The sequence below is a fragment of the Dermacoccus abyssi genome, from assembly GCF_003515945.1.
GTDB lineage: Bacteria > Actinomycetota > Actinomycetes > Actinomycetales > Dermatophilaceae > Dermacoccus > Dermacoccus abyssi.
This window is the reverse complement of record NZ_QWLM01000003.1, coordinates 171,672-282,804: the sequence shown is the minus strand read 5'-3', so window position 1 is coordinate 282,804 and position 111,133 is coordinate 171,672. Positions and strand designations below refer to the sequence as shown.

At 68.6% G+C, this 111,133-nt stretch carries 110 protein-coding genes, 2 tRNA genes and 6 pseudogenes (2 of these 118 only partly in view); 76 read left to right on the top strand and 42 right to left on the bottom strand.

The genetic code is table 11. The features are described from left to right. The 3 genes from gltX to D1832_RS04430 form a co-directional block, all read left to right on the top strand. On the top strand, positions 1-587 hold the 3' end of the coding sequence (gene gltX / locus D1832_RS04440; protein WP_118912771.1) for a glutamate--tRNA ligase. Its footprint begins 958 nt before the window's first position; 587 of the gene's 1,545 nt are visible here — the last part of the coding sequence; the start codon falls outside the window, past its left edge; its stop codon occupies positions 585-587. 171 nt (positions 588-758) lie between these two features. After that, positions 759-830 (top strand) — tRNA-Gln (locus tag D1832_RS04435). A 122-nt stretch (positions 831-952) separates the two neighbouring features. Next, positions 953-1,024, top strand: a tRNA-Glu gene (locus D1832_RS04430). 146 nt (positions 1,025-1,170) lie between these two features. Here the strand turns inward: D1832_RS04430 and D1832_RS04425 are convergent. Continuing rightward, complete coding sequence (locus D1832_RS04425) at positions 1,171-1,929, bottom strand: IclR family transcriptional regulator (RefSeq protein WP_047311945.1); 759 nt, start codon at positions 1,927-1,929, stop codon at positions 1,171-1,173. A 120-nt stretch (positions 1,930-2,049) separates the two neighbouring features. Here D1832_RS04425 and leuC point away from each other — a divergent pair, with 120 nt between their 5' ends. The 3 genes from leuC to D1832_RS04410 all read left to right on the top strand — a co-directional run bounded on the left by leuC (position 2,050) and on the right by D1832_RS04410 (position 4,672). Then, the gene (leuC, locus tag D1832_RS04420) at positions 2,050-3,441 is read left to right on the top strand and encodes a 3-isopropylmalate dehydratase large subunit (RefSeq protein WP_118912770.1); all 1,392 of its coding nucleotides are present in this window, start codon (positions 2,050-2,052) and stop codon (positions 3,439-3,441) included. Between the two features lie 20 nt (positions 3,442-3,461). Continuing rightward, positions 3,462-4,055, top strand: a complete 594-nt coding sequence (gene leuD / locus D1832_RS04415; protein WP_047311947.1) for a 3-isopropylmalate dehydratase small subunit — start codon at positions 3,462-3,464, stop codon at positions 4,053-4,055. 290 nt (positions 4,056-4,345) lie between these two features. Beyond that, the gene (locus D1832_RS04410; RefSeq protein ID WP_118912769.1) at positions 4,346-4,672 is read left to right on the top strand and encodes an HU family DNA-binding protein; all 327 of its coding nucleotides are present in this window, start codon (positions 4,346-4,348) and stop codon (positions 4,670-4,672) included. Between the two features lie 79 nt (positions 4,673-4,751). On the opposite strand, the gene D1832_RS04405 is transcribed toward D1832_RS04410, so the two are convergent. Both D1832_RS04405 and D1832_RS04400 read right to left on the bottom strand, forming a co-directional pair. Continuing rightward, positions 4,752-4,979, bottom strand: a complete 228-nt coding sequence (locus D1832_RS04405; RefSeq protein WP_118912768.1) for a cold-shock protein — start codon at positions 4,977-4,979, stop codon at positions 4,752-4,754. Continuing rightward, complete coding sequence (locus tag D1832_RS04400) at positions 4,976-5,578, bottom strand: glycosyltransferase family protein (protein WP_118912767.1); 603 nt, start codon at positions 5,576-5,578, stop codon at positions 4,976-4,978. The genes D1832_RS04405 and D1832_RS04400 overlap by 4 nt, the downstream gene beginning before the upstream one ends. Before the next feature lie 144 nt (positions 5,579-5,722). Between D1832_RS04400 and D1832_RS04395 the strand changes: the two genes are divergently transcribed. Further along, complete coding sequence (locus tag D1832_RS04395) at positions 5,723-6,490, top strand: lysophospholipid acyltransferase family protein (protein ID WP_118912766.1); 768 nt, start codon at positions 5,723-5,725, stop codon at positions 6,488-6,490. Then, positions 6,487-7,488: an NAD(P)H-dependent glycerol-3-phosphate dehydrogenase gene (locus D1832_RS04390; protein WP_118912765.1), complete on the top strand. Its 1,002-nt coding sequence runs from the start codon at positions 6,487-6,489 to the stop codon at positions 7,486-7,488. Before D1832_RS04395 ends, D1832_RS04390 begins: the two co-directional genes overlap by 4 nt. 19 nt (positions 7,489-7,507) lie before the next feature. On the opposite strand, the gene D1832_RS04385 is transcribed toward D1832_RS04390, so the two are convergent. Then, entirely contained in the window at positions 7,508-8,599 is a 1,092-nt protein-coding gene (locus D1832_RS04385; RefSeq protein ID WP_118912806.1) for a trans-sulfuration enzyme family protein, read from the bottom strand. Between the two features lie 74 nt (positions 8,600-8,673). Between D1832_RS04385 and D1832_RS04380 the strand changes: the two genes are divergently transcribed. Next, positions 8,674-9,795: a D-alanine--D-alanine ligase family protein gene (locus D1832_RS04380; RefSeq protein WP_047311954.1), complete on the top strand. Its 1,122-nt coding sequence runs from the start codon at positions 8,674-8,676 to the stop codon at positions 9,793-9,795. A gap of 34 nt (positions 9,796-9,829) precedes the next feature. On the opposite strand, the gene D1832_RS15275 is transcribed toward D1832_RS04380, so the two are convergent. After that, positions 9,830-10,297 carry a DUF3515 domain-containing protein gene (locus D1832_RS15275; RefSeq protein WP_182434655.1) on the bottom strand — a complete coding sequence of 156 codons (468 nt, stop codon included), beginning with the start codon at positions 10,295-10,297 and terminating at the stop codon, positions 9,830-9,832. A gap of 82 nt (positions 10,298-10,379) precedes the next feature. On the opposite strand from D1832_RS15275, the gene thiL reads away from it, so the two are divergent. From thiL to D1832_RS04360, 3 genes are all read left to right on the top strand, one after another. Next, complete coding sequence (gene thiL / locus D1832_RS04370) at positions 10,380-11,375, top strand: thiamine-phosphate kinase (RefSeq protein ID WP_182434654.1); 996 nt, start codon at positions 10,380-10,382, stop codon at positions 11,373-11,375. 137 nt (positions 11,376-11,512) lie between these two features. Continuing rightward, on the top strand, positions 11,513-13,192 hold the full coding sequence (locus tag D1832_RS04365) for a sodium:solute symporter family protein (protein ID WP_118912763.1): 1,680 nt from the start codon (positions 11,513-11,515) through the stop codon (positions 13,190-13,192). 11 nt (positions 13,193-13,203) lie between these two features. Next, a complete protein-coding gene (locus tag D1832_RS04360) occupies positions 13,204-13,536 on the top strand; it encodes a hypothetical protein (RefSeq protein WP_206609349.1) in 333 nt (110 codons plus the stop codon). Positions 13,537-13,713: 177 nt separating this feature from the next. Here the strand turns inward: D1832_RS04360 and rpmB are convergent, their stop codons facing one another. Further along, positions 13,714-13,908: a 50S ribosomal protein L28 gene (rpmB, locus tag D1832_RS04355; RefSeq protein WP_047311958.1), complete on the bottom strand. Its 195-nt coding sequence runs from the start codon at positions 13,906-13,908 to the stop codon at positions 13,714-13,716. A 295-nt stretch (positions 13,909-14,203) separates the two neighbouring features. Here rpmB and D1832_RS04350 point away from each other — a divergent pair, with 295 nt between their 5' ends. The 8 genes and pseudogenes from D1832_RS04350 (at position 14,204) to mutM (ending at position 21,531) form a co-directional block, all read left to right on the top strand. Further along, positions 14,204-15,649, top strand: a complete 1,446-nt coding sequence (locus D1832_RS04350) for a DAK2 domain-containing protein (RefSeq protein ID WP_118912762.1) — start codon at positions 14,204-14,206, stop codon at positions 15,647-15,649. Then, positions 15,642-17,822 (top strand): ATP-dependent DNA helicase RecG, encoded by a 2,181-nt coding sequence (locus D1832_RS04345; RefSeq protein ID WP_118912761.1) that lies wholly within the window; start codon positions 15,642-15,644, stop codon positions 17,820-17,822. The genes D1832_RS04350 and D1832_RS04345 overlap by 8 nt, the downstream gene beginning before the upstream one ends. After that, positions 17,822-18,460, top strand: a complete 639-nt coding sequence (gene rsmD, locus D1832_RS04340) for a 16S rRNA (guanine(966)-N(2))-methyltransferase RsmD (RefSeq protein ID WP_118912760.1) — start codon at positions 17,822-17,824, stop codon at positions 18,458-18,460. Before D1832_RS04345 ends, rsmD begins: the two co-directional genes overlap by 1 nt. Next, positions 18,460-18,945, top strand: a complete 486-nt coding sequence (gene coaD, locus D1832_RS04335) for a pantetheine-phosphate adenylyltransferase (RefSeq protein WP_118912759.1) — start codon at positions 18,460-18,462, stop codon at positions 18,943-18,945. The genes rsmD and coaD overlap by 1 nt, the downstream gene beginning before the upstream one ends. A 114-nt stretch (positions 18,946-19,059) precedes the next feature. Further along, positions 19,060-19,641 carry a YceD family protein gene (locus D1832_RS04330; protein ID WP_047311962.1) on the top strand — a complete coding sequence of 194 codons (582 nt, stop codon included), beginning with the start codon at positions 19,060-19,062 and terminating at the stop codon, positions 19,639-19,641. A gap of 1 nt (position 19,642) precedes the next feature. Next, positions 19,643-19,837, top strand: coding sequence for a 50S ribosomal protein L32 (gene rpmF, locus D1832_RS04325; protein ID WP_047311963.1), 195 nt, complete (start codon positions 19,643-19,645; stop codon positions 19,835-19,837). A gap of 20 nt (positions 19,838-19,857) precedes the next feature. Continuing rightward, positions 19,858-20,670: a ribonuclease III gene (rnc, locus tag D1832_RS04320; RefSeq protein WP_047311964.1), complete on the top strand. Its 813-nt coding sequence runs from the start codon at positions 19,858-19,860 to the stop codon at positions 20,668-20,670. Next, positions 20,663-21,531 (top strand): annotated as a pseudogene (gene mutM / locus D1832_RS04315) (bifunctional DNA-formamidopyrimidine glycosylase/DNA-(apurinic or apyrimidinic site) lyase). The gene rnc and the pseudogene mutM overlap by 8 nt, the downstream one beginning before the upstream one ends. Positions 21,532-21,736: 205 nt before the next feature. Here the strand turns inward: mutM and D1832_RS04310 are convergent. The 12 genes and pseudogenes from D1832_RS04310 to D1832_RS04260 all read right to left on the bottom strand — a co-directional run bounded on the left by D1832_RS04310 (position 21,737) and on the right by D1832_RS04260 (position 32,217). Beyond that, complete coding sequence (locus D1832_RS04310; protein ID WP_118912758.1) at positions 21,737-22,261, bottom strand: carboxymuconolactone decarboxylase family protein; 525 nt, start codon at positions 22,259-22,261, stop codon at positions 21,737-21,739. Between the two features lie 44 nt (positions 22,262-22,305). Next, positions 22,306-22,647 (bottom strand): metal-sensitive transcriptional regulator, encoded by a 342-nt coding sequence (locus tag D1832_RS04305; RefSeq protein WP_182434653.1) that lies wholly within the window; start codon positions 22,645-22,647, stop codon positions 22,306-22,308. Between the two features lie 11 nt (positions 22,648-22,658). Next, positions 22,659-24,847 (bottom strand): annotated as a pseudogene (locus D1832_RS04300) (heavy metal translocating P-type ATPase). Positions 24,848-24,917: 70 nt separating this feature from the next. Further along, positions 24,918-25,520: a YdhK family protein gene (locus D1832_RS04295; protein ID WP_118912756.1), complete on the bottom strand. Its 603-nt coding sequence runs from the start codon at positions 25,518-25,520 to the stop codon at positions 24,918-24,920. A 54-nt stretch (positions 25,521-25,574) separates the two neighbouring features. Continuing rightward, complete coding sequence (locus tag D1832_RS04290; RefSeq protein ID WP_274541947.1) at positions 25,575-26,810, bottom strand: MFS transporter; 1,236 nt, start codon at positions 26,808-26,810, stop codon at positions 25,575-25,577. 3 nt (positions 26,811-26,813) lie between these two features. Beyond that, positions 26,814-27,170, bottom strand: a complete 357-nt coding sequence (locus D1832_RS15525) for a hypothetical protein (RefSeq protein ID WP_206609348.1) — start codon at positions 27,168-27,170, stop codon at positions 26,814-26,816. Positions 27,171-27,256: 86 nt separating this feature from the next. Continuing rightward, complete coding sequence (locus tag D1832_RS15520; protein WP_206609347.1) at positions 27,257-27,958, bottom strand: FAD-dependent oxidoreductase; 702 nt, start codon at positions 27,956-27,958, stop codon at positions 27,257-27,259. A gap of 42 nt (positions 27,959-28,000) precedes the next feature. Then, a complete protein-coding gene (locus D1832_RS04280; protein WP_118912754.1) occupies positions 28,001-28,348 on the bottom strand; it encodes a metal-sensitive transcriptional regulator in 348 nt (115 codons plus the stop codon). Between the two features lie 68 nt (positions 28,349-28,416). Continuing rightward, on the bottom strand, positions 28,417-28,599 hold the full coding sequence (locus D1832_RS04275) for a hypothetical protein (RefSeq protein WP_428830889.1): 183 nt from the start codon (positions 28,597-28,599) through the stop codon (positions 28,417-28,419). A gap of 165 nt (positions 28,600-28,764) precedes the next feature. Beyond that, a pseudogene (locus tag D1832_RS04270) lies at positions 28,765-31,028 on the bottom strand (heavy metal translocating P-type ATPase). Positions 31,029-31,105: 77 nt separating this feature from the next. Continuing rightward, positions 31,106-32,008: a heavy-metal-associated domain-containing protein gene (locus D1832_RS04265; RefSeq protein ID WP_118912752.1), complete on the bottom strand. Its 903-nt coding sequence runs from the start codon at positions 32,006-32,008 to the stop codon at positions 31,106-31,108. After that, positions 32,008-32,217, bottom strand: coding sequence for a heavy-metal-associated domain-containing protein (locus D1832_RS04260; protein ID WP_118912751.1), 210 nt, complete (start codon positions 32,215-32,217; stop codon positions 32,008-32,010). The genes D1832_RS04265 and D1832_RS04260 overlap by 1 nt, the downstream gene beginning before the upstream one ends. A gap of 154 nt (positions 32,218-32,371) precedes the next feature. Here D1832_RS04260 and D1832_RS04255 point away from each other — a divergent pair, with 154 nt between their 5' ends. Beyond that, entirely contained in the window at positions 32,372-32,809 is a 438-nt protein-coding gene (locus tag D1832_RS04255; protein WP_118912750.1) for a DUF6153 family protein, read from the top strand. 206 nt (positions 32,810-33,015) lie between these two features. Beyond that, positions 33,016-34,524: a multicopper oxidase family protein gene (locus D1832_RS04250; RefSeq protein WP_118912749.1), complete on the top strand. Its 1,509-nt coding sequence runs from the start codon at positions 33,016-33,018 to the stop codon at positions 34,522-34,524. A 352-nt stretch (positions 34,525-34,876) separates the two neighbouring features. On the opposite strand, the gene D1832_RS04245 is transcribed toward D1832_RS04250, so the two are convergent. After that, positions 34,877-36,442 (bottom strand): MFS transporter, encoded by a 1,566-nt coding sequence (locus D1832_RS04245; protein WP_118912748.1) that lies wholly within the window; start codon positions 36,440-36,442, stop codon positions 34,877-34,879. 165 nt (positions 36,443-36,607) lie between these two features. Here D1832_RS04245 and D1832_RS04240 point away from each other — a divergent pair, with 165 nt between their 5' ends. From D1832_RS04240 to D1832_RS04140, 20 genes and pseudogenes are all read left to right on the top strand, one after another. After that, the gene (locus D1832_RS04240) at positions 36,608-37,240 is read left to right on the top strand and encodes a TetR/AcrR family transcriptional regulator (protein WP_118912747.1); all 633 of its coding nucleotides are present in this window, start codon (positions 36,608-36,610) and stop codon (positions 37,238-37,240) included. 498 nt (positions 37,241-37,738) lie between these two features. Next, a pseudogene (locus tag D1832_RS04235) lies at positions 37,739-37,879 on the top strand (zinc finger domain-containing protein); the annotation flags it as partial. A 633-nt stretch (positions 37,880-38,512) separates the two neighbouring features. Further along, positions 38,513-39,280 carry a type I methionyl aminopeptidase gene (gene map, locus D1832_RS04225; protein ID WP_118912803.1) on the top strand — a complete coding sequence of 256 codons (768 nt, stop codon included), beginning with the start codon at positions 38,513-38,515 and terminating at the stop codon, positions 39,278-39,280. A 9-nt stretch (positions 39,281-39,289) separates the two neighbouring features. Continuing rightward, on the top strand, positions 39,290-42,844 hold the full coding sequence (smc, locus tag D1832_RS04220) for a chromosome segregation protein SMC (protein ID WP_118912745.1): 3,555 nt from the start codon (positions 39,290-39,292) through the stop codon (positions 42,842-42,844). A gap of 88 nt (positions 42,845-42,932) precedes the next feature. Next, positions 42,933-43,211 (top strand): hypothetical protein, encoded by a 279-nt coding sequence (locus D1832_RS04215; protein WP_147362609.1) that lies wholly within the window; start codon positions 42,933-42,935, stop codon positions 43,209-43,211. A gap of 55 nt (positions 43,212-43,266) precedes the next feature. After that, positions 43,267-44,646, top strand: a complete 1,380-nt coding sequence (gene ftsY / locus D1832_RS04210; RefSeq protein ID WP_118912743.1) for a signal recognition particle-docking protein FtsY — start codon at positions 43,267-43,269, stop codon at positions 44,644-44,646. 203 nt (positions 44,647-44,849) lie between these two features. After that, positions 44,850-46,271: an ammonium transporter gene (locus D1832_RS04205; protein ID WP_047311969.1), complete on the top strand. Its 1,422-nt coding sequence runs from the start codon at positions 44,850-44,852 to the stop codon at positions 46,269-46,271. Then, positions 46,268-46,606, top strand: a complete 339-nt coding sequence (locus D1832_RS04200; protein WP_047311970.1) for a P-II family nitrogen regulator — start codon at positions 46,268-46,270, stop codon at positions 46,604-46,606. The genes D1832_RS04205 and D1832_RS04200 overlap by 4 nt, the downstream gene beginning before the upstream one ends. A gap of 286 nt (positions 46,607-46,892) precedes the next feature. After that, positions 46,893-49,496, top strand: coding sequence for a [protein-PII] uridylyltransferase family protein (locus D1832_RS04195; RefSeq protein ID WP_118912742.1), 2,604 nt, complete (start codon positions 46,893-46,895; stop codon positions 49,494-49,496). A gap of 307 nt (positions 49,497-49,803) precedes the next feature. Next, a complete protein-coding gene (gene ffh, locus D1832_RS04190) occupies positions 49,804-51,426 on the top strand; it encodes a signal recognition particle protein (RefSeq protein ID WP_118912741.1) in 1,623 nt (540 codons plus the stop codon). A gap of 96 nt (positions 51,427-51,522) precedes the next feature. After that, positions 51,523-52,473 carry a tyrosine-type recombinase/integrase gene (locus D1832_RS04185; protein ID WP_147362608.1) on the top strand — a complete coding sequence of 317 codons (951 nt, stop codon included), beginning with the start codon at positions 51,523-51,525 and terminating at the stop codon, positions 52,471-52,473. Between the two features lie 559 nt (positions 52,474-53,032). Then, positions 53,033-53,323, top strand: a complete 291-nt coding sequence (locus D1832_RS04180) for a hypothetical protein (protein WP_118912739.1) — start codon at positions 53,033-53,035, stop codon at positions 53,321-53,323. Positions 53,324-53,427: 104 nt separating this feature from the next. After that, positions 53,428-53,652 (top strand): hypothetical protein, encoded by a 225-nt coding sequence (locus tag D1832_RS04175; RefSeq protein WP_147362607.1) that lies wholly within the window; start codon positions 53,428-53,430, stop codon positions 53,650-53,652. After that, complete coding sequence (locus D1832_RS04170; protein ID WP_118912737.1) at positions 53,652-53,957, top strand: hypothetical protein; 306 nt, start codon at positions 53,652-53,654, stop codon at positions 53,955-53,957. The genes D1832_RS04175 and D1832_RS04170 overlap by 1 nt, the downstream gene beginning before the upstream one ends. Then, positions 53,954-54,292, top strand: a complete 339-nt coding sequence (locus D1832_RS04165) for a hypothetical protein (protein WP_118912736.1) — start codon at positions 53,954-53,956, stop codon at positions 54,290-54,292. The genes D1832_RS04170 and D1832_RS04165 overlap by 4 nt, the downstream gene beginning before the upstream one ends. Continuing rightward, complete coding sequence (locus D1832_RS04160) at positions 54,289-54,507, top strand: hypothetical protein (protein ID WP_118912735.1); 219 nt, start codon at positions 54,289-54,291, stop codon at positions 54,505-54,507. The genes D1832_RS04165 and D1832_RS04160 overlap by 4 nt, the downstream gene beginning before the upstream one ends. Next, the gene (locus D1832_RS04155; protein ID WP_118912734.1) at positions 54,504-55,901 is read left to right on the top strand and encodes a DNA primase family protein; all 1,398 of its coding nucleotides are present in this window, start codon (positions 54,504-54,506) and stop codon (positions 55,899-55,901) included. The genes D1832_RS04160 and D1832_RS04155 overlap by 4 nt, the downstream gene beginning before the upstream one ends. Before the next feature lie 91 nt (positions 55,902-55,992). After that, positions 55,993-56,247: a hypothetical protein gene (locus tag D1832_RS04150; RefSeq protein WP_118912733.1), complete on the top strand. Its 255-nt coding sequence runs from the start codon at positions 55,993-55,995 to the stop codon at positions 56,245-56,247. Beyond that, complete coding sequence (locus tag D1832_RS04145; RefSeq protein WP_118912732.1) at positions 56,244-56,819, top strand: hypothetical protein; 576 nt, start codon at positions 56,244-56,246, stop codon at positions 56,817-56,819. The genes D1832_RS04150 and D1832_RS04145 overlap by 4 nt, the downstream gene beginning before the upstream one ends. Next, entirely contained in the window at positions 56,816-57,688 is an 873-nt protein-coding gene (locus D1832_RS04140) for a hypothetical protein (RefSeq protein ID WP_118912731.1), read from the top strand. The genes D1832_RS04145 and D1832_RS04140 overlap by 4 nt, the downstream gene beginning before the upstream one ends. Before the next feature lie 345 nt (positions 57,689-58,033). Here D1832_RS04140 and D1832_RS04135 read toward each other — a convergent pair whose 3' ends face one another. The 7 genes from D1832_RS04135 to D1832_RS04110 form a co-directional block, all read right to left on the bottom strand. Further along, the gene (locus tag D1832_RS04135) at positions 58,034-58,522 is read right to left on the bottom strand and encodes a DUF732 domain-containing protein (protein WP_118912730.1); all 489 of its coding nucleotides are present in this window, start codon (positions 58,520-58,522) and stop codon (positions 58,034-58,036) included. Further along, positions 58,519-58,764: a helix-turn-helix domain-containing protein gene (locus D1832_RS04130; RefSeq protein ID WP_147362606.1), complete on the bottom strand. Its 246-nt coding sequence runs from the start codon at positions 58,762-58,764 to the stop codon at positions 58,519-58,521. Before D1832_RS04130 ends, D1832_RS04135 begins: the two co-directional genes overlap by 4 nt. Further along, positions 58,761-59,084 carry a hypothetical protein gene (locus D1832_RS04125; RefSeq protein WP_118912728.1) on the bottom strand — a complete coding sequence of 108 codons (324 nt, stop codon included), beginning with the start codon at positions 59,082-59,084 and terminating at the stop codon, positions 58,761-58,763. Before D1832_RS04125 ends, D1832_RS04130 begins: the two co-directional genes overlap by 4 nt. A gap of 145 nt (positions 59,085-59,229) precedes the next feature. After that, the gene (locus D1832_RS04120; protein WP_118912727.1) at positions 59,230-59,922 is read right to left on the bottom strand and encodes an NYN domain-containing protein; all 693 of its coding nucleotides are present in this window, start codon (positions 59,920-59,922) and stop codon (positions 59,230-59,232) included. A gap of 564 nt (positions 59,923-60,486) precedes the next feature. Next, positions 60,487-61,128: a hypothetical protein gene (locus D1832_RS04115; RefSeq protein WP_147362605.1), complete on the bottom strand. Its 642-nt coding sequence runs from the start codon at positions 61,126-61,128 to the stop codon at positions 60,487-60,489. Then, positions 61,125-61,313 carry a hypothetical protein gene (locus tag D1832_RS15115; RefSeq protein ID WP_147362604.1) on the bottom strand — a complete coding sequence of 63 codons (189 nt, stop codon included), beginning with the start codon at positions 61,311-61,313 and terminating at the stop codon, positions 61,125-61,127. Before D1832_RS15115 ends, D1832_RS04115 begins: the two co-directional genes overlap by 4 nt. Positions 61,314-61,606: 293 nt before the next feature. Beyond that, a complete protein-coding gene (locus tag D1832_RS04110; RefSeq protein ID WP_118912725.1) occupies positions 61,607-62,335 on the bottom strand; it encodes an alpha/beta fold hydrolase in 729 nt (242 codons plus the stop codon). 133 nt (positions 62,336-62,468) lie between these two features. Here D1832_RS04110 and D1832_RS04105 point away from each other — a divergent pair, with 133 nt between their 5' ends. Together D1832_RS04105 and D1832_RS04100 are read left to right on the top strand one after the other, a co-directional pair. Then, positions 62,469-63,560, top strand: a complete 1,092-nt coding sequence (locus tag D1832_RS04105) for an amidohydrolase family protein (RefSeq protein ID WP_118912724.1) — start codon at positions 62,469-62,471, stop codon at positions 63,558-63,560. Beyond that, on the top strand, positions 63,553-64,461 hold the full coding sequence (locus D1832_RS04100; protein WP_206609346.1) for a GNAT family N-acetyltransferase: 909 nt from the start codon (positions 63,553-63,555) through the stop codon (positions 64,459-64,461). Before D1832_RS04105 ends, D1832_RS04100 begins: the two co-directional genes overlap by 8 nt. Positions 64,462-64,478: 17 nt before the next feature. Here the strand turns inward: D1832_RS04100 and D1832_RS04095 are convergent, their stop codons facing one another. The 3 genes from D1832_RS04095 to aceA all read right to left on the bottom strand — a co-directional run bounded on the left by D1832_RS04095 (position 64,479) and on the right by aceA (position 68,012). Further along, entirely contained in the window at positions 64,479-64,799 is a 321-nt protein-coding gene (locus D1832_RS04095; protein WP_118912723.1) for a putative quinol monooxygenase, read from the bottom strand. 80 nt (positions 64,800-64,879) lie between these two features. Beyond that, entirely contained in the window at positions 64,880-66,520 is a 1,641-nt protein-coding gene (gene aceB / locus D1832_RS04090) for a malate synthase A (protein WP_118912722.1), read from the bottom strand. A gap of 196 nt (positions 66,521-66,716) precedes the next feature. Further along, positions 66,717-68,012 (bottom strand): isocitrate lyase, encoded by a 1,296-nt coding sequence (gene aceA / locus D1832_RS04085; RefSeq protein ID WP_118912721.1) that lies wholly within the window; start codon positions 68,010-68,012, stop codon positions 66,717-66,719. 196 nt (positions 68,013-68,208) lie between these two features. Between aceA and D1832_RS04080 the strand changes: the two are divergent. From D1832_RS04080 to D1832_RS04065, 4 genes and pseudogenes are all read left to right on the top strand, one after another. After that, positions 68,209-69,719 (top strand): annotated as a pseudogene (locus D1832_RS04080) (helix-turn-helix domain-containing protein). A 227-nt stretch (positions 69,720-69,946) separates the two neighbouring features. Beyond that, positions 69,947-70,432, top strand: coding sequence for a 30S ribosomal protein S16 (gene rpsP / locus D1832_RS04075; RefSeq protein ID WP_047312203.1), 486 nt, complete (start codon positions 69,947-69,949; stop codon positions 70,430-70,432). A gap of 5 nt (positions 70,433-70,437) precedes the next feature. After that, complete coding sequence (locus D1832_RS04070) at positions 70,438-70,680, top strand: RNA-binding protein (protein ID WP_047311979.1); 243 nt, start codon at positions 70,438-70,440, stop codon at positions 70,678-70,680. A gap of 166 nt (positions 70,681-70,846) precedes the next feature. Continuing rightward, a complete protein-coding gene (locus D1832_RS04065; RefSeq protein WP_182434651.1) occupies positions 70,847-71,233 on the top strand; it encodes a DUF2752 domain-containing protein in 387 nt (128 codons plus the stop codon). A gap of 61 nt (positions 71,234-71,294) precedes the next feature. On the opposite strand, the gene D1832_RS04060 is transcribed toward D1832_RS04065, so the two are convergent. Then, positions 71,295-71,723 (bottom strand): DUF4190 domain-containing protein, encoded by a 429-nt coding sequence (locus tag D1832_RS04060; RefSeq protein ID WP_118912719.1) that lies wholly within the window; start codon positions 71,721-71,723, stop codon positions 71,295-71,297. Positions 71,724-71,821: 98 nt separating this feature from the next. Between D1832_RS04060 and rimM the strand changes: the two genes are divergently transcribed. From rimM to D1832_RS04010, 10 genes are all read left to right on the top strand, one after another. After that, on the top strand, positions 71,822-72,367 hold the full coding sequence (gene rimM / locus D1832_RS04055) for a ribosome maturation factor RimM (protein WP_118912718.1): 546 nt from the start codon (positions 71,822-71,824) through the stop codon (positions 72,365-72,367). A gap of 3 nt (positions 72,368-72,370) precedes the next feature. After that, positions 72,371-73,552 carry a tRNA (guanosine(37)-N1)-methyltransferase TrmD gene (gene trmD, locus D1832_RS04050; protein ID WP_118912717.1) on the top strand — a complete coding sequence of 394 codons (1,182 nt, stop codon included), beginning with the start codon at positions 72,371-72,373 and terminating at the stop codon, positions 73,550-73,552. A 278-nt stretch (positions 73,553-73,830) separates the two neighbouring features. After that, positions 73,831-74,196, top strand: coding sequence for a 50S ribosomal protein L19 (rplS, locus tag D1832_RS04045; protein WP_118912716.1), 366 nt, complete (start codon positions 73,831-73,833; stop codon positions 74,194-74,196). 29 nt (positions 74,197-74,225) lie between these two features. Further along, positions 74,226-74,873, top strand: a complete 648-nt coding sequence (lepB, locus tag D1832_RS04040; protein ID WP_118912715.1) for a signal peptidase I — start codon at positions 74,226-74,228, stop codon at positions 74,871-74,873. Between the two features lie 26 nt (positions 74,874-74,899). Further along, positions 74,900-75,643 (top strand): ribonuclease HII, encoded by a 744-nt coding sequence (locus D1832_RS04035; RefSeq protein ID WP_118912714.1) that lies wholly within the window; start codon positions 74,900-74,902, stop codon positions 75,641-75,643. Beyond that, positions 75,640-75,960 (top strand): DUF2469 domain-containing protein, encoded by a 321-nt coding sequence (locus D1832_RS04030; RefSeq protein ID WP_047311985.1) that lies wholly within the window; start codon positions 75,640-75,642, stop codon positions 75,958-75,960. The genes D1832_RS04035 and D1832_RS04030 overlap by 4 nt, the downstream gene beginning before the upstream one ends. Before the next feature lie 127 nt (positions 75,961-76,087). After that, complete coding sequence (locus D1832_RS04025; RefSeq protein ID WP_118912713.1) at positions 76,088-76,486, top strand: YraN family protein; 399 nt, start codon at positions 76,088-76,090, stop codon at positions 76,484-76,486. Beyond that, complete coding sequence (locus D1832_RS04020; RefSeq protein ID WP_118912712.1) at positions 76,483-78,015, top strand: YifB family Mg chelatase-like AAA ATPase; 1,533 nt, start codon at positions 76,483-76,485, stop codon at positions 78,013-78,015. The genes D1832_RS04025 and D1832_RS04020 overlap by 4 nt, the downstream gene beginning before the upstream one ends. After that, complete coding sequence (gene dprA / locus D1832_RS04015; RefSeq protein WP_118912711.1) at positions 78,012-79,163, top strand: DNA-processing protein DprA; 1,152 nt, start codon at positions 78,012-78,014, stop codon at positions 79,161-79,163. The genes D1832_RS04020 and dprA overlap by 4 nt, the downstream gene beginning before the upstream one ends. A 48-nt stretch (positions 79,164-79,211) precedes the next feature. Continuing rightward, positions 79,212-80,189 carry a tyrosine recombinase XerC gene (locus tag D1832_RS04010; protein WP_118912710.1) on the top strand — a complete coding sequence of 326 codons (978 nt, stop codon included), beginning with the start codon at positions 79,212-79,214 and terminating at the stop codon, positions 80,187-80,189. 7 nt (positions 80,190-80,196) lie between these two features. Here D1832_RS04010 and D1832_RS04005 read toward each other — a convergent pair whose 3' ends face one another. Together D1832_RS04005 and D1832_RS04000 are read right to left on the bottom strand one after the other, a co-directional pair. Further along, on the bottom strand, positions 80,197-80,745 hold the full coding sequence (locus D1832_RS04005) for a M23 family metallopeptidase (protein WP_118912709.1): 549 nt from the start codon (positions 80,743-80,745) through the stop codon (positions 80,197-80,199). An 81-nt stretch (positions 80,746-80,826) separates the two neighbouring features. Next, positions 80,827-82,002 carry an aminotransferase class I/II-fold pyridoxal phosphate-dependent enzyme gene (locus tag D1832_RS04000; protein WP_118912708.1) on the bottom strand — a complete coding sequence of 392 codons (1,176 nt, stop codon included), beginning with the start codon at positions 82,000-82,002 and terminating at the stop codon, positions 80,827-80,829. A gap of 333 nt (positions 82,003-82,335) precedes the next feature. Between D1832_RS04000 and rpsB the strand changes: the two genes are divergently transcribed. From rpsB to purU, 8 genes are all read left to right on the top strand, one after another. Further along, positions 82,336-83,259 (top strand): 30S ribosomal protein S2, encoded by a 924-nt coding sequence (gene rpsB, locus D1832_RS03995; RefSeq protein ID WP_047311991.1) that lies wholly within the window; start codon positions 82,336-82,338, stop codon positions 83,257-83,259. Between the two features lie 117 nt (positions 83,260-83,376). Continuing rightward, positions 83,377-84,201, top strand: coding sequence for a translation elongation factor Ts (gene tsf / locus D1832_RS03990; protein ID WP_047311992.1), 825 nt, complete (start codon positions 83,377-83,379; stop codon positions 84,199-84,201). A 195-nt stretch (positions 84,202-84,396) separates the two neighbouring features. Continuing rightward, positions 84,397-85,293 (top strand): D-hexose-6-phosphate mutarotase, encoded by an 897-nt coding sequence (locus D1832_RS03985; RefSeq protein WP_182434650.1) that lies wholly within the window; start codon positions 84,397-84,399, stop codon positions 85,291-85,293. Between the two features lie 74 nt (positions 85,294-85,367). After that, the gene (gene pyrH, locus D1832_RS03980; RefSeq protein WP_047311994.1) at positions 85,368-86,123 is read left to right on the top strand and encodes a UMP kinase; all 756 of its coding nucleotides are present in this window, start codon (positions 85,368-85,370) and stop codon (positions 86,121-86,123) included. A 43-nt stretch (positions 86,124-86,166) separates the two neighbouring features. Beyond that, positions 86,167-86,727, top strand: a complete 561-nt coding sequence (frr, locus tag D1832_RS03975) for a ribosome recycling factor (protein ID WP_047311995.1) — start codon at positions 86,167-86,169, stop codon at positions 86,725-86,727. Positions 86,728-86,752: 25 nt separating this feature from the next. Further along, on the top strand, positions 86,753-87,631 hold the full coding sequence (locus D1832_RS03970) for a phosphatidate cytidylyltransferase (protein WP_118912706.1): 879 nt from the start codon (positions 86,753-86,755) through the stop codon (positions 87,629-87,631). Between the two features lie 21 nt (positions 87,632-87,652). Next, on the top strand, positions 87,653-88,816 hold the full coding sequence (rlmN, locus tag D1832_RS03965) for a 23S rRNA (adenine(2503)-C(2))-methyltransferase RlmN (protein WP_047311997.1): 1,164 nt from the start codon (positions 87,653-87,655) through the stop codon (positions 88,814-88,816). 117 nt (positions 88,817-88,933) lie between these two features. Then, positions 88,934-89,797, top strand: coding sequence for a formyltetrahydrofolate deformylase (purU, locus tag D1832_RS03960; RefSeq protein WP_047311998.1), 864 nt, complete (start codon positions 88,934-88,936; stop codon positions 89,795-89,797). Between the two features lie 12 nt (positions 89,798-89,809). Here purU and D1832_RS03955 read toward each other — a convergent pair whose 3' ends face one another. Next, on the bottom strand, positions 89,810-90,907 hold the full coding sequence (locus tag D1832_RS03955) for an LOG family protein (protein ID WP_118912705.1): 1,098 nt from the start codon (positions 90,905-90,907) through the stop codon (positions 89,810-89,812). A 69-nt stretch (positions 90,908-90,976) separates the two neighbouring features. On the opposite strand from D1832_RS03955, the gene D1832_RS03950 reads away from it, so the two are divergent. Next, entirely contained in the window at positions 90,977-92,887 is a 1,911-nt protein-coding gene (locus D1832_RS03950) for a propionyl-CoA synthetase (protein ID WP_118912801.1), read from the top strand. 3 nt (positions 92,888-92,890) lie between these two features. Here D1832_RS03950 and D1832_RS03945 read toward each other — a convergent pair whose 3' ends face one another. Then, positions 92,891-94,132: a saccharopine dehydrogenase family protein gene (locus D1832_RS03945; RefSeq protein WP_118912704.1), complete on the bottom strand. Its 1,242-nt coding sequence runs from the start codon at positions 94,130-94,132 to the stop codon at positions 92,891-92,893. A 112-nt stretch (positions 94,133-94,244) separates the two neighbouring features. On the opposite strand from D1832_RS03945, the pseudogene D1832_RS03940 reads away from it, so the two are divergent. Continuing rightward, positions 94,245-95,623: pseudogene (locus D1832_RS03940) on the top strand (L-serine ammonia-lyase). 229 nt (positions 95,624-95,852) lie between these two features. On the opposite strand, the gene D1832_RS03935 reads toward D1832_RS03940, so the two are convergent. Continuing rightward, positions 95,853-96,170, bottom strand: coding sequence for a transcriptional regulator (locus D1832_RS03935; protein WP_241510854.1), 318 nt, complete (start codon positions 96,168-96,170; stop codon positions 95,853-95,855). Between the two features lie 45 nt (positions 96,171-96,215). Beyond that, positions 96,216-96,647 (bottom strand): hypothetical protein, encoded by a 432-nt coding sequence (locus D1832_RS03930; protein ID WP_118912702.1) that lies wholly within the window; start codon positions 96,645-96,647, stop codon positions 96,216-96,218. A 128-nt stretch (positions 96,648-96,775) separates the two neighbouring features. Between D1832_RS03930 and dxr the strand changes: the two genes are divergently transcribed. Together dxr and D1832_RS03920 are read left to right on the top strand one after the other, a co-directional pair. After that, positions 96,776-97,972, top strand: a complete 1,197-nt coding sequence (gene dxr, locus D1832_RS03925) for a 1-deoxy-D-xylulose-5-phosphate reductoisomerase (protein WP_118912800.1) — start codon at positions 96,776-96,778, stop codon at positions 97,970-97,972. Beyond that, positions 97,972-99,294, top strand: a complete 1,323-nt coding sequence (locus tag D1832_RS03920; RefSeq protein ID WP_118912701.1) for a M50 family metallopeptidase — start codon at positions 97,972-97,974, stop codon at positions 99,292-99,294. Before dxr ends, D1832_RS03920 begins: the two co-directional genes overlap by 1 nt. 14 nt (positions 99,295-99,308) lie before the next feature. Here the strand turns inward: D1832_RS03920 and D1832_RS03915 are convergent, their stop codons facing one another. Next, entirely contained in the window at positions 99,309-100,049 is a 741-nt protein-coding gene (locus D1832_RS03915; RefSeq protein ID WP_118912700.1) for a pirin family protein, read from the bottom strand. A 103-nt stretch (positions 100,050-100,152) separates the two neighbouring features. On the opposite strand from D1832_RS03915, the gene ispG reads away from it, so the two are divergent. From ispG to D1832_RS03900, 3 genes are read left to right on the top strand one after another with little or no spacing between them, the layout of a single operon-like run. Next, on the top strand, positions 100,153-101,304 hold the full coding sequence (gene ispG / locus D1832_RS03910; RefSeq protein ID WP_047312006.1) for a flavodoxin-dependent (E)-4-hydroxy-3-methylbut-2-enyl-diphosphate synthase: 1,152 nt from the start codon (positions 100,153-100,155) through the stop codon (positions 101,302-101,304). Between the two features lie 8 nt (positions 101,305-101,312). Then, positions 101,313-102,152, top strand: coding sequence for a GNAT family N-acetyltransferase (locus tag D1832_RS03905; protein WP_118912699.1), 840 nt, complete (start codon positions 101,313-101,315; stop codon positions 102,150-102,152). A 9-nt stretch (positions 102,153-102,161) separates the two neighbouring features. Further along, positions 102,162-102,578: a DoxX family protein gene (locus tag D1832_RS03900; RefSeq protein ID WP_118912698.1), complete on the top strand. Its 417-nt coding sequence runs from the start codon at positions 102,162-102,164 to the stop codon at positions 102,576-102,578. Positions 102,579-102,605: 27 nt separating this feature from the next. On the opposite strand, the gene folP is transcribed toward D1832_RS03900, so the two are convergent. The 3 genes from folP to D1832_RS03890 all read right to left on the bottom strand — a co-directional run bounded on the left by folP (position 102,606) and on the right by D1832_RS03890 (position 104,387). Beyond that, the gene (folP, locus tag D1832_RS03895; protein ID WP_338067286.1) at positions 102,606-103,364 is read right to left on the bottom strand and encodes a dihydropteroate synthase; all 759 of its coding nucleotides are present in this window, start codon (positions 103,362-103,364) and stop codon (positions 102,606-102,608) included. After that, on the bottom strand, positions 103,319-103,561 hold the full coding sequence (locus tag D1832_RS16095; RefSeq protein WP_338067283.1) for a hypothetical protein: 243 nt from the start codon (positions 103,559-103,561) through the stop codon (positions 103,319-103,321). The genes folP and D1832_RS16095 overlap by 46 nt, the downstream gene beginning before the upstream one ends. A 103-nt stretch (positions 103,562-103,664) precedes the next feature. Next, positions 103,665-104,387 (bottom strand): TIGR00266 family protein, encoded by a 723-nt coding sequence (locus tag D1832_RS03890; RefSeq protein ID WP_118912697.1) that lies wholly within the window; start codon positions 104,385-104,387, stop codon positions 103,665-103,667. A 115-nt stretch (positions 104,388-104,502) separates the two neighbouring features. On the opposite strand from D1832_RS03890, the gene D1832_RS03885 reads away from it, so the two are divergent. Further along, entirely contained in the window at positions 104,503-106,263 is a 1,761-nt protein-coding gene (locus tag D1832_RS03885; protein WP_118912696.1) for a proline--tRNA ligase, read from the top strand. A gap of 128 nt (positions 106,264-106,391) precedes the next feature. Then, positions 106,392-107,183 carry a TSUP family transporter gene (locus D1832_RS03880; protein WP_118912799.1) on the top strand — a complete coding sequence of 264 codons (792 nt, stop codon included), beginning with the start codon at positions 106,392-106,394 and terminating at the stop codon, positions 107,181-107,183. Positions 107,184-107,187: 4 nt separating this feature from the next. On the opposite strand, the gene D1832_RS03875 is transcribed toward D1832_RS03880, so the two are convergent. Next, positions 107,188-108,150 carry a CapA family protein gene (locus D1832_RS03875; RefSeq protein WP_182434648.1) on the bottom strand — a complete coding sequence of 321 codons (963 nt, stop codon included), beginning with the start codon at positions 108,148-108,150 and terminating at the stop codon, positions 107,188-107,190. A gap of 264 nt (positions 108,151-108,414) precedes the next feature. Continuing rightward, positions 108,415-109,410: a hypothetical protein gene (locus D1832_RS03865; protein ID WP_118912693.1), complete on the bottom strand. Its 996-nt coding sequence runs from the start codon at positions 109,408-109,410 to the stop codon at positions 108,415-108,417. A 116-nt stretch (positions 109,411-109,526) separates the two neighbouring features. Here D1832_RS03865 and D1832_RS03860 point away from each other — a divergent pair, with 116 nt between their 5' ends. Then, positions 109,527-111,133, top strand: partial view of a nitrite/sulfite reductase gene (locus D1832_RS03860; RefSeq protein WP_118912692.1) — the 5' portion only. 76 nt of this gene lie beyond the right edge of the window; the window shows 1,607 of its 1,683 coding nt (coding positions 1-1,607); its start codon is at positions 109,527-109,529; its stop codon lies off the right edge, out of view.

Genomic DNA, 111,133 nt, shown 5'->3' with positions numbered 1-111,133 from the left:
GGAGCAAGGTCAACACCGTCGGGCCGATCTTCAACCTCGACAAGCTCAACTGGCTCAACGGCCACTACATCCGCGAGTTGCCGACGCGCGAGTTCGCCACGCGTCTGCTGCCGTTCCTCGTCAAGGACGGCGTGCTGTCGGAGCAGCCGTCGCTGCCGGAGCTCGGGCGTCTCAACCTCGTCGCCGAGCAGATCCAGACACGCATCAACCTGCTGTCGGAGGCCACGGCCCTCGTGGCGCCGTTCTTCTGCAAGGACGACGAGCTTCCCATCGCGGACGACGCCCGCTCGCAGCTCAAGGAGACGGCTCCGCAGGTCATCGACGCCGCTATCGAGGCGCTCGAGCCGATCTCCGGCTCGCTCGGCAAGCCCGACGGAAGCGACGTCGAGTGGACGCACGAGCGCATCGAGGCGGCGCTGCGTGAAGCGATCGTCGAGGGGCTCGGTATCAAGCCGAAGTTCGCGTTCGGTCCGCTGCGCACGGCGGTCTCCGGTCAGCGCATCTCGCCGCCGCTGTTCGAGTCCATGGAGATCCTGGGCAAGCACTCGACGATGGAGCGCCTCAAGGCTCTGCGCGCCACGCTCTGACGTTGCCGTAGCGCGCTCCGGCCCCGCCCCTCGATGGGTCGGGCCGGAGCGGGGGAGCGGCACCGGGCGCCGATTTGGCGCCTGGGCCAACGTTCGGTAAAGTTTTCACTCGGTTCGGGGAACGAAGGCCGAGGCCCACAAGGCCGGGGCGCGCGTTCGCTGAAACCCCCTTGGGGTATGGTGTAATTGGCAACACGGATGATTCTGGTTCATTTGTTCTAGGTTCGAGTCCTGGTACCCCAGCGCAAATCACTGGCGCAGAATGGCGATCTCGATCGCGCGCTCGTCGAGTGATTTCGGGAAATCGACAACTTCGGTTAGAGTTTTCCTCGCTGCTGAAAGCCGCAAGGCATCAGGCAGGCCATGGCCCCGTTGTGTAGTGGCCTAGCACGCGCCCTCTCAAGGCGGTAGCGCGGGTTCGAATCCCGTCGGGGCTACATTGAGACAAAGAATCCTCGTCACGCAAGTGACGGGGATTTTTTGTCTGTAGGTGCAATTCTTTCTTCGCGCGAACAAAGGGCGCCTTTCTCATGATTTGTCGTGAGAAAGGTGCCCTTTGTCGTGCCCTATTGCAGGCTTGGGTTCAGGAGCGCGGAGCAGGTGGCGTGACTTGGCTCGTCTGCTGAGCGGCGGCGCGAGCCAAGACCTCCGTGAGCTTGTTGGCGCCGGCGACCACCGTGGCGGCGTGCAGGCGGCCGGGCTGACGGGAGACGCGCTCCACGGGGCCGGAGATCGACACGGCGGCGATGACGTGGCCGCTGGGGGAGCGAACGGGCGCGGAGACCGACGCGACGCCCTGCTCGCGCTCGCTCACCGACTGGGCCCAGCCGCGACGGCGGACGCCGGAGAGCATCGTGGCGGTGAACTTCGAGCCCTGGAGGCCGCGGTGCAGGCGGTCGGGCTCCTCCCACGCCAGAAGCACCTGGGCTGCCGAACCGGCCTGCATGGACAGGGTCGCGCCGACGGGAATCGAATCGCGCAGACCCATGGGGCGGTCCGCGGCGGCGACACAGATGCGCTGGTCGCCCTGACGGCGGAAGAGCTGCGCACTCTCGTTCGTGTGGTCACGCAGAGCGCCGAGAACCGGGCCGGCGGCGGCGAGGAGGCGATCCTCACCCGCGGCGGAAGCGAGTTCGACGAGGCGCGGGCCGAGCACGAAGCGACCCTGCATGTCGCGTGCGACGAGGCGGTGGTGTTCGAGTGCCACAGCCAGGCGGTGAGCGGTGGGGCGGGCCAGGCCGGTGGCCGCCACGAGCTGAGCCAGGGTGGACGGACCGGCTTCGAGCGCCGAAAGCACGATCGCAGCCTTGTCGAGAACGCCGACTCCACTAGAGTTGTCCATGTTCTGATATTGCAGTCTCATGACGCGAGACGCAAGTTCAAAGGCCTGAAGAAAGCGTAACGCTTGAGCAACGGCATTTGTCTCGCGGGTCGGACGGCCCGGTGATTCGAAGGAGGACGCGTGGGGAAAACGCTGGCCGAGAAGGTGTGGCAGCAGCACGTCGTGCGCAGCGCCGAAGGCGAACCGGATCTGCTTTTCATCGATCTTCACCTGCTTCACGAGGTGACGAGTCCGCAGGCGTTCGACGGCCTTCGTCTCGCGGGACGCAGGGTGCGGCGCACCGATCTGACGCTCGCGACGGAGGACCACAACGTTCCCACGACGCCGGGGCCCATCTCCGACCCGGTGAGTCGCACGCAGGTCGAAACGCTGCGCAAGAACTGTGAGGAGTTCGGCGTCCGCCTGTTCCCGATGGGTGACGCCCAGCAGGGCATCGTCCACATCATCGGCCCGCAGCTCGGCCTGACGCAGCCCGGCGCGACGATCGTGTGCGGCGACAGCCACACCTCCACTCACGGCGCGTTCGGCGCCCTGGCCTTCGGCATCGGCACGAGCGAGGTCGAGCACGTGCTCGCCACGCAGGCGCTTCCGCTCAAGCCGTTCCGCACGATGGCGATCAACGTCGACGGTGCGTTGCCCGAGGGCGTGAGCGCGAAGGACATCATCCTCGCCGTCATCGCCGAGATCGGCACGGGGGGAGGCCAGGGTTATGTGCTCGAGTACCGCGGCGAGGCCATCGAGGGCCTGTCGATGGAAGCGCGGATGACGATCTGCAACATGTCGATCGAGGCCGGCGCCCGCGCAGGCATGATCGCTCCCGACGAGACGACGTTCGCCTACCTCGAGGGCCGCGAGTGCGCGCCGGCCGGTGAGGAGTGGGACGCCGCCGTCGAGGAGTGGAAGAAGCTTCGCACCGATGACGACGCGCAGTTCGACGCCGAGGTGACGATCGACGCGGCCTCGCTGTCGCCGTACGTCACGTGGGGCACCAACCCCGGTCAGGGTCTCCCGCTCTCGGCGAACGTTCCCGACCCGGAGTCGTTCGGTGACGACTCGGCGAAGGCCGCCGCCTCCAGCGCCCTCGAGTACATGGGCCTGACGCCGGGGCAGCCGCTCAAGGAGATCAGCGTCGACACGGTGTTCCTCGGTTCGTGTACGAACGGCCGCATCGAGGATCTGCGCGCCGCCGCGGAGGTCATCAAGGGCCGCAAGGTGGCGGACTCCGTGACGATGCTCGTGGTGCCCGGCTCCGCGCGAGTGCGCCTCGACGCCGAGGCCGAGGGGCTCGACAAGGTCTTCACCGAGGCCGGTGCCGAGTGGCGTCTGGCCGGTTGCTCGATGTGTCTGGGGATGAACCCCGACCAACTGCAGCCGGGGGAGCGCAGCGCGTCGACCTCGAACCGCAACTTCGAAGGGCGTCAGGGCAAGGGCGGTCGTACGCACCTGGTCAGCCCCCAGGTCGCCGCCGCCACCGCCGTCGCGGGCACCCTCGCCGAGCCCGGCGATCTGTGAGCACCGAGGAGGAAACTGCCATGGAGCGATTCATCAACCACACGGGCGTCGGCGCCCCGCTGCGCCGGAGCAACGTCGACACCGACCAGATCATCCCCGCCGTGTACCTGAAGCGCGTGACGCGCACGGGCTTCGAGGACGGCCTGTTCTCGGCCTGGCGCAAGGACGAGTCGTTCGTCCTCAACCAGGACGCTTTCCGCGACGCGTCCGTTCTCGTGGCGGGCCCCGACTTCGGTACGGGCTCTTCGCGTGAGCACGCCGTGTGGGCACTCATGGACTACGGCTTCCGGGTCGTCATCAGTTCGCGCTTTGCCGACATTTTCCGAGGCAACTCGGGCAAGGCGGGCTTGCTCACGGCCCAGGTCGAGCAAGGGGATGTCGAACTGCTCTGGAAGTACCTCGAGAACGAGCCGGGCGCTCAGATCTCGGTCGATCTGGAGTCGCGAACCATCACAGCAGGCGAACTCGTCGTGCCGTTCGAGGTGGACGACTACATCCGCTGGCGCCTCATGGAGGGCCTCGACGACATCTCGCTGACCCTGCGTCACGAGGGCGACATCGAGCGGTTCGAAGCTCAGCGTCCGGCCTGGAAGCCGACGACGAGCGTCCGATAGGTGAGATCGAAGAATCCCGGTAGTAGCGGTCTGCGACAAGGAAGTTGCGCGGCAAATCGAGTGTGAGGTCTTGCACAGTTCGCGAATCACGTTCACACTCAAGGATGTCGGCGATTCTTCCCCTTCTACCGCGGAATGGTGCGGCAGTCCGGGTCTTTCGCGCTCGCGTGAAGCGGCGTTCGATAGCACGCGTCGGATGGACGATGCTCCACCCTTGTGGGTAATTTGATCGATATATCTGCGCATTGCGAGGTTTCGCGGGGCAATGCACGCCAGTGAAGGGTGGAGGAATGAACAAGGCAGACCTTGTCGACCGTCTCGAGGAGCGACTCGGGAGCAAGAGGGCGGCACTGGAGGCTGTCGAGGCAGTCGTCGACGTCATCATCCGTGAGGTCGCAGCGGGGAACAAGGTCGGCATCACGGGGTTCGGAACGTTCGAGCGCGTCGATCGCGCCGCGCGCACCGGTCGCAATCCGCGTACGGGCGAGGCTGTCCACATCGACGCCACCGCCGTGCCGAAGTTCACCCCCGGCACCAATTTCAAGGTCGTCACTGCGGACCCGAACAAGCTTCCGCGTACCGGTAATGCGGGTGGACGTGCCAGCGCCTCGCGCTGAGCGTTGACAGCGAAGAAGGACCCCGAGACCGGCTTGGTCTCGGGGTCCTTCTTTCGTTCTCCCAGTACTCGCGTCGAGGTCAGCGGATGGTTTGTCCGGCGCCGATTCCATCGATCCACAGTCGGCGAATACCGTCGGGGCCCATGTCGACGTTGAGGCGTTGACCGACACGGAGCGTGCGCAGGCTGCTGCGCATGAACGCCTCGGTGGAGAAGGCCAGCACCCGGCCGTTGTCGGTGATGACCTCGCCGGTGAGTGTTTCGGGATCGAAGCGGTGGACGCTCGCCTGTTCCTGCACGATGCTCACGCTCCCTTCGTCGCCGAGCGTTCGAGGGCTGCGGTGCGTGAGCCGACGGGTTCACGACCCTCGACGACGTGGCGCGCGAGATCGTCCGTCAAGTGCGATCCGACACTCACGGCGACGCGTTGGTGACGTCCGGCGCTCGAGCCACCGAAACGGGGAGCCAGCCGTGCGGGGTCGTGGTGGCTGATGGCGACGGAGCCGCCGTCGTCGGAGACCACGACTGCGGATTCGGTAGCGGCACAAGCACGCAGCAGAGCGCTGATCGTGTCGCCGTCGGCGTAGGGAAGCGGGCCGAGCAACACGGCGCCGGAGCGTTCGGGATGGGACCTGACCCAGTCGGCGAGCGCCGCAGTCAGTGCGGCGTTGAGATCGCGGCCCTGTTCGCGTGCGTGAGCCCCTGCTTCCGTCGCGCCGGTTCGCACGGCCTCGTCATCGCTGAGGACGAGAAGGTTGGCAGGTTCGACGGCAGCGCTCACGGCGTCGATCGTGTCGAGGGCGCTCGCTCGAGCCCACGCGACGGGGTCGACGGTGCGGGGCGCGGCGAGGCTTCGACCGTCGCTGAACGCGAGGACGATGCTCCAGGTGGACGATCGGTTCTGCACGGTTTGAATGCTCGCAGATTTCGCGGACGAATGCCCAGGAGGACCGTCCGGTGTGTTTCTGCGGTCGGTGGCCGACGACTCGGAGCTCCGGCCCGCCCTCGGGCCGGCCCGCGGCTAGAGTTGCGCACGAGCCAGGAGGTGCCCATGTCCGACGTTTCGCTCGACGAGAGTGAACGCAACGGTGTCGTGCGATTCATCACGCGTGTCGTCGCGCCCGGGATCTCGCCGTGGTTGCGGGAGACCTGGCGCGGTGCCGAGCACGTGCCCGACCACGGCCCGGCTGTCATCGCGGGCAATCACCTGAGCTACTCCGACCCCTTCGTCCTGGGTCGTTTCCTCCTGCACGCAGGGCGTCTGCCGCACTTTCTCGGCAAGGCCGAGGTCTTCGCGACGCCCGTCCTGGGGCCGCTTCTCAAGCGTGCCGGCCAGATCCCCGTCCACCGAGGCACAGCGCGGGCCGCTGACAGCTTCTCCGCTGCCGTCGACGCCGTGGAGTCGGGCAAGATCGTCTGCCTCCTGCCCGAGGGAACGCTCACGCGCGACCCCGACCTGTGGCCCATGGCCGGAAAGTCAGGGGCCGCTCGCATTGCGCTGACGACCGGGTGTCCGCTGGTGCCCGTCGCCATGTGGGGTCCCGAGCGGATCCTGCCCCCAAGGCGCAACGCCCTGAAGTCGCTGCCGAGCGCGGTGGTTCGCCGCCACGACGTCACGGTGAGTGCCGGGCCGCCCGTCGACCTCGACGACCTGCGAGCACGGCCACTCGACGCCGAGGTGCTCACCGAGGCAACAGCTCGGGTCATGGCGGCCATCACGGAGCTTCTCGTCGAGATCCGGGGCGAGTCCCCGACGACGACACCACTGGACAACCCGCGCGTGCGATCGCGCTCGAGTCGAACGGAAGGCGCACGATGACCAAGGCCACGGTCATGGGATCGGGAAGTTGGGGAACGGCGTTCGCCGCGGTGATGGCGGACGCGGGCACTGACGTCACGATGTGGAGCAGACGCCCCGAACTCGCCGAAGCCATCGAGACGACCCGCGTCAACGACGACTACCTGCCGAGCCTGCGCCTGACCGACCGTGTGCATGTCACGAGTGATGTCGCAGAGGCGATGGACGGCTCCGACATCCTCGTTCTCGCGGTGCCGTCGCAGACGTTGCGCGAGAACCTCGAGGGTTGGCGCGAACACATCCCGGACGGCGCGCCGCTCGTGTCGCTGATGAAGGGCATCGAGCTCGGAACCCTCAAGCGGATGACCGAGGTCATGGAAGAGGTTGCGGAGGTGCCCGCCGACCGGGTGGTCGTCGTCTCGGGGCCGAACCTGGCCAAGGAGGTCGCCGACAAGCAGCCCGCGGCGGCCGTCGTCGCCGCGTCACGTCACGGAGTGCGTTCGAAGGTGGCGGAAGCCTGCGCGGCGCCGTACTTCCGGCCGTACACCAACGCCGACGTCGTGGGTACCGAGATCGCCGGCGCGGTGAAGAACGTCATCGCCCTGAGCGTGGGCATGGCGCACGGCCTGGGTATGGGGGAGAACTCGACGGCCACTCTGCTGACCCGCGGACTTGCCGAGACGGCGCGTCTCGGTGTCGCGCTGGGAGCCGACCCGCAGACGTTCCTCGGTCTCGCCGGCGTGGGCGACATGATGGCCACCTGCAGCTCACGTCTGTCGCGAAACCACCAGTTCGGCCTCGCGCTGTCGGAGGGCAAGACGGTCGAGGAGATCACTGCCGCGACCAACCAGACCGCCGAAGGCGTCAAGTCGTGCCGCTCGATCCTCGAGCTGGCGCGCAGCGTCCACGTCGACATGCCGATCGTCGAAGGCGTCCACGCCATCCTCCACGAGGGTTGGACGCCCGACGAGATGGTCCGCGCCCTCATGTCGCGTTCGCGCAAGAGCGAGCGCGTCTGAGGCTCGAGGTTGGTCGGACTCAGGCGCTGGATCCCGTGAGGGCGGCGTCGAGGTCACACCACAGGTCGTCGACGTCCTCGACACCGACGGAGAGCCGCAGGAGGTTCTCCGGCACGCTCTCGGGCTCGAGGGCGTGGCGACGGCGGCGCTCCAGCATCGACTCGACGCCGCCCAGGCTCGTTGCGGGCAGCCACACGTCGACGGCGTCCTCGACGGCGCTCGCTGCCGACTGGCCGCCGTCCACCTCGACGGCGATCATGGCTCCGGTGCCGGGGTAGCGGACGCGGACGACGTTCGGGTGCTCCTCCAGGCGCGCGGCCAGTTCGGCCGCGTTCGCGCAGGCCCGCTCCCAGCGCAGATGGAGCGTGCGCATGCCCCGCAGCGCGAGCCACGTCTCGGACGGCCCGGGGATCGCGCCACCGAGGGTGCGCGCCGTGAGCAGTCGTTCGGCGAGTGAGGAATCGTTCGTCACCGCCGCGCCGAGGAGGACATCGCTGTGACCGGCGAGGTACTTCGTCACCGAGTGGACGACGACGTCGACCCCGTCGTCGAGCGGACGGCGGCCGAGCGGGGTGTTGAACGTGTTGTCCTCGACGACGAGAGCGCCCGCGGCGTGCGCGCACCTCGTCACGGCGGCGACGTCGCAGGTCTCGAGCGTCGGGTTCGCGGGGGACTCGATCCACACGACGTCGACGCCGTCCGTCAGGGCTCGTTCGACGGCCGAGGTGTCGGACAGATCGATGCGGACGAGGCGAGCGCGACCGCTTGCGACCCACGTCTCGAGCAGCCCTGAGGTGCCGTTGTAGAAGTGGCGCGGCGCGAGCACCGTTCCGCCGTGCGGCAGGAGGGACAGTGTTGCGCTGATGGCGCCCATCCCGCTGGCGAACGCGAGCGCGCGAGTGGAGTCGTCACCCTCGAGCGCTGCGAGCGTCGTCTCGAAGGCGCTCCAGGTCGGGTTGCCGACGCGCGCGTAGTTGACGTCGCCGCCCGCGACGTACGTCGACGTCATCGCCAGTTCGGGACTCACCGAGGCGCCGGGGGAGCGTGGGGGACGGCCCGAGCCGACGAGGCGGGTCGCAGGTGCGAGGGGTCGAGAAGGGTCGCCTGTCATGACGTCGAGCCTGGCACGGCTCGTCGGTGCGAGGTTCGCAGGTTGCGGCATGTGGACGGCTAGAGTGACAGACGATGAGCACTTCCCAGACCCGTACCCGCGTCGCCGTCGTCTTCGGTGGACGCTCCTCCGAACACGCCATCTCGTGTGCCACGGCCGCAGGTGTCCTCGCGGCGATCGATCGCGACCGCTACGAGGTCGTGCCGATCGGCATCACGAAGACCGGTCAGTGGGTCCTCATGCCCGACGACGTCGAGGCGCTCGCCATCAAGGACAAGCAGCTTCCGGAGGTGAAGAGCGGCTCCGGCAAGGAGGTGCTCGTCGCGCCGTCGCCGGAGCAGCACGACATCCTCGTGCTCGAGCCGGGCGAGACCCCCGAGGCGCTCACCTCGGTCGACGTCGTCCTGCCGTTGCTGCACGGCCCGTTCGGTGAGGACGGCACCCTGCAGGGGCTGCTCGAACTGGCCGACCTGCACTACGTGGGCTCCGGCGTGACGGCGTCGGCCGTCATGATGGACAAGCACATGATGAAGGTCGTCTTCGCGGCCGCCGGTCTGCCGGTCGGGCCGTACACCGTCATCACCGACAAGGAGTGGCGCCGCGACAAGGCCGCAGCCATGGACGCCGTCGCGTCGCTGGGTTGGCCGGTCTTCGTCAAGCCCGCGCGTGCGGGCTCGTCGGTCGGAATCTCGAAGGTGAACGGCCCGGACGAGCTCGAGGCGGCCATCGAGATGGCACGCCGGAGCGACCCGAAGGTCGTCGTCGAGGCGGGCATCGTCGGCCGCGAGGTCGAGTGCGGCGTGCTGGAAGGCCACGGCAGCGACCTGCCGCGAGCGTCTGAACTCGGTGAGATCGAGGAGATCGGCGCGCACGACTTCTACGACTTCGAGGCCAAGTACCTCAACGACGACGGGCTGCGCCTGTCGTGCCCGGCCGACGTCCCGGCCGACGACGCCGCCCGCATCAAGGAACTGTCGATCACAGCGTTCGACGCCGCCGGTTGCGAGGGTCTCGCGCGCGTCGACTGGTTCTACACGCCCGAGGGCACGCTGTACCTCAACGAGATCAACACGCTGCCGGGCTTCACGCCGGTCTCGATGTTCCCGCAGGTATGGAACGCCAGTGGTCTCGGCTACACCGAGCTCATCACCGACCTCATCGAGTTGGCGCGCGAGCGCCGCACGGGGCTGCGCTGACGTCGGCTGAGCCTCGAAACTCGCAGAAGATCGCCTAGGAGCAGCGCCGCTCGCCCTGGGCGATCTTCTTCGCTGCGGGCGCGAAAGCCGCGAGCGTGGAGGCATCGGCCTTAGACTCCTTCGGCACGAGCACCTCGATGGCCGGTTCTCGGCCGTAGGTGGTGTAGCGACGCCCGTCCGACAGGTCGGACTGCACCCAGTCGACGCCGTTCGCCTCGAAGCACGTCTCCGTGGTGGGTCCGGGAGGGGTGAGGCCACAGCGCGCGATGACGGACGACTCGGGCCGTTCGCCCCATGCGCGCACCGCGTCGGACGGCGTGGTGACGGGGTACGGCTCGAAACCGGCCACCTTCGCCGGCCAGGCGCTCGAGGCCGCCTTGCACTGCGGGGTGTCCGCGCGATCCGCGGGCTTGGCCTCCACCGGAGGTAGCGAGCACGCGGCGAGCGCCCACACGGCTGACGAACCGGCGACGAGGAGGCTGAGGGAACGGAGCGTCGTCATGGTGGACAACGCTACCGGCGGTGGCTGCGCGCTGCCTGGTGCGGCGCGGATGCGGTCTGTTCCGGCCTGCTTGAATGGGGCCGTGAGGAACGTGTGGACGCCGAGAGTGGGCGGCGACGCCCCGACCGTCGACGACGTCGGTGAATTGGGCGTGCTGAGGTCCGTCCTCGCCGTGGTCGAACCCGCGGCGGCCGATGTCGGGCCCGGTGACGACGCCGCCGTCCTCACAACGAGCACTGGCCGTACCGTCGTCACGACGGATTCCATGGTGCTCGGCCTCGACTGGCGTGACGACTGGTCGTCGCCCCAGGACGTCGGGGTCAAGGTCATCGCGCAGAACCTCGCCGACGTCGTTGCGATGGGCGCGCGTCCGACCGGCGTCGTCGTCGCACTGGCCGCTGAGGGGGCCACCCGTGTCGACTGGCTCGTCGACCTCACGCGCGGTATGGCCGACGAACTGCGGCGTGCCGGGGTCGGTTCGTTCGGCGGCGACCTCTCGGGAGCGCCCGACGGCACGGTCGTCATCGCGGTCACGGCCCTCGGTGATCTGCCCGCGGGGCGCGAGCCGCTGCTGCGTGCCAACGCGCGAGTGGGGGAGTCGATCATCGTCTCCGACGTCCTCGGGCGAAGTCACGCCGGTCTGCTCGTATTGCTCGGTGAAGTCGCGCCCTCGGAAAGAGCCGGGACAGCGACTCAGGAATGCGTGGGGTGGCATCGTGCCCCGCGCCCGCGATACGCGGGTGACGAAGCTGTTGCTGCGGGGGTGCGCTGCGCGATGGACGTTTCCGACGGCCTGATGCTCGACGCCGCACGGATCGTGCGGGCGTCGAGCGTGCGCCTCGCCTTCGACGGTGACGCGCTCCGTGCGATGGCGCGTCCCCTCGAACCGGTGGTGGGGGATCGGGCACTCGAGTGTGTGCTCTCCGGCGGTGAGGAACACGCCCTGCTCGCGACAAGCCCGGAGGGGCGCGTTCCGGCGGGATGGCACGTCGTCGGCCGTGTCGAGGACGGCCGGGGCGTGACGCTCGACGGCGAGTCGGCGCAGACGGAGGGCTGGACGCACTTCGGCGCTCGCTGACGAGCGAACTGCTCCGATTGTTGCGAACGTATTGCAATCCTCTGTGATGAGCCCGTCTGCATGGCTCCGAAGGGGGCCGTGGGCTACCGTCAGGCGGTCAAGCAGAATCTTCAGACCGGGAGCCAGCCTTGCTGCCTATGGATACCCCCGCACTGCGTCTCGACGCAGGGCCGGTCGACTACGTGCTCATCGCGTTGTACTTCGTCTTCGTTCTCGGCATCGGCCTGTTGGCCCGCCGTCAGGTGAGTTCGAGCATCGACTTCTTCATGTCCGGCCGATCGTTGCCCGCCTGGGTCACCGGCCTCGCCTTCATCTCGGCCAACCTCGGTGCCGTCGAGATCATGGGTATGTCCGCGTCCGGTGCCCAGATGGGTATGCCGACGTTCCACTACTACTGGATCGGCGCGATCCCGGCCATGCTGTTCCTGGCCATCGTGATGATGCCGTTCTACTACGGCTCGGGCGTGCGCTCGGTGCCGGAGTTCATGAAGCGCCGCTTCGGTACCGGCGCCCACCTCGTCAACGCGATCTCGTTCGCGCTCGCGCAGGTGCTCATCGCCGGTGTGAACCTCTACCTGCTGGCGAAGATCGTCAACATGCTGCTCGGCTGGGACATGACCGTCTCGACGATCGTCGCCGCCGTCATCGTCCTCAGCTACATCACCCTCGGTGGCCTCTCCGCTGCCATCTACAACGAGGTGCTGCAGTTCTTCGTCATCGTCGCCGCACTGCTGCCGCTGACGCTCGCCGCCCTGCACAAGGTCGGCGGCTGGGGCGGCCTGCAGGACAAGATGCAGGTCGCAGGTACCGACGGCGAACTCGCCTCGTGGCCGGGTAACTCCCTGACCGGCTTCACGAGCTCGGTCTGGTCCGTCATCGGCATCGTGTTCGGTCTCGGCTTCGTGCTCTCCTTCGGTTACTGGACGACGAACTTCGTCGAGGTTCAGCGCGTCATGGCCTCCAAGGACATGAACTCGGCTCGCCGTGCTCCGATCATCGGCACGTTCCCGAAGATGTTCATCCCGTTCATCATCATCATCCCCGGCATCATCGCCGGTGTGCTCGTGCCGGAGATCGCCAAGGCCAAGGCCTCGGGTGGCAGCGCCGACTACAACAACGCGCTGCTGTACCTCATGAGTGATCTGCTGCCGAACGGTCTGCTCGGCGTGGCCATCGCCGGTATGCTCGCCGCCTTCATGGCAGGTATGGCCGCCAACATCTCGGCGTTCAACACGGTCTTCAGCTACGACATCTGGCAGGAGTACGTCGTCAAGGAGCGTGACGACGCGTACTACATCCGCATCGGCCGCATCATGACGGTCGTCGCCACGGTGGTCGCGATCTTCACCTCGTTCCTCGCCGCCAGCTACGAGAACGCGATGAGCTACCTGCAGACGCTCTTCGGCTTCTTCAACGCGCCGCTGTTCGCCACGTTCATCCTCGGTATGTTCTGGAAGCGCATGACGGCGACGGCCGGTTGGGCCGGTCTCGTCGCCGGTACCGTCGGCGCGGTCATCGTCGCGGTGCTCTCGGAGGACGCTCTGGGCGGGCTGTCCGTCGGCGTCATCCCGATCGGTGGCCAGGGCGCCTCGTTCGTGGCTGCCGGTACGGCGTTCGTCGTCGACGTCCTCGTCAGCTACGTCGTGAGCCTCGCGACGCAGCCGAAGCCGGCGGAGTCGCTGCGCGGCCTCGTCTACAGCGAGACGCCGAAGGAGGACTTCGAGGAGGACACCACCACGAGCTGGTGGCAGTCGCCGACGAAGCTCGCCGGAATCTCGCTGGCCCTCGTCATCCTGCTCAACATCGTCTTCCACTGAGGGGTTGAACCATGAGTACTCCCACGAACGACAAGGCCGGAGCAGGCACCGCGAAGGCGGCCAACTCCGCGCGTCACGGCGCGGGCCTGTTCGACATCCGCAACATCATCGGTGCCCTCATGGGCATCTACGGCGTCATCCTCGTCGGGATGAGCTTCACGACGAGCGAGGCCGACCGGGCCAAGGCCGACGGCGCGAACCTCAACCTGTGGACCGGCGTCGGTCTGCTCGTCCTGGCGGCAGCGCTCATCGGCTGGGCAGTCACTCGCCCGATCGTCGTCGATGAGCGTGAGCTCGCCGAGGACAAGGCCGCCGCGGAGCACGAGCAGCCCAGCGCCCACTGAGGTACTGACTGCGAACGACTGAGCCGGGCGTCCCCCCGAAGGGGGCGCCCGGCTCACGCGTACCCACCGATGGTGAGCGGTTACCGCGGGAGGGATGCCGCGCTTTCACGGCAATATCGTGAAGGCGGGCAACAAAAAACCCGGCCGGAGCCGGGTTTCTTGACGCAAGTGCTGAGATCAGCGCTTGACCTTACCTGCCTTGAGGCAGGAGGTGCAGACGTTGAGACGCTTCGGGGTCACGCCAGCCTCGCCGACCATCGCGCGAACGCGCTGGATGTTCGGGTTCCAACGACGCTTGGTGCGGCGGTTGGAGTGCGAGATGTTGTGACCGAAGCCCGGTCCCTTGCCGCAGACGTCGCAGGTGGCAGCCACGGTTTCTCCTGAAGTCGATGAACGTTCTTGGGTTTCGCCCCGGCAGGCACGTCAGGACGACGGGCGACACGGAGGCAACCTGGGAAGCATAGCCGAGCCCTACCTGGCGGAGCAAAACGAGGCGAGTGGCTCGCTTCGGGCGCACGCGCGGGGTGTCAGCCGTCAGGCAGCGGCGATTCGCCCACGATTCCATTGTCGGTGCCTTGTGCCAGAGTAGGGGCGAACGAGCGGTTCGTGGGTGCCTCGGCCCACGCGTCGCCCGTGAGTCACGGATGAGCGAGGACGGAGGGGCGCCATGACGACGACGCTCACGTTGGCCTCCCTCGCCCGCGTCCTCGTCGCGGCCCGAGCAGAGCTTGCCGCGTCGGAGACGATCCTCAACTCCCTCAACGTCTACCCGGTGCCCGACGGCGACACGGGCACGAACATGCGCGCCACCCTCGAGGCCGGCCTTCGCGCAGTCGAAGAACTCGATCCGGGTGCGCGCACCGCTCGCTCCGACCTGCGCCAGGTGCTCGGTGCCATCACGCGTGAGGCCCAGGGCAACTCGGGGGTCATCCTCTCGGAGTACGTGCGGGGTTTCGTCGGAGCGCTCGGAGCGTTGCCCGTCGACCCCGACGGCGTGGACGAGGCCGTTGCCCTCGGGCTGGACGGCGACGCTCTCGCGCGAGCCCTGCACTCCGGCGCATCCTCGGCGAGGGGAGCCGTCGACAACCCCGTCGAGGGAACCATGCTCAGCGTCGCCGAAGCGGCGGCTGTCGCGGCGAGCCACGCTCGTTCCGAGGCCGTGCACTCCGGCGAGACGCCCCAGGTCGACGACGTGGCGCAGGCGGCGTTCGACGGCGCGAAGCTCGCCCTGTCCCGATCTCCGCAACAACTCGCCGTCCTCGCCGAGGCGGGGGTCGTCGACGCCGGCGGAGCCGGCCTCGCCATCGTGCTCGAGTGCCTCAGCCGTGTTGCGAGCGGACGCCACGGGCTTCCTCGTGCCAGCGAACGCTCCTGGCTGCCCCGCGCCGAGGCGCGAAGCGTCCGTTCGGAGGGCGGCTGTCAGGTGACGAGCGACGGTCCGGCCTTCGAAGTCATGGGCGTGATCGAGGGGCTCACGGACGAGGTGGCTGCCTCGTTGCGCTCGCGCCTCACCGAGGTCGGTGACAGCGTCGTCGTCGCCGGTGGAGACGGTATCCACCGCCTCCACGTGCACACCGACCTTCCGCTCGTCGCGGTCTCCCATGCCCGTGACGCGGGGTCCGTGAACAACATCGCGGTCACGCGCTTCGCCGGCGGCCTCGACACAGTCAGCGACGTCGTCGTCGTTGCCCAGGACGAGGCCGTGCAGCGCTATGCGCGCAGCCTCGGGGCCGCCGTCAGCGAGCGCATCGTCGAACCGGACAACGGGTCGACTCTCGTCCTCGCCGACCGGGGAACTCCCGGTGACGGAGCCCGCAGTCACAGTCTCGTCACACTGCTCGCGGGCCTTGACGCCGTTGCCACGGGCTTCGATGCCGATGAGGAGATCGAGGTACTGCAGGCGGGCACGTGGCGTGCCGCGCGAGATCTTGTGCGCAGCCATTTCGAGGGAGCCGAGGTCGTCACCGCCTGCATCGCGCCGGACGCCGAACCGGCCGCGGCAGAGCAGTTCGTCACCTTCCTGGAAGCCGAGGCCGAACGCGTCGGAGCGGAGCTCGACCTCCTGCGTCTGCAATCGGGCTTCCTCGTCCAACTCGGAGTGATCCATGAGTGAGGTAACGCTCGAGACACCGCTCGTCAAGGTGCTCGGCACGAGCGCGAAGAAACTCGCGAAGGCGCGCAACCTCGAGACGGTCGGCGATCTCCTTCACTACTTCCCGCGCCGCTACATCGACGCCCACGCCGGCAGCAGCTTCTCGGAGTTCGAACTCGGCGAGCACGTCGTTCTCACCGCCGAGGTGGCGGAGATGACGCAGCGGCGCATGAAGAACCGGCGCGGTTCCATGGCCAACGCCGTCATCGTCGACGACGCGGGCCAGCGCGCGCTCGTCACGTTCTTCAGTGCGCACCCGCACTACGGCATTCTTCGGCCGGGTAAGAGAGCCCTCTTCAGCGGTCAGCTGGGGCTCTACGGAAAGCAATTGCAGCTCACCCACCCGCAGTACTCGCTCATGGACGACGCTGACATGAGCATCTACGAGAACGGCCTCGTGCCGGTCTACAAACAGGTCGAGAAGATCACGAACCTCAGTCTGACGCTGTCGATCAAGCAGGTGCTCGACGCGGTCGGCACCTTGCCCGACCCGCTCGACGACGACCTGCGTGAGCGCATGGGCGTGCCCGATCTCACGCGTGCCATGCGCGCCGCGCACCTGCCGCGCACCATGGCGGACGTGGGCGCGGCGAAGAAGCGTTTCCGCTTCGACGAGGCGTTCATCACTCAACTCGTGCTCGCGCAGCGCCGGGCCAAGGCTCGCTCGGTACCCGCGACGCCTCGCGTCCCGCGCCCGGACGGTCTGCTCGCGCGCTTCGACCGCGCTCTCCCGTTCGAGCTGACGTCGGGGCAGGTCGAGGTCGGTGCCGCCATCGCCGACGACCTCGCGCGTGAGGTGCCCATGCACCGACTGCTCCAGGGTGAGGTCGGCTCGGGTAAGACGATCGTGGCGCTGCGGGCGATGCTCGCCGTCGTCGACTCCGGCGCACAGGCAGCCCTCCTCGCGCCCACGGAGGTGCTCGCGGCGCAACACGCCACGTCGATGCGCGCCATGCTGGGCGACCTCGCGCAACGCGGGCAACTCGGCGGGGACGCCGACGGCACGCGCGTCACGCTCCTCACGGGATCGATGTCGACCTCGGCGCGCTCGCAGGCACTGCTCGACATCGTCTCCGGCGAGGCCGGCATTGTCATCGGAACCCATGCCCTGCTGCAGAAGCACGTCGATTTCGCCGATCTCGGGCTCGTGGTGGTGGACGAGCAGCATCGTTTCGGAGTCGAGCAGCGTTCCGCGCTGAACTCGAAGGCAGCCACGCCGCCGCACGTGCTCGTCATGACGGCCACGCCGATACCCCGCACCGTGGCGATGACGGCGTTCGGCGACCTCGACGTCTCTACCCTGCGGCAACTGCCGCGGGGGAGGGCACCCATCGTCAGCCACGTCGTGCAGGCGCAGAACCCGGCGTGGATGAACCGCGTGTGGGAGCGCATCGCCGAGGAGTGCCGCGCAGGCCGACAGGTCTACGTCGTGGCCGGTCGGATTGGTGACGCGCAGGACGGCTCCGGGGCAATGCTCGTCGGCCCGGGCACGCCTGCCGATGACGGTGAGGCGCTACGTCCGGTCGGTGTCGTGGAGCTCATCGAGCAGATGCGTCACCTGCCGGCGCTCGGAGGCGTCTCGATCGATCTCATGCACGGCCGGTTGCCGGCCGACGAGAAGGACACCGTCATGCGGCGATTCGCCGGGGGAGAGGTCGACGTTCTCGTGGCCACCACCGTCATCGAGGTGGGGGTCGACGTGCCCAACGCCTCGATGATCGTCATCGTCGACGCCGATCGCTTCGGCCTGTCCCAGCTGCACCAGCTCCGCGGCCGCGTGGGCCGAGGGGAGCACGGCGGTCTGTGTCTGCTCGTCACACGCTCCGAGTCCCCGGAGGCCCTCGAACGCCTCGGCCGCGTCGCGGGGACGACCGACGGATTCGCCATCGCCGACCTGGATCTAGAATTACGACGAGAGGGTGACGTGCTCGGCGCCGCGCAGAGTGGTCGCCGTACGTCCCTCGACTGGTTGGAACTGACAAAGGCGTCAGATCTCGAGGTCATCGCCAAGGCCCGCGACGAAGCCGTAGCGCTCGTCGAACAAGACCCGACGATGGCCGATCACCCCCTGCTGGCCCAGGCTGCGCACGAGCGTGTCGACGACCAACAGGCTGAGTTCCTGGAGAGAGGCTAATGACGCGCATCATCGCCGGAAAAGCAGGCGGCAGGCGGCTCGACACGCCAGCGGGCGTGGGCACGAGGCCCACCGCGGATCGTGTGCGTGAAGCACTCTTCTCACGACTTGAGCACCTCGGCGCCGTGCTCGGAGCCGACGTCCTCGACCTCTACGCAGGATCGGGCGCCCTCGGACTCGAGGCCTTCAGTCGTGGTGCCGCGTCCGTCACCTTCGTCGAGGCGAACCGCAGCGTCGCCACCGTCATCCGCACCAACGTGCGCAACCTCGGTTTCTCGCCGGTACGCGTCGTGACGCAGGCCGTCGAGCGATTCCTCGACCAGCCCGCCACTGTGCAGGCCGCCCTGGTCCTCATGGACCCGCCGTACTCGGTCAGTGAGGAGCAGCTGCGTCAGGCCATCAACTCGCTCGTCGAGGGCGGCTGGCTCGCACCGCGCGCCCTGGTCGTCATCGAGCGTTCGTCGCGCTCGCCCGAACCCACGTGGCACGAGCGGCTCGCACCGTGGGAGCCGCGCGTCTACGGCGAGACGACGATGTGGTTCGCCGAGTTCAGCGAGGGCCCTGACCCTGACGACGTCGACGCCGTCGTCGCCACGCTGGACGAAGTCGTTCCCGCGGCCGCGACCGAGGAGAAGTGATGACCCGCTGTGTCTGCCCCGGATCGTTCGATCCCTTGACCCTCGGCCACCTCGACGTTGTCGAGCGCAGCGCGCGCCTGTTCGACGAGGTCGTGGTTGCCGTCCTCTACAACCCGGACAAGCAGGGCACGTTCACGGCCGACGAACGCGTCGGCCTCATCGAGAAGTCGGTCGCGCACCTAGCCAACGTGCGCGCCGAGGCTTTCGCCAATGAACTGCTCGTCGAGGTATGTGCGCGCCTCGAGGCTCCGATCGTCGTCAAGGGCCTGCGGGGTGAGACCGACTTCAGCTACGAGTTGCCGATGGCCACGATGAACCGTTCGCTCTCGGGGCTCGAGACGCTGTTCCTGCCGGGAAACCCCGGCATGGATCACCTGTCGAGCTCGCTCATCAAGCAGGTGGCCACGCTCGGGGGAGACATCTCCGGCATGGTTCCCGAGGCCGTTCACGGCCCGCTTCTCGAGCGACTCGGCGTCGCCGGCTGAGGTCGGCCGGACGATTTGGGTGGGCGTCACGCGCTGGCGTAGACTTGCACGTCGGCCCACGCCATCGCTGTGGCCGAAGCGATCGAAGACACGACTCACGAAGACGGCAGGGTAATGAACCAGGTTGATTCGCGCCGACCTCTGGTGATTGACACCAGGGAACTCGGTCGCCGACCCGGTAATTCTCTGCGTCTGCATCGTGATGTCGCGACTCCGGCCGACTTCGGCACCGACGTCATCGGCATCGAGGAAGGTCAGCCCATGGGGCTCGACCTGCGTCTCGAAGCCGTGATGGAGGGCGTCCTCATCACCGGTGAGGTCGAAGCGACGGCGACCGGCGCCTGCGTGCGGTGCCTGGACGACGTCAGCATTCCTGTTGACGTTCACTTTCAGGAACTGTTCGCTTACGCCGAGCGTGCCGCGCACCACCGTGAGGTGGCCGGCGGCGATGACGAGGACGAGCTGCCCGAGCTCGACGGCGACGACGCCGATATCGAGCCCGTGCTGAGGGATGCGGTAGTGCCTTCACTGCCGTTCCAACCGGTGTGTCGCGAGGACTGCCCCGGGTTGTGTGCCGAATGTGGCGCCCGGCTCGCGGACGATCCTGACCACCACCACGAAGCTATCGACCCCCGCTGGTCGGCACTGGCCAACCTGGCCGACGCCGATCCGGCACACGACGAGAAGAGGAACTGACGTGGCTGTCCCCAAGCGGAAGATGTCGCGCGCCAACACCCGCTCGCGCCGAGCCAACTGGAAGGCGACGCCGGTCGCTCTGCAGGCGTGCCCGTCGTGTGGCGCGAACAAGCAGGCGCACATGGCGTGCCCGTCGTGCGGCACGTACAACGGCCGTCACTACGGCGCCGCGGAGCGCACCGAGCACCAGGCCTGACCGGCCTCACTCGCCAGACCGTGGGCAAGAAAAGCTCGAAGCGGTCGGCGGCTGACGCTACGCAGCGGCCCGTCGGCGATCTGGCCCGAGAACTCAGTGAGATCTCGGGTACGGACGTCGATGAGCCGCTGCTTCGTCGTGCCCTGACCCATCGCTCGTTCGCGTACGAGAACGGCGGAATCCCGCACAACGAACGCCAGGAGTTCCTCGGCGACGCCGTGCTGGGTCTCGTCGTCACCGAGACGCTCTTCGGCGACCACCCCGACGCTCCCGAGGGGCAGTTGGCCAAGCAGCGGGCCGCCGTCGTCAATTCGCGGGCCCTCGCCGAGGTGGCGCGTGAGCTCGACCTCGGCGATTATCTGCTGCTCGGACGCGGTGAACTCGCCACGGGCGGCCGGACGAAGGACTCGATCCTCGCCGACACGACAGAGGCCGTCATCGGCACTGTGTTCCTGTGTGGCGGCATCGAGGCCGGACGGCGGATCGTGCATCACCTCATCGACCCGTTGATGTCACGGACGGCCAGCCTCGGCGCGGCGCTCGACTGGAAGACGTCGTTGCAGGAGGCCACTGCGGCCGCCGGCCTCGGCGCGCCCGCGTACGTCGTCGAGGGCGAAGGCCCCGATCACGACAAGGTGTTCACCGCGAAGGTCGTCGTCGACGAGCGGGTGCTCGGCATCGGCACCGGGCGGAACAAGAAGAGCGCAGAGATGCTCGCCGCCGAGAACGCATGGGTGAGCTTGCGCGAGGAGGCGGCGAAGAACTCCGGCGTCACGACGGCAGAGGCGGTAGCCGACGCCGAATCGGACGTCTCGCCGCGTTCCGATGCCTGAGCTCCCCGAAGTCGAAGTCGTACGTCGAGGCCTGGCCGACCACGTGGTCGGCCGGGCCTTCGTCACGTCTCGGGTCACCGGAGCACGGGTCGCGCGCCGGCACGTGCCGGGCCCGGATCACCTGGCCGACGTCCTGCGCGGACGCCGTGTGGAGTCGCCGAGCGGCGCGGCAAGTACCTGTGGCTGACGTTCGCGGGGGAGGGCGACGCCCTCGTCGTCCACCTCGGCATGAGTGGTCAGGTTCTCGTCGAGGCGGCGGATGCGCCGATGGAGAAGCACGCGCACGCCGTGTTCGACCTCGACGGCGACGCATCTGACGCTGCGCCGATGCAGATGCGCTTCGTCGACCAGCGAACCTTCGGTGGGCTCTATCTCGACGAGCTGACGGTGGCGCACGGACGTGAGGTGCCGAGCACAATCGCGCACATCGCACCAGATCCGCTCGAGGACGCCTTCGACGCCGAAGCGGTCGCGCGTCTCATGCGACGCAAGGACGTCGCCGTCAAGCGCATGCTTCTCGACCAGGGTGTGGTGAGCGGTATCGGCAACATCTATGCCGACGAAGCGCTGTGGCGCTCGGGCGTTCACGGCAGGCGGCTGGGCTCGAAGGTGACGAAGCGTCAGTTGGTCGACCTGTTGACGGCAGCGCAGGACGTCATGCGCGAAGCGCTCGCCCAAGGGGGCACGAGCTTCGATGCGCTGTACGTCAATGTGAACGGCGCGAGCGGCTACTTCGACCGCTCCCTCGACGCCTACGGCCAGCAGGGCAAGCCGTGCCGGCGGTGCGGAACGCTCATCGTGCGCGAGCAGTTCATGAACCGGTCGAGCCACCTCTGCCCGCGCTGCCAGCGAAGACGGTAGGTGAGCAGTCGTGCCACCGCGGCCACAGACGGGTGGTCTTCTCGACGTCAGGCGACCTTTGGCGCTGATCGGCCCACCCGGTAGCCGTCGGCGGAGGTTCTCTCTCCTGGAGGATCCGCTGGATCCAAAGCTGCTTCGGCTAAGGCCGATCCCGGCGGCGGAGAGCTCAAGGTTCCAGGTCGTTGCTCGCCCAACCGCGAGAGCGTCAGCCGTCGTCGCCGGGCGTGAGCCCGGCGACGAGGTTGAACGCTCCAGTTATGACGTTGAGCGAGACGACTCCGACGACGTCGGCGATCGCGCGGTCGCTGTAGCCGAAGGCGCGGAGCTCGTCGACCTGATCGTCGGTGATGGATGCCGGCTCGCGGTAGACCTGCAGTCCGAGGCGGATGATCGCGGCGAGGGCAGCGTCGGATGATGTGCCGTCGTGCGCGAGTCGGATCTTCTCCTCCGGGACGTCGAGTGAGCGCGCCGCCTCGACGTGGGAGGCCAGGCACATGCCGCAGCCCTGCTGGGCCTGGACGGCGATCGAGATCAGCTCGCTGGTCCTGCGGTCGATCTTGGCCCGGCGCATGGCCCGGCTCAGCTGCAGGTACCCGCCGAGCACGGCCGGCGAGTGGGCCATGGTGGAGACCATGTCGCCCACGGTGCCGTGGCGCTCGACGAGCTCGCCGAGCAGCTCGCGCGACGCCCCGACGGCGGTCTCCGGAGTCAGCCTGTCGAAGCGGGGCATGAACTTCTCCTCTTTGGTTGCCCTCGGGTCGTCTTCTCGCCTATTCAGGAGCGGACGAGTCGGTTGATGGCGTCGCTTGCTTCCTGGATCTTGGCGATGGCGGCGTCCTCGTCGCCGAGCTTGGCGGCGTCGAGCACGCAGTGCTTGAGGTGGTCGTCGAGCAGCCCGGTGGCGACTCCCTGCAGGGCGCGGGTGAGCGCCGAGACCTGGGTGAGGATGTCGATGCAGTACTTCTCGTCGTCGATCATCTTGGCGATGCCGCGGGCCTGGCCCTCGATGCGCCTCATGCGCGCCAAGTAGCGGTCCTTGTCGCTGATGTAGCCGTGCTGATGGGCCGCGGTCTCGATCTCGGAGCCCGCGCTGTCGGAAGCGATGTCGGTGATCATGGGCGTGTAATTCACTTCTGGCGCTCCAGGACGGAGCGGGTGCTGGCTTCGGGGGTGAGGTCGATGCGCCGCAGGAGCTGGGCGTTGAGCGCGACCACGACGGTGGACAGAGACATCAGGATCGCGCCGACCGACATCGGCAGGACGAAGCCCACCGGGGCGAGCACACCGGCGGCGAGCGGGACGGAGATCAGGTTGTAGCCCGCTGCCCACCACAGGTTCTGCTTCATCTTCCGATACGCGGCCCTCGACAGCTGGATCACCGAGAGCACGCTGCGGGGGTCGGAGCTGGCCAGGATCACCCCGGCGGAGGCGATCGCGACGTCGGTGCCCGCACCGATCGCGATGCCGACGTCGGCCTGCGCTAGCGCCGGGGCGTCGTTGACGCCGTCGCCGACCATGGCGACCTTCTTGCCCTCGTGTTGCAGCTGGGCGACCTTGGCGGACTTGTCCTCGGGGCGGACGCCGGCGAAGACGCGGTCGATGCCGAGCTCCTTGCCGACCTCGTTCGCCACCGCCTCGGCGTCTCCGGTGATCATGACCACCTCGACGCCCAGGGCGTGGAGGGCGTCCACGGCGTCGCGGGACTCGGGGCGGACCTCGTCGGCGAGCTTCAGGCCGCCGATCACCTGGCCGCCGCGGAGGACGTGCAGGATGATCGCGCCCTCGGAGCGCCATTCCTCTGCTGCGTCGACCTCGTGCTGACCGGTCTCCTCGAGCAGCCGCGGCCCGCCGACGCGGACCTCCTGGCCGGCGACGGTCGCGGTGACGCCGACGGCCGGGGAGGAGGAGAAGCCGCTGGCCCGCTCCAGGGCGAGGCCCTTCTCCTTCGCGGCGGCGACGATCGCCTTGGCGAGCGGGTGCTCGCTGTCGGCCTCGGCGGAGGCGGCGAGGGCGAGCACCTGATTGGCGTCCAGGTCGCCGGTCGGCTCGACGCCGGTGACGGTCGGCTCGCCCTTGGTCAGGGTGCCGGTCTTGTCGAACAGCACCGCGTCGACCTGCCGCATGGACTCCAGCGCGAGGCGGTCCTTGACCAGGACGCGCCGCGGGCGGCGCGCTCGGTGGCGATCGAGACCACCAGCGGGATCGCCAGGCCGAGGGCGTGGGGGCAGGCGATGACGAGCACGGTGATGGTGCGCACGACGGCGTCGTCGGGCATGCCGATGAGGGTCCAGACGACCGCGGTGATCAGCGCCGCGCCGAGGGCGAACCAGAACAGCAAGGCCGCGGCCCTGTCGGCGATGCGCTGGGCGCGGGAGGAGGAGTTCTGCGCCTCGGCGACGAGCCTGTTGATGCCGGCCAGGGCGGTGTCGTCGCCGGTGGCGGTGATCTCCACCCGCAGGCCGGAGTCGGTGGCGACGGTGCCGGCAGTGACGGGCTCGCCCTCGCCGCGGGAGACCGGGCGGGACTCGCCGGTGATCATGGACTCGTCCATGTCGGCGCGGCCGTCGACGATGGTGCCGTCGGCAGGGAGGCTGCCGCCGGGGCGCACGATGACCACGTCGCCCACGTTGAGGTCGGCGGGGGCCACCCTGACGACGTTCTCGCCCTCGACCCGCTCGGCCTCGTCGGGCAGCAGCGCCGCCAGGGAGTCCAGCGCCGAGGTGGTCTGGGCCAGGGAGCGCATCTCGATCCAGTGGCCCAGCAGCATGATGACGATCAGCAGCGCCAGCTCCCACCAGAACTCCAGCTCGTGGTTGACCAGCCCCAGCGTCGCGGCCCAGGAGGCGAAGAAGGCGACCGTGATCGCCAGGGCGATGAGCAGCATCATCCCGGGCTTGCGGCTCTTCAGCTCGCTCCAAGCACCGGTGAGGAAAGGCCTGCCGCCCCAGACGTACATGACGGTGCCGAGGGCCGCGGCGACCCAGCCCGCCCAGCCGGGGACCTCGTAGCCCAGCAGCATGGCGAACATCGGGGAGAGTGCGACCGCGGGGACGGCGATGACGAGGTTGATCCAGAACAACCGGCGGAACTGGTCCACGTGGTCCCCGTGGCCCGCGTGCCCGTCGTGGCCGCTGTGATCTCCGTGCTCGTCGTGGCCCGTGTGGTCTGCGTGCTGCCCGTGGTCCATGGCGTGGCCCTGGTGCCCGGCGTGCGCATCGGCCTGCTGAGCGTGCTCCGACGTCGCGACGGCCCGGTGCTCGCCGTGCGCGTCGGTGCCGTCGCCGTGGCCGTGCTGGTGTGTGTTCGGATCTGTCATGGCTGGTTCTTCTCCTCGATCGGGTCGTGCACCTCGCGCCGCGGACCCGATAGGGTCGGCGGCTGTCGGCTCAGGAGGCCGGTTGGATCTCGCTCTCGGTGACCCACTTGTGGTTGGTCATCTTCATACCGTCGGACTCGTAGTCGGCCATGTAGACGGTCTCGTTGGTGGAGGAGGCGACGGTCGCCTTCGCGCCCTTCATGCCCTCCATGTGCTCGGCCTCCAGCGTGACCTCGGTGCCGTCGGCCAGGCGCTTGTCGCCGGCGTCCTTGATTTCTTGCTGGACAACCCACTTGTGGTCGGTGACCGGGTCGCCGCCGGTGGTGGGCGTGTAGTTCACCGAGTAGGTGTAGGTGTTGTACGCGCCGACGATCGTGGCCTTCGCCCCGTCCATCCCGTCCATGTGGTCGGCGGTCAGCTTCACCTCGGTGCCGACCGGGTACTTGGGGCTGGTCGCGTCCTTGATCCCTGCGGGCGCGGGCCCGCCGTCCATCGGATGTTCCATTCCGTCGTCACTGCTTCCTGTTTGGTTCCCTGATTTGTCGTTGCCGTGCCCCTGGTGACTGCCCCCGCTGGGTGAGGCCTGATCGTTGCCATTCAACGAGCAGCCGGCAAGGACCAGGGCTCCGCCGAGGACTCCGGCGGCGAGTGCTGCCGCGATTCGCTTCCGCATGTGTGCTCCTGTCCGTTCTGTTTTGATAACCCTATACCCCCATGGGGTATTCCTTCAAGGGCGTCGATTCTTGGTGTCCTCTCCTCGCGCGCGACTCGGGGTCCTGTCCGGGATGCGCGCGCGCAGGATCGTGGCGACGACGGCGAGGACGGCGATGGCCGCGCCGAGCAGCATCATCGTCCCGGCGAGCGTCAGCGCCGGGACGAGCAGGCCGGCGATGATGGTGGGTACGCCGAAGGCGAGGTAGGCGACGGTGTAGACCACGGCCATCACGGCTGCTCGCTGCGAGGGCTGGGTGGCCGGCATGATGGTGCGCAGGACGCCGAGGAACGCGGTGCCGAACCCGGAGCCCACGACCGCGACCGAGGCGACGTAGCCCGGGTAGGAGTGCAGGGCGAGCGCGCCCAGGCTGAGCGCGGTGCCGAGCGCCAGGGCGCTGGTGGCGTAGAGGCTGATCGTGCGGGCGGAGTGCTGCTGGAGCAGCCGCGAGGCGAGGATCCCGGCGATCGCCAGGGTCGAGATGACGACTCCCGCGGCGGTGTGCGTGGTGCCGCCGAGCTCGCTGCGCACCAGGCCCGCGCCGAGGGCGAGGAAGAGCCCGTTGGTGGCCCATCCGGCGACGATCGCCGGCACGCCGGCGGCGAGCATCGGCCGGACGCCAGGCGGGACGCTGAAGGCCGGGCGCAGGTCGCCGTGGCGGACCCGAGTCCGGGCGACCGCCTCGGGCGTGGCCCACACCAGCGCCGCGACGGCCGCGAACGCGGCGACCAGGACGCCGAACACGGCCAGGGACGGATCGGCGGTGACGTCGAGGAGGACGGCCGCGCCGAGCGCTCCGGTGGCCAGGCCCAGCATCGGCCCGATGGTGTTCCACAGGGCGGCGCTGCCGGGCCGCGACGGCGGCTCGAAGTCGATCAGCATGGCCGACATCGCCGGCACGAGCACCCCGGCCGCGGCTCCCTGCAGGGCGCGGGCGACCAGCAGGGTCGCCAGGCTCCCGGCGGACCAAAACAGCAGCAGGCTCCCGGCGAGCACGAGCGAGCCCGTCGCGATTACCGGCCGCCGGCCAAGCCGGTCGGACACCGATCCCAGGCACAGCAGGGCGGCCAGCAGGGTGAAGGCGTAGACGGCGAACACCAGCGTGGTCGCGACCGGGAGCAGGCCGAGGCGCTCGGCGACCTGCGGGTAGAACAGCGAGGGCGCGCTGGCGGCCGCCATCGTCAGGATCGTCGCCGCCAGGGCGAGCGCGAACCCTCCGCGGCGGGAGGTCGTCGTACAGTCTCCAGCCACGGCTCAGACCTGCACGCCGTGGAGCCGTTGACCCCACGCGTAGACGGTGCCGACCGCGTCGACGCCGGTGACGCCGACGACGAGGCCGTCCTTCTCGTGGCGGACGACGAACTCCTGGACGTCTTCGGGAACGGCCGGCGCGCCGACGGTGGTCCCGACGCCGGAGACCATGAGGCCGTGGACCATGGCCATGTAGGGGCTGCGGGGCAGGTACGCGCCGGGGTCGTCGGCCAGGCCGAGGCCGTGCAGCGCCGACTGGGCGGCGTGCGCGCCCTGGGCGGCGGCGTCCTCCCAGTGGTCGATGCGCCAGGTCCCCAGCGCCTCATCGTGGTGGACGGCGACGCCCCCGGCCGCGTACACGTGATCTTCTCCGGCGCGGAGCCGGTCGTCGACGTCGATGCCGCCGGTCCAGGGTGCCGGGGCCGCGGGGATGGTGCCGAGCGCGATCAGCAGCAGGTCCGACTCGACCCGGGACCGTCGTCGAGCGTCGTCTCGACGCCGGCGTCGGCGGCGTCGACGTGCTGGAGCGTCCGGCCGAAGCGGGTGGTCACCCGCTCCGCGTGCTCCGCGGCCAGGTGCTCCGCGACGGGTGCGCCGAACGCGGCGACGCCGGGCACCTCACTGCGCGCCACAAGGACGACGTCGTGGCCGTCGGCGTGCAGCGTCGAGGCGGTCTCGGCGGCGATGATCCCGCCGCCGTGGACGGCGACCCGGGCGGGCCGGCCGAGGCCAGTGAGCAGCGCGCGGATCTGCTGGGCGTCCTCGAGCGAGTGCAGGGCGCTCACCCGGCCGGAGGCCGCGGCCTCCTCGCCGAGGACGTCGGCGGACAGCATGCGTGGCGCGCTTCCGGTGGCGACGACGAGGGCGTCGTAGTCCGGGTGCGCGCCGGACGCCAGGCCGACCCGCCGAGCGGCCGCGTCGACCTCGGCGACGGTGTCGGCGAGGACCTCGACGTCCGGCAGCGGGAGCCTGATCATCTCCGGCGGGGTGGGGCCGAATGCGACGCCCTTGACGAGCATCCGGGTATACGGGATCTCCCCGGTCCGGGCCACGAGCGTGACGCGGACGTCCTCGCTGGGCGCGAGGGCGCGGGCGGCGGCGGTGCCGGCCGCTCCTGCGCCGAGGACGAGGACGTGCTTCGTGGTCATGGCTGGGTACTCCTGGTGCTGGTCGTCGTCGATGGGCTGGTTCTAGGAGCGCACGAGGCGGGAGATGGCCTGCGAGGCCTCCTCGAGCTGCTGCTCGCTGACCGGGCCGCCGGCGACGGCGGCGTCGAGCAGGCAGTGCTTGAGGTGGTCGTCGAGCAGGGAGAGGGCGACGCCTTCGAGAGCCCGGGTAATTGCAGAGATCTGGGTGAGGATGTCGATGCAGTACCGCTCCTGGTCGACCATCCGGTCGATGCCGCGGACCTGGCCCTCCAGGCGGCGCAGCCGGTGGCGGTACTTGGTCTTGTCGCTGATGTAACCGTGCACGGCCGCGCCCTCGTCGGAGGGACAGGCGGCGCGCTGGGCGTCGGTTGCTGTGGTCGGGGTGGTCATGCCGGTTCGCTCCGATCGGGCGGCGGGACCTGCGGCGGTTCGTGCCGCGGGCCCCGCGCGCCGAGGGGTCACGCCATGTTGGCGGCGTACTTGGCCGGGTCGGAGTCGAAGGCCGGGCCGCAGCTGGCGCAGCAGAACCAGTAGCGCTGGCCCTCGAAGTCGCGGAAGAGGCCCTGGGCTTCGGCGACGGCCTTGACGACCGGGGTGCCGACCATGACGGGGCAGGTGGTGGTGTCGGCGGCGGTGGGCATCTGCTGCTTCGCGCTGCCTCCGCAGCAGCTGGATGCCATAGGCAGGCTCTCCGGAACCTGCTGCGCGGAGGTGGTGCTGCAGCAGCTGGACGTGGTCTGGGCGTCGTTCGTCATTCTCGGTGGATACCTTTCGCTTGGTGTGATGGGGAGGGGTGGTTCGCAGCGTTACTGCTTGGCGACGCTCTTGAACCCGCGCAGGCGGAGGCTGTTGCCGACGACGAAGACGCTGGAGAACGCCATCGCCGCGCCTGCGAGCATGGGGTTGAGCATGCCCAGCGCGGCGACCGGGATGGCCGCGACGTTGTAGGCGAAGGCCCAAAACAGGTTGGTCCTGATCGTGCCCAGGGTCTTGCGGGACAGCCGGATCGCGTCGACCGCGGCCCGCAGGTCCCCGCGGACCAGGGTGATGTCACTGGCTTCGATCGCGACGTCGGTGCCGGTGCCCATCGCCAGGCCCAGGTCGGCCTGTGCCAGGGCGGGGGCGTCGTTGACGCCGTCGCCGACCATGGCGACGACCCTCCCCTCGCCCTGCAGGCGGGTGACGACGGCGACCTTGTCCTTGGGCAGGACCTCGGCGATGACCTGGTCGATGCCCGCCTCGGCGGCGATCCGCTTGGCCACGGCCTCGTTGTCTCCGGTGAGCAGCACCGGGGTCAGGCCCAGGTCCTTCAGGCCCTGGATCGCCTCGGCGCTGGTGGGCTTGCCGGCGTCGGCGACCACGAGGATCCCGCGGGCCTGCCCGTCCCAGCCGACGGCGACGACGGTCTTGCCCTCGCCCTCGGCCGCGGCCTTGGCGGCGCGACCTCGGGGGAGAGGCGCTGAAACCAGTCGGCCAGCAGCGACTCCCGGCCGACGAGCACCGCGTGCCCGTCGACGACGCCCTGCACGCCCTTGCCCTCGATGTTGGCGAAGTCCTCAGGCGTCGGCAGCTGGCCGGTCTCCTGGACCGCACCCTTGGCGATCGCCTGGGCGATGGGGTGCTCGGAGGCGTCCTCCAGCGCGCCTGCGAGGCGGAGCATCTCGGCGCGGTCTGTGCCGGGTTCGGTAAGCGCGTCGACCAGGGTCATCTTGCCGGTGGTGACGGTGCCGGTCTTGTCCAGCACCGCGGTGTCGACCTTGCGGGTGGACTCCAGGACCTCCGGGCCCTTGATCAGCACGCCCATCTGCGCGCCGCGTCCGGTGCCGACCATCAGCGCCGTCGGCGTTGCCAGGCCCAGGGCGCAGGGGCACGCGATGACGAGCACCGCGACCGCGGCCGTGAACGCCGCCGAGACGGGGAAGCCGGCACCGAGCCACGCGCCGAGGGTAGCGACGGCGATGAGGATCACGATCGGCACGAACACGCCGGAGATCCTGTCGGCCAGGCGCTGGACCTCGGCCTTGCCGGTCTGGGCGTCCTCGACGAGCTTGGCCATCTGCGCCAGCTGGGTGTCGGAGCCGACGCGGGTCGCCCGGACGACGAGGCGTCCGCCGGCGTTGACGGTCGCGCCGGTGACCGGGTCGCCGGCGACGACCTCGACGGGCACGGACTCGCCGGTCAGCATGGACGCGTCCACGGCGGAGGTGCCGGAGACGACCGTGCCGTCGGTGGCGATCTTCTCGCCGGGGCGGACGACGAACTCGTCGCCGACCTGGAGCTCGGAGGTCGGGATCTTGACCTCGGCCCCGTTCCGCAGAACCGAGACCTCCTTCGCGCCGAGCTCGAGCAGCGCCCGCAGGGCGGCACCGGCCTCGCGCTTGGACCGCTTCTCGAAGTAGCGGCCGGCGAGGATGAACATCGTCACCCCTGCCGCGGCCTCGAGGTAGATGTTCCCCGCGCCGTCGGACGGCGCGAGGGTGAACTCGAACGGGTGCGTCATGCCCGGGGTGCCGGCGGTGCCGAGGAACAGCGCGTACAGCGACCACAGGAACGCCGCGGTCGTGCCCATCGAGATGAGCGTGTCCATCGTCGCGGTGCCGTGGCGCAGGTTCGTCCAGGCGGCCTTGTGGAACGGCCAGGCCGCCCACACAATCACCGGCGCTGCCAGGGCGAGGGAGGCCCACTGCCAGTAGGTGAACTGCAGGGCGGGGACCATGGCCATCGCGATCACCGGGACGGTGAGCACGATCGCCCCGATCAGGCGGTGCTTGAGCGAGGTCAGCTCCGGGTCGTCGTCCCCGGCGTCGGAGGCCGCGTCGGCCGCGGCGTCCTTGGGCCTGGGCAGGGCGGCGGTGTAGCCGGTCTTCTCGACCTCCGCGACTAGCAGGGCCGGGTCGTACCCGGCGGGCATGGTGACCTTCGCCTTCTCGGTGGCGTAGTTGACCGTCGCGGAGACGCCGTCGAGCTTGTTGAGCTTCTTCTCGATCCGGTTCGCGCAGGAGGCGCAGGTCATCCCGCCGATCTCCAGTTCGATGCCGGCGTCCGCGATCTGCGGCGCTGGTGCAGTCATCCTCTTTCCTTCTCTCTTCAGCTCTGCGGCGACCGGATCGTGCAGGCGGTCGTCATGATGCGGTGGGTCGTGCGGGCTCAGTGCCCGGCGTCGACCACGAACTCGGCGGTGCGGACCTGGCCGTCGACCTGGAAGTCCAGGTACAGCAGGTAGCGGCCGGCGGTGGGGACCTCGGCGGCGAAGCCGACGTCCGGGCCTCCGACGTCGCCCGGCTGGGGCTCGTCGCCGGCGGGGTGCACGTGCAGGTAGGCCAGGTCGCCCTCGCGCAGCGCGACCAGGTGGCCGAACGCGCCGAGGTACGGCTGGAGCTTCGTAACCGGCTTCCCGTCGCGCTCCACGGTGATCGTGAGGTCGCTGGTGGTGCCGGCGGCGAGGTCGCCGTCGAGGGCGACGGTGTAGCCGTCGACCTCGTCGGTGCGCGTCGGCTCGGCCGTGACCGGGGCGACGTCCCCCGCCACCTCGACGGTGCGGGTGAGCGTGATGCCCTCGGCGTCCTGCCCGGCCGGGGTGAAGTCGGCGTACGCGCGGTACGTGCCGGCCGCCTCCCAGCTCCACGACGGCACCGACCAGGTGCCGGTGGCCTCGTCCAGGACCGGGTGCACGTGGCGGAACTCGGCCCCGTCGGTGCGCACCACGATCAGGTGCAGATCCTTCTCGTGCGTGCTGGTGTACGCGGTCATCGGCTTCCCGTCCTCGTCGAGGATCTGGAAGCTCAGCGTGCCGGCGGCGTCCGTCCCGGCCGGTGCCTTCACCGGGGAGAGGGCGTAGCCGTCCGCGCTGGCCGAGACGCCGTTCACGGCCTCCGTCGCCGGCTCCTGCTCGGATCCGCCGTGGCCCTCGCCGTGCGTCCTCGTCTCGCTGCTCTGCGCCCAGGCGGCCACGACGCTGTCGGGGACGGCGACCCCGGCGAGCCCGAAGGCTCCGCCGAACGCCACCGCCAGCCCCGCGCCGTAGGCCGCGAGCCTGACCGGTGCCTTCATCAGACGCGCACCGCCGAGTAGCCGGCCTCCTCGACCGCGGCCAGGACCTTCGCGTCGTCGACCTCGTCGGAGGCGGTGACGACGAGCTTGCCCGTCTGCGCGCTGACCTGGATGTCGGTGACGCCGGAGATCTCGCCGACCTCCTCGCGGATCGACATCTCGCAGTGCCCGCAGGTCATGCCCGTCACCTGGTACTCGTTCGCAGCCATCGGATATCCTCCTCGTGTGGTCGTACCCCTACTGGGTACCTGTACGAGATGCAACCGTACACCCCCCCATGGGTATTCCCGCAAGGCGGTCCGGACTCGTCGCCGAATGGGCCCGCCATGCCGAAGGAATACGCCACCGGGGTATGGTGGGGATGTGGAGACCGCGACCGACGAACGCTGCCGCAGCCGGCACCGGCTGCAGTTCGTCGTCCTCGTGGCGCTGCTGATCTCAGGCCTCCTCGGCATGCATGCGCTGGTCGGCGGGCCCGCGGCGGCGACCGCCTCGATGGCCTCGCCGGGTCACGCGTCCCGGGCATCGCACGGCGTGACCGGCGCTGCGGTCACGCCAGTGCCGATCGCGTCCGGAGCGCGCGGCATGGTGCACGGCTCCGGCGGCTGCGCGGACGCCATGAGCGGCGGTGGCGGCTCCACCTGCGTTTCCGTGCCGACGGGCAAGAGCGTCCCGGCCCTCCCGGTTCCGCCGTTCGCGGCTGTGCCCACACCAGTCTCTGCGCCCATGCCGACGCCGCCGTCGGAGACGCCTCGCCGGTTCGCGCTGACGCATCTGGAGCTGTCGATCTACCGAACGTGAGCACGGAGGAGCGCCGATGCGGCGCTCTTCAATCAGCCATCTCGGCGAGTCCAAAACCCTGCCGTGCCTGCCACGACACCGTATCCCAGAACGCTGGCCCCTCTTCCGGGTCCAGGCAGCCCTGCGCCTCCGATCACTCGTGATCGTCGAGCGCATCGGCTCGATGCCGTGGCACCGCTCACCATCGACCCAGAAGGACATCACCCATGCACTCCAGCCTGAACCGCCGCCAGTTCCTGTCCGTCAGCGCAGTGGCCCTCACCGCCGCCGGCCTCGCCGGCTGCAGCTCCACCACCAAGAAGACGACCTCGTTCGTCCGGCCCGACAGCGCCGCGGTCACCGCGGCCGAGGCCAAGCGCCGCCGCACCGGCACGGTCGTGCAGCGCGCACTGACCGCCGAACCGGTCACCCTCGACCTCGGCGGAAAGGCGGCCAAGACCTGGGTCTACCGCGGAACCTCGGCGACCGAGCCCCTGCGCGGCAACGTCGGAGACACCCTGAAGGTCGCCCTCACCAACCATCTCCCCGACCCGACCACCGTGCACTGGCACGGCCTCGCGCTGCGCAACGACATGGACGGCGTGCCGAGCCTCACCCAGCAGCCCGTCGGGCCGGGCGAGACCTTCTCCTACGAGTTCACGCTCCCCGAGCCGGGCACGTTCTGGTTCCACCCGCACGTCGGCACCCAGCTCGACCGCGGCCTGTACGCGCCGCTGATCATCGACGACCCGAACGAGAAGGCCGACTACGACAAGGAGTGGGTCATCGTCCTGGACGACTGGCTCGACGGCGTCACCACGACACCGGACGAGGTCCTCGCCGAGCTCGAGAAGGGGATGATGGACCACGGCGGCATGGACATGGGGCCGATGCGGATGGGCAACACCCTCATGGGAGCGACCTCCCCGCTGCTCGGCGGCGACGCCGGCGACGTCTACTACCCGCTGTACCTGATCAACGGGAAGCCAGCGAACGACCCGCAGACCTTCACGGCGAAACCGGGCGAGAAGATCAGGCTACGGATCATCAACGCCGGCGGCGACACCGCCTTCCGCTTCGGCGTCGCCGAGCACCAGCTGACGATCACCCACACCGACGGCTTCCCGGTCGAGCCCCATGAGGCCGAGAGCGTCGTGCTCGGCATGGGCGAGCGCTACGACGCGGTCATCACCGCCGGCGACGGCGCGTTCGCCGTCGTCGCCGAGGCCCTGGGGAAGCAGGACCAGGCCCTCGCCGTCCTGCGCACCGGATCCGGGTCGGCCCCGTCGAAGAGCGCGAAGCTGCCGCAGACGAAGAGCCCCGCCACAGCGGCCGATCTCAGGGCGGCGAGCAAGGTCGCTCTTCCCAAGCGCGGCGTCGACCGCACGCTCACTCTCGATCTGTCCGGAGGCATGGAGAAGTACGACTGGGCGATCAACGGCAAGCGCATGGACATGGACCAGCCGATGCGCGACGCCCTCGGCATCGTCGACGGGGAAAGGGTCGCCCTCGAGTTCAAGAACTCGACGACGATGTGGCACCCGATGCACCTGCACGGGCACACCTACCAGCTTCCCGGCGGCGGGCCGCGCAAGGACACCTCGATCGTCCTGCCCGGCACGACGCTGCGCGTCGAGTTCGACGCCGACAACCCCGGCCGGTGGTTGACCCATTGCCACAACGTCTACCACGGCGAGGCCGGGATGATGGCGACGATCGCCTACCAGGAGAACTGAGGCACCGGGGCCGCGCACCTCCTCGGGTGCGCGGCCCCGCGCCGCAGGCGGGCCGGCCTGGCGACCTGGAAGCTTCATTCGCGCCGACATGGCGTCTGCCTGGCCCGGGCGAGACGGTCCGATGCACCCGACACGGCGCATCGGAGCAAACAGTGCAGCACACGCCGCGGCGTCGGAGAATGTCGGACAGTGTCGATGGTGGTTCTGAGCGTGGTCATCGTGACTCCTTCGGCGTCGTTCGGCGGCCTCGTCGCAGGACGGATCCGCCGTCCTCTCGGATTACCTGTTGCGGGTGTCGGCGTTCGCGTCCGGCGGACTCATCCGTCCGCCGGACACGAACGATGGTGGTGCATCACGACTCCTGAGCGGTTTCCTTCTCGGCGTCGTCGTGGGCCCGCCCGGTGGGGCGGATGTGGCGCAGCCCGACGGCGGCGATGAGCGCGGCGACGGCGGCGATGACCGCGGAGGTGATCCCGGCGGCGTTGAGTCCGCTGGTGAACGCCTGCTGGGCCGCGGTCGTCAGTGCCTCGCCGATGTCGCCCGGCAGTTGCCCGGCGGCGGCGATGGCCCCGTCGATTCCGGTCTTGGCGGCGGCCGTGGCCTCCGGTGGCATTCCATCGGGCAGGGAGCCGCTGAGCTGGCTGCGGTAGGCGGCGATACCGATGCTGCCGATGACCGCGACGCCGAGGGAGATGCCCAGGTCGTTGACGGTCGTCGCGAGCCCGGAGGCACCGCCGGCCTTCTCCGGCGGGACCGAGCTCACCACCAGGTCCGTTGTCAGCGCCATGGACGGCGCGACCCCGGGGTAGGTGACGACGAAGCTCGCGATCACCAGTCCCAGGCCGGTGCCGGCATCCAGCTGAGTGAACAGGAGGTAGCCGACGACCTGGGTGAGCAGCCCGACGGCGATCACGTTGCCCGGCCGGAACCTCCGGGCGAGCATCGGCGAGAGGGTCGAGACGACGATGAGGACTGCCGCGGCGGGCAGGATCGACAGCCCGGCCTGCATGGGCGAGAGTCCCTGGACCTGCTGCAGGTACTGGGTGAAAAGCGAGTACACCCCGCCCAGCGCCGCGGCCGACAGCAGGAACACCGCGAGCGCCCCGCTGACGGTGCGGTTGGCGAACAGCCGCACGTCCAGCAAGGGCTGGGCCGCACGCAGCTGCCGGATCACGAACCACAGCCCGACCAGTGCTCCGGCGATCAGGAGGCCGATCGACGGACCGGCCGGCTCCTGGGTGGCGAAGCGCTTGACGCCGTAGATGATGGCCAGCAGCGAAGCGACCAGGAGCAGTGCGCTGAACAGATCGATCTTCGCGGTCGGATCCCTGTGCTCGGGCAGCAGCAGTGGCGCACCGATGGCCACCAGCGCCATCACGGGCACCGCGACCAGGAACGTCGCCTGCCAGCCGAAGACCTCGAGCAGCAGGCCGGACAGCAGTGGGCCGAGGGCGACTCCGGCGGAGATCCCGCCGGCCCACACGCCGATCGCGACGCCTCGAGCCTTCGGGTCGGCGAACAGCACGAAGATCAGTCCCAGCGTGGACGGGAGCATCATGGCTCCTCCCACGCCGAGGACGGAGCGCCAGGCGATCATCAGCTCGGGACTGGTCGTCAACGCCGCGGCGATGGACACGATCCCGAACAGGACCGCGCCGATCACCATGAGGAGTCGCTTGCCGATCCGGTCGCCGAGGACGACCATCGCGAAGAGGAACCCGGCCATGACGAACCCGTAGATGTCGAGGATCCACAGCAGCTGCGCGCTCGTCGGGCTCAGGTCGGCGGCCATGCTCGGCGCGGCCAGGAACAGGATCGTCAACATCATGAACAGCAGGGTCGACGGGATCACCAGGACCGCCAGGCCCCACCACTGCTTCGCCCCGGCCCGGGGCGCGGGCGCGTTCGTCTCAGACATGGCGCACCTCCCTGTCTTGCGTCGTCGTTGTCATGGCTCCACAGGTCCTTTCGCTCTCGGCGGGGTCGTCGCGGGCCGGGAGGCCCTCACCGAAGTCAAGCATCGATGTACGACTTCTAACGGCTAGAGTATCTCGTATATTCCCGTACGAGTTAGGGGTGGGGCATGCCGAACGGAACGGGCGCGGCCGGCGCTGGTGAGCAGAAGCCGGTGCGCCGAGGAAGGACGGCCAACCAGCGGGCGGACGCCCAGCGCAACCGGGCGAAGATCCTCGCGGCGACTCCCGACGCGCTCCGGAAAGACCCCGATGCCTCCGTCGCCGACATCGCCGCCGAGGCGGGCGTCGGCCGGATGACCCTCTACGGGCACTTCAAGACGCGCGCCGAGCTCATCGACGCGACGCTCGCCGACAGCCTTGAGCAGGCCGAGGCCGTCCTGGCCGACGTGCCCCTCGACGGTGATCCCGGCGAGGCATTCGAGGCCCTGATCGCCTCGAGCTGGATGCTCCTGGAGCGCATCCGAGCCGTGCTCGTGGTGGCTCAGCGCGAGCTGCAGTCGACCCGCATCCGTGAGATGCACGAGAAGGCCGAAGCCCGGATGCGGGGTCTTCTCGAGCGCGGCCAGAACGCGGGCGTCTTCCGTGTCGATATGCCTGTCGACTGGCTCCTCGCAGTCACCCACCTGACGATGAACGCCGCAGCCGAAGAGGTCACTGCGGGCCGGCTCGACGGCGACGACGCGGCCCGCGTCATCGTCGACACCCTCCGCTCCGCGTTCACCGCCAACGGCCACTCCTGACTCGTCGAATCGACGACAGCGTGGATGCCTCGTCGTCCTCGCGAGCCGAGCTCGACCATCCCCGGGCGACCCGTCGTCGCCCTGGTCTTCGACGCCCGGAGACGAACAACGGCCGGGCCACCGTCGTCGCCGTCGAGCTCGGCATCGACTTCGTGCGGGCCAGATCGCTCTCCGTCGGTGCCGGCAGCGTTCATCCACGTCGGATCAGCGAGCGCGTTCGTCCTCAACTCTGCGAGGCTGCGTCCGGGACAAGGGCGAGGTCGAGATCGCTGAGCCGTCGTCTCGCAGCATCTCCTTCTCGGGACGCAGCTCGATGTCGCCGCCGCGGCCCGAATGCCTCGATTGGAGCGCTCAAACCAACCCGGCGACCCACATCAGTATCATGGCCTTCAACGCGGTCCTGCCCTGCCGATTGGGAGTGCGAGTCGAGTGCCTATTCAATTGCGAGTCGACTGTCGACTCGACTCGCTTGTGAGTGAACGTCACAAACTTGTGGAGTCGGGCTACTTCGACCGCTCCCTCGACGCCTACGGCCAGCAGGGCAAGCCGTGCCGGCGGTGCGGAACGCTCATCGTGCGCGAGCAGTTCATGAACCGCTCGTCACACTTCTGCCCGACCTGTCAGAAGCCGCCGCGCTGATCCCCGCGGACGCGGGGTGAAGCGGTCTGCCTCGACGGAGGGGCAGGGGTCACTGAGCCGTTCGTGAACGGAACCAGCAGCACGCGTGCTTGCGCCGGAAACGTCCCGCCCGAGCGTCGTTGCGGGGGACGTGGAGAGTTCGGGCCGCTCGGGGAAGGACACAGGCGGCGCCTCGCCGCGTGAAGGCCCCAACTCGTGGCGAGCAACACGGCGGCCACCGACGTCGATGCTGCGAGAGCGAGGAATGTGACGAGGAGCGATTCTGCGTGCTCGGGGTGCCAGCCGGGGATGACCGAGCGCCCGAATGCGGCCTCGAGGGTACGGTGAATGCCGACAATCACGAGGATGGGGCCGGCGAGAACGAGTGTGAGCGCGAGCATCGTCGATCCGATGCAGTGGAGCCCACACGAAACTTGCCGCAGCGCGCCGCTGAGCAGCAGGCGGGGCCGCAACGAGTCATTATTGGGCATGCGTCCAATCACGGATTGGATTGTGGCGCAAGCCACCTCATTATGGCCAGCACCTTGGATTTGACCGGAGGAGGAGTCGTTATCCGTCGACTTGGTCGCGTTCTCGTCCTGGCAACGTCTGCCGGTGGCGGAGGCTGTCGTCGCTCTCCACTACCGTTGGATCGTGATCGAACTGCGAACGCCCCGTGAACTCGACGAGATGAAGCCTGCCGGTCGGCTCGTCGCCTCCGTCCTCACCGCTCTGCGTGAGGCAGCGGACGTGGGCGTCAATCTGCTCGAGCTCGACGCGCTCGCTCACCGCATGATCAAGGATGCCGGAGCCGAGTCGTGCTACATCGACTATCACCCGAGTTTCGGCGCGAGCCCCTTCGGCAAGGTGTTGTGCACGAGCGTCAACGACGCGGTTCTTCACGGCCTGCCGCACGACTACACCCTCGCCGACGGCGACCTCCTTTCGGTCGACTTCGCAGCCTCGTTGGACGGCTGGGTGAGTGATTCCGCGCTCTCGGTCGTTGTGGGCACGCCGCGCGACGAAGATCTGCGTCTCATCGAGACGACCGAGCGCGCCCTTGCCGCCGGCATCGAACAGGCCCGCCCCGGCGGCAAGCTCGGTGACATCTCGGCTGCTATTGCGGACGTGTGTCACGGTGCGGGATACCGCGTCAACACGCAGTTCGGTGGCCACGGCGTCGGCCGCGCCATGCACGGCGAGCCGCACGTGCCCAACGACGGGCGCGCGGGGCGTGGGCTCAAGCTGCGAGAGGGTCTCGTCATCGCCATTGAGCCGTGGCTCATGGCCGGCACTGATCAACTCGTTCAGGATGCCGACGGCTGGACGTTGCGCAGCGTCGACGGCTCCCGCGGCGCTCACAGCGAGCACACCGTCGCCGTGACGGGCGACGGCCCGCTCGTGCTCACGGCTCGTTCGTGAGGTAGCCGCTTGTACGTCAAGTGGTTGACCCTGCGCGGGTTCAAGTCGTTCGCCTCGGCAACCGACCTCGTCCTCGAGCCGGGCATCACCTGCATCGTCGGCCCGAACGGATCGGGCAAGAGCAACGTCGTCGACGCTCTCGCCTGGGTCATGGGCGAGGGAAGTGCGCGCAGCTTGCGCGGCGGCAAGATGGACGACGTCATCTTCGCGGGAACCTCCGGGCGTCAGCCGCTCGGGCGCGCCCAGGTGACGATGACGATCGACAACTCCGACGGCGCATTGCCCATCGACTACACCGAGGTGACGATCAGCCGCACGATGTTCCGTGGCGGCGGCTCGGAGTACGCGATCAACAGCACGCCTTGCCGGCTCCTCGACATCCAGGAGCTCCTCTCGGATTCGGGTATCGGCCGCGAGATGCACGTCATCGTCGGCCAGGGCCAGCTCGACGCCGTCCTGCGAGCTACCCCGGAGGAGCGGCGCGGCTTCATCGAGGAGGCCGCGGGCGTCCTCAAGCACCGCCGGCGCAAGGAGAAGGCGCTGCGCAAGCTCGAGGGGATGGAGGGAAACCTGACCCGCGTCGCCGATCTGACGGCCGAGGTGCGTCGTCAACTCGGGCCGCTCGGACGACAAGCGGAGACGGCGCGTCGGGCACGGTCTATCCAGATGACGGTGCGCGACGCTCGCCTTCGCCTCCTGGCGGACGATCTCGTCCAGCAGCGTGCGGGTCTCGAGGCCGACCTCGCCGACGAGAAGGCACTCGTCGAACGTCGCACGCGGCTCGAGGCTTCCGTGGCCGAGGCGAAACGCGCTGTCGCCGAACTCGAGGACGACGCGGCCCGCAAGGCTCCCGCACTCGACGCGCTCCAGCAGCAGTGGTACTCGCTCACGTCCCTCGCGGAGAAACTCGATGCGACCGCCCGCTTGTCGAGCGAACGCGTACGCCTCATGGCGGCCGACGACGAACCGTCGCATTCGGGTCGCGATCCCGAGCAGTTGCGACGGCAGGCCGAGCGTGTGCGAGGGGAGGAACTCGAACTCCAGGCTCGGGCCGATGAAGCACAGAAGGCCGTCGACGAGGCCGTTCGCACCCGCGAGGAAGCCGAGCAGGCTCACCAGGGGGAGCAGCAGCGGATCGTGCGCCTCGCGCGCGCCGCCGCCGACCGCCGAGAGGGCCTCGCCAAGCTTCACGGTCAAGTGGAGGCTCGACGTTCTCGCGTCGAGGCGGGTGAGGCCGAGATCGGTCGATTGCGCGGCACTCTGGGCGGATCGTCGGAGCGTGTCGACGAAGCTCGACGTGAGGTCGAAACTCTGCAGGCACGCCTCGCGGAGCTCGAGTCGGGCGAGGAGGCCCTCAACGCGGCGGCCGAGGAAGCCACGTCGCGACTGGCGGAGCTCGACGAGCGACGCCGCGAACTGCGTGACGCGCGCACCACCGCGTCGCAACGAAGTGGCGCCGCCTCAGCCCGTGCCGAGGCGCTCGAGATGTCCCTGGGTTCGGCCGGGGCGTCCCGTGAGAACCTCCCCGACGACGTCGCCGGCCTCGGCGGTGAACTCGTCGAAGCCTTACGGGTCGAACCGGGCCACGAGGCGGCCGTCTCCGTCGCGCTCGGGTGGGCGGCTGAATCGTTCGTCATCGCGTCGCACGAGGACGCCGCGCGTCTCCTCGGGCATCTGCGTGATCACGAGGGGGGCCGGGTCGGCCTCGTCGTCGCCGGAGCGAGCGCCCCCGACTCCGGCGCCTGGCCGGAACTGCCCGACGGCGCGGTCTGGGTACGTGACGTGGTGACCGTGCCGGAACACCTCGCGGCCGCCGTCGCCGTCCTCGTCGACAGGCTCGCGCTCGTCCCCGACACTGAGGCGGCACTTGCCGTCGTGGCGAGCGGCGCGCGTGCGGTCACTGCGGACGGCGACGTCTATGCACCGACCTTCGTGCGCGGAGGGGGGCGTCCGGGGCGTTCAACGCTCGAACTGCGCGCTGCATTGGACGACGCGCGGCGTGACAGCCAGGCACAAGCAGAGCGCGAACGTGACCTCGCCACGGAACTGGACGAGATCGCCGGGCCGCTTCGTGAGGCACAAGCGGCCGCCGACGCGACGGCGGACCGGCTCTCCGAGAGCGACGCCGAGATCGACTCGACCGCGGAGCAGCTGGCGCGTCATCACCAGACGATCGCCGCAGCCGATCACGAGCGAGAGCGTATCCGTAGTTCCATCGAGCAGGCTCGCGTGGCGCTCGAAGCGAACCGCGGCGAACTCGAAGAACTCGAGCTACGGCTTGCTCACGCCCAGGAAGAGCCGAGCGACGAGGAACCGTCGGTGGCCGAACGAGACCGTCTGGCGGCGCTCGCAGCATCCGCCCGTACGGCGGAGACCGAACACCGGTTGACGCTGCGCACCCGCCAGGAACGGGCACGGGCGCTCTCGGGTCGGGCGGAGTCGCTCGAAGCGGCCGCACGATCTGAGCTCGCGGCGCGCGAGCGGGCCGAGGTGAGGCGACGCAGGCGCGAGGAATCTGCGCGCGTGGCACGGACGGTGAGCTCGCACGCCGAGTCGGCCTCGGCCGACGTCCGTCGCGCCCTCGAACGGCTCGTGCACTTGCGTGACGCCGAGGCGCAGGCCAAGGGAGAACGCGAGGCGCAACTCAAGGCCGCCCGCCAGCGGGCTCAGGAGCAGGCGGACGCCCTGCGGGAGGTCACCGACTCGGTGCACCGCGACGAGGTGGCCCGTGCGCAGCAGGGACTGCGCATCGAGGCGCTCGAAACGAGAGCTGGCGACGAACTCGGCATCGACCCGGACGTGCTCGTCGAGGAGTACGGGCCGCATCAGCTTGTCCCGCACCTGGAACCAGTCGCCGAGGGGGAGGAGACGCCGGAGCCGGTGCCCTTCGAGCGAAACGTGCAGGAGAAGCGACTCCAGCGGGCCGAGCGCGACCTCAAGCAGTTGGGGAAGGTCAACCCGCTCGCGCTCGAGGAGTACGCCGCGCTCGAGGAGCGCCACACCTTTCTCACCGAGCAGCTCGCCGACCTGCGCGGTTCGAAGAAGGACCTGATGTCCATCGTGGACGAGGTCGATGCACGCGTCGAGCAGGTCTTCACCGAAGCCTTCCGCGACGTGGCACGCGAGTTCGAAGGCGTCTTCTCGCGGCTGTTCCCGGGTGGCGAGGGGAGACTTGTCCTCACCGACCCGGACGACATGCTGACCACCGGCCTCGACGTCGAGGCCCGCCCGCCGGGCAAGAAGATCAAGCGCCTGTCGCTGCTGTCCGGTGGAGAGCGTTCGCTCGTGGCGGTGGCGTTGCTCGTGTCGATCTTCAAGGCGCGACCGAGCCCCTTCTGCATCATGGACGAGGTCGAGGCCGCGCTCGATGACGCGAACCTCGGGCGACTCATCACCCTGTTCGAGGAGCTTCGCGACTCGAGCCAACTCATCGTCATCACGCATCAGAAGCGGACGATGGAGGTCGCGGACGCGCTCTACGGTGTGACGATGCGTGGCGACGGCGTGACGACCGTGGTCTCCCAGCGGCTGGGCGACGTCCGTGTTCCGCAGGAGAACGCGTGACAGCGCCTGAGCCGTCCGCGTGGCAACTGGCAATCGGTGAGTCCGCCGGTCACAATCGTGAGGCACCCCGCACACATGAGGAGACACGGTGTTCTGGCTCGTTCTTGGTATGACGCTTGCCGTCGCGCTCGCCCTCTTCGTCGTGGGCATCGTGGCGCTGCCGGCCCGCCGTGCGGGGCGGAGCATGTTCACGCCGCGCGGTGAACGTCTCTTCCGGCTCTCCGACGACGCGCCGGTCGGCCGGAGTCGAGGCCCCGTGAAGCGTGCGGCCGGCGAGGCCGACGCGACCAAGAAGCCCGCGAAGTCCGGCGAGAGTGCTTCGGCCGGGGTGGCACGTTCCGAGCGTGCACGCCGACCCGAACGCTGAGTGAGCCGCTGCCTCCCGATGGCCGGTTGTCGGTGAGGTTTGCAATGATGGGGCCGTGGATCAGCTCTGGGAAATTCTTGCTGTCGTAGTCGTTGCCCTGCTCGCAGGGGTGGCGGGCGTCGTCGGTCTCGTCCGCGGTCGTTCGCGCAAGGCGCCGAAGGTGCCGCCGAAGACCGAGCAGACGCCGATCGAGCGGCCGGTCGCCAAGAAAACGCAGTACAAGCCGAGCAGCGGCATGCGGATCGACACGTCGAAGACGGCCGAACCCGCACCGGTGAAGAAGCAGGCGCGGAAGCCCGAAAACGCAACGCAGGCTCCTACCGCAACCGACACGGCCGACGTCGCAGAGCCGACGGAGCCGGCGGAAGCCGCACCCGCCACGGGTGAGACGGTCGACGAGGACCGCCCGCTCACCGAGGCGGAGGCCACGCAGACCAACCCGTTCGACGTCGAGGCCGACGAGGAAGCCGCGAGCTCGACGGCGGCCGAGACCCGTGAACTCGAGAAGCCCGAATCTGCCCGTGGTCGCATGGTGCGCCTGCGTGAGCGCCTCTCCCGTTCGAACACGGCCCTCGGCAAGGGCCTCCTCGGCCTGCTCTCCGGCGGGACGCTGGACGACGAGGCCTGGGAGGACGTCGAGGACACGCTGCTTCGTGCCGACCTGGGTGTCGAGGCGACGACGGAGATCGTCGGCAACCTCAAGAAGCGCATCTCCGTGCACGGTGCCACCGACGAGGAGACCGTCTCGCAGTGGCTCCACGAGGAACTGCTGGCGCAGGTGGGCCCCGACATGGACCGTCGTATCGCGGCCAGCCGCGTCGGAGACCGCCCCGCGGTCGTGCTCGTCGTCGGCGTCAACGGCACAGGCAAGACGACCACGGTCGGCAAGCTCGCGCGTGTTCTCGTCGCCGAGGACAAGGACGTCATCCTCGGTGCCGCTGACACCTTCCGCGCCGCCGCTGCCGACCAGCTCGAGACCTGGGGTGGGCGCGTGGGCGTTCCCACGGTCCGTTCGGACAAGGAAGGCGCCGACCCGGCCGCCGTCGCGTTCGACGCCGTCAAGGCCGGCCAGGAGGGGGAGTGCGACGTCGTGCTCATCGACACCGCCGGCCGCCTGCACAACAAGGTCGGCCTCATGGACGAGCTGACGAAGGTCAAGCGCGTCGTCGAGAAGCGCAGCCCCATCGATGAGGTGCTTCTCGTCCTCGACGCGACGACGGGTCAGAACGGCATGCGTCAGGCGGAGGTCTTCGGTCAGGCCGTCGACGTCACCGGTGTCGTGCTGACGAAGCTGGACGGCACGGCCAAGGGTGGCATCGTCGTCAACGTCCAGCGGGCGCTGGGCGTGCCGGTCAAGCTCGTCGGTCTCGGTGAGGGCCCTGACGACCTGGCGCCCTTCGACCCGGAGGCGTACGTCAACGCGGTGCTCGACTGAGCAGGCCGGTCTCGAGCCCCGCAGCGCCCACCCGCAGTCACGGCCGGTGGGCGCTCGTGCGTCCACGCTTCGACACGAAACGTCTCGCATGGCGTGCATACCCTGAGGATGTGACCGCGATTTCACGTCAGCGCCGCATCCGAAACATGGGCGAAACATCGCGAGCCGCATGCTGAAACGTGGCGAGGGCAGGATCACTGAGCATGAACGCACACCTTCTGGCGGCAGAGGCCGCCCCCAAACTCGACTATGCGGCCACCGCATTCGTCCTCTTGTGCGCATCGCTCGTGCTCATGATGACGCCCGCGCTGGCGTTGTTCTACGGCGGGATGACGCGCTCCAAGTCGGTGCTCAACATGATGATGATGTCGTTCGGCGCCCTCGGCGTCGTCGGCATCATCTATGTGCTCTACGGCTACTCGATGTCGTTCGGCACCCACGACATCGCCGGGCTGATCGCGAACCCGGGTGACAAGTTCGGTCTGCACAACGTCGCCGACGTGTTCAACTCGTTCGGGTACGAGGGCTACGGAAACATCCCCGAGCTCGCGTTCGTGGGCTTCCAGCTCACCTTCGCGGGCCTGACGGTCGCGCTCATCTCCGGCGCCATCGCCGACCGTGTGAAGTTCTCGACGTGGCTCGTCTTCTCCGCGATCTGGGCGACGATCGTGTACTTCCCGATCGCGCACATGGTGTGGGGCGGCGGGTTACTCGGCGGCACCGACCAGGGCGTCGCCGCGACGATGTTCGGTTCGACCGACGGCAAGGCCACGTTCGCACCGATCGACTTCGCGGGCGGCACCGTCGTCCACATCAACGCAGGCATGGCGGGCCTCGTCCTCGCCCTCATCGTCGGGCGCCGCGCCGGTTTCGGCCGCGTGCCCATGCGCCCCCACAACGTGCCGCTGACCATGCTCGGCGCCGGTCTGCTCTGGTTCGGCTGGTTCGGGTTCAACGCGGGTTCCGAGCTCGCCGCAGACGGTTCGGCCGCCCTCGTGTGGGTCAACACGACCGCCGCGACGTGTGCGGCGATGATCGGTTGGCTCGCCGTCGAGAAGATCAAGGACGGTGAGGCGACGTCCATCGGTGCCGCCTCCGGCGTCGTCGCCGGTCTCGTCGCGATCACCCCCGCCTGTGGTGCGCTCAGCCCCGTCGGCTCGCTCATCCTCGGCGCGGTCGCCGGCATCCTCAGCGCCCTGGCCGTCAGCCTGAAGTTCAAGTTCAACCTGGACGACTCGCTCGACGTCGTCGGCGTCCACCTCGTCTCCGGCCTGTGGGGCACGATCGGCGCAGGCCTGCTGTCGACGACGAACGGCCTGCTCTACGGCAAGGGCTACGAGCAGACGGTCGTGCAGATCGTCATCGCGCTCGGTTGCCTCGCGTTCACGGGCGTGCTCACCGCCGTCATCGGTCTCGCCCTCAAGGCGACGATGGGCTGGCGCATCGACCACGACGACGAGCTCGCGGGCATCGACTCCGCCGAGCACGCCGAATCCGCCTACGATTTCGGTGGGTTCGCCTCCGGTACCCGCGTCGGCCACGGCCTGCTGCCGTCCGGCCACGGCCCCCTCGGTGGCAGCACCACCGGCGCAGAACACAACGACCCGCGAGGAGTGCAGGCATGAAACTCGTCACCGCCATCATCAAGCCGTTCAAGCTCGACGACGTCAAGGAAGCCCTCGAGGCCTATGGCATCGCCGGGATGACGGTGAGCGAGGTCAGCGGCTACGGCCGCCAGCGCGGCCACAGCGAGGTTTACCGCGGCGCCGAGTACAGCGTCGACTTCGTGCCGAAGCTGCGCATCGAGGTCGTCATCGACGGCGCCGACGCGCCCGCCGTCGTCGACGCCGTCGTGCGTGCCGCGCAGACGGGACGCATCGGCGACGGCAAGGTGTGGACCGTTCCCGTCGACGACATCGTGCGCGTGCGCACCGGCGAGACCGGCGCTGCCGCGGTCTGAGCGCCCCTGGGACGTGAGCCTCGACGACGTGAGCCTCGCCGACGTGGCGCACGAGTCCTCGTGGCCCGAGTGCCGACGGTGGCGGTCGGCCGCCCGGTTCGGTCGAGACCCTGACGAACGCCGTCGCCGCGTGAGCATCGCCGGCCCGGCGTTCGTCGGCGTTCGTCCCGCTTCGTGAGGCGCACCGCGCCGCGCGCCACGCCGTCGTAGTCGCCGTAGACGGACAACCCCAGCCATCGACGGCGCAGAACCCCCGCCCAGCCCTCCGAGAGAGGACGATGCAGCCATGAGCGCCGTGTCCGCCCACTACGCCGCACGTCTCGACCTCGCGCGCACGCGCGAGTTCGAGCAACCCGACGCTGGCCCCGCACGTCGGGAGCGGCTCGCGGCGTCGGCCCGTGCCTTCATGGCGCAGGCCTGGCGCGATGCGTGTGCGGCGACGGGGCTGCCCGAGCGTCAGAGCGGTGTGGCGCTCGCCGTCGTCGGCTCGCAGGCCCGGGGCGATGCGGGGCCGTTGAGCGATTACGACCTCGTCCTCCTGTACGACGGGCTCAACGTCGGCTCGAAGCGCATCACCGAGCTCGCGGACGCCCTGTGGTACCCGTTGTGGGATGCAGGGGTGCGCTTCGACCACTCCGTGCGCACGCTGGCGCAGTGCCGCCAGGCCGCGTCGTCAGACCTCGCCGCTGCGGTCGGCATGCTCGACATCGCGTCCGTGGCCGGTGACGACGTTCTCGTCGCCGGGGTACGCCAGGCGATCGCCGCCGACTGGCGCGGTGCCGCGCGCAAGCGGCTGCCGGAGGTCGTCGAGTCGTTGCGGGCGCGGCACTCGCGTTTCGGTGACATCGCGACGACGCTTGATCCGGACCTCAAGGAATCCGGGGGAGGCCTGCGCGACCTCAGCCTCGTCGGCGCGCTGACGACGGCGTGGCTCGCCGACCCTCACCGCGCCAGCGCAGAACGCGCCCGAGCGCAATTGCTCGACGTGCGCGACGCGTTGCACGTCGTCACCGGGCGGGGGCGGGAGCGGCTCAGCCTGCAGGATCAGGACGCCGTCGCGGCGCTGCTCGGGTGCTCCGACAGCGACGAGTTGCTGACGCGCGTCGTCGACGCGGCGCGCACGATCACGTACGTGACGGACGCGGCCGTGCGCGCGGCCGGCCAGTCGCAGCGAGCCCGGACGTTGCGCGTCGGGCCGCGCCGACCGTCGCTGACGCCGCTCGGGCACGGGTTGTACCTGCACGACGGCGAGGTCGTCCTGGGCGCGGGGCGCCGCGACGGCGGGCACCTGACGTTGCTGCGCGCCGCCGCTGCGGCGGCCTCGCGGGGGGCGCTCATCGGGCCGACGACCCTCGCGAACCTCGTCGCGAGCTGCGGGCCGCTGCCCGCCCCGTGGCCGCGAGAGATCCGGGAGGGTTTCGTGGGGTTCCTCGCGAGCGGGCCCGGCATCGTCGACGTGTGGGAGGGCCTCGATCTGAGCGGCATCGTCGACGTCTGGCTGCCCGAGTGGTCGACGGTGCGTTCGCGCCCGCAGCGAAACGCGATCCACCAGTTCACCGTCGACCGACACGGCATCGAGGCCGTCGTCATCGCGGCGGGCCTGCGCGAGCACGTGGCACGGCCCGACCTGCTGCTCGTCGCGGCGCTGCTGCACGACATCGGCAAGGTCGCAGGCGCGCGTGACCACAGCGCGGAGGGCGCACCCGTCGCGCGGGCGATCTGCCAGCGCACGGGCTTCGATCGCGCCGACTGCGACCTCGTCGAACGTCTCGTGCGCGAACACCTCACGCTCGTCGATCTGGCGACGAAACGCGACCCCGACGACCCTGCGACCGTCAGGATGCTCTGCGAGGCGGCCGGCAGCGCCGAAGGCCTCGACCTGCTCGACGCGCTGACGGAGGCCGACGCGCGAGCAGCCGGACCACAGGCATGGACGACGTGGCGCGCCGGCCTCGTGCGCGACCTCGCCGCGCGAGCACGCAGGCGGTTCGCGTCGGGGGAGACGGTCGCAGGCGTTCCCGCACCTGCCGCGACCTTCGAGGGTGCGTCGTCCCCCGACGCCTCATCGCCCGGGGCGACGGCCGAGCAGCGGCCGTCCGAGGACCTGGCGACCGGACGCGCCGGTTCTCCTCCTGCGGTCTCTCGACCCTCAGGTCGCGCCCCCGCGGCGTCAGCCCAGGCCCTGGGCCAGACCGATTCGGTCGCGGAAGGCGACGGGGTGCAGGCGCAGGTCGACGCTGGCAGCCCGTCGGGCATCGTGAGCGCGGACGAGCGGGGACGCGTCGCGGCGGGGGAGGTGGTCGTCGAGATCGAGCCACTGGAGGGCGTGAGCGGCGTCGTGACCGTCCGCATCGTCGACGTCGACCGGTTCGGCCTCTTCGCCGACATGGCGGGCGTGCTCGGGCTGCGACGCACGTTCGTGCGGTCGGCAAACCTGCGGACGATCGACGGCCTCGCCGTCGACACATGGGTCGTCGAGGTGCCGCACGGCGACGTGCCGCGCACGAGCGACCTGGCGCGGTCGCTGCGAACGTTGCGCGAGGGCGACCGCTTGCCGCTGCGTGCCCTCGAGGCGGACGCGCGCCGTCGCGCCGCCGCGGGGCCGTCACGCGCGTCGATGCCGCGGGCGTCCGCGTTCGTCGTCCCGGGTGCATCGCAGCACGCGACCGTCATCGAGGTGCGCGCCGCCGACCGTCTCGGATTGTTGTTCGACGTGGGGTCGGCGTTCGCCGCCGAGCGGGTCTCCGTGCGCTCCGCGCACATCGCGACATATGCGGGACGCAGCGCCGACACCTTCTACGTCACGGACGAGCAGGGCTCGCCGCTGGCGCCGCCGCACGCGGCGCGCGTCATCGGCACCGTGCTCGACGCCGTCGGCACCGCCGGCTGACGCATCTCTTCGCTCGAACCGCCCGACGAAGCGCTACCTCGAAGAACCCCGGCACCCGTCCCCCTCTGCGATCTGCGTCCCCATCCGCGAATCCCGTCCCCATCTGCGATCTGCGTCCCCCTCTGCATCTACGCCAATGTGGACGAGCATCGCAGATGGGGACAGTCGCCACGATGCGTCGATCCTCGAGGGCCTTCCCGCCGAGACCGAGCGTCGACATCGACGAACGCCGACGCGACGGGATAGGCATCGGCGCCACTGCACGGTCGATCTGACGGGGCCGCATGGGAGCGGGTAATCTGGGCCGGTGTTCAACAGCCTCTCAGACCGTCTGACAGCCACCTTCACGAATCTTCGTGGCAAGGGGCGCCTGACCGAGTCCGACATCAACTCGACCATCCGCGACATCCGGATGGCGCTGCTCGATGCGGACGTGGCCCTGCCGGTCGTCAAGCAGTTCACCCGTGGCGTGCGCGAGCGCGCGCTGGGCGCCGAGGTGAGCCAGGCGCTCAACCCGGGCCAACAGGTCGTCAAGATCGTCAACGAGGAACTCGTCGAGATCCTCGGTGGCCAGACGCGGCGCCTCAACATGGCCAAGTCGGGCCCGACGGTCATCATGCTCGCTGGTCTGCAGGGTTCGGGTAAGACGACGTTCGCCGGCAAGCTGGCCCGCCGTCTGCGCGACGAGGGCCACTTCCCGGTGCTCGTTGCCGCCGACCTCCAGCGTCCGAACGCCGTGCGTCAGCTGGAGGTCGTCGGTGAGCGTGCCGGTGTACCGGTGTTCTCGCCGGAGCGCGGCAACGAGGGCGGCCACGACGCCGTTTCGGAGAACGCCGAGGGCACGCGCTCGTACGGCGACCCGGTGTGGGTCGCGCAGGCCGGCGTCAACCAGGCCAAGCTGCGTCAGTACGACGTCGTCATCGTCGACACGGCCGGCCGTCTGGCCGTCGACGAGAACCTCATGCAGCAGGCCGCCGACATCCGTGAGGCGATCAACCCGCACGAGGTGCTGTTCGTCATCGACGCGATGATTGGTCAGGCCGCCATCGAGACGGCGACGGCGTTCCAGGACGGCGTCGACTTCACCGGTGTCGTCCTGTCGAAGCTCGACGGTGACGCCCGTGGTGGTGCCGCGCTGTCGGTCGCCTCGATCACGGGTCGCCCGATCATGTACGCCTCCACGGGTGAAGGCGTCAAGGACATCGAGGTCTTCCACCCCGACCGCATGGCGTCGCGCATCCTCGACATGGGTGACGTCCTCACGCTCATCGAGCAGGCCGAGCGCGCGTTCGACAAGCGCCAAGCCGCCGAGATGGCGCGCAAGTTCTCCGGCGGCGAGGACTTCACGTTCGACGACTTCCTCCAGCAGATGTCGGCCATCAAGAAGATGGGCAACATCAAGGGCCTGCTCGGCATGATGCCGGGCATGGGCCAGATGCGTGACCAGCTCAACGCGCTCGACGAGCGCGAGTTCGACCGGGTCGAGGCCATCGTCCACTCGATGACGCCGTTCGAGCGCAACAACCCCAAGCAGATCAACGGTTCGCGCCGTGCGCGTATCGCGCGCGGTTCGGGCGTGAGTGTCTCCGAGGTCAACCAGCTGCTCGAGCGCTTCGGCCAGGCGCAGAAGATGATGCGTCAGCTGAAGAACGGCGGCGGCATGCCGGGAATGCCCGGGATGCCGGGTATGCCGGGCATGGGTGCCGGTGGCGGCAAGCGCGGCAAGAGCCAGCCCAAGAAGAAGGGCAAGAGCGGTAACCCGGCCAAGCGCGCGCAGCAGGAAGCGGAGGCGGCGAAGAAGGCCGATGCCGCCCGTAACCAGGCCATGGAGAACGCGTTCGGGCAGATGAAGGAAGAGCCCGACTACTCCAACATGAAGCTGCCCAAGGGCTTCGAGAAGTTCCTTGGCCCGGGCGCTGACAAGGACTGAGTCGAAAACCGCGTCATTCCGGGCTTTGTGAGGCCCTGACCCCAGAACCGTAACACGCACAGCGCTTGTAGTGAAGAAATTGACTATGCTGGGTGTGTGCAGCGGCAGACGAGTGAACCCGGATTGAGCCTCAGCGAGGCGTGCGAACTCGTCGACGACTGGCTCGTCCATCTGCGAGGCATGGGGAAGTCGGACGGCACGTTGGTCGCCTACCGTCGTGGCGCGACGCAGTTCCTCACGTTCTGCGCCGAGCGCGGCCACGACGAGCCCATCCGGCGTCGTGCTCTCTCGGCCTGGCTCGCGTACTTGCGCGACGAGAAGCAGATGCAGGGCTACACGGCCCGCTCTCGCCTGACCGCTGTCCGTCAGTTCGCGAAGTGGTTGCTCGACGAGGGTGAGATCGAGTTCAACCCGTTCACGGACATGAGCCAACCGGCCGTCGACGAGAAGCTCGTCGAGCCGCTGACGCCCGAGCAGATCAAGGCGATGCTCAAGGCGTGTGAGACGCCCAAGGGCGCTCCGCCCGAACGCGTGTACGTCGACACGCGCGACATGGCCCTCGTGCACGTGCTCGCCGAGACCGGCATGCGTGCGGGGGAGGTGCTGGCCCTCGAGGTCGACGACGTGCACAGCCGCGAGACGTCACCGTTCCTCGTCGTGCAGCGATCAAAGAACCGCCGCGGTCGAACGGTGCCAATCTCGGCTCAGTGCGCCGAGCGGCTGAACCGCTACGCCCGCGCTCGTCGCCGGCGCGGGCATGCTGACTCTCGCGAGTTCTGGCTGGCCGCTCGAGGTGGCCCACTGCAGTACGCGGGCCTCTACGATGCGTTGACCAAGCGCGCCGACGTGGCGGGTATCGCCGGCTGGCATCCTCACCGCATGCGGCACACTGCCGCGCACCGATGGCTCGCGGCAGGCGGGAGCAAGGGCGGGCTTATGTCCGTCGCCGGGTGGCAGTCGCCGCAGATGCTCATGCGCTATACCAAGGCGCAAGCCGCGGCCCGTGCCGCCGAGGAAGCGAAACGATTGAACCTGGGGGAGTTGTGAGTCGACGAGCAGACCGCCGTTACGGCAACGGGACAGGCGACCGACCGGAGGACGACAAGAGTCTCTACACGGGCGTCGTCGTGAACGGTCAACGGCCCCGCGTGCGGGAAACGGACCGATGGCAGCCCGTGGCACGTGTTCGCTGCGCTGGCTGCGTCGTCGTCGCCGTGATCGCCGCCGTGATGCGCGACGGGCGCCCCGTGCTCCTCGCCACGAACGCGCAGATCGTCACAGATGCCGAGGCGCGCCCCGTGGAGACAGAAACGGTGCGCTACGAGATCGGCATAGAGCGGGATCTCCTGGCCGAGTGCCCGGCACATGGTTGTGGTGCGTGTCAGTGGCGAGGAGTGCGTCGCCGAGGCTCAGCGCGGCCTTGTCGAGGTGGCCGAGGGTGCTGAGTCGACCCGCATCCTTCACGCCTACCCGGAAAGTATGGGGCACGGCCGCTAAGCCTTGTACACATGACGCGCGCATAGTGTATAGTGCTGTTCATCAGCGCCTCTGTCTTGGACGAGAGCTAGCGGGGTAGGCACCTGCTCGAGCCGAAAGGTTTGAGCCAATGGGTGCTACCCAAGCCGAGAAGCGACTCGCCGCTTCCATCGCCGCCCACGAATCATGGGCATCCACTGAAGATCGTGCAGCCCGCACGGCTCCCGCCCGTCGCGCCCTCGAGGACAAGTTTCTCGAGCAGGCCGGGGGTGACCCGCAGCGCGCCGAGCACCTGAAGAAGGCGCACTTCCAGCGCCTCGCCCTGAAGTCAGCGCAAGCCCGCCGCCGTGCCAAGGCCGCTACCCAGCAGGCCGATGCTGCAGAGGTTGAGCTCGCGTCACTGCGGGGTGATGCGGCATGAATCGGCCTCCCGCACCCCAGCCCCACGGCGCGCACCACGAAGCGCCGAATGTCGAGACTCTCGTGCGGCACGCTCACGACGCTCTCGCGACCGCTCACGTCCCGGTGAGCCCGGCGAAGGTGTCGCGGCTTTGCCGTCAGTACGTGCGCACGGTAGCGCCCCACGGGATCGCGTTCACCGGCTGGTTTGTCCAACAGGTAGCGGCGCATGGCGCGTCGCGTGAGGTGTTGACCGCCGACCTGTACAAGCGGATCCAGTACCGGGACGACACGGGCGAGACCGCGGCACACAACGTCGACAAGACTCGCCGTCAGGCGGTCGGCGTCTGATGCGAACCCACGAGAAGAGCCGCCCCGCACTGAGCGAGACGGCCATCCCCGACGCCCCGACAAGCGTTGAGAACAACATTCTACCGGCGCCGGACGGGCCCTTGCTGGCCGTCGTCGTCACGCGCGAACTCGCTAACGGTGGCATCCGCCGCACGGTCGTTCGGAGCCTCGCCACGGCTGAGCGGCAAGTCGAGCGCGCCCTCAAGCAGGGGTGTGCTGCGTCGCTGCAGCTGGTGCGCCTGACGCCTGTCGACGTCGTGACGCCGGCTGATCTGGCGCAGCTTGAGGGTGGTGGTTGCGAATGACCACGTTCTCGCTCAAGGAACTGCTCGACCTCGCTGAGGCTGAGGGGCGCGCACGGTACGCCGAGGGCTACCGCGCTGGCCTGGCCGCCGCTGACGAGGCTCGAGCGGCTGAGTGGGCCGAGGAGCAGGCCGAGACCCTCGACGCCGAGGCGCACGCCGCTGCGGTCGCTGTCGTCGCGGGCCTGGCCGATGCTCCGCTGTCGCGCTCGTTCGCGTCGCTGAACATCGACCCGATGACGGCCGACTCCGACACGCTGCGTCAGGCGGCTGGGTTCATGCGCTACCGAGAGGCCGAGCGCGTGCGTGCTCATGTCGCGGGGGAGGTGGCCGCATGAGTGGGCACGCCTACGTTTACGACCTCGAGAGCTCGACCCGGTACGTCCTGGTGCGCGGGCGCGTGAAGGACGTGCTCGCCTCGCAGGGCATCCCGACGATGTGGGCGCCGTTGTCGCGCGGCTGGCACGTGCGCAAGGAGCGCGCGGCCGACGCCTCGGCGATCCTCGAGGCCGCGGGCCTGCACGTTCACCACGTGGGAGGTGATCCGCGATGACGTTCGAGAGCAACGACGCCGGCGCGTACGACGAGCACGGCACCCTCATTTCGAATGAGGCTGACGGTGAGAAGCACAGCGGGCAGGTGCGGATGGCCTATCGCCTCGCTCGTGCTGCTCGTGGCCGCCTTATGCACGTGCACGGCATCGGGTGGATGAGCTACGAGGGCACACACTGGATCGAGGATCTTCGCGGCGCTGCTCGCCGTGAGGTGCTCGACGTCCTCAACGCCGCGTTGTCGGAGAGCCTGGGAGACGAGCGGCTGCGTCGCGACGTCGCAAAGTGCGAGAGCGCGGCCGGCGTGAACGGTGTCCTCGAGATCGCATCGAGTCTCGTCGAGTTCGCGGCCACGGTCGACGACCTCGACGCTGACCCGTACCTGCTCAACACTCCGGCCGGCACTCTCGACCTGCGCACCGGGCAGACGAGCGCACACGACCCGGCCGACCGGTTGACGAAGATCAGCCGTGGGAACTTCGTGCCAGGGCAGGCACCGGGCACGTGGGCGACGTTCCTCGAGCAGGTAATCCCCGACGCGGCCGAGCGGGCCTACCTTGCGCGTCTCGTCGGGCAAGCGCTCTACGGCCGGATCACCGAGCACGTCTTCCCTGTCCTGACAGGGACCGGCGCGAACGGGAAAAGCACCGCGACGACGGCCCTCGCGTTCGCTCTCGGTGACTACGTGACGGCAATCGACCCGGCCTTGCTCATGGTTCAGGACCGGGCTCGCAGCGGTTCGACCGAGCTCATGCAGTTGCTCGGCGCGCGGCTGGTCATCGGGCAGGAGACCGACGAAGGCCGCAAGCTCGACGAGGCCACGATGAAGCGGCTCACGGGTGGCGACATGCTGACCGCTCGTCGTCTCTATCGAGACCCGGTGACGTGGGCGCCCACGCACACCCTCGTCTACGTCAGCAACCACCTACCGCAGGTCAAGGCGAACGACCCGGCCACGTGGCGCCGGCTGCGCGTCGTCCCGTTCGAGGTCGTGGTCCCGCCCGAGCAGCGCGACCCGCAGCTCGGTGAACGCCTCGAGCTTGCCGCCGACGAGGTGGTCACGTGGGCCGTCTCCGGTTACCGCGACTACCTCGAGGGCGGCATGAAAGAGCCGGCGTCGGTACTTCGCGCCACGGACGCGTACAAGGCCGAAGCCGACCACGTTCGGCAGTTCCTCGACGACGCGTGCGAGGTGTCCTCGACGGCCGCCGCAACGACCCGTCAGCTGTACTCCGCATGGCAAGCGTGGGCCATGCGGAACGGGGCCGAAGCGCGCACCGAAAAGTCGTTCGGCGCCGAGCTTGACCGTCTCGGTTACGCCGCACGGAGAACGAAGAAAGGCGCTGTGCGAGAGGGGATTTCGCCGTTTGGCATCGGAGGGGGTGACGGGTGGTGACGATCTTCCCGAACTTTCCCACGCGTATAGGGATTGCAAAAGTTGCGGAAACCCGTCACAACCCGTCACCCCGACCCCTCGGAGGTGTGTTGTGACTGCCGCTCACGAGGCATTCAACAAGGCCGTTGACGAACGTCGAGCGGCAGGCCGCGGCCTTCCCTGCGATAGCGACGAGCGGTTCATCTCGGACGTCCCGGACGAGCGGCGTGAAGTCGTCGACGTCTGCCGCGATCGCTGCCACCTACGCGCCTTGTGTGCCGCTGCCGGCGCCCGCGAGAAGTGGGGCGTGTGGGGCGGGCACGACCGTTCCACCCCGAGCGTGACCAAGACGAAGGAGAAGAAGTGAGCGACAAGATCCACGGCTGGCGGTTCGACCTCCTCACCTGGCACGGATGGATCAAGCCCGTGCTCGGTGACTGGACGCCAGAGCACTACTACCGCCAACGGGCTGCGTGCCCCACGGGTCACGATGCCCCCGCCGCCTGGTGCTACTGCGGCATCCACTTCACGACATCGCTCGAGGAACTCCTGTCATGGCTGCCCCCAGCACTCGAGCACCGTGACCGGCAGGAGCAGCGCGATCTGTTGCTCGGCGCGGTGTCCCGGTGGGAGCTCGAGACCGTAATGCCCCGCTCCAGGCACAACGAGGTGATTCCTCCCCGCCTAGTAGGCGAGGCTGTCCTAGATCCGCCGTCGACCGTGAGAGCGCGCCGCGCCAGGCTCGTGGGCCCCGTGTTCATCGATGCCCAGCCCGACAAGCACGAGGGCTGGGTCGACTACTTCAACCGCTCCTACGCGCCCTACGGCGTGGACTTCCACGCCGTCGACAAGCTCTCCGACGCCCTGACCGAGAGCAACAAGACCAACCAAACGGCACGCGCCGAGCGTGTCACGTCTCCCCGAAAGGACACGACATGAGCACCGCCAAGAAGACCGCGACCACCGACACGAAGGGCACCACCATGAGCACGAGCACCACGACCACGACGACGACGTTCACCCTCGAGCAGGCCAGCGTCGGCGTGAGCAGCCTGTCGGGCGAGATCACCGCCCGCATGGCCGGCGCGCACGGCGCAATCGTCGCCGCCGAGGCGATGGGCTACCCGCGAGCCAAGCCCATCACCGACGCGCTCAAGGCGTTCTCGACGGCGTACGCACGCCTCGAGTCCCTGCCCGAACCGCGCCCGTTCACCGGCGACGACCTCATGGCCGACGACTGGCAGGAGCGCCTCACCGCCCGCACCATCGAGCGCGAGACCCTCGAAGCGCGTCGCTCGATGTCCGTCGACGGGCTGCGCGAGGTGCAGCGCAACGTGTTCCACGCGTGCGTCGACGAGCTCGACACGCTCGGCGACTGGCTCGAGGCGTGGCTCATCGACCACGCCGAGGACTTCGCAGCAGCCGAGGGGCGCCCCGATTCGTCAGAGTCCGTGGCCCGCATCGAGGCACGCGAGGCCAGCCTCGCGCAGTTCGACCGAGCGGTGCGCAGCCTGCGCCGCGCCAACTCCCGCAGCGCCGAAAGCGTGACCGACTACCGCGCTCGGTGGTGGATGCTGCACTCCTTCACCCCGGCGCAGTGGCAGGAGCTCGAAGACAACACCGGCCCGCAGCTGTCCCACCCTCGCCCGTTCACCCTGGCCCAGCACATCGGCGCGACGCTGCGCCTGGCTCGCACGTACGAGCAGCCGTGGCAGGACTTCGTCGCGATGCAGCAGCCCGTCGAGGACGAGCGCATCGAGCGCATGTTCGCCGAGCAGCGCGTCACCATCATCGGCGCCCGCGTCTGAGCAGCGCCAACAAGCCTGGCGGCCAGGCCGGGGCGGGTCACCTTTCCCCGTCACGGCTCGCGCGGACTAGGAACCCGCAGGCTGCCACCCTCGCGCCCCGCTGCTCACCGCGAGCGGCGGGGCGCACCCTTGCGACTCCCAGGGGAGGTTCCCCTACCCATGGCCGCTAAGGCCCTCTCAGGGCATAGGGCTTCCCTCTCTCTACCTCGAAAAAAACGTCTCCTGTGGCGCCGGTTGACCCCAGGGAGGGGGCCCGGGCCCTCGCCTCACTGGCCCTCTCCCGCACAGGGCTACTCGTATCCCCCCGAGCCCCCCCCGCCTTTGCGAACTTGGTTCCCACAGCGATCAGTCAGCCGACCATTCGTCCTCGCAGTAGATGACTTCGGCCTTGTCCACGGCCTTGGCCGCGTCATTCTCGTCCCACTCCGGCTGACTGGCGTCAAGACGCTTCACGACGCCGGGAACCGCAAGCTCGATGACACTCTTTGGCTGGCCCGTCTGCGCCTGGCTGCAGATATAGGCAGCTAGGCCCACCATGTTGGTGTCACTGAGACCGTATGACTTTGGGACGACGGCGTTCATTGTGAGGCGGAACGACTGAAAGTTGTCGCGCTGCTCCGTCGTCAGGTTGGCATCGAGTCCTGTCGGCTCAGTAGCAGTGGCGTCGTCGGGTGGTGTCGGGTAGGACTCGCTCGGCGCGCTCGTTTCAGACTCGGCGCTCGACGTCGTAGTGACGGTCTGCGTCACGGTGGACGGGCTGGACGAGCCGCCACCGGATGAGCAGGCGGCGAGCAGGGCGAGGGGTGCGGCCGCAAGGGCGAGGCGACGGTTCATAGGCTGATCGTAGAGCCCTCGAGGCACCGCTCCTCATACATTTCCAGGAACGCCGAGAGCTTGAACCCGTGCACCGCGGCGAGTTGCTGCAACTGCTCGAGGCTCGGCTCTCGTCGCCCATCCTCGAAAGCCCGGAGGTCGTTGGCCGGTATCTCGGCGAGCACCTCAAGCGTCTCGAAGGGCATGCGCGCCTCGACACGTTCGGCACGGAGTTGAGCAGCGACCGCGGCTGAGAGGTTCATGCACGCCACGGTAGGGCTCGGCGCGAGTGGAGCGGGCGAATGCGGCTGATCGGCGCCCACTCGTCGACGAGGCCGGCGCCTGGCAGAACGTACGCGGTGTGGACGTCCCATGAGTCGCCAGCATGGCGCAGCTCGAGGGCGAGTGCTTCTATCCAAGCGCCGGCGATCTCGACGAGAACGTGCCGGGTGCGCGGTTGAACGGTCGTGACAGGCACGGCCGGTGGGGTCTCCCACGGTCGCGCGTCTGGTGCCTCATCCATGCCGGCTCGTACGCCGATGGGGACGCCGTACGCGTGCCGTGAGTTCATGCCGCCAGCCATGCGGGGAGTGTGGCACCGAGGGGTGACATCGCCCCGAATTTAGCTGCGACACAAAAGAGCCGGTCACATATGTGACCGGCTCTTGGGCCTCGCCGCAGAGCGGCTCGGTTGGTGCTTTTAGCCTACGGCATCCTCGCTCGATCTGCTAGTTGGCGGCGGGTTTCGGCGTGGCGGAGGTCCAACCCGTAGGGGCATGCACGCTCTGTCCGCTAGGCATCGCGAACGGATTTGCCAGCTGCGACGCTGCCAGCGCCGCGTTGCGAATGTTGCGCTTCTCGTCGCCGACGAGGGCGCTGTGCTTGGTGCCGCGGGGGTTTGCTGTGATTACTCGACGTCCAGCCGCGCGAACGACATCCACGGCTGGCTGAATGTCACTGTCGTTGCTGATAACGAGTGCCGTGTCGAAATTCCCCTGCAAACCGTCCTTCACTAGCTGGACCGCAACATTGACGTCTGAGCCCTTTTCTTCCGTCTTCGACACCTTCACGGTCGGATACCCACAGCAAAGGCAGTACCCCGTGGTTGGGCCGTTGCAACACTGGCAGGACTGCTCACTTACCCTTGCCATGTAGGTCTCCCGCACCTTGAACGTGCCTTTGATGACCTCCACGCGAGGCAGCTGGTTGAGGACGCGGATGTACTCGGCTTGGTGCTGTCCAGCGTCGAGGTTGTGAGGCTTTGGTTTGACCATCGCGGTGCAGTAGACGATTCGATCGACGCTGAAGTGCGGGAGCAGCCGGTCACTCAGAGCTTCGAGGTCAAGCCACCGGTACTCGGTTCCCTTCAGGGCTCCGTAGTAGAGGTTAAGAGCGTCGATATAGACGCGGGCGGTCGGCATCCGACCATTCTGCCATTGACAGTGCCGTACCGGCTTGTGCTGTGCCTTCCGAGACCCTCCCAAGTCTCGCCCTCCCAATTGCCGAAACACGCGTCTCGCCCACGCCGCATAGCCCCGCCTCGGGTCGAGACGCGGCTGTGCGCGAACCCGCGTGGACGCGTCTGCAGCTACGTCGGCGGGCGACTCAGCCCGGTTACTGAGTCTCGGTTTCCATCACCGGAGGCGTTCGTTTTGGTGGTGCGGCTGATGCCCTGTCAGCGCCGCTGGGGTAGGGGGTACGCGGTTCGTGCGTACCCCGGTGCTCGAGGGTGTGCGTGTTGTGCACCCCCTCACCAGATCGCTCGATGCCCTCGGTACTACTTAGGTCATCGAGCGGACTGGTGAAGGCCCGGCGCCGGGAAGCACCCCCGGCGCCGGGAACCGTTCATGCCTTTCGTGGAGCCGCGAAAGTGATCGGCCCGGTCGCGCCTGCGAGGATGTCGGGCTCAGGTGACAGATCTCTGTCAGCCTCGCCTCGCGTGCGCGCGGAACCACGTCCGCCGCGGCGGTAGGGGCGCGGCGCGTTCATCGGGTGGCCTCGGGAGGCGTGCCGAACAGGATGCCGCGCCACGGTTCGCCGCGCTTGGTCTGCTGCCACTCGCCAACCCCGGACACGCCGGCCGCGAGGTCGTCGAGAGCGTCCTCGATGTAGCGCAGGATGCGCAGACGTTTCGGAGGTGTCAGCCGCTGGTCGATGGACACTCGGGTCACGATGTCGGCGCCGTTGCGCCATTGGCTGATCTCGCCGTAGGCGTTGCCCTGGTCGACGGTTCCCGGCTCGCACATCTCGACCTGCACGCCCGAGGCAGCCAAGCGACCGAGACGAGCCTCGAACCGCCGCGCGTCCTCGCTGGCGCGCTGTTCCTGGCGCATGAGGTTGTCGATCTGGCGTTGCATGTCGCGCGGTTCCCAGGGGATCTCCGACAACGGCTGTGAGTCGTCGGGGCGCGAGACGAGCACGACGTGATCGGTGCGTCGGCTCTCGTGCGCTCGGGGGCGTCCGGACGCGGTAAGCGGTTCGACGGGGCGCAGGGAGGCCGCGGCGTATGTCGTGGTGCGCTCGATCTTCGTCACGGTGAACAGGATCTGCCCGTGCTTGAGGCGCACGACGTCACCGGGGCGGATGTCGGGGAACTGCTCGTCGGGAACGTACTCGTAGCCCCTCATGCGGCCCACCCCTCGAGCACCTCGTCGTCAAGGGTGTCGCTTGAACAGACACCCTTTCGAGCCTCGTCATGGGCCGGCGTCGTCTCGAAGTGCCACACCCACATGAGCAGCGGCACGAACGCCATGATGGCGAACGGTTGCAGGCGGGCGAACATGTCACAGAGGACGGATAGGGTTGCGCTCACGGTCAGACCTCCTACGTCTGGTCGTCACGCCCCCGGAGGTTGCAGCCTCGCGGGGGTTTCCTCTAACCGAGGAAATTACGGCCTACAGCGCTCGAAATGACGTGGCGCAACTACTGACTCAGAGCGAAACCGCACAGCGCTAACCGTCCGGGCTTCGAGAAGTTCCTCGGCCCGGGCGCTGACAAGGACTGATCGCGCGAAGAGCGCTGCATGACCGTGAAGGGCCGACCACACACGAAGTGGTCGGCCCTTCGCCGTCCCAACTCTGGGACAACCGGTGGAGGAATTGTCGGCTACGCGACGACGAGGGGCGGGCGCTCGGCGCGCTCGAACGCCGCCCGCAGCTCCTTCGTGAAGCGCTTGGGCCGGTTGAGGTTCGAGATGTGACCGGCGTCGTCGAGCACGATGAGACGGGCCGCGTCGTTGGCCGCGAGGAAGCGGCGCTCGTGGATGCGGAACTCGTCACGCCGGCCGTTGATGATCGTCACGGGCACGTCGATCGAACCGATCGCCTCGAGCACGTCGAGGCGGCCCAGTGCGCGCATGACGGGCGCCACGACGTGAGCCTTCGCGCGACCGCCGCCGTAGTAGTGGCGCGCGGCCTTGGGCGAGTTGGCCTTCGCGAACGCGGCGAGAACGCTGTCGTCCGCGCTGCCGGGAAGCCGGTCCCGCCAGGAGAGGTAGGCGCCGAACGCCACCGCGAGGAAGCGATTCGGCACGGCGGTGCACCCCGCCACCGTTACGGCGCGCAGGGGACGCTGCGTGGTGGCGGCGTACTGCAGCGACAGGTAGCCGCCGAGTGACAACCCGACGAGCATCGGCGGCTCGGGGCACGACGCGACGGCCTCGTCGATGGTGGCCAACGCCGCAGCGAGCGAGAACTCCTCGTCCTGACGCTCGCCGTGACCGGGAAGATCAGGCGCGACGACGTGGAAGCCTCGCTTCGTCAGGCGCTTGATCTGGGGTCGCCACATGGTGCGCGAAGAGCGCACACCATGCACGAGAACCACAGAACCGGACATATCTTCAGAATACGGCTCACGCCTGGGAAGGCTCTCCACACATCGCCGCCACTCGGCGAAAATGGGCGGACAACGTGAGGAACATCGCACCTACTCGCCCGTTGGGTCGGTGGCTCCCGTTAGGGTCACGAGCATGAGCGACACCGTCCTGCACCTGACCGGTCGCGTCCTGCGTGGCCCCGATGACGAAGTGGCCGAAGCGTGGGTGATCGACGGACGCATCACCTTCGAGACACCTGACGGCGCAGCCACCGCAGAGGCGACGCGGCTGGAAGGCACCTTTCTGCCCGGCCTCGTCGACGCCCACTGCCACGTGGGCCTCGAGGCGCACGGTGGGGCACCGGAGAACGCCGAGGCGCATGCTCTCGCGGACCGAGCGGCCGGCGCGCTCCTCCTGCGCGACTGCGGTTCACCGGTCGACACCCACTGGATCGACGATCGCGAGGACCTGCCGCGCATCGTGCGCGCCGGACGTCACATCGCACGCACGAAGCGCTACATCAAGAACTTCGCCCACGAGATCGAGCCGGAGGACCTCGTCGCCTACGTGCGTCAGGAAGCCCGCCGCGGCGACGGCTGGGTGAAGCTCGTCGGCGACTGGATCGACCGCGACGCCGGCGACCTCGCACCCTGCTGGCCCAAGGAGGCCCTCACACCGGCGATCGACGCAGCCCACGAGGAGGGCGCTCGCGTCACGGCCCACTGCTTCGGTGAGCAGTCGCTCGTCGACTTCGCCGAAGCCGGCATCGACTGCATCGAACACGCGAGCGGCCTCACCGAGGAGACCATCGCGATGTTCGCCGAGCGCGACATCGCGATCGTGCCCACGCTCATCAACCTCGACAACTTTCCGAGCTTCGCGCAGGCGGGGGAGAAGAAGTTCCCCGGCTACGCCGCTCACATGCGTGACCTGCACGCCCGCCGGTACGAGACCATCGGGGCGGCTCGTGACGCAGGCCTGCGTATTTTCGCGGGCACCGACGCCGGCGGGCAGTTGCCCCACGGTCTCGTCGCCCGCGAGGTGGAGGAGATGCTCAACGTCGGGATGAGCGCGACCGAGGCCATCGGCACGGCGACGTGGGGCGCCCGCGAATGGCTGGGCCACGAAGCGCTCGTCGAGGGTGCTCCGGCTGACCTCGTGCAGTACGAGAGCGACCCGCGCGACGACGTTCGCGTGCTCGCCGCGCCCACGCACGTCATCCTGCGCGGACGCGTCGTTGAGTGAGGACGACGGACGCTTCCTCGTCGCCGACGGTGAGCGCGTCCACGTCAGTGTGGCGACCGGTGGTGACATCGCGCCGTACCGGGAGGCGATGACACGGTCAGCGTCTCGGATCGGCCGCTGGAACCCGGTCAACCCGGACGACCTCGTCCACCACCTCGCGGCGCAGTCGGCCACGCACCGCACGTTTCTCATCCGCGCCAAGGACGCTGCCCGGGTGGCAGGTGACGAGGTGGGGCTCGTGGGCTGCGTCAACGTGACGAATGTCGTCCACGGCCGTTTCATGAGCGCCACCATGGGCTACAACGCGTTCGATCCCTACGTCGGTACCGGTCTGTTCCGCGAGGGGATGGCCCTCGTCGTCGGCATCGTGCTGCGTCAGGCGCCCCACGGTATGGGGCTTCATCGCCTCGAGGCGAACGTGCGCATCGGCAACGACACGTCGGCCGGCCTCCTGCGCTCCCTGGGGTTCCGCCGCGAGCGCACGATGCGCCGGATGTTGTGGCTGGCCGACGGTCTCGGGGGTCGGAGCGCGTGGTTCGATCACGACTCGTTCGCCGTGACGCGCGAGGAATGGCCCGCGGCGCCGCACGCCGCGAACGATCTGCCCACGGGTGTCATCGTGTGCGGGTCGGGCACGCCGGCCGCTGCGGCCTTCGCGGTCGCACGTGAACTCGGGGGAGTGGCCCTCGCCGACGTGCCGTTCGACGCCGCCCTCACGACGGCCCGGTACGCAGCGGCGCCCGTCGTGTGGTCGGCCGACGGCAACGCGGAGGCCGCCCACGACGCGTTGTTGCGTGCGGGCGCCACCGTCGCTCGCGGTGACGACATCGTCGCGAGCATCAGCGGCAATCCGGCAGACGTGACGCGGGCGGCTCTCCGGCTGCGCCCGCGTCTCGTCTGAGGGGTTGTCGAGGCCCGTCAGTCGACGCTGATCTCGCCCATCTCGTCCCAGCCCTCGCCGTCGATCTGACGGCTGATGATGCGCGGCGTGGAGGCGAGCTTGTCAGGCGTCTCGGCGGTGAACGTCTTGAAGTGCTCGGAGTTCACGTGCGCCTCCGCGGCGTCGTCCTTGAACGCTTCGACGAGCACGTACTCGTTGGGGTTCTCGACGCTGCGGCTCCAGTCGAACCACAGGTTGCCGCTCTCGGCGCGGGTGGCCTCGGTGAACGCTGCGACGTGGTCCATCCACGTCTCGGCGTGCTCGGGGCGGACGTCGAACTTGACGACGATGAAGATCATCGGAAGGTGCCTTTCACTCGGGGCACGAACAAGGGGATGTGCCGACTTCTCGGCACATCCCCTTGTCTACCACGTGTCGATCAGGCCGCGTCGCCGGCAACCTTCTCCGACTGACGCAGGTCCTCGGCGTCGAGGCCGCGCGGCATGCGCAGACCTTCGTCGAGGAGGAACCGCACGTAGGCGTAGTTCGTGAAGAACCCGGGAAGCTCGTCGGTCAGGGCCGAACGCTCGAGCACCTCACGGGCCTCGTCGAGACGCAACTGCATGTCGGCGTCGGCGCCGCGCTTGAGCTTGATCATCTCCTCGTCGATGAGGCGCTCGAGCAGGGCACGCGAGACCTGCGGACCTTCGGCCAACTGCGTCGAGTGGTGCATCCACTGCCACAGCTGCGCACGGCAGATCTCGGTCGTCGCGGCGTCCTCCATGTAGTTGCCGATGGCGACGGCGCCCTGGCCGTCGATCCACGCGGCGAGGTACTGCAGCGCGACGCTGACGTTGCTGCGGACACCGTGCAGGCTCGTGGTCTGCATCGTGCCTTCGAGGCTGACGAGCGCGTGCGCGTCGTGACGGGGCGTGCGCTTGACCTCGATCTGGTCGAGCTTGTCGCCGAGCACGTGCGTGAACGCCGACATCACGGTGTCGACCATGGCCGGGTGCGCCACCCAGGAGCCGTCGAAGCCCTCCTCGGCCTCACGCTCCTTCTCGGCGTGCACGACGTTGAGCGCGCGGTGACGGCGCTCCTCGTCCTGAACCGTCGGGTTGTTCGCCGCCGGGGCCGCGATGGCGTGCGTGCCGCGCTTGTGGGCCGTGGCGACGAGCAGGTCGGTGAACGTGCGCATGAACGGTGTCGTCATCGTGATGCGCTCGCGGTCGGGCAGCACGTACTCGTCGCCGCGGTGGGCGAAGGTGCGCACGTAGCTGAAGATGTAGTCCCAGCGGCCCGCGTTGAGGCCCGAGGCGTGCTCGCGCAGCTCGAAGAGGATCTCCTCCATCGCGAACGCTGCGGGCAGTGTCTCGATGAGGACGGTGGCGCGCACCGTGCCGCGCGGGATGTCGAGGGCGTCCTGGGCCGCGTTGAAGATGTCGTTCCACAGGCGCGCCTCGGCGCCGGACTCGATCTTCGGCAGGTAGAAGTACGGGCCGTAGCCGGCTTCGATGAGCGCCTTCGCGTTGTGGAAGAAGTACAGGCCGAAGTCGACGAGCGTGGCCGAGATCGGGCGACCGTCGATCGTGATGTGCTTCTCGCACAGGTGCCAGGCACGCGGGCGCATGATGAGCGTCGGACGCCCGCCCTGGGGGTGGGTCGCGTAGGTGCGCACCGCGTCACGCAGGACGACCTGGCCGTCGATGAGGTTGAACCAGGTGGGCGCCGTCGCGTCTTCGAGGTCGGCGAGCCAGGTCGAGGCCTTGGATGCCATGGCGTGCTCGACGTGGCTGCGCGTCACGGGCACCACGAGTTCGACGCGGCGATCGGCGAGGCCCGGGGCGACGGGCGCGACGCTCCACGACTCGTCCTCACGAGCGGCGATCTCTTCGGGGGAGAAGTCGAGATCGGCGCCACGGTTGATGCGGCGCGACTGAGCGCGACGCTGCGCGAGAAGATCGGCTCGTCGACCGGCGAACTCGCCGTCGAGGCGCGCGAGGAACGCGAGGGCGTCGGGGGTGAGGATCTCGTCAAAGCCCGGGTGCATCCGGCCGCGGACGGTGGGTGAAGAGCTCATGGGCCCTCCTTCGAAGAAGCGCGCGGGGCGACACCGTAGGCGTCGCGAGGTGGAACGGTGACCCCATCATTCCCGAAACGGGCGCTCTCGTGGAGTGGGTTCGGTTGCTGGACGGGGTGGATAGTGAACCCCCGCCCGTGCGGTCGGAGCCAGGTGGCCGCACGGGCGGGGGTTGGTCTTACTCAGACGGTGGCGATCAGAACTGAGCGCTCTCCGTTGAGTCCTTGAGGGCGGTCGTCGACGACTCGGGGTTGAGCGTCGTGGAGACCAGGTCGAAGTAACCCGTGCCGACCTCGCGCTGGTGCTTCGTGGCCGTGTAGCCGCGGCTCTCCGAGGCGAACTCGCGCTCCTGCAGGTCGACGTACGCCGTCATCTGCTCGCGAGCGTAGCCGTGAGCCAGGTCGAACATCGAGTAGTTGAGGGCGTGGAAGCCGGCGAGGGTGATGAACTGGAACTTGAAGCCCATCGCGCCGAGTTCCTTCTGGAACTTCGCGATCGTCTCGTCGTCGAGGTGCTTGCGCCAGTTGAACGACGGCGAGCAGTTGTAGGCCAGCATCTGGTCCGGGTACTCGGCCTTGACGGCCTCGGCGAACTTCTTGGCCAGCTCGAGGTCCGGCGTGCCCGTCTCCATCCAGATGAGGTCGGCGTAGGGGGCGTAGGCCTTGGCGCGCTCGATGCAGGGCTCGATGCCGTTGCGAACCTTGTAGAAGCCCTCGTTGGTGCGCTCACCGGTGAGGAACTGCTGGTCGCGCTCGTCGACGTCGGAGGTGATGAGCGTGGCGGCCTCGGCGTCCGTACGGGCGATGACGACCGACGGGACGTTCGAGACGTCGGCGGCGAGGCGGGCGGCGTTCAGCGTGCGAACGTGCTGCTTCGTCGGGATGAGCACCTTGCCACCGAGGTGACCGCACTTCTTCTCCGACGCGAGCTGGTCCTCCCAGTGCACACCCGCGGCACCGGCGTTGATCATGGACTTCATGAGCTCGTAGGCGTTGAGCGGTCCACCGAAGCCGGCCTCGGCGTCGGCGACGATCGGGACGATCCACTCGTCGACGGACTTGATGCCCTCGGAGAACTCGATCTCGTCGGCGCGCATGAGCGCGTTGTTGATACGGCGCACGACCTGCGGCACGGAGTTGGCCGGGTAGAGCGACTGGTCCGGGTAGGTCTGGGCGGCGAGGTTGGCGTCACCGGCGACCTGCCAACCGGAGAGGTAGATGGCCTTGAGGCCTGCCTTGACCTGCTGGACGGCCTGGTTACCGGTCAGTGCGCCGAGGGCGTTGACGAAGTCCTCCGTGTGGAGCTTGTCCCACAGCTGCTCGGCGCCGCGCTTGGCGAGGGTGAACTCCTCCTGCACGTTGCCCTGGAGGCGGGCGACGTCCTGTGCGGAGTATTCGCGCTCGACGTTCTTCCAGCGCTCGTTCGTGTCCCAGTCCTTCTGGATCGCGGCTGCGCGGTCGTCGATCGTCTTGATGATCTGCTCGGAGGTCATTGGCTCCAGTCCTTCCTCTGTGGGCCCTGGTAGGTGCCCGGTGGGGATCGATGACTCAACTCTGACCGAGAAGAACTCACAAGTAGGTAGACTTTTCGAGTAAAGATCGACGAATATTTACGTTTTGAGCAAGTTTGAGCCGTCTTTCGCCGCGAAGCTGGCGTGACGGCCGTCACGCAGGCCGGAAAGTGGAGTCATGAACGAGAAGATGCGCGAAGGGCGGCTCGCCTCGGCCCGTGCTGCGGCCGAGGAGGCGGCGCCCGTGGAGCGGGCAGCCCCCGACGCCCTGACGATCGGCCGGCGCCTGCGTCACGTGCGTCAGCAGGCGGAGCGCACCCTCGGTGACGTGGCGGGGGCGATCGGCATGAGCCCGTCGGCGCTCTCGCTCATCGAGAACGGCAAGAGGGAGCCGAGGCTCTCCGTCCTCACGTCGCTGGCCGAGGCGCTCGACGTGCCGCTCGCCGACCTTCTCGCGACGGCGCCGCCGTCACGGCGAGCAGCCCTCGAGATTCGCCTCGAGCGCGCGCAGCGGGCGTCGACGTACGCCTCGCTCGGTCTGCCGAGCGTCCGCATCGGACCGCGGCTGCCCACCGAGGCGCTCGAGGCCCTCGTCGGAATGCACGAGGCGATGGCGGCGATGCGAAGCGAGCAGGCGGCGACGCCCGAGCACGCACGGCGCGCGAACGCCGAGCTGCGCACCCGGATGAGGCAGGCCGACAACTACTTTGCCGACATCGAGGGCGCGGCTGCGCAGTTGCTCTCCGACGTCGGGCACCGTGGTGGGCCCGTCTCGCGAGCCTCTGTGGACCGCATCGCCGAACACCTCGGCTACCAGCTCGTGCACACCTCGGATCTTCCCGGCTCAACCCGGACGGTGAGCGACCTCGCGAACCGGCGCATCTATCTGCCGCAGCCGGAGGCCGGCCAGCACGACGCACGGTCTCTCGCCCTGCAGGCCCTCGGTCATCTCGTGCTCGGCCACGAGGTGCCGGCCGACTACGCGGAGTTCCTCTCCCAGCGCGTCGAGATCAACTACTTCGCCGCCGCCGTGCTCATGCCGGAGAAGGAGGTGGGGCGCCGCCTTCTCGACGCGAAGGAGGCCAAGGACATCTCCATCGAGGATCTGCGCGATGCCTACGGCGTCTCCTACGAGACGGCGGCGCACCGCTTCACGAACCTCGCGACGAAGGTACTCGACATCCCCGTGCACTTCATGCGCATCAGCTCCGACGGCGTCATCTACAAGGCGTACGAGAACGACGGCATCCAGTTCCCGACCGACGCCATGGGCGCGATCGAGGGCCAGCGCGTGTGCAAGCACTGGACGCGCGCGCCGTCTTCGATCAGCCCGACCTGTCGCGCTCCTACCAGCAGTACACGGACACGCGCTCGGGCACGTACTGGTGCTCGGCGTTCGTGGACCGCACGCCGAGTGGCTTGTTCTCCGTCAACGTCGGTACGCCCTACCAGCACGTCAAGTGGTTCCGCGGCCGGGAGACGACCGAGCGTTCGCTCTCGCGCTGCCCCGACCCGTCGTGCTGCACGCGCCCGCCACAGGAACTTGCGAGCCGATGGGACGGGCGCTCCTGGCCGAGCGCTCGCGTGCACTCGCACCTGCTCGCCGCCATGCCGCCCGGCACGTTCCCCGGCGTCGACGACACCGAGGTCTACCAGTTCCTCGAGCGGCACGCGCGCGAGGACGGCTGACGGAGGGGAGAGGATTCGGCGGGTGGGCTCGCTTCTGGCAGAATGAAACTGTACCCGTGCGCCCGGCAATCGGCCGGATGCACGCCTACCCCGAATCACGGTTCCCCGTTCGGACGCCGGTCGGCGTCGGTCATCCGCGAAATTTCCTTCGCGTCAGGCTGCGCTCGTGCCCGTTCGCTCGAGCGGTCTCGCCGTGGTTCACCTACACAGAAAGTGAGACCGCCACCATGGCAGTCAAGATCCGCCTCAAGCGCCTCGGCAAGATCCGTCAGCCCCAGTACCGCGTTGTCGTCATGGACAGCCGTACGAAGCGCGACGGCCGTGCCATCGAGGAGATCGGCAAGTACCACCCCAAGGAAGAGCCGAGCCTCATCGAGATCGACGGCGAGCGCGCCCAGTACTGGCTCTCCGTCGGCGCGCAGCCGACCGAGCAGGTCGCCGCGCTCCTCAAGATCACGGGTGACTGGCAGAAGTTCAAGGGCGAGCCGGGTGCCGAGGGCACGCTGAAGACGGCCGAGCCGAAGGCCGACAAGAAGGCCCTCTACGAAGCCGCTCTCAAGGCCGCTCAGAACGCCGACACCTCCAAGGGCGGCGCCACGACGGCCAAGAAGAAGGCCGACAAGGCCGAGGAGCCCAAGGCTGACGAGGCCAAGGCTGAGGAGAAGGCCGAAGAGGCTCCCGCAGCTGAGGCCGAGAAGACCGAAGAGGCCTGATCCTCGTGCTCGAAGAAGCACTGGAGCACCTCGTCAAGGGCATCGTCGACCATGACGGCGACGTCGTCGTGCGTCACAAGGATGGACGACGGGGTGAACTTCTCGAGGTTCGCGTCCACCCGGACGACCTCGGTCGCGTGATCGGCCGTTCCGGTCGAACGGCGTCCGCCCTTCGCACCGTGGTCTCCGCGCTGGCCGGTGGCCGTTCGGTCCGCGTCGACATCGTCGACACCGACCGTTCGCGCTGAGCCGGGGCGCCGACGAAGCAGCCCTCCCACCTCGACGAGGTGGGAGCGCTGCTTCGTGTTTCTTCGGGTCTGGAGGGGATGCCGGGCCGCCGGCAGGCGAAAGGTAGCGTTGAGGGATGACCGAAACATGGTGGCTCGAGACCAGCGCCCTCGGGAGCGCCGTCTCTTGGGGCCGTTCGTCGTCGCCGGATCCTTGGCGCTGGCCTCCGGCGTGCTGTACCTGCGTGATCCTCACGTCGATGCGTCGTGGGGACGCTGCCCGTCCATCGCGCTGTTCGGTCTTGCTTGCCCCTTCTGCGGCGGCCTGCGTGCCATGAACGACCTCACCAACCTGCGTATCGTCGATGCCTTCTTCAGCAATCCGCTCCTCGTGAGTGCCGTGCCGTTGGTGCTCGCGTGGTGGATCAGCGTTGTTCGGGATCGGTGGACCGGCAGCACGCGTCCGTGGATGTTCCCGGTGCAGCGGGGTGTCGTGGCGCCGGTGCTGATCGCGGTGTGCGTCGCCTTCTCGCTGTATCGGAACCTGCCGATCGGCGCGGCCTTCTATCCCTGATGTGAACATGACGAAGGGCTGCATCCGTTGCGGATGCAGCCCTTCGTCGTTCGTGCCGGGGTCAGCCCTGAGTGGCCACCCAGATACCGATACCCAGGTTGAGGATGGTGACGACGGCGCCCACGATGATGGCCAGCTTGGCCTTCTCAGCGCCCGTCTGCATGCCGTTGCTTTCGCGGATTTCCTTCTGGGCGATGACGCCCAGGACGATTCCGACGATCGAGAGGATGCCGCACAGGAGGCCGAGGAAGGAGCAGATGAGGGCCGGCAGGGCCTTCTTGTTCTCCATCGTCATGCCCTGGTACGGCGCGCCACCGGGCTGGCCGAAGCCGCCCTCGGCCTGCTGACCGTAGACATCCTGACCGGGCTGACCATAGGGAGCCTGGCCGTCCTGGCCGTAGGGAGCCTGCGACTGGCCGTTCGCGCCGTAGTTCGGCTGGTTGCCGTAGTTCTGCTGCGGGTTGTTCTGGGGGTCCATGGGGTTGCTCATGTTCTCTCCTCCGTGTGAGTCCTGCCCCAACCGTAGTAGGAATCGCCCCTGCCCGCGGGGACGACGAAGCCGTGGGCATGTCCTGTCAGAATGGAGGCATGGATGAAGTTGTCGTCGCACGAATCGGCAAGGCTCACGGGCTCAAAGGTGAAGTGACGGTGCAGGTGCACACCGATTCGCCCGAGGAACGCTTCCTCGCCGGGGCAGCCTTCGTCACCGACCCTGCTCACCGCGGACCGCTGACGCTGCGGTCGTCGCGCGTCCACAACGGCATCTACCTCCTGGCGTTCGAGGAGGCTCCCGACCGCACCGCGGCCGAGGGGCTGCGCGGCATCAACCTGCTCGCGGCCGCGGACGACCTCGTCGAGGACGACGCCTGGTACGAGGAAGACCTGCTCGGCTTCGACGTCGTCCTCGAGGACGGCACGGCCGTCGGAACGGTGAAGGCTCTGGAATCGCGGGAGGTGCAGGACCTGCTCCTCGTCGACGGGGTGGACGGCTACGACGTTCTCCTGCCGTTCGTCGAGGAGATCGTGCCCGAGGTCGACGAGGACGAGCGCCGCATCGTCGTCACACCGCCGCCCGGCCTGCTGGAGTTGGGACGCCCCTCCGAAGCTCCCGACGACGTCGCCGAAGAAGCCTGATTCGTGCGCTGCGACATCATCTCGATCTTTCCGGAGTACCTCGAACCGCTGAACCTCAGCCTGCCCGGGCAGGCCCAGCGCAAGGGGCTGCTCGAGGTCGCCGTGCACGACCTGCGCGACTTCGCCCACGACCGGCACCGCACCGTCGACGACACGCCCTACGGGGGCGGCGCCGGCATGGTGATGAAACCTCAGCCGTGGTGGGAGGCGCTCGAGCACGTGCGTGGCCTCGGCGAGGGCACGCCGACGCTCATCGTTCCCGGGCCCGGGGGAGAGGTGCTCACGCAGAAGGTGGCGCGTGAGCTCGCCGACGAGCCCTGGATGATCTTCGCCTGCGGCCGGTACGAGGGCATCGACGAACGCGTCTACGAAGCGGCCGCTGAGGTGATGCCCGTGCGCGTCATCTCCCTGGGTGACTACGTCCTCAACGGCGGTGAGGTCGCGGTGCTCGCCATGATCGAGGCAGCCGCACGGCTGCTGCCTGGCTTCATGGGGAACGCGGAGTCGCTCGTCGAGGAATCGCACGAGGACGGCCTGCTCGAGTACCCCGTCTACACGAAGCCGGCGTCATGGCGTGAGCGTGAGGTTCCGCCGGTCCTTCTCTCCGGCGACCACGCCAAGGTGGCGGCATGGCGGCACGAGCAGCGCCTCGAACGAACGGCCGCCCGGCGCCCCGACTTGCTTCACGCGTCGGCGGCGCTCGCGGGCACCGACCTCGTGCCGCAGGCGCTCGTGCCCGCCGACTTCGGCGAACTCATGACCCTGCAGCGCGCCTGCTGGGCCGACGAGGTTGCCGGTGCCGAGCCGGAGCACGCCTGGTGGGGCGCGCCGGCCGAAACCGTCGATGATCTGCGTGACGCGCAAGCGCACTGGACGACGTGGGTGGTGCGCAGCGAGGGGCGTCTCGTCGCCTCGGTGCGCGCCCGCCGGCTGCCCGAGCGTCGGACCACGTGGGAGATCGCGCGGCTCATGGTTGCGCCCGACCTCTCCGGGCGTGGCTTGGGTCGCGCGCTGCTCGGGCACGCCGAGGCCGCAGCGCCCGCCGACATCACGCGCTTGCGCGTGAACGTAAGCGTCGGAGGCGAGCGCGTCCTGCGCCTCGCGAAGAAGGCCAAGTACCGGGTGATGCCGGGTGGGGGCACCCGTTCCGGCACGGTTGACCTGGAGAAGCGACGCCAGAGCTGACGCTCCACGCACGCCCGTGCCCAGGAGGTCGCGCGATTTCGTGAGAGCGCGCCCGCTCTGGCAAGATGAGTCCTTGCGTCTTGTCACGACGAGTCCCCGCCGCAGGGGGAGTGGCACGGCCGGTCGGTACCCCCGGGGTTTTGATCCAGATCATCTCGGGCATCACCGCACCGAACACGCCGGACCATGAGACTCGACGAGGCGCACAACCGACAGCAACTCGGCTCCGGCCGAGCCTGACCGTGGCAACCTGCGTGTGCCACAGATTTGAGTAGATCATGAAGAAGTTCGACGCGATCGACGCGGCGAGCCTGCGCTCCGACGTCCCCGACTTCCGCGCCGGTGACACGCTGAACGTCCACGTCAAGGTCATCGAGGGCACGCGCTCGCGTGTCCAGGTCTTCAAGGGTGTCGTCATCCGCCGTCACGGCGGCGGCGTCGGCGAGACCTTCACCGTCCGCAAGGTTTCCTTCGGTGTCGGCGTGGAGCGTACCTTCCCGGTGCACACCCCGGTCATCGACAAGATCGAGGTTCTGACGCGCGGTGACGTCCGTCGCGCCAAGCTGTACTACCTGCGCGACCTGCGCGGTAAGGCTGCCAAGATCAAGGAGAAGCGCGACGCCGTTCCGGCCAAGAAGGCCTGAACCTCGCGACGAACCGAAGCGACCCTGCGATGAAGCGTCATGCTGCGCCCGGTCGCTCACCCGAAGGCGCGACCTCACGACGAGGTCGCGCCTTCGGCGTTCCCTGGCGGCGGACGGCCATCGGCTTCCTCAGCGTCATCGTCGTCGGAATGCTCCTCGTCCACGCCTTCTGGTTCGAGACCTTCACCGTGCCGTCGCGCTCGATGGAACCGAACTACGGGGTCGGCGACCGCATCGTCGTCGACAAGCGCGCCGAGTTCGCCCGAGGTGACGTCGTCGTCTTCTCCGGCGAGGGTTCGCTTTATCAGCCCGCCGAACGCGGGGGAGTGCTCGCCGTCATCGACACCGCAGCCGGATGGCTCGGGTTCCGCCCGGACGAGCAGGACTACCTCAAACGGATCATCGGTGTCGGCGGCGATCACGTCGTCATCGACCACAAGGGCGTGCTCACGGTGAACGGTCGACGTGTGGCCGAGCCCTACCTCGGGTGGGGCTCGAAGCGAGCCTCGGCGCAGCCGTTCTCTGTGCGCGTGCCCGAGGGAAAGCTGTTCGTCATGGGCGACAACCGAGATGACTCCGACGACTCCCGCAACCATCTCGGTGACCCCGGCGGGGGGTACGTGCCGGTGGACAAGGTGGTCGGTCGCGTGGCGTGGAAGTATTGGTCGGGCTCGTGAGCCCGAACGCCGAGAGGAGGCCTGACGTGGTGGTTCGTACCCCGTCGAAGACGCCCACCCTGCGCCTCGAGCGGCAACTGCTGCGTGACGGCCGAACACTGATCGCCGGCATGGACGAGGTGGGCCGCGGCGCCCTCGCGGGGCCGGTGAGCGTGGGCGTCTGCGTCGTCTCCGCGACGACGGGCACCGTGCCGCAGGGCGTCAAGGATTCCAAGCTCGTGCCCGAACCCAAGCGTCCGGCGCTGGCTGCGAAGGTGCGCCGATGGGCCGTCGCAGGCGCCGTCGGGCACGCCAGTCCTGCCGAGATCGACGAGATGGGCATGACACGGGCACTCCGTCTCGCCGGCACCCGGGCGCTCGCGGCCCTCGAGGTGACGCCCGACGTCGTCATCCTCGACGGTAAGCACGACTGGCTCACCGAACCCGAGAGCGTCGGCCTGCTCGGACTTCTCGACGCGGTGGACGTCGTCGGGGGTGCACCCGAGGTCGTCACCCAGATCAAGGCCGACATGCGGTGCTCGTCGGTGGCCGGGGCAAGTTTGCTCGCGAAGGTGGAGCGTGATGCCATGATGGCCGAGGCTGCTCCCGGCCACCCCGTCTACGGGTGGGAGATCAACAAGGGGTATTCGGCGCCCGGACACCTGGCGGCGATCGCCGAGCACGGGCCGTGTGAGTTGCACCGTCGCTCGTGGAAGACCTTCCGCGCGGCCGAGGCAGAAGACCAGCAGGTGCCCGGAGCACACCATGACGTGAGGAGCACGCAGGCATGAGCGCCGAGGACCTCGAGCGGTACGAGAACGAGCAGGAACTGGCCCTCTACCGCGAATACCGCGACGTCGTCGGGCTCTTCCGCTACGTCGTGGAGACCGAGCGTCGCTTCTACCTGTGCAACGCCGTCGACATGAAGGTGCGTGGTGAGGGCGCCGACGTCTTCTTCGACGTCACGATGCAGGACGCGTGGGTGTGGGACATCTACCGCCCCGCGCGCTTCGTCAAGACCGTGCGCGTCGTGACGTTCAAGGACGTCAACGTCGAGGAGCTGTCGAAGAACGACCTCGAGATCCCCGACGGCCCCGACTTCACCTGATTCGCCCACAGATGTGACGCTCACGGGGTGCTCCTCGGCACCCGAGCAGCCTTGTCCACAGGTCCGCCGCTTTCGAAGGTGACCAGTAGAACCTCCGAGACCTTTGCTGGTCCCGGAGGTGGTGGACATGGACCACGACACGAGGGCCGCGGCGTCGCGGTCTGCGGCGACCGAGGCGCGCCGAACCCTGGGGCGGGACGGCGAAGAGCTCGTTCGCGCGTACCTGGAGAACCGCGGCTACGAGGTCGTCGACACCAATTGGCGCTGCCGTGAGGGGGAGATCGACCTCGTCGCGATTGACGGTGGCGAACTCGTCGTCGTCGAGGTCAAGACGCGTCGTTCGCTGCGCTTCGGACGCGCGGTCGAGGCCGTCACCGAGGAGAAGCATCGGCGCCTGAGGCGGTTGGCCGGGCTCTGGGCCGCCGAACACGAGGTGCGGGCACGCGGTGTACGTGTTGACGTCATTGGCGTCGAATGGGCGGGGGAGAGGGCCCGCATCGATCACCGCAAGCGGGTGATCCTGTGAGCTTCGGCAAGACGAAGGCCGTCGTCGTCACCGGCATCGACGGTCTCGTCGTCGATGTCGAGGTGAGCGTCGGGCAAGGGCTGCCCAAGGTCGTCATCTCCGGGCTGCCGGACACGGCGGTGTCACAAGCGCCGAACCGTCTGCGTTCGGCGATGACGCAGTCGGAGCTGACGTTCCCCGACACCCGTCTCACGATCAACCTCGCTCCTGCCTCGGAGCAGAAGTCCGGGGCCGGCCTCGATCTCGCCATGGCTGTCGCGATTCTCGCGGCAACCCGTTCCCTCGACCCGGCTGACGTCGCCCGCGTGGGGCACATCGGCGAACTCGGCATGGAAGGCAGCGTCAGGGAGGTGCGCGGCGTCCTCCCGGCGTGTGTCGCCGCACTTGCGGGCAACGTGCGTGAGTTGCTCGTGCCCGCCGCGAACGCAGCCGAGGCATCGCTCGTCAGCGGTATTCGGGTGCACCCCGTGCGTTCGCTGTCGGATGTCGTCGCCTTCCACCGCGTGCGCGCCCAGGGCAAGACGCTCGACCTGCCGTGGCCGGAACCCGGCGAGGAGGCCGAGCCGGAGGAGACCGGCGACCTGCGTGATGTCGTCGGACAGTACGAGGCACGGGCTGCCATCGAGGTGGCTGCCGCCGGTGGTCACAACGTGTCGATGATCGGTCCGCCCGGTGCGGGAAAGACCTTACTCGCCAGCCGCCTGCCGAGCATCCTGCCTCCGCTTTCACGGGAGGAAGCTCTCGTCGTCACGAGCGTCCAGTCGGTGCTCGGCAAGGTCGACGGGCAGGCGCTCAAGGAGCGTGCGCCCTTCGTCGCGCCCCACCACAGCATCACGATGCCGGCGTTGGTCGGCGGTGGGACGGGACGGCCCCGCCCCGGAGCCATTACCGAAGCGCACGCTGGCGTGCTGTTCCTCGACGAGGCGCCGGAGTTCAAGCGGACGGTGCTCGACGCGCTGCGTCAGCCCCTCGAGCGTGGCTTCGTCACGATCACCCGGGCCCAGCAATCGGTGCGGTTTCCCTCACGCTTCCAGCTCGTCGTCGCCAGCAATCCGTGCCCGTGCGGGCGCTACACCGGCTCAGGTGCGGGATGTTCGTGCGCAACTCGAGCCCGACGCGAATACCTCAAACGCCTCTCCGGGCCGCTACTCGACCGCATTGACGTCCACCTCCAGGTGCCTGCTGTGACGCGAGCCGATCTCGCGAGCGGGCCGGGGGAGAGCAGCGAGGAGGTGGCCGCGCGGGTACGTGAGGTGCGCGAGCGCTCAGCGCGCCGTTGGGCGCCACTGGGGCTGGCGCTCAACGCGGAGGTGCCCGGTTCGATCCTGCGCTCCTCGCCGTGGTCGCTTACCCCGGCAGACACGGCAACGCTGGACGCCGCCCTCGACACCGGAAACCTCACCCTGCGCGGCTACGACCGCACACTGCGCCTGGCCTGGACACTGTGCGACCTACGAGGCGCAGACAAACCCACGAAGGACGACGTCTACGCCGCCCTCACTCTGAGAGAAGGGCAGCAAGCAGCATGACCACGACGACCTCCCGCAACGACCTTCTGTCAGGAACGGGGCACGCCTGGCGTGACGCAGCCGAGCAGGACGAACAGCTCGCCCGCCTCGTGTGGGCGCACATCGCAGAACCGCGCGATGCCAAGGCCCATCTGCTCGTCGACGGCGTGGGTTACCCCGAGGCGCTCGCCGCGGTGCGTACGCACCCGGAGAAACTCGCCAATTTCGCCGCCCGCCTGGAACAGCTCGACCTTCCCGAGCAACTGCGGCGCATCGAGACGTTCGGCGCTCGCATTCTCCTGCCCTCGGACGACGGCTGGCCCGAGCGACTCGACGATCTTCCTCAGCCGCCGCACGCCCTCTTCGTCGTCGGCGAGGCCGACGTGCGGTCGTTGTGCGAGCGCTCCGTCGCCCTCGTCGGGGCGAGGGCGGCCACCCACTACGGCCAGCGCGTTGCCGCCGAGATCGCTCTCGGGGTTGGCAGCCATGGCGTGGCCGTGGTGTCAGGCGGGGCCTTCGGCATCGATGCCGCGGCGCATCGTGGGGCCCTCGCCGGCGACGCCGGCACTGTCTGCGTTCTGCCCGGTGGGGTCGACCGCCTCTATCCGAGCGCTCATGACGCACTCTTCAGCGCCATCCGAGAGCAGGGAGCCATCGTGAGTGAGATGCCGCTCGGATTCGCTCCGATGAGGCAACGCTTCCTGCACCGCAACCGACTCATCGCCGCGCTGACGCCGGGCACGGTGGTCGTCGAGGCGGGGTTGCGTTCGGGGTCGCTCAGCACGGCCAGGCGCGCCGAGGAGATCCAACGCGTCGTCGGGGCCGTGCCAGGGCCGGTCACCTCGGCCGCCAGCGCCGGCTGCCACGAGCTCGTGCGCGACGGCGCGGCGGTGCTCGTCACCGGGGCCGACGACGTCATCGAGTTGATGGCCGGGTACGGGGCACAGCAGACGACGCGCGACACCCTCCCTGCGCTCGTCAAACCGGAGGATGCGGTGGGCGCCACGGCTCGCGCCGTCTGGGATGCCTTGCCGGTGCGCCGCGCTGCGAGCGTCGACCACGTCGCGACGAGTTGTGGCAGGACTCCCAGGGAGGTGCTGACGGCACTCGGCGAGCTTCTCGCTGCGGGGCTGGCCGAGAAGGTGGACGGTGCGTGGCGCAAGGCGTGACAGTGTCGGTGCAGCGAGGACGTGGAGGTCGCGCACTACCCTCGAACCATGTCCGGACCGGCCGCCAGCGTGATCGAACGCTTCCTCGATCACCTCAGCGCAGAACGTGAGCGTTCGCCCCACACAGTGCGTGCGTACGCGGGCGACTTGGAAAGCCTGCGCCATCACCTCGACGAGGTGGGCGTCGGCTCCTGGGGCGATCTCACACTCACCCACCTGCGCGGATGGCTCGCGGGCGTCAGTGAGAGCGGCGCATCACGCACGACGGTGGCCCGCCGGGTCTCGAGCGCGCGCACCTTCTGTCGGTGGGCGAAGAAGCAGGGCGTCATGGCGACGGATCCGTCGGTTCGGCTCACGGCGCCGAAGCGGCACGCGTCGCTGCCGGACGTGCTGCAGGCGTCGCAAGCCGCGCAGATCCTCGACGCCGCGCGCGACAGGACGAGTGCTGGAGGTACCGGGGAGACGCGCTCCAGCGATGCAGCCGAGAGGGCGGGCGGCGAGAGCGATCCGACGACGCGCGCCGTGGCGCTCCGTGACGCCGCCGTCCTCGAGCTCCTCTACGCCACGGGGATGCGCGTCGGCGAACTCGTGGCTCTCGACGAAGCAAGCCTCGACGAGACGAATCGACTCGTCCGTGTCATGGGCAAGGGTCGCAAGGAACGCATGGTGCCCTACGGCGCGCCGGCCGAAACGGCGCTGCGCCTCTGGCGATCGACGGGGCGTCCCGCGCTCGCGCAACCCGCCTCCGGCCCGGCTCTGTTTCTCGGCGTGCGCGGCAGGCGCATCGACCAGCGCCAGGTGCGCAGCATCGTCCACGCCGCCACGTCAGCCGTCGAGGGAGCACCCGATCTCGCGCCCCACGGTCTGCGCCACAGTGCCGCGACGCACCTCGTCGAGGGCGGCGCCGACCTGCGAACGGTGCAGGAGTATCTCGGGCACGCCTCATTGTCGACGACGCAGATCTACACCCACGTGTCGGCTGAGCGTCTGCGCGCGGGCTACGTCCAGGCGCACCCTCGGGCCTGATCGCCGCTCACAGCGGCGGCAGCAGCACGGGACGGATACCGGAGACGAGCGTCAGCGGATCGCGGTAGGCGTCCTTGGCCACCTTGTACCCCCAGTGCAGGCAGCGTTTCTCGCAGTGACCGCCGGAAGTGATCTTGCCGATCACCTGGCCTCTGCTCACGTGGGCACCGCGCTCGACGTCCGCCGCCACCGGCTCGTACGTCGTGTCGAACCCCTCCGGATGGCGCAACGTGATGACCGGACGTCCCGCGATCGTGCCGACGAACGTCACAGTGGCATCTGAGGGCGCCTTGACCGACGTGCCTTGCGTCGTCGCAAGGTCGACACCGCGGTGGCCCGCGCCCCACTTCACCTCGGGAGGGTCGAACCGCCGCGTGACAACGTGCGGGTCGACAGGCCAGGCAAACCGCTCGGACGGAGCAACTACGTCACTCGTCGAAGCGCTGCTCTGAGCCGCGGGCACCGGCGCCCGAGTGGGCGGTGACGCTGCTGCGTTGCTCGCGAGGAGCACGACGACGGCGCCGACGAGCGCAGGACGAAGGCGGGCAGGTGACATGCCCTCAGCTTCGATTGCCTGCCCTGCTCACCGGCAGCTGAGCAACTGGTGCCCTGTGGAAATGTCTGTTCGAGAGGCCCCTCAGGCGCGCTGGCCGTATGTGTCCACAAGCCGCGTCACGGCTTCGTCGATCGTGGAACGCTTCTTGCAGAACGCGAAACGCATGACACTCGCCATGCCGCTCGCCTCGGCGTCGTCACAGAACACGGACGCCGGAACAGCAACCACGCCCGCCGCCTCCGGCAGCTCCAGCGCGTATTGCTCAGCGTCCGTGACGCCGCGCGGAGCGGCATCAGCGAGGACGAAGTAGCCACCCTGCGGAACGACGACGTCGAAGCCGGCAGCGCGCAGACCGTCGGCGAGCACGTCACGTCGAAGCGCCATGTCCTCGCGCAACCCGGTGAAGAAATGGTCGGACATCTCAAGACCCGACGCGATGCCGAGCTGCAGGGGAGTGCCGGTACCGAAGGTGACGTACTGCTTCGCCCCGTTGACGACGGCGACGAGGTCGGCCGGGCCGGTGACCCAGCCGATCTTCCAGCCCGTCGTGTTGAACGTCTTGCCGCCCGAGCCGAAGGTGAGGGTTCGCTCGGCCATGCCCGGCAGCGTCGCCATCGGCACGTGTTCGTGGGGCGCGAAGGCCAGGTGCTCGTACACCTCGTCGCACATGACGATCGCGTCGTGACGCGTCGCCAGTTCGCCGATGAACGCGAGCTCCTCGCGGGTGAACACCTTGCCCGTCGGGTTGTGCGGCGTGTTGAGCAGCACGACGGCCGTGCGCTCGCTGAAGGCCGCTTCGAGGGCGGCCTCGTCGACGGCGAAGTCGGGGAAACGCAGCGGCACCGTTCGGCGCACACCGCCGGCGCGCTCCACCATGGCGGCGTACGAGTCGTAGTACGGCTCGAACATGACGACCTCGTCGCCGGGGGAGACGAGGCTGAGCACCGACGCCGCAATGGCCTCGGTGGCGCCGGTCGTCACGAGGATCTCGGACGCCGGGTCGAGCTCGATCCCGTACCACCGCTGCTGGTGCCGGGCGATGGCGGCGAGCAGTTCGCCGGTGCCCCGCGCCGGCGGATACTGGTTGTGGCCACCGTTGATCGCCTCGATCGCGGTGTCGCGCACCGTGGCGGGGCCGTCGGAGTCGGGGAAGCCCTGGCCGAGGTTGACCGCGCCGGTCTCGGCGGCCAACTGAGTCATCCGGGCGAAGATCGTTCCGCCCGCGGGAGCAGTGATGGAAGAGCGCTTTCCGGTCATCGCCTCACCGTAGCCGACCGGCAACCGGGCCGATTTCTTGGCGGGGCAACCCAACCGGTAAGCTGGAGGCACGTCTTGTGTGTCCACGTTCGGATGCGTTCACTCGCCCCGGTGGGTTGACGAAGAGGAGCGAGGCTCACGAGACGAATTCGCGTGACCTTCTTCGCGAAGGCGCGACCCGGTAACGGGCCGCGCGTGGAGCGAGGTCGACGTCCAGCAGTCCGACACCGTGAACCTGTGCGAGGGGAATGGGGCCGGCGGCCGTCGATCGGGTCACCAGGGCAGCAATCCGGCTGCAAGAACTGAAACCTCTAAATGAAAGGGGACTTCGGCATGGCCGTCGTCACCATGCGCCAGCTCCTCGAGAGCGGCGTCCACTTCGGACACCAGACCCGTCGGTGGAACCCGAAGATGAAGCGCTTCATCATGACGGAGCGCAACGGCATCTACATCATCGACCTGCAGCAGTCGCTGACCTACATCAACGACGCCTACGAGTTCGTCAAGCAGACGGTCGCCCACGGCGGCACGATCCTGTTCGTCGGCACCAAGAAGCAGGCTCAGGAGTCCATTGCCGAGCAGGCCACCCGCGTCGGCATGCCGTACATCAACCACCGTTGGCTCGGCGGTATGCTCACCAACTTCCAGACGATCAGCAAGCGCCTGACGCGTCTGAAGGAGCTCGAGACCCTCGACTTCGACAACGTTGCCGGCTCCGGCTACACGAAGAAGGAGCTCCTGCTCCTCTCGCGTGAGAAGGCCAAGCTCGAGCTCGTCCTCGGCGGTATCCGTGAGATGAGCAAGGTTCCCTCCGCCGTGTGGATCGTCGACACGAAGAAGGAGCACCTCGCGGTTGACGAGGCCCGCAAGCTCGGCCTCCCCGTCATCGCGATCCTCGACACCAACTGTGACCCCGACGAGGTCGACTACAAGATCCCGGGCAACGACGACGCGATCCGCTCCGTCACGCTGCTGACGCGCGTCATCGCCGACGCCGTTGCCGACGGTCTCATGGCTCGCTCGCAGGGCAAGTCGGGCGACGCCGCCACGACCAACGAGCCGATGGCCGAGTGGGAGCGTGAGCTTCTCGCCTCCGAGGACGCCGCTGCGAAGACCGACACCGAGACGGGCCCCACGTCCGTCAAGGAAGCTGCTGACTCGACGGCCGCCGCCGCGACGAAGGACCCCGCAGAGGCCGCTGCTCTGGCCAAGGCCGAGGAGAAGCAGGCTCAGGCCATCGCCGACTCGCAGGCCTGATTTTCCAGACCTTCACCGCTTCGTCATCCGCCCGCCGTCGCTCTCGACCAGAGTGACGGCGGGCGGGTGACCGAGCACCACCACAGCATTCTTTCGACTCACCGAGGAGCGAAAAACATGGCGAACTACACCGCCGCTGACATCAAGGCGCTGCGCGAAGCAACCGGCGCCGGCATGATGGACGTCAAGAAGGCTCTAGACGAGGCCGAGGGCGACAAGGCCAAGGCCACCGAGATCCTTCGCGTGAAGGGCCTCAAGGGCGTCACGAAGCGTGAGGGCCGCTCGGCCTCCAACGGTCTCGTGACGGCCAAGGTCGAGGGTGGCGTCGGCACCCTCGTCGAGATCAACTGCGAGACGGACTTCGTCGCCAAGGGCGACAAGTTCATCACCCTCGCCGACCAGGTCCTCGCGCAGGCCGTTGCCGTCAAGGCGACGAACGCCGAGGAACTGCTCAAGTCGGACATGAACGGCCAGACCGTCGAGGACGTCCTCAACGAAGCCAACGCCACGATCGGCGAGAAGATCGTCGTCAACCGCGTCGGTCGCCTCGAGGGCGACGTCGTCGTCTCCTACCTGCACAAGACGAGCCCGGACCTCCCGGCTCAGATCGGTGTTCTGGTGGCCGGTTCCGGCGACGAGACGACGCTGCGTGACATCGCGATGCACACGGCCGCGTTCTCCCCCTCGGTTCTCACGCGTGACGAGATCGACGCTGACGTCGTCGAGAACGAGCGTCGCGTCGCGGAGGCCACTGCCAAGGAGGAGGGCAAGCCGGAGGCTGCTCTGCCGAAGATCATCGAAGGCCGTGTCAACGGTTACTTCAAGGAGAACGTGCTGCTCGAGCAGCCGTTCGCCAAGGACGCCAAGAAGTCGGTCGCCAAGGTGGCCGAGGAGGCCGGTGCAGAGGTGAAGGGCTTCCTTCGCTTTAAGGTCGGCGTCTGACAAGCAGGAGGCGAAGGTTGTCGACGTGGCGAGCGCTAGCGAGCTCCGTCGGCGGCCGAAGCCGAGTGCGCAGTCAGACGCCAGAAAAATAGCGTCTGACTGGTGACCGCACAGACTCAGCCCGCTCCCAGCCCACGCGGCAGGGAGCGGGCTTTGTCATGCCCAGTGCTCAACCCCATCCGTTACCGTGACCCCGTGAGCGACTTCATCGCCGAACTCCCCGCTTCTGTCGCCCGCATCGACGGCCTCGACGGCGGCGATGCTCTGCGGGTCGACGGCACCCGCTCGTCGGGTGTGGTTCAGCTGCACGGAGCGCACGTCACGAGTTTCGTCCCTGTCGGTGGGGACGAGATGTTGTGGATGAGCCCTCTTGCGAAGGCAGGCGCGTCGGCGATCCGTGGTGGCGTGCCGGTCTGTTTCCCCTGGTTCGGGTCGGGTGTTTCGGGTGACATGAAGCCGTCGCACGGTCCGGCGCGTGTGGTGCCGTGGCGTCTCGTGGAGGCGGACGAGGATGCGAAGACCGTGCGGTTGCACTTCGAGTTGTCGCATGCCGATGTCGCGGGTGCCCCGGGCGGTGACCACTGGCCGGAGGGGCTCGTGGCACGCTACGTGGTCACCTTCGGGGAAGCCTTGGCCCTCGAGCTGGGCGCCGTCAACGAGGGCTCCGTGGACGTCACGGTCGAGGCGGCCCTGCACACCTACCTCAGGGTCGCCGACGTACGGCAGGTCGCCCTCGAGGGCGCCGTGGGTGCCTCGGTGCTCGACCAGCTCACAGGGCGCACCCACACCCAGGACGGTGCCGTCGTGTTCGACGGTGAGGTCGACTCGATCGTCCACCTCGAGGACGCCCCGTTGCGCCTGGTGCCGCGTGACGACGCCGCACGCAGCCTGCTGACGTTGACCCGCGAGGGCAGCGGTGACGTCGTCGTCTGGAATCCGCACATCGAGAAGGCCTCGGCCATGGGCGACGTCCCCGATGACGCGTGGCCGGGCTTCGTCTGTCTCGAAACGGCGAACGTGCGCGACAACGCCGTCACCTTGGCGCCCGGAACCTCCCGCACCATGCGGGCCACCTATGCGCCGGGGGAGTGACGCTCGTTTCCGCTGGCCGTGACGCGTGTGAAAGTATTGCTCGACGCATGTCCGAGAGCCTGCCAGGAGGCGAAATGAGCGACATTCCGAGCGGTCAGCCGGTCACCGGCGAGACGCGCACCCCCTACACGCGAGTGCTGCTCAAGCTCTCGGGCGAGGTCTTCGGCGGCGGAAGTGTCGGCGTCGACCCCGAGGTCGTGCGTGCGATCGCCCGTCAGATCGCTCCGGCCGTCCGCTCCGGCGTCCAGGTCGCGGTCGTCGTCGGTGGAGGCAACTTCTTCCGCGGCGCCGAACTGCAGCAGAAGGGCATGGACCGCAGCCGCGCCGACTACATCGGCATGCTCGGCACCGTGATGAACTGCCTCGCTCTTCAGGACTTCCTGGAGAAGGAGAACATCGAGACGCGCGTGCAGTCCGCCATCGAGATGACGCAGGTCGCGGAGCCGTACATCCCGCGCCGGGCGATCCGTCACATGGAGAAGGGCCGCGTCGTCATCTTCGGCGCGGGTGCAGGCATGCCGTTTTTCTCCACCGACACCGTCTCGGCCCAGCGTGCGCTCGAGACGCACTGTGACGCCGTGCTCGTCGCGAAGAACGGCGTCGACGGCGTCTACTCCGACGACCCGCGCAAGAACCCCGAGGCGGTCAAGCTCGACACCGTCACGCACGCGGACGCCCTGGCGCGCGGTCTCAAGATCGTCGACGCCGCCGCGTTCAGCCTGTGCATGGAGAACAAGCTGCCCATGGTCGTGTTCGGCATGGAAGGCGAAGGCAACATCACCCGCGCTCTGCAGGGTGAGAAGATCGGAACGTTGGTCGCCGCGTCCTGATTCGGGCGTGCGATCGAGAGAAACGACGAACGGAAGCGAAGCCATGGACATTGACGAGATCCTCCTCGAGGCCGAGGAGAAGATGGACAAGGCGATCGACGCCGCCAAGGAGGACTTCGCGTCCATCCGTACCGGCCGTGCGAACGCCGCCATGTTCAACCGCCTGACAGTCGACTACTACGGCGCTCCGACGCCGCTGCAGCAGCTCGCGTCGTTCCAGACGCCCGAGGCGCGCACGATCCTCATCATTCCGTTCGACAAGTCGGCCATCTCCGAGATCGAGAAGACGCTGCGCGACTCCGACCTCGGCGTGAACCCGAGCAACGACGGCAACCAGATCCGCTGCATCCTGCCCGCCCTCACCGAGGAGCGCCGCAAGGACTACATCAAGATGGCCAAGGACAAGGCCGAGAACGGCCGCGTCAGCGTCCGCAACGTGCGCCGCAAGGCGAACCAGGACATCGACAAGCTGGTCAAGGACAAGGAGATCGGCGAGGACGAGGGCGCACGCGCCGAGAAGGACCTCGACGCTCTGACGAAGAAGCGTGTCGACACGATCGACGCGCTCCTCAAGGGCAAGGAATCCGAGCTTCTCGAGGTCTGACCTCGAGTTCGTCCTCGAAAGCCCGATGCCTGCATCAGCAACACCACCGACCCCGCCGCCACCCGGCGCGGGGTCGGTTGCTGCGCCCGCATCGGCTCCGAAGAAGAACAAGGCCGGCCGTGACCTGCGGGCCGCAGTGTTGGCTGCGCTCGTTCTCGGCGGGCTCGTGCTCGTGTCGCTCTTCGTCCGCAAGGAGCTGTTCGTCGTCCTCGCGACGACGGCGTCGGTGATCGGCACGCACGAGCTGCTGCGGGTCATGCCGTCGGGCCACTTCCGCCCCTCCTGGGCGCCGACGCTCGTCGCGGCCGCCGTCATTCCCGTGGCGGCCTACGTCATGGGTCCGTCGGCCATGCTGGCCGCGCTCGTCGGCAGCGTGCTCGTGTTCATCCTGTGGGGGGCGCTCGCCAACAAGGACGCCGCCGACACGGCGGCGGCCGCGTTCATCGCCCTCTACGTCCCGGCACTCGTGTCGTTCGCGATGATGCTCCTCCATGCTCCGGACGGCGTGAGCCGCATCATCGTCTTCATCCTCGTGACGATCAGCAGCGACATCGGCGGGTACGCCGCCGGCGTCATGCTCGGCAAGCACCCGATGGCACCTACCGTCAGCCCGAAGAAGTCCTGGGAGGGCTTCGCCGGGTCATGGGCGAGCTGCGTCGTCGTGGGCGTGCTCTCGGTGACGCTCGTGCTCCACGCTCCCTTCTGGGTGGGCATCCTGCTCGGTTCGGCTGTCGTCGTGGCCGCGACGGCCGGCGACCTGTGCGAGTCGATGATCAAGCGCGACCTCGGCATCAAGGACATGAGCAACCTCATCCCCGGCCACGGCGGCCTCATGGACCGCCTCGACTCGCTCGTGCTCGCCGCGCCCGTGACGTGGGCCGTGCTCACCGCGTTCGCCGCGTGACCCCCGCGAAGGAGACCTTCGATGACCACTGACCTTCCCACGCCCACGACCCGGCCTGCGCCGGGGCAGCTGACGTTCACCGCACCCCGCCGGGGCAAGCCGCCGCAGCACCTCGCCGACTTCGACCTCGCCGGTCGTCAGGCGTTCGCGAAAGAGCTGGGGCTTCCGGCCTTCCGCGCCAAGCAGGTCTCGACGCACTACTTCGAGCGGTTCGTCGCCGACCCGGCCGAGATGACGGATCTGCCGAAGGCCGGCCGCGAGGAGATCGTCTCGGGTCTCATGCCGCCGCTGCTCACGAGTGTCAAGACGCTCGTCGCCGACGGCGGCAACACGCTCAAGCAGGTCCACCGCCTCCACGACGGTGCGCTCGTCGAGAGCGTCATCATGCGTTACCCGGGCCGCGTCACCATGTGCATCTCGAGCCAGGCCGGCTGCGGCATGAACTGCCCCTTCTGCGCCACGGGCCAGGAGGGCCTCACCCGCAACCTCTCGACGGCCGAGATCGTCGAGCAGGTCGTCGCCGGTGCCCGACTCCTTCGTTCCGGCGAACTGCCCGGCCTCGAGGAGGAGGACCGCGAGCACCCGCTGCGCGTGAGCAACGTCGTGTTCATGGGCATGGGGGAGGCGCTCGCCAATTACCGCCGCGCCATCGACGCCATCAAGCGCCTCACGGCCCCGGCCCCCGAGGGCCTCGGCATGTCGGCGCGCGGCATCACGATGTCGACCGTCGGGCTGGCGCCGGCCATCGACAAGCTCGCCGCGGAAGGCATCCCGGTGACGTTGGCGCTCTCGCTCCATGCGCCCGACGACGAACTGCGCAACGAACTCGTGCCCATCAACACGCGCTGGAGCGTCGACGAGGCGCTGGATGCGGCCTACCGCTACTTCAAGACCACCGGCCGGCGCGTCAGCATCGAGTACGCCCTCATCAAGGACATCAACGACCAGGGCTGGCGCGCTGACCTGCTCGCCAAGAAGCTCAACGCGCGCGGCAAGGGCTGGGTGCACGTCAACCCGATTCCGCTCAACCCGACGCCGGGGTCGAAGTGGACGGCGTCGCGCAAGGGCGTCGAGCAGAACTTCGTCGAGCGCCTGCGCGCCGGGGGCATCCCGACGACGGTGCGTGACACCCGCGGTTCCGACATCGACGGCGCGTGCGGTCAGCTGGCCGCAAGCACGGCCTGAGTCACGCGGATCATCCGCGAGCCGCGCTGAGGAAGGCTCGCGAGACGCCCTCCCGGCCATAGCCGGGCCGAGGTTACGCTGACCCGCAACCTCGTCAGATCGATCGAAGAAGACCCCATGAGCGAAGCCGGACGCGAGTTCGTCCTCACCGTCAGCTGCCCCGACCGCACCGGCATCACGCATGCCGTCTCCGGGGTGGCGCTTGAGAACGACCTGTCGATCGCCGACAGCCAGCAGTTCGCCGACCCGACGTCGGGGGAGTTCCACCTGCGTATGCACCTCACACGCCAGGGGGAGCCCACGGATGTCGAGACGGTGCGGGAGTCGTTCGCGCGCGTCGTCGAGGAGTTCGACATGACGCTCGGTCTGCACGACGCCAGCGAACGTCAGCGGGTCGTGCTCATGGTGAGCAGGCAGGGGCACTGCCTCAACGACCTGTTGTTCCGTGTCTCCACGGGACAGCTGCCCATCGACGTCGTCGCCATCGTGAGCAACCACGAGGACTTCCGGGGCGTCGCCGAGTGGTACGGGCTGCCGTTCCACCACGTGCCGGTGACGAAGGAGACCAAGCCGCAGGCCGAGGCGGAGCTCCTGCGCATCATCGAGGAGACGAAGGCCGACACGGTCGTGCTCGCGCGGTACATGCAGGTGCTCTCGGAGGACCTGTGCGCGCGCCTGTCAGGGCGCGTCATCAACATCCACCACTCGCTCCTGCCGAGCTTCAAGGGCGCCAAGCCGTACACGCAGGCGCACGAGCGCGGCGTCAAGGTGATCGGTGCGACGGCGCACTACGTGACGGCGGACCTCGACGAGGGGCCGATCATCGAGCAGGACTTCCGCCGCGTCGACCACCGCATGACGCCCGCCCAGCTGTCGACCGCGGGTCAAGAACTCGAGGCGATGGCGCTCGCGCGTGCTCTCATGTGGCACGTCGAACACCGCGTGGTACTGCGCGGACGCCGTACCGTCGTCTTCGCCTGATCGCTCGTCACGTCAGGCCCGCGCGAGCACGATGTCGAGCGCCTCACCCGGCGTCTCGACGAGGTGCAGGTGTTCGGCGAATCGCTTGCCTTCGCTCAGCGCTGTGAGCGCCGGCCACACCGGAACCATTTCGGTCCACTGCCGCTGCCCGACCAGGACGAGGTCGGGCAGCGGCGCGTCGTCGGGGGCGTAGTAGAGCGGCGTGACGCTCTGGAAGATCTCCTGCACCGTGCCGGCTGCGCCCTCGAGGACGACGACCGCGTCGTTCGAACCCGCGAGGAGGTCGTCCTCGCGCAGCGCGTTCGAGAAGTACTTGGCGATGGCATCACCGAACACGTTGGGCGGCTCGTGGCCGTAGAACCACGTCGGGATGCCGACGCTGCGCAGGTCGTCGCCCGAGCCGAGCAGCTCCTTCGCGCGGAATCCTGCGCTCGCCCACGCGCCGATGTCCGGGCGGAACGAGGGCACCTGCGCCACGACGTCGAGGGCCTCGTCGAGTCGCCCCGTGCGATCCGCGGCGCCGAGGTTGGCCGCCTCCATCGCGCCCGGTCCGCCGCCGGTCAGAACGACGAGGCCTGCTTCCGCGAGACGCCGCGCAAGGTGCGCGATCTCCAGGAAGGCAGCCTCGTCACGTGACATCGCGTGCCCACCCATGATGCCGACCGTGCGCCGACCGTCGAGGGCCTCCTGGAGCGCGTCGCGCATCGAGTCGTCGTGGAGCGCTCGCAGCGCTGTCGCGTAGGCGTCGTGACGGGCCGCGCACTCACCGAACCACGCGTAGGCGCGGGCGTCGGGAGTCGCCTCGTACCCGGACGGCTCCAGGCCGTCGTACAGCTCGGTGGGGGAGTAGAGCGCGTGACGATAGGCGTCCACCGGCGCGCCGGGGTCCGCCGGAAAGATGATGGCGCCCCGGCGCGTGAGATCCATGGCGAGATCGCCCGGTACCTGACCGCCCAGCACGACGAGGCCGTCGAAGCGGTCCGCCGCCTCGCGCAGGCGGGTGCCGGCCGAACCGCTCAGGTCGACGTTCTGCAGTCGGAAGCCGTCGAGGCTGACGGAACCGTCGAGGGCCTCGTCGAGCTCGGCCGCCGAATGGATTTCGCGAAGCATGCGCCAACCTTGGCACAAACGTCGGGACGAACTCACGCGTAACCCATTGGCGGCGGGCAGGATGTGTTCATGGCCGACAACGATGTGACCTACGCCGAGGCGTACCAGCGCAGCATCGACGACCCCGAGGGTTTCTGGCTCGAGGCTGCCCGGGGCGTCGACTGGATCTCGCCGCCGAAGCAGGCGCTCGATTCGAGCAGCGCCCCGCTCTACCGCTGGTTCCCCGGGGCCCGGCTCAACACCTGTTACAACGCGCTCGACCGTCACGTCATCGCAGGCAATGCCGACGAGCTCGCGCTCATCCACGACAGCGCCGTGACCGGCGAGGTGCGCACCTTCACGTACGCGCAGCTCCTCGATGAGGTGGCCCGTGCGGCCGGTGTGCTCCAGGCCCTCGGCGTGGAGAAGGGCGACCGCGTCGTCATCTACATGCCGATGATCCCCGAGGCGGTCATCTCGATGCTCGCGTGCGCCCGCGTCGGCGCCGTGCACTCCGTGGTGTTCGGTGGCTTCGCGGCATCCGAGCTCGCTGCCCGCATCGACGACGCGCAGCCGAAGGTCGTCCTGTCGGCCAGCTGCGGCGTCGAGCGCACACGCATCGTCGAGTACAAGCCGATGCTGGACGCCGCCCTCGAGAAGGCGACGCACGAGGTGTCCCACTGCGTCATCGTCCAGCGCCCGCAGTACGAGGCCGAGATGGGCGAGCGCGACTTCGACTGGGAGAAGGTCATGGCGCCGGGCGCGGTGCAGCCCGCCGGGTGCGTCGCCGTCGAGGCCACCGATCCGCTCTACGTGCTCTACACCTCCGGAACCACCGGTCGCCCCAAGGGCATCGTGCGCGACAACGGCGGTCACGCCGTGGCGCTCACGTGGTCGATGGCGAACATCTACGGCATGCGCACCGGCGACGTCTGGTTCACGGCAAGCGACGTCGGCTGGGTCGTGGGGCACTCCTACATCGTCTACGCGCCGCTCTTCGCGGGCCTCGCCACAGTGCTCTACGAGGGCAAGCCGGTGGGCACGCCCGACGCCGGAGCCTTCTGGCGCGTCATCGAGCAACACAAGGTGGCGGGCCTGTTCACCGCCCCCACCGCCATTCGGGCCATCAAGAAGGAAGACCCGAACGCGGAGCTCCTTGCCGAACGAGACATCTCGACGCTTCGGACGCTGTTCCTCGCGGGCGAACGCCTCGACCCCGACACCTACACGTGGGCGCACGAGAAGCTCGGCGTTCCCGTCGTCGACAACTGGTGGCAGACCGAGACCGGCTGGCCGATCGTGGCGAACCCCACGGGCATCGAGACCTTCGAGGCCAAGCCCGGTTCGGCGACGAAGCCCAGCCCGGGATACGACGTCCAGGTGCTCTCCCCGGACGGAGCGGTGCTCGAGCCGAACACCGAGGGCGCCGTCTGCATCAAGCTGCCGCTTCCCCCGGGCACGCTGCCGACGCTGTGGCAGGACGACGAGCGCTATGTCAGTTCCTACCTGTCCGCCTTCGACGGCTACTACCTCACCGGTGACGGCGGGTACATCGACGAGGACGGGTACGTGTGGATCATGGGCCGCACCGATGACGTGCTCAACGTCGCCGGTCACCGCCTCTCGACGGGTTCGCTCGAGGCGGCGCTCGCGGGGCACCCGGCCGTGGCCGAGTGCGCCGTGATCGGTGTGGCCGACCCGCTCAAGGGGCAGGTGCCGCGGGCCCTCGTCGTGCTCAAGTCGGGACGCGAGTTCAGCGACGCCGAGATCGAGACGCTCGTCGACGAACTGCGGACGCGGGTGCGTGACGAGGTGGGTGCACTCGCATCGCTGAGCGCGGTCGACGTCGTCCAGGCGCTGCCCAAGACCCGTTCGGGCAAGATCCTGCGCAAGACGATGCGCCAGATGGCCGACGGCGAGACGCCGCAGGTGCCGGGCACGATCGAGGACGCGGGCGTGCTGGACGCCCTGTCCGGAGTGCTCGGCCCCCGCGACGCCTGAGGCTCAGGCCAGCTTCGTCGCCGTGAGCGTGAAATCGCGCGCCCGCAGTCGCTCGACGTAGGGCATGCCGAGCGCGACGGCGGGGGTGAGCACTCCGCCGTCCGCGCCGGTCGGCAGCTGCGGCAGGTCGCCTTCGGCCAGCGTGAGCGCGGCCTCGGCGAGCATGACGACGGTGGCGTTGTACCCCGGGTCGCCCTGTGCCGCCACGATGCCGCGGTAGTGTGCGCCCGTCGTCGTGGTGGTGCGCAGGTCCATGCGGAAGAAGCCGTTGACGCGGGACTTCTCGTCCGGCCCGCTGCCCGGCTTGGGCACGAGGCGTTCCACGATCGGGCGAGCCTTCTGGCTGCCGAGCGCCGCGAAACCGCCCGCCAGGGCACCCGCGATGGCGTAGGCGCGCAGGCGTCCCTTGAGGCCGGCTCCGGCCTTCATCACCTCGCGGTAGCGGAACGTCTTGCCGTATCCGTGGCCGAACAGGGCGTTGCTGCGGCGCACGATGCGCGTGTTGTAGGAGGCCATGACGAAGGGCGCCGTCCAGGCCTCGACGTCGTCCGAGTACCCGACCTTGAGCGAGTCCTTGTACTCGCCCTCGGGCTCGGCGGCGCGATCGGGGGAGAGGGAGAACTTGTCGCCCGCGATCTTGCGGCGTTCGGGCTGCGAGGCCATGTCGTCGGCCTGCTGAATGGCCGAGGCGACGGTGCCGCCGCTCATCCCGCCCTTCATCGAGGCGTAGACCGTGGTGTCCCCGAGGTCGCCGTCGCCGGCGTCACGGGCGGTCTGCGCGGTGAGGAAGGCTGCCAGGTCGGACGGCACCGAGTCGTAACCACACGAATTGACGATACGGGCGCCCGAGGCCCGGGCCGCCTCGTCGTAGTGGTCAATGCAGTCGCGGGCGAAGAGCACCTCACCGGTGAGGTCGACGTAGTGCGTGCCCGCGGTGGCGCAGGCGCCGACGAGGGGCAAGCCGTAACGCGCGTACGGGCCGACGGTGGAGATGACGACACGGGTGCTCTCGGCGAGAGCGCGTAGCGATGCCTCGTCCGAGGAGTCGGCTTCGACGATGCCCCACTCCTCGGCGTCGGCACCGAGCGAGTTGCGGACCGTCTCAACTCTGGAGCGGGTGCGCCCGGCAAGGGCGATTCGGGTGTCGGCGGGTGCGTGGGCGGCCAGGTCTGCGGCTACGAGCTCCCCGACGAATCCTGTTGCGCCGAAAAGAATTACGTCGAATTCACGATCTGTTGAGGTCATGTCGTAGAGCCTACCGGCTCGCCTGCGGCGAGGCCGATTGCCTCGTGATTCGTCTCAACTGGGAATCCGCCCGAGATGTGTGCCAATCTGTCCGCATGATGGATGGTGGCGCATGGCACTGAGCGCATTCGAGCTCTATTCGATCGGAATCGGGCCCTCCTCCTCACACACCGTCGGCCCGATGAGGGCAGCCGCACGCTTCCTCGACGTCCTGCGAAGCGAAGGCCACTTCGACGACGCGGCCCGAGTGCAGGTCGAACTCTGCGGCTCGCTCGGGCAGACGGGCCACGGCCACGGTTCCGACAAGGCCGTCGTCCTCGGACTCATGGGGGAGGACCCGGAGACGGTCGACACCGACACTGCGGACGACCGCTTCCGTGAGGTCAAGGAGTCGCACCGCATCATGTTGGGCGGCACGCGCGAGCTTCCGCTCGACGACGAAGACCTCGTGCTGCACCGTCGCAAGACGTTGCCCGGCCACCCCAACGGCATGATCGCCCGCGCCCTCGACGACGCCGGCAACACCCTCGTCGAGCGCGTCTACTACTCCATCGGTGGCGGCTTCGTCGTCGACGAGGACGCCCTCGGCGCCGACCGCGTCGTCCAGGACACAACGCAGGTCGAGCTCCCGTTCTCCACCGGCAAGGAACTGCTCGCCGTGTGTGAGCGCACGGGTCTGTCGATCAGCGACGTCATGCTGCGCAACGAACTCGCGTGGCGCTCCGCCGACGAGGTGCGCGCCGGCATGCTGCACCTGTGGTCCGTCATGGACCAGTGCATCGAGAACGGCTTCTCCACCGAGGGCACGCTGCCCGGCGGCCTCAAGGTCCCGCGCCGCGCCCCCGCGATCCGTCGCGCCCTCAACGCCCAGGTCGCCCCGGCGACCACGTCGACCCGCTCGACATCATGGACTGGGTCAACCTGTTCGCCATGGCCGTCAACGAGGAGAACGCCGCCGGCGGCCGCGTCGTCACCGCACCGACGAACGGCGCCGCGGGCGTCATCCCCGCGGTGCTGAAGTACTACACGACCTTCGTGCGTGGCGCTGACGACGACGGCATCGTGCGCTTCATGCTCACCGCCGCCGCCATCGGCATCCTCTTCAAGGAGAACGCCTCCATCTCCGGCGCCGAGGTCGGCTGCCAGGGCGAGGTCGGCTCCGCCTGCGCCATGGCCTCCGGAGCGCTCTGCGAAGTTCTCGGCGGAAACCCGGAACAGGTCGAGAACGCCGCCGAAATCGGCATCGAACACAACCTTGGCCTCACGTGCGACCCCGTCGGCGGCCTCGTGCAGATTCCCTGCATCGAGCGCAACGCCATCGCAGCCGTCAAAGCCATCAACGCCGCGCGCCTGTCCAAGCGCGGCGACGGCAAACACACCGTCAGCCTCGACCAGGCCATGAAGACGATGCGCGAAACCGGCCGCGACATGAGCATCAAGTACAAGGAGACGGCCCGCGGCGGGCTCGCGGTGAACGTCATCGAGTGCTGAGTCCTCCCTTGCGCCGTCTTCCGGCCAGGCCCTGGGGGGCCTGTCTCGGTGCGACGGCGCTTCGGGCGTCTTCGCGACTGAGTGAGCGACCTTCCGCCTCGCAAGCTCGGCGGTCGGTTCGCTCACTCAGTCGCTCGACGGGTCCGCTTCCAGCGTGGTGCTGTTTCCGAAGAGTGTTGCGGCTTCCGTTCTTTGGCTGGCTATTTTGCCGTGGTCACCTTGTTCGTGGTCAGGGCGTTGACGATGTCGCGGATGTGCTTGTCGAGGCTTGGGCTGCTAGCTCCTCCAGGGCCGCGAGGTGGCGGTTCAGGGCCTGGTGGCCCGCCTTCGTGAGCGTCACCCACGTCGTCGGCCGCTTGCCCTTCGCCCCCTCGCGGCGCAGCGAAACGTAGCCCGCCTCCGAGAGCGTCTTCAGGTGCTTGCTCAACACGCTGTCCGCCACGTCCAGATCCTCGCGCAGACCCTGGAACCCCGCGCTGGCGACCGGCGCCAACATGACGCAGATGCGCAACCGGATCGGCGCGTGAATCACCTCGTCGAACGCCACAGCGCTCAACGCGACGCCGCCTGCACGCCGCCCGAACGGATCCCGTCACGCAGAGCCTCGTCGTCCCATGACGACCGTGGCAACGAACGCGACCGCCGCTGCGACGACGTTCACGCCGTAACTCCAGTCGAACGCGCCGCGCAAAACGGCTACAGCCATGCACGCGACGAGGACGACGACGTAGCCGATCCACCAGTGTCGCGCCGAGCCGCGTGCCTGGGCGGGACCGAGCCACACGTTCGTTCGATCGCGGTAGGTCCGCACCATAGCGCCCATGGTCGCTGCGGCGAGAAGGCACACCACGAGCATGACCGCCACGCCGGTGGCCGACGTGCCGAGACCCACGGCGAGGCACACGGCGGCAACGGCAAGCCAGCGTGGGGGGGGGGGGGGGTACCAGCGGCCCGGCGTGACGAGACGATCGGCCGTGCGCTCACGCGGCAGCTGCACGTCCCGAAGGGCTTCCTGAGCTTCCATGTGAATTTCCATGGTGGAAAGTTCGCCCCTGACTTTCCGATATGGAAAGTGTGTGCCTCGAAATCGGTGGTGCGCGGACGGCAGGCGTCGGCATCGTCGGTGGGGGATTGTCGGAGCCGTCCGTCACAATGGATGACGTGACAACGCAGCGCACCGTCTCCCTCCTCGGTTCCACCGGCTCGATCGGCACTCAGGCGTGCCAGATCGTCCGGGCCAACCCCGAGCGCTTCCGCATCGTCGCGCTCAGCGCGGGCGGACGCGACCTCGAGCTCGTCGCACAGCAGGCCGTCGAGTGCGACGTCGAACTCGTCGGCATCGCAGCGGGTGACCGGGCGAAGCTCGAGAGCCTCATCGCCGATGCCGCCCAGGCGACGGGCAAGCGCGCGGTCAGCCGTGTCGTCGTCGGCGACGACGCCTCCGTCCGCGCGGCCGGTGTCGGAGCCGACGTGGTCCTCAACGGCATCACCGGTTCCATCGGCCTGCGCCCCACCGTCGCCGCCCTCGAAGCGGGCAGCACGTTGGCGCTCGCGAACAAGGAGTCGCTCATCGTTGGCGGACCGATCGTCAAGAAGCTCGAGAAGCCCGGACAGATCGTTCCGGTCGACTCCGAGCACTCGGCCATCGCACAGTCGCTCACCTCCGGCGCCGCGCACGAGGTGCGCAAGCTCGTCGTCACCGCCAGCGGCGGCCCCTTCCGCGGCATGACGCGCGAGCAACTCGGCGACGTCACGCCCGAGCAGGCGCTCAAGCACCCCAACTTCGCCATGGGCAGGGTCATCACGACCAACTCGGCCACCCTAGTCAACAAGGGCCTCGAGGTCATCGAGGCGCACCTGCTCTTCGACATCCCCATCGAGCGGGTCGAGACGGTCGTGCACGCCCAGCAGTACATCCACTCGATGGTCGAGTTCCACGACGGCGCGGTTGTCGCTCAACTCGGTCTGCCGACGATGCTCGTGCCCATCGCCATGGGGCTCGACTGGCCGCACCGCATCCCTGACGTCGAAAGGCCGATCGACTGGACCAAGGCCATGAACTGGACCTTCGAACCCCTCGACGACGAGGCGTTCCCCGCCGTGCGCCTCGCGCGTGAGGTCGGCGCCGCCGGGGCCACCTATCCGGCGGTCTACAACGCCGCGAACGAGGAGTGCGTCGAGGCCTTCCACGATCGGCGCATCGGGTTCCTCGACATCGTCGACACCGTGGAGAAGGTCGTCGGGCAACACACAGCAACGAGTGGTGAACTCGACGTCGACGGCGTCCTCGCCGCCGAGACGTGGGCACGAGCCGCAGCCCACGATGCAATCGACAAGGTGGCCCGCTGATGTTGTTCCTCGCCGGTGTGCTCTTCATGGTCGTGGGCGTCGCGCTCTCGATCGCCCTGCACGAATGCGGGCACATGCTGCCCGCGAAGAAGTTCGGCGTGCGCGTGCCGCAGTACATGATCGGCTTCGGCCCGACCATCTGGTCGCGCCACGGAAAGGAGACCGAGTACGGCATCAAGGGCATTCCGCTCGGTGGCTACGTGCGCATGATCGGCATGTATCCACCGAAGGCGGGCGATCCCGAAGGCACCGTGCGGGCTTCGTCGACCGGCCGCTTCACCCAACTCGCCGACGAGGTGCGTGAGCAGTCGTACGAGGAGATGCGCCCCGGCGACGAGAACCGTGTGTTCTACAAGCTCAAGACATGGCAGAAGGTCACGGTCATGTTCGGCGGGCCGTTCATGAACCTCGTCATCGCCGCCGTCGTGCTCGTCGTCATGGTCTCCGGCGTCGGCATGCCCAAGCTCGCCGGAACCAAGGTCACCTCGCTCACCACGTGTCTGACGAAGGTCGCCGACGGCGCGGAGTGCCCCGCCGGTCAGGAAGCACCGGCCGCCTCGAGCGGCATCAAGCTCGGGGACGAGATCGTCTCCGTCGCCGGTCAGAAGGTCTCGAGCAATCGCGACGCCACGCGCGTCATTCGGGAAAATGGCGACAAGCCCATTCCGTTCGTCGTGGAGCGTGACGGCAAGAACGTCACGCTCACCGTCACCACCAAGACGACGAAGGTCGTCAAGCTCGACGGAAAGGGCGACCCCGTCACCGACGCCACCGGCAAGGACGTCATGGTCGACGCCGGATTCGTCGGGCTGTCGATCGGGCAGGTCACCCTTCAGCGCGACAACCCGGCGGCCGCCTTGCCGATGCTCGGCGAGAGCCTCAAGCAGACCGCCGGCGTCGTGCTCAACATTCCCTCCAAGATGCAGGGCGTCGTCAAGGCGGCGTTCGGTGACGAGGCGCGCGACCCGAACGGCCCGATCTCCGTCGTCGGTGTCACGCGCATCGCCGGTGATGTGGCGGAGTCGAAGCAGGTGGAGCTCGGGCAAAAGGTGCTCTTGCTGCTCAATCTCCTGGCCTCGCTCAACCTGGCGCTCTTCGTCTTCAACCTCATCCCGCTCATGCCCCTCGACGGTGGCCACATCGCGGGTGCCCTGTGGGAGGCGATCAAGCGCCCCATCGCCCGTGCTCGTGGGATCACCGGGCCGGTCTACGCCGACGTGACCAAGGCTCTGCCCATCGCGTACGCCGTCTCGATCCTGCTCATCGGCATGTCGGTGCTGCTCATCTACGCCGACGTCGTCAAGCCGATCACGTTCAACTGATCGGGACGTACCGCTCAGAAGTTGGCGTGCATCCGCCAGACGAGCACCTCGGTGACGTCGTCGCTCGCCGAACGCGCCGTGAGGGCGCCGGTCCACGAGCCGCGCACGGCATCACCCTCGCCCGCCTCGATCGAGGTGTCGACGTCGTCGGCCCTCACCTCGAGTGCGCCTCGCGTGACGTAGAGGTGCGTGTGCGGCGCGGCAGCAAACGAGACCTCGCGACCGGGTAGAACTCTGGCGATGTCGAGGGCCACCCAGTGGTTGGCGATGCCGAGTCCCGGCTCCTCGCCCTCACGCCCGGACAGCGCGGTCACGGCACGGCCCTCCTGCGCGGCCTCGTCGAGCGCGTCACTCAGGTGGCGCTGCGCGTAGGCAGGGCGAAGGCGCGGGGTGTCCGGCGGCACCCACATCTGAACGACGCGCGCGGGGTCTGAGTCACTCGGGTTGAGTTCGGAGTGCAGGATGCCGGTGCCCGCGCTCATGCGCTGCATCATGCCTGCGGTGAGGTGCGCGGTGTGCCCGGCGGTGTCGCTGTGGCGAACCTCGCCCTCGACGACCCACGTGACGATCTCCATCTCGCTGTGGCGGTGCGGGTCGACGCCACCGCCCGGATCAATGATGTCGTCGTTGTGCACGAGGAGTGCGCCGTGCGCGTACCTGGCGAGGTCGAAGTTGCCCGCGAACGGGAAGGAGAAGCGCCCGAGCATCCCGTCGACGCGCTGCTCCGAGCGCTCACTCGCCGGGTACAGACGCATCAGAGGCTGAGGGGTCGTCACGTTCGGGCCAACGTCCGCCGGGCAGAGGCGATTCCCAGCCGGCGGGGAGCGGGCATCCTGTCGGCAGGCTTAGGATTGGCGCATGCCGGTTTCTCTTGGGATGCCCTCGGCCCCCGCACCTGTCCTCGCGCCCCGCCGCAAGACCCGCAAGATCAAGGTCGGCAAGGTCGACGTCGGTGGTGACGCACCCATCTCCGTGCAGTCGATGACGACGACGCCGACGACGGACATCAACGCCACGCTCCAGCAGATCGCCGAGCTCACGGCGTCTGGTTGCGACATCGTGCGCGTGGCCTGCCCGAGCCAGGACGACGCGGAGGCGCTGCCCGCCATCGCTCGCAAGGCGCAGATCCCCGTCATCGCCGACATTCACTTCCAGCCCAAGTACGTCTACGCCGCCATCGAGGCGGGCTGTGCAGGTGTGCGCGTCAACCCGGGCAACATCCGCAAGTTCGACGACCAGGTCAAGCAGATCGCCAAGGAGGCGAAGGACGCGGGTGTCTCCATCCGCATCGGCGTCAACGCCGGCTCGCTCGACAAGCGTCTGCTCGAGAAGTACGGCAAGCCGACCGCTGAGGCGCTCGTCGAGTCGGCCGTCTGGGAGGCGAGCCTCTTCGAGGAGCACGACTTCCACGACTTCAAGATCTCGGTCAAGCACAACGACCCGGTCGTCATGGTGCGCGCCTACGAGATGCTCGCCGAGCGCGGCGACTGGCCGCTCCACCTCGGCGTCACGGAGGCCGGCCCCGCCTTCCAGGGCACGATCAAGTCCGCCACGGCGTTCGGCGCCCTGCTCTCGCGCGGCATCGGCGACACGATCCGCGTCAGCCTGTCGGCCCCGCCGGTCGAAGAGGTCAAGGTCGGCAACCAGATCCTGCAGTCGCTCAACCTCAAGCCGCGCAAGCTCGAGATCGTGAGCTGCCCCAGCTGTGGCCGTGCGCAGGTCGACGTCTACACGCTCGCCGAGCAGGTGACGAAGGGCCTCGAAGGCATGGAGGTGCCGCTGCGCGTCGCCGTCATGGGCTGCGTCGTCAACGGTCCGGGCGAGGCCCGTGAGGCCGACCTCGGCGTCGCCTCCGGCAACGGCAAGGGCCAGATCTTCGTCAAGGGTGAGGTCATCAAGACGGTGCCCGAGTCGCAGATCGTCGAAACCCTCATCGAAGAGGCCATGCGCATCGCCGAGGAGATGGGCGAGGACGCCGAGGGCGGCGCGCCCTCGGTCTCCGTCAGCTGACGCCCCGCATGCTGCGCACCTCCGGCGTTCGGACGCTCAGTGCGGCCGACGTCGACGACGCCCGTGCGCTGTGCGACCTCGACCGCGTCCACAACGTCTTCGTCGCCGCACGTCTCGACGAAGGCCTGCTCGGCGCCGGGGGAGTGGCCTTCGGTCTCGGCGGCTCGCCGTTGCGCTCGATGGTGTGGGCTTCGGCCAACGTCGTGCCGGTGAACCTCGCGTCCGAGGACGTCGCCCGGTACGCGAGTCGCCTTCGGCGCGGCAAGCGGCGCTTTGCCTCGCTCTTCGGTCCGGCCGACCAGACGCTTGCCCTGTGGAACCACCTGCGTGGCTCCTTCGGTGAGCCCATGTCCTACCGACCCGAGCAACCTCTCATGTTGGCGTCGCGCTCGGCGCGAGAGAAGACCGGGGTCACTCCCGACCGGCGCGTCCGCCCGGCACGGCGTGACGACCTCGACGCTCTCGTTCCCGCTGCCGCTGCGATGTTCACCGAGGAGATCGGGTACCGCCCGTACGTCGGCAGCGACGCGGTGTACCGGGCCGGCATCGCACGTCTCGTCGAGCAGGGGCGCACCTACGTCGTCACCGAAGGTGACGAGATCGTGTTCAAGGCCGATGTCGGCTCGCTCGCCTCGGGTGTGGCGCAGATCCAGGGCGTCTGGGTGGCGCCGAGCCATCGAGGGCGCGGCCTCGCCGCACCGTGCATGGCCGCCGTCGCCGACCTCGTCGAGCAGACTCATGCGGATACCGTGAGTCTCTACGTCAACGACTACAACCTCCCGGCGCTGCGTGCCTACCTCACGGCGGGCTTCGAGCGCGTGGGCACCTTCGCCACCGTCATCCTTTAGGAGATCGTCATGGACCTGCGAGCGAACATCACTCACCTCACGCCGGTGGCGCGGGGTCTCGTCGGCGCGTACGTCGTCTCCGGCGTCATCCACCTCGTCAAGCCTCAGGTGTTCGAGGGCATCGTGCCGAAGCAACTGCCGCGACGTCGTGAGCTCGTCTATGTGAGTGGTGTCGCCGAACTGGCCTGTGCAGCAGGGATGCTCACGCCGCGCACCCGTGAGGTTGCAGGCGTCGCGTCGGCTGCTCTGCTCGTGGCGGTGTTCCCCGCCAACGTCGAGATGGCGCGTCAGGCGCACTCGCGCATCACGCGCCGTGGCAGCACGCCGCAGCGTGAGGTGCAGCGCGCCCTGAGCGTGGCACGTCTTCCGCTACAGTGGCCGCTCATCCGCTCGAGCGTCGCAATTGCTCGGGGTGGCCGCGGCTAGAGAGAGCCGCTCCTAGGGCTGCGTCGTTCAGCCCCGCGGGTGACGCAGCCGCGTCGCCTCGACCCCGTCGGGTGCTTCACCACGGACGGCGCGGGCAGGCGGTCGATCGCCGCGGATCGAGGCCACCATGTCGAGCACCCTCCGCGTTGCACGCACGTCGTGAGCGCGAAAGACCGTCACACCGAGCCACGCCGCGACGGCGGTGGCCCCGAGCGACCCTTCGAGCCGCTCGTCGGCCGGGAGGTCGAGGCTCTCGCCGACGAAGTCCTTGCGTGAGATGGCCTGCATGACGGGCAGGCCGAGCGCGACGACGTCGTCGCTGTGGCGCAGCACCGTGAGGGAGTGACGGGTCGTCTTGCCGAAGTCGAGCGTCGGGTCGAGCAGGATGCGTTCGTCCGGCACACCCGCAACGCGCACTCGGTCGGCTTCGACGGCGAGGCCTCGCACGACGTCATTCACGACGTCGAGGTCGTCGTCGCCGTAGGTGATGGCGACGGGGTCGGTGCGCGGGGGCAGGCCACCCGTATGACTGCACACGATGCCTGCCCCGATTCTGGCTGCGACGCTGGCGAGATCGTCGTCGTGGCCGGCCCACGTGTCGTTGACGAGGTCGATCTCCGCGTCGGCGCAGGCGAGCACGACGTCGGAGCGCCACGTGTCGAGCGACAGCACCACGTCGGGGTAACGCCGGCGGGCCTCGAGGAGGAAGGGCAGAACTCGCTCCGTTTCCTCCTCGGCACTCACCCACGCACCCTCGCCGCCTGCCCGTACTCCACCGACGTCGATGATGTCCGCGCCCTCGGAGACGCAGTCTCGAGCGCCGTCAGGGCGTCGTCGAGATCAGAGTGTCGGTTGCCGGCGTAGAAGGAGTCGGGGGTGCGGTTGACGATCGCCATGACGGCCGGGTGTCGCGCGTCGAAGCGTCGACCCCGCAGGACGAGGGGAGCCGGGGACGCGAGTCGGTCGTGCGGATGATTGGGCACGCGACGACTCTACTGGGGCGATGCGGGCGAGCGTGCTGTTCAGACCGAAGGGCGCGCACCGCCAGTAAGCGGTGCGCGCGCTCCTCGCGCGTCGGGGACGGCGTCAGTTGAAGGCGTTGAAGACGCCGCCGAGACCGCCGGACTGGTTGCCGCTCGGGGCGATGCTGGACGCCCACGCGGCGAACGCCGACGGGTTGCGCGACTGCAGGTAGACGCGGCCGGGGCCGACGAAGTCGAACACCAGACCCTCACCGGACTTCATCGACTGGATCGACTTGCCCTCGACGGCGCGGCGGGTGCGGAACTGCATGTTGAGGTCGTACGCGACGACGTGCCCGGTGTCGATGACGACCTGCTCGCCGGGCTGCAGGTCAACGATGTCGATGGCGCCGTAGACGGACAGCAGGACGAGGCCCTCGCCGCTGGCCTGCAGACCGAAACCGCCCTCACCACCGAAGAGGTTGCCCATGCCGCCGAACTTCGAGGAGATCTCCGTGCCGTAGCTGTTCGCCATCCAGTTACCGCGAGCCACGAAGAACGGGCGGTCGGGGCGCATCTCGATCGGCAGGATGTCGCCGGGCAAGACGCCGGCAACGTCCACCCAACCCCCGTTCTGGGGCGCCGTGTAGGTGGTGGTGAAGAACGACTCACCGGCGAGCACGGAGCGCTTCAGGCCCTGCATGACGCCGCCCGCTTCCTTGCTCGAGATCTGCACGCCGGGGGAGTGCGCCATCATCGCGCCGGACTCGACCTGGACGGGCTCTCCGGGCGCGAGGAACATGCGGGCCACAGCGAACGAAGGGTTGTGGCGAAGGTTGATCTGCATACCGCCATCATGGCAGCGGAGACGGTGAGTTTCGGGGGTTCTGGCCGACTATCATTGGCCGGTATGACGATTGCCCCGTAGGTGGGCTCGTCACCCGAGATCGAGGAGAGCCAACGTGGCACAGCGCATGTCCAACCTGTTCCTGCGAACGCTTCGCGAGAACCCTTCGGACGCCGAGCTGCCGGGTCACCAGTTGCTCGTGCGCGCGGGCTATGTGCGTCGCGCCGCCCCCGGCATCTACACCTGGCTGCCGCTGGGCCTCAAGGTTCTGCGCAAGGTGGAGGCCATCGTCCGCGAGGAGATGGAGGCCATCGGTGGTCAGGAACTGAGCTTCCCCGCCCTCCTGCCGCGTGAGCCCTACGAGGCCACGGGTCGTTGGGAGGAGTATGGCCCGAACCTGTTCCGCCTCGCCGATCGCAAGGGCGTCGACATGCTGCTCGGCCCCACGCACGAGGAGATGTTCACGGTCACGGTCAAGGACATGTTCTCGAGCTACAAGGAACTGCCCACGATCCTGTTCCAGATCCAGACGAAGTACCGCGACGAGGCGCGTCCCCGCGCCGGTCTGCTGCGCGGACGCGAGTTCATCATGAAGGACTCGTACTCGTTCGACCACACGCCCGAGGGCCTCGAGGAGAACTACCTCAAGCACCGCGGTGCGTACGTCAAGATCTTCGACCGCCTCGGCTTCGAGTACGTCGCCGTCCACGCCGACTCCGGTGCCATGGGCGGCAGCGCCTCGGAGGAGTTCCTCGCCGTCAGCCCGCACGGTGAGGACACCTTCGTGCGCAGCCCCGGGGGATTCGCCGCAAACGTCGAGGCCGTCGTCGTGCCGCAGGCCGAGCCCATCGAGGTGACCGCCGGCGCCGCGCATGTCGAGGACACACCTGACACCCCGACGATCGACACGCTCGTCGCGGCCCTCAACGCGAAACATCCGCGCACGGACGGCCGTGAGTGGGCCGCCGCCGACACGCTCAAGAACGTCCTCGTCATGCTCGTCCACCCCGACGGCACGCGTGAACCCCTGGCCATCGGTGTGCCCGGTGACCGCGAGGTCGACGCCAAGCGTCTCGAGGCGCAGGTGTCGCCGGCCGACGTCGAGGCCTTCGAGGAGAAGGACTTCGCCACCTTCCCGATGCTGGCCAAGGGCTACATCGGCCCGGGCGTCCTGGCGGAGTCGAACAGCAGCGGCATCCGCTACCTGCTCGACCCGAGCATCGCCGAGGGTTCGGCGTGGGTGACCGGCGCGGACGAACCCGGCAAGCACGTCATCGACCTCGTGCACGGCCGTGACTTCACCGCTGACGGCACGATCCAGGCCGCGCAGATCAAGGAAGGCGACCCGGCGCCCGACGGTTCCGGGCCGCTCACGCTCGCACGCGGTATCGAGATGGGGCACATCTTCCAGCTCGGCACGAAGTACGCCGAGGCCCTCGGTCTCAAGGTGCTCGACGAGAACGGCAAGCTCGTCACGGTGACGATGGGCTCCTACGGCATCGGCGTCTCGCGCGCGGTGGCCGCCATCGCCGAGAGCAACCTCGACGAGCTCGGCCTCATCTGGCCGCGCCACATCGCACCGTTCGACGTGCACGTCGTCGCCACGGGCAAGGACGCCTCCGTCTACGAGCAGGCCGAGAAGGTCGTCGCCGACCTCGAGGCACAGGGTCTCGACGTGCTCTACGACGACCGCCCGAAGGTGAGCCCCGGCGTGAAGTTCAAGGACGCCGAGCTCATCGGCGTGCCGACGATCGTCGTGCTCGGCCGCGGCCTGGCCGACGGCGTCGTCGAGGTGAAGGACCGCCGCAGCGGCGATAAGCGTGACGTCCCCCTTGCAGAGCTGACGCAGGCCGTCGTCACGGACGTGCGCGGCTGATCCGCGCTCTCCTTCTCGCCGACGAGGGCCCCGGCGCCGATGTCGGGGCCCTCGTGCGTGTGGAGACCCGGCCGCGTCGCACGTGAGACCGAGTTGCCGCAGCCGAGTGGCTGCACGACGATGTCGTGGTGAACGACCCGGAGCTGATGACCCTCGTCCTGCTCGGCCTGGCTGCTGCCTGCGCCGGCTGGATCGACGCCGTCGTCGGCGGTGGCGGGCTCGTGCAGTTGCCCGCTCTCATGGTCGCGTTTCCGCACGCTGCCCCGGCACAGTTGCTCGCGACGAACAAGCTGGGCTCGATCTGCGGCACGTCGGTGAGTTCCGCGACGTATCTGCGCCGAGTCAAACCTGACCTGCGCACAGCCCTACCGCTGGCGGGCTTCTCGTTTGCCGGTTCGGTGGCAGGCGCCGCCGTCGCGAGCCACATCCCGCGCTCGGCCTTCAACCCGATCATCCTCGTCGTGCTCGTCTGCGTGGGTGCCTACACCCTCCTCAAGCCGTCCATGGGTCAGCTCGAGAACCTGCGTCACGCCGGAACGCGCCGTCACTACGGCACGGCTGCGGCCATCGGGCTCGGCGTCGGTTTCTACGACGGCGCTCTCGGCCCCGGCACGGGCAGCTTCTTCGTCTTCGCCCTCGTGAGCCTGCTCGGATACCGCTTCCTCGAGGCGTCGGCCAAGGCGAAGCTCGCGAACTTCGCCACCAACCTGGCATCCCTCGTCGTCTTCATCCCCGCCGGAGCGGTGATGTGGAAGGTCGGGCTCGTGCTCGGGCTGGCCAACCTCGCCGGCGGCTACGTCGGCGCGCGCACGGCCGTGTCGAAGGGTGCCGGGTTCGTCCGCGTCGTCTTCGTGCTCGTCGTGGGCGCGTTCGTGGTCAAGATCGGCTACGACACAGCGCACCAGTTCGGGCTCGTCTGACGGCTCAGCTCGCCGGTTTCGCGTCGCAGCCCATGAGACCCATCGTCCTGACTGTCGTGCGGTAGGAGTCGGCGTTCGAGGTCGGGCTCGCCAGTTCCACGTGTCGCGTCGTCTGGTTCTGGTAGGTCGGCTGGAACGTCATCGACCGTTTCCACTTGCCGGCTGCGTCCCGCTCGAAGGTCACGGCGGCGAACGCTCGCTCGGCGGTTCCTGGCTTGATCGCCGCGATCTGCCCGCTGAAGAAGTTGCCGAGCGAGTAGGTCACATAGCGACCGTTCACCTTGTCGCAGGGTTGTACGACGTGCGGGTGGTTGCCGATGATCCAGTCGACCTGGCCGGAGCGCATCAGCTCCGCCGTCACCTGCTTCTGCTGAGCGTTGACCCCTTCGTACTCATAACCCCAGTGCATGGAGACGAGCACGAGGTCCGCGCCCTGGGCGCGCGCTGCGGCGGCATCCTTGACGACGCCCTTGGACGTGCGTGTGAACCACATGGCGTCCTTCAACCGAGGCGCTTCCTTCGGCACGCTCCACTGGTCGCCGACAGCGTTGATGAGGCTGTAGCTGTACGACAGCTGCGCGACCTTCAGACCGTTGGCCTCGTAGAACACGGGCTGGCCCTTCTCGCCTGCCTTCGTCCCGGGGCCGGAGGGTTTGAGATGGTTGGCCGCGAGGACTTCGCGCGTCTCCTCCATGCCCTTCTGGCCCCGGTCCCACGTGTGGTTGTTGGCCGTGCTGCACCCGTCGAAGCCCATTGATCGCGTCGCTGTAGCGAACTCGCGTGGCGCGTTGAAGCTGTACTCGACCGAAAGATCCGTGTTCGTGCGCGACAGCGGATTCTCCATCTGACAGATGGAGATCGTCGGGGCCCCGACCGTCGGCTTGAGGGCTGCGAAGAAGGGGGCGAAGGCGTAGCCCCGCCCTCCCGCGGCCGCTCGCGACGGTGCTCGCGTGGGCGATGAGGTCACCGGAGGCACCGATGGTGATCGTGGCGGGTCTGCCGGTGACCGGTTTCGGCGCGGGGATCGAGGAAGTGCCCGAACCGGAGGGAGCCTGCGAGTTCGGTGTGGTGCTCGACTCGGAGGAGGAGTGACTGCTCGCCGAGGTGGCCGACGGCGACGATGTCGACGAGCCCGAGGAGCATCCCGCGGCGAGAACGAGCGCGGCCGCGAGGACGGTGGCGTGGGCGCGGGTCCGCATGGGACGCATCGTAGGTCGTGGTGAACGACCCGTCAGGCGGAGAGTCCGGGAAGCGGACGCAGCGGTTCGCCGAGCTGCTCGGCCACCGCAGCCGCCCCGGACCAGACCGAGAGCAACCCCGCAGCTTCGTGTGCGCTCTTCGTGGAGGACGAGACCTTGGCAGCGCCCGACACGACTCCCAACGCGGCCTTGCGGGCCACGTCGTGAGCCTGCGCGTGGGTGGAGTACGTGCGCCAGGGCGCGCGTTTGCCGGCGGCCTGCGCGGGCATGCCGGCTTGGGTGAGTGAGCGCGCAGCATAGGCCCACTCGAGCTGCGCGGTGATCTCCTCGCGCGCGGAGAGCTTGGTGCGAGCCGCCGACCACTCGAGGGCGTCGATGACTGCTTCGACGGACGCGAGGAGAGTGCCGTCGGTTCGGGGCATGGCGATGGTCGAGGGCCACCGGACGGTGATGTCGGCGGATCGTAACGACGCGAGACTCGCGGCAGCGATCGCCAGGGCGACCGGCCGTGAGTTCCTGCTGACGCGCTGCAGGACGACTGCTGCCTGTGCTCCGGCCCAGACGCTCTCGGCCCTCGTCCACGACGTCGATTCGCCGGTGGGCGAGGCCGAGGGGGATGCCGACGGCGGGACCTGCTCGGGCGTCGAACTCGGCCTGCTCGCGGGGGTCGACGAACTTGAGCTCGTCGCCGGAGCACTCGGTGTGCCGGTTGCCGTCACCGACGGAAGCGTCGTGGCACCCAGGCCCTTCAGCGTCGCGTCGAGACGGTCGAGTTGGGCGTTGTGCAACTTCTGCGCAGTTCCGGCCTGGGCATGGTGGATGGTCTCGCGCTCCGCGGCCGTCATCGCTTCGACGAGCCAGGCGCGAACCTGCTCGAGCGGTTTCGTGTCAGGCGCGGGCTCCGCCTTGGGGCCGGGAACGGGGGCGTCACTCTCGAGCCGGAGCCCGCACCCGGCGAGCGGTGCGACGAGCGCGGCTGCGACGAAGGTGCGACGGGCGAGCGCGTGAGGGGGACGAGCAGACGGCATGCGCTCATCGTCCCACGCACGACGGGGGAGCGTTCACAGTGTGGACCGCTCGGAGTCATTAGTTGCAGTTGGGTGATGCAGAAGTAAGGGTTATGGGGCCGATGCGAGGAGTAGTGATGACGGCGACGACCCAGGCCCGCCCGAAGGGCCGTGCACGCAAGCCCGAAGGCCAGTGGGCCCTCGGGGAACGGGACCCCCTCAATCCGAACGAGGTCTTCAAGCAGGCCGACGCTCCGCTAAACGTTCGCCGCCGTATCCTCGAGGAGTACGCGGCCGGTGGATTCGACACGATCGAGGGCACCGACCTGCGTGGCCGCTTCCGCTGGATGGGTTTGTACACGCAGCGTCGCCCGGGTGTCGACGGTGGCAAGACGGCAACGTTGCCGCCCGAAGAACTCGACGACGAGTTCTTCATGATGCGCGTGCGCATAGACGGCGGCCAGCTCACCACCGAGCAGTTGCGAGTCCTCGCCGGCATCTCGACCGATTTCGCCCGCGACAGCGCCGACATCACGGACCGGCACAACATCCAGTACCACTGGATCGACGTCAAGGACGTGCCGGAGATCTGGGAGCGCCTCGAAGCCGTCGGTCTCGACACGATGGAAGCGTGCGGAGACTGCACCCGCACGGCCCTCGGTTCGCCCGTGGCCGGCGTGCACCCCGATGAGGTACTCGACGCCACCCCGGCGCTCGAATACATCAAGAAGCACTACGTCGGCGACCCCGAGCTGGCCAACCTTCCGCGCAAGTTCAAGACGGCGATCGCGTGGCTGCCCGACATGGCGCCCGAGATCAACGACATCAGCTTCGTCGGCTCGATCCATCCCGAGCACGGACCGGGCTTCGACCTGCAGATCGGCGGGGGCCTCTCGACCAAGCCGTTCTTCGCCCTGCGCCTCGGTGCCTGGGTGCCCCTCGAGGAGGTGCCCGAGGTGTGGCTCGCCGTCGTCAAGCTCTTCCGCGACTACGGCTTCCGACGCCTGCGCAACCGCGCGCGCCTCAAGTACCTCGTCGAGGAATGGGGCGCCGAGCGCACCCGGCAGGTGCTCGAGGAGGAGTTCCTCGGTCGAAAGCTCGTCGACGGGCCGCCAGCGCCCACGCCGAAGCACACGATCGATCACATCGGTGTGCACCGCCAGAAGGACGGCGACAACTTCGTCGGCTTCGCCTCCGTCGCCGGTCGCACGAGCGGTACGGCGCTCGCGGCCGTCGCGGACGCCGTGGAAGCTGCGGGTTCGGCCAGGGTGCGACTCACGCCCTATCAGAAGCTCGTCGTGCTCGACGTGGCCGACGAGAACGTCGAGGCACTCGTCGACACGATGCGACCGCTGGGCTTCGAGGCCCGCCCGTCGCACTGGCGTCGCGCCACGATGGCGTGCACCGGCATCGAGTTCTGCAAGCTCGCCATCGTCGAGACGAAGAAGCGCGCGGCCGACCTCGTCGAGGAACTGGAGACGCGCCTGGCACACCTCAACGAGGTCTTGGAACACCCCATCGCGATCCACCTCAACGGTTGCCCCAACTCGTGCGCCCGCATCCAGGTGGCCGACATCGGCCTCAAGGGGCAGATCGTCACGGACGAGAACGGCGAACAGGTGCCCGGCTACCAGGTGCACCTCGGAGGCGGTCTCGGGGAGGACCTCGTCGTCGGGCGCAAGCTGCGCGCGCACAAGGTGGTCGCCACCGAGCTGGGCGACTACGTCGAACGCGTCGTCACCCG

What these genes read in the sequence shown, in the direction of transcription:
- D1832_RS04305 (WP_182434653.1), bottom strand. Translation starts at nt 22,647, where the DNA reads ATGATCACCGACATCGCTTCCGACAGCGCGGGCTCCGAGATCGAGACC.
- D1832_RS03890 (WP_118912697.1), bottom strand. Translation starts at nt 104,387, where the DNA reads ATGCAGATCAACCTTCGCCACAACCCTTCGTTCGCTGTGGCCCGCATG.
- D1832_RS04120 (WP_118912727.1), bottom strand. Translation starts at nt 59,922, where the DNA reads ATGCCGACCGCCCGCGTCTATATCGACGCTCTTAACCTCTACTACGGA.
- D1832_RS04275 (WP_428830889.1), bottom strand. Translation starts at nt 28,599, where the DNA reads ATGCCCACCGCCGCCGACACCACCACCTGCCCCGTCATGGTCGGCACC.
- D1832_RS04250 (WP_118912749.1), top strand. Translation starts at nt 33,016, where the DNA reads ATGCACTCCAGCCTGAACCGCCGCCAGTTCCTGTCCGTCAGCGCAGTG.
- D1832_RS04030 (WP_047311985.1), top strand. Translation starts at nt 75,640, where the DNA reads ATGAGCGCCGAGGACCTCGAGCGGTACGAGAACGAGCAGGAACTGGCC.
- D1832_RS04115 (WP_147362605.1), bottom strand. Translation starts at nt 61,128, where the DNA reads ATGAGGGGCTACGAGTACGTTCCCGACGAGCAGTTCCCCGACATCCGC.
- D1832_RS04395 (WP_118912766.1), top strand. Translation starts at nt 5,723, where the DNA reads ATGTCCGACGTTTCGCTCGACGAGAGTGAACGCAACGGTGTCGTGCGA.
- D1832_RS04205 (WP_047311969.1), top strand. Translation starts at nt 44,850, where the DNA reads ATGAACGCACACCTTCTGGCGGCAGAGGCCGCCCCCAAACTCGACTAT.
- pyrH (WP_047311994.1), top strand. Translation starts at nt 85,368, where the DNA reads ATGAGCGACATTCCGAGCGGTCAGCCGGTCACCGGCGAGACGCGCACC.
- D1832_RS03915 (WP_118912700.1), bottom strand. Translation starts at nt 100,049, where the DNA reads ATGCGTCTGTACCCGGCGAGTGAGCGCTCGGAGCAGCGCGTCGACGGG.
- D1832_RS03955 (WP_118912705.1), bottom strand. Translation starts at nt 90,907, where the DNA reads ATGCTTCGCGAAATCCATTCGGCGGCCGAGCTCGACGAGGCCCTCGAC.
- D1832_RS03905 (WP_118912699.1), top strand. Translation starts at nt 101,313, where the DNA reads ATGCTGCGCACCTCCGGCGTTCGGACGCTCAGTGCGGCCGACGTCGAC.
- D1832_RS04005 (WP_118912709.1), bottom strand. Translation starts at nt 80,745, where the DNA reads ATGTCACCTGCCCGCCTTCGTCCTGCGCTCGTCGGCGCCGTCGTCGTG.
- D1832_RS04200 (WP_047311970.1), top strand. Translation starts at nt 46,268, where the DNA reads ATGAAACTCGTCACCGCCATCATCAAGCCGTTCAAGCTCGACGACGTC.
- D1832_RS04350 (WP_118912762.1), top strand. Translation starts at nt 14,204, where the DNA reads ATGACGACGACGCTCACGTTGGCCTCCCTCGCCCGCGTCCTCGTCGCG.
- rpsP (WP_047312203.1), top strand. Translation starts at nt 69,947, where the DNA reads ATGGCAGTCAAGATCCGCCTCAAGCGCCTCGGCAAGATCCGTCAGCCC.
- D1832_RS04095 (WP_118912723.1), bottom strand. Translation starts at nt 64,799, where the DNA reads ATGATCTTCATCGTCGTCAAGTTCGACGTCCGCCCCGAGCACGCCGAG.
- leuD (WP_047311947.1), top strand. Translation starts at nt 3,462, where the DNA reads ATGGAGCGATTCATCAACCACACGGGCGTCGGCGCCCCGCTGCGCCGG.
- D1832_RS04060 (WP_118912719.1), bottom strand. Translation starts at nt 71,723, where the DNA reads ATGAGCAACCCCATGGACCCCCAGAACAACCCGCAGCAGAACTACGGC.
- D1832_RS04140 (WP_118912731.1), top strand. Translation starts at nt 56,816, where the DNA reads ATGAGCACCGCCAAGAAGACCGCGACCACCGACACGAAGGGCACCACC.
- dprA (WP_118912711.1), top strand. Translation starts at nt 78,012, where the DNA reads ATGACCACGACGACCTCCCGCAACGACCTTCTGTCAGGAACGGGGCAC.
- D1832_RS03950 (WP_118912801.1), top strand. Translation starts at nt 90,977, where the DNA reads ATGGCCGACAACGATGTGACCTACGCCGAGGCGTACCAGCGCAGCATC.
- D1832_RS04280 (WP_118912754.1), bottom strand. Translation starts at nt 28,348, where the DNA reads ATGACCACCCCGACCACAGCAACCGACGCCCAGCGCGCCGCCTGTCCC.
- D1832_RS04425 (WP_047311945.1), bottom strand. Translation starts at nt 1,929, where the DNA reads ATGGACAACTCTAGTGGAGTCGGCGTTCTCGACAAGGCTGCGATCGTG.
- D1832_RS04345 (WP_118912761.1), top strand. Translation starts at nt 15,642, where the DNA reads ATGAGTGAGGTAACGCTCGAGACACCGCTCGTCAAGGTGCTCGGCACG.
- D1832_RS15520 (WP_206609347.1), bottom strand. Translation starts at nt 27,958, where the DNA reads ATGACCACGAAGCACGTCCTCGTCCTCGGCGCAGGAGCGGCCGGCACC.
- D1832_RS04265 (WP_118912752.1), bottom strand. Translation starts at nt 32,008, where the DNA reads ATGAAGGCACCGGTCAGGCTCGCGGCCTACGGCGCGGGGCTGGCGGTG.
- D1832_RS04365 (WP_118912763.1), top strand. Translation starts at nt 11,513, where the DNA reads ATGGATACCCCCGCACTGCGTCTCGACGCAGGGCCGGTCGACTACGTG.
- D1832_RS04180 (WP_118912739.1), top strand. Translation starts at nt 53,033, where the DNA reads ATGGGTGCTACCCAAGCCGAGAAGCGACTCGCCGCTTCCATCGCCGCC.
- D1832_RS04360 (WP_206609349.1), top strand. Translation starts at nt 13,204, where the DNA reads ATGAGTACTCCCACGAACGACAAGGCCGGAGCAGGCACCGCGAAGGCG.
- aceB (WP_118912722.1), bottom strand. Translation starts at nt 66,520, where the DNA reads ATGAGCTCTTCACCCACCGTCCGCGGCCGGATGCACCCGGGCTTTGAC.
- D1832_RS04310 (WP_118912758.1), bottom strand. Translation starts at nt 22,261, where the DNA reads ATGCCCCGCTTCGACAGGCTGACTCCGGAGACCGCCGTCGGGGCGTCG.
- tsf (WP_047311992.1), top strand. Translation starts at nt 83,377, where the DNA reads ATGGCGAACTACACCGCCGCTGACATCAAGGCGCTGCGCGAAGCAACC.
- purU (WP_047311998.1), top strand. Translation starts at nt 88,934, where the DNA reads ATGAGCGAAGCCGGACGCGAGTTCGTCCTCACCGTCAGCTGCCCCGAC.
- D1832_RS15275 (WP_182434655.1), bottom strand. Translation starts at nt 10,297, where the DNA reads ATGACGACGCTCCGTTCCCTCAGCCTCCTCGTCGCCGGTTCGTCAGCC.
- rplS (WP_118912716.1), top strand. Translation starts at nt 73,831, where the DNA reads ATGAAGAAGTTCGACGCGATCGACGCGGCGAGCCTGCGCTCCGACGTC.
- dxr (WP_118912800.1), top strand. Translation starts at nt 96,776, where the DNA reads ATGGATGACGTGACAACGCAGCGCACCGTCTCCCTCCTCGGTTCCACC.
- D1832_RS04260 (WP_118912751.1), bottom strand. Translation starts at nt 32,217, where the DNA reads ATGGCTGCGAACGAGTACCAGGTGACGGGCATGACCTGCGGGCACTGC.
- D1832_RS04240 (WP_118912747.1), top strand. Translation starts at nt 36,608, where the DNA reads ATGCCGAACGGAACGGGCGCGGCCGGCGCTGGTGAGCAGAAGCCGGTG.
- D1832_RS04245 (WP_118912748.1), bottom strand. Translation starts at nt 36,442, where the DNA reads ATGTCTGAGACGAACGCGCCCGCGCCCCGGGCCGGGGCGAAGCAGTGG.
- D1832_RS03865 (WP_118912693.1), bottom strand. Translation starts at nt 109,410, where the DNA reads ATGCCGTCTGCTCGTCCCCCTCACGCGCTCGCCCGTCGCACCTTCGTC.
- D1832_RS04135 (WP_118912730.1), bottom strand. Translation starts at nt 58,522, where the DNA reads ATGAACCGTCGCCTCGCCCTTGCGGCCGCACCCCTCGCCCTGCTCGCC.
- D1832_RS04125 (WP_118912728.1), bottom strand. Translation starts at nt 59,084, where the DNA reads ATGGCTGGCGGCATGAACTCACGGCACGCGTACGGCGTCCCCATCGGC.
- D1832_RS04195 (WP_118912742.1), top strand. Translation starts at nt 46,893, where the DNA reads ATGAGCGCCGTGTCCGCCCACTACGCCGCACGTCTCGACCTCGCGCGC.
- D1832_RS04170 (WP_118912737.1), top strand. Translation starts at nt 53,652, where the DNA reads ATGCGAACCCACGAGAAGAGCCGCCCCGCACTGAGCGAGACGGCCATC.
- rsmD (WP_118912760.1), top strand. Translation starts at nt 17,822, where the DNA reads ATGACGCGCATCATCGCCGGAAAAGCAGGCGGCAGGCGGCTCGACACG.
- D1832_RS04390 (WP_118912765.1), top strand. Translation starts at nt 6,487, where the DNA reads ATGACCAAGGCCACGGTCATGGGATCGGGAAGTTGGGGAACGGCGTTC.
- D1832_RS04160 (WP_118912735.1), top strand. Translation starts at nt 54,289, where the DNA reads ATGAGTGGGCACGCCTACGTTTACGACCTCGAGAGCTCGACCCGGTAC.
- D1832_RS04155 (WP_118912734.1), top strand. Translation starts at nt 54,504, where the DNA reads ATGACGTTCGAGAGCAACGACGCCGGCGCGTACGACGAGCACGGCACC.
- aceA (WP_118912721.1), bottom strand. Translation starts at nt 68,012, where the DNA reads ATGACCTCCGAGCAGATCATCAAGACGATCGACGACCGCGCAGCCGCG.
- lepB (WP_118912715.1), top strand. Translation starts at nt 74,226, where the DNA reads ATGAAGCGTCATGCTGCGCCCGGTCGCTCACCCGAAGGCGCGACCTCA.
- D1832_RS04105 (WP_118912724.1), top strand. Translation starts at nt 62,469, where the DNA reads ATGAGCGACACCGTCCTGCACCTGACCGGTCGCGTCCTGCGTGGCCCC.
- D1832_RS04165 (WP_118912736.1), top strand. Translation starts at nt 53,954, where the DNA reads ATGACCACGTTCTCGCTCAAGGAACTGCTCGACCTCGCTGAGGCTGAG.
- D1832_RS03920 (WP_118912701.1), top strand. Translation starts at nt 97,972, where the DNA reads ATGTTGTTCCTCGCCGGTGTGCTCTTCATGGTCGTGGGCGTCGCGCTC.
- D1832_RS03930 (WP_118912702.1), bottom strand. Translation starts at nt 96,647, where the DNA reads ATGGAAGCTCAGGAAGCCCTTCGGGACGTGCAGCTGCCGCGTGAGCGC.
- D1832_RS04010 (WP_118912710.1), top strand. Translation starts at nt 79,212, where the DNA reads ATGTCCGGACCGGCCGCCAGCGTGATCGAACGCTTCCTCGATCACCTC.
- D1832_RS04385 (WP_118912806.1), bottom strand. Translation starts at nt 8,599, where the DNA reads ATGACAGGCGACCCTTCTCGACCCCTCGCACCTGCGACCCGCCTCGTC.
- D1832_RS04295 (WP_118912756.1), bottom strand. Translation starts at nt 25,520, where the DNA reads ATGCGGAAGCGAATCGCGGCAGCACTCGCCGCCGGAGTCCTCGGCGGA.
- ispG (WP_047312006.1), top strand. Translation starts at nt 100,153, where the DNA reads ATGCCGGTTTCTCTTGGGATGCCCTCGGCCCCCGCACCTGTCCTCGCG.
- D1832_RS03900 (WP_118912698.1), top strand. Translation starts at nt 102,162, where the DNA reads ATGGACCTGCGAGCGAACATCACTCACCTCACGCCGGTGGCGCGGGGT.
- rlmN (WP_047311997.1), top strand. Translation starts at nt 87,653, where the DNA reads ATGACCACTGACCTTCCCACGCCCACGACCCGGCCTGCGCCGGGGCAG.
- coaD (WP_118912759.1), top strand. Translation starts at nt 18,460, where the DNA reads ATGACCCGCTGTGTCTGCCCCGGATCGTTCGATCCCTTGACCCTCGGC.
- D1832_RS04110 (WP_118912725.1), bottom strand. Translation starts at nt 62,335, where the DNA reads ATGTCCGGTTCTGTGGTTCTCGTGCATGGTGTGCGCTCTTCGCGCACC.
- D1832_RS04410 (WP_118912769.1), top strand. Translation starts at nt 4,346, where the DNA reads ATGAACAAGGCAGACCTTGTCGACCGTCTCGAGGAGCGACTCGGGAGC.
- D1832_RS03970 (WP_118912706.1), top strand. Translation starts at nt 86,753, where the DNA reads ATGCCTGCATCAGCAACACCACCGACCCCGCCGCCACCCGGCGCGGGG.
- D1832_RS04000 (WP_118912708.1), bottom strand. Translation starts at nt 82,002, where the DNA reads ATGACCGGAAAGCGCTCTTCCATCACTGCTCCCGCGGGCGGAACGATC.
- rimM (WP_118912718.1), top strand. Translation starts at nt 71,822, where the DNA reads ATGGATGAAGTTGTCGTCGCACGAATCGGCAAGGCTCACGGGCTCAAA.
- D1832_RS04130 (WP_147362606.1), bottom strand. Translation starts at nt 58,764, where the DNA reads ATGAACCTCTCAGCCGCGGTCGCTGCTCAACTCCGTGCCGAACGTGTC.
- frr (WP_047311995.1), top strand. Translation starts at nt 86,167, where the DNA reads ATGGACATTGACGAGATCCTCCTCGAGGCCGAGGAGAAGATGGACAAG.
- D1832_RS03945 (WP_118912704.1), bottom strand. Translation starts at nt 94,132, where the DNA reads ATGACCTCAACAGATCGTGAATTCGACGTAATTCTTTTCGGCGCAACA.
- D1832_RS04380 (WP_047311954.1), top strand. Translation starts at nt 8,674, where the DNA reads ATGAGCACTTCCCAGACCCGTACCCGCGTCGCCGTCGTCTTCGGTGGA.
- D1832_RS04025 (WP_118912713.1), top strand. Translation starts at nt 76,088, where the DNA reads ATGGACCACGACACGAGGGCCGCGGCGTCGCGGTCTGCGGCGACCGAG.
- rpsB (WP_047311991.1), top strand. Translation starts at nt 82,336, where the DNA reads ATGGCCGTCGTCACCATGCGCCAGCTCCTCGAGAGCGGCGTCCACTTC.
- D1832_RS04330 (WP_047311962.1), top strand. Translation starts at nt 19,060, where the DNA reads ATGAACCAGGTTGATTCGCGCCGACCTCTGGTGATTGACACCAGGGAA.